Below are 100,786 nucleotides of genomic sequence, written 5' to 3' on the forward strand. Positions count from 1 at the left end.
TATTGTCCGAAGACATTAAGAATCCATGTCACTTTGAGTGCCCACACAGATTGTCTGATAAATTGTTAAAGAGCAGTGCCGCTTCGCTTTTCGCAGCGGCGCGGGGTGTGCATATTACGCTTTCCCGCTTCAGAGTCAAGTGATTAATTTCGCTTTTCTCTGCTGACCCGGCGGCGTGTGTGCCGTTGTTCCGTGTCAGTGGAGGCGCATTATAGGGAGTTATTCCGACGTGACAAGAGGAAATTTAAAAAAAGTTTCCATCCGCGTTTTTTTTCACCAACAGAGGTGAAATCAAGCTACAAATTGTTCTATTTGATGTATCTGCAACCACAATCACATTCGAGGTGGCATAATTATCAGCATGAATCTTTAAGGAATAAAAGCGATGCCATTAAGCGCACAACAGCTGGCCGCCCAAAAAAACCTGTCGTACGTGCTGGCAGAAAAGCTGGCTCAGCGGATTTTAGCGGGTAAATATGCCCCGGGCAGCATCCTGCCGGGTGAGATGGAGCTGGGTGAGCAATTTGGGGTGAGCCGTACCGCCGTGCGCGAAGCGGTGAAAACCCTGACGGCAAAAGGTATGGTGCTTCCACGCCCTCGCATTGGCACACGCGTGATGCCACAGAGTAACTGGAATTTTCTCGATCAGGAGCTGCTCTCCTGGTGGATGACGGAAGATAACTTTCATCAGGTCGTCGATCACTTTCTGGTGATGCGCAGCAGCCTTGAACCTCAGGCATGTCTGCTTGCCGCCACGCTGGGAACAGCGGAGCAGAAAGCGCAGCTTAACGCGCTGATGGAAGAGATGGTGTTCCTGAAAAAACACTTCAACCGCGAACGCTGGGTTGAGGTTGATATGGCCTGGCATGAACACATCTATATGATGAGCGCCAATCCGTTTCTCACTTCTTTTGCCTCTTTATTCCATTCGGTGTATCACACCTACTTTACCTCTATTACACAAAACGAAGTGGTAAAACTGGATTTGCACCAGGCGATAGTTGATGCCATCCAGGAAAGCGACGGGCAGCGAGCCCTGAGTGCGTGCCAGGCATTGCTGGCCGCACCAACCCACCAGCAGGTAAATAAATGACAACGAAAAAAGCGCGCAGCATGGCCGGATTGCCGTGGATTGCAGCCATGGCGTTTTTTATGCAGGCACTGGATGCCACCATCCTCAACACAGCGCTTCCCGCTATAGCGCAAAGCCTTAACCGCTCCCCGCTGGCGATGCAGTCCGCCATCATCAGCTATACCCTGACGGTCGCAATGTTAATTCCGGTCAGCGGCTGGCTGGCCGACCGCTTTGGCACCCGCAGAGTTTTCATGCTGGCCGTCACGCTCTTTACGCTTGGATCGCTGGCCTGTGCGCTCTCCTCATCCTTAACGGAGCTGGTTATCTTCCGCGTATTGCAGGGCATTGGCGGCGCGATGATGATGCCGGTGGCGCGCCTTGCCTTGCTGCGAGCCTACCCCAGGAGCGAACTGCTTCCCGTACTCAACTTCGTCACCATGCCGGGCCTGGTCGGCCCGATTCTTGGCCCGGTACTCGGTGGCGTGTTTGTCACCTGGGCAAGCTGGCACTGGATCTTCCTGATTAATATTCCAATTGGCGTTGCGGGGCTGCTGTATGCCCGCAAATATATGCCGAACTTCACCACGCCAAGGCGCAGCTTCGATATGGGCGGCTTTTTCCTGTTTGGCCTGAGCCTGGTGTTATTCTCCAGCGGGATGGAGCTGTTTGGCGAGAAGATCGTCGCGACGTGGTTAGCGCTCTCCGTTATCCTCGGCGGTATTCTGTTATTCCTTCTTTATATACGTCACGCGCGTCGTCACCCGACGCCGTTAATCTCCCTGGGGCTCTTTAATACCCGAACGTTTTCCGTTGGGATTGCAGGGAACATTGCGTCTCGTTTGGGGACGGGCTGTGTGCCGTTCCTGATGCCATTGATGCTGCAGGTGGGTTTTGGCTACCCGGCCCTGATTGCTGGCTGCATGATGGCGCCCACGGCAATGGGCTCGATTCTGGCAAAATCAACCGTTACACAGGTGCTGCGCTGGTTTGGCTATCGTAAGACGCTGGTTGGCGTGACGGTCTTTATCGGTCTGATGATTGCGCAGTTCTCGTTGCAATCCGCCGCGTTACCCGTCTGGATGCTGATCCTGCCGCTGTTTGTGTTGGGCATGGCGATGTCGACGCAGTTCACGTCGATGAACACCATCACCCTCGCCGACCTGACTGACGAGAACGCCAGCAGCGGCAACAGCGTGCTGGCGGTAACGCAACAGCTGTCGATCAGTTTAGGGGTTGCCGTGAGCGCAGCGGTGCTGAGGTTTTATGAGGGTTTTGACAGCGCGAATACCGTTGAGCAGTTCCACTATACCTTTATCACCATGGGCGCACTTACCGTGGTATCGGCGCTGGTCTTTATGCTGTTAAAACCAAAAGACGGCCGAAACCTGATTAAAGAGCGTCACAAAGAGAAAGCTAAACCGAACCGCGTTCCATCAGAACAGGAGTAAGCTGCAGCCGTTGCTGTTGCAGCGTGGGCTGCGCCATACGGTGGATCAACACATCGATGGCCAGCTCGCCCAGTTCATCCTTCGGCTGATGAATAGTGGTCAGCGGCGGCGTCATGTAGCTGGCCAGTTCGATATCGTCATAGCCAATCACCGCCATATCGTCCGGCACGCGTAGCCCCGCCTGATACAACGCCTGATAGGCACCAAACGCCATCGCGTCGTTACCAATAAAGACCGCCTGCGGACGCGGCTTTTGCGTTAGCAGTTTCTGCATTGCCTCGAAACCGCCGTTAAACTCAAAGTCGCCTGTGATCCGGTAGCCATCAGGAATGGCAAGCCCCGCTCGTTCCATGGCGGAGAGATACCCTTCCAGACGCAAACGCGCCGGGGTTTTATCCAGCGGCCCCGTAATACAGGCAATGCGAGTGTGTCCTTTATCAATCAGGTACTGAGTCGCCATATCACCGCCCAGCAGGGAGTTATCCTGAATGAGATCGCTGGTTCCGTCGAACGGCGCCCAGTCCATCATCACCGTTGGGATAGAAGGATAACGCTGGATGATCTCTTTCGAGGGCTGGTGCGTTTCGGTGCAGAGCAGCAATAGCCCGTCGACGCGTTTTTGCATCAGCGTTTCCAGGTTACGATTCATGCGCTGCTCGTCACCCTCGGTATTGCACAGCACCAGGCTGTAGCCACGCTCGAAGCAGCTGCGCTCCACGCCGCGAACCAGTTCTGAATAAAAGGGGTTGGTACTCGCGGTGATCAGCATACCGATGGTGCGCGTCTGGTTGAGCTTAAGGCTGCGCGCCAGCGCAGACGGCGCATAGTTGAGTTCTTTTACCGCAGCTTCGACTTTCTCCCGAATCGCCTCGCTGACGAAGCGATCGTTGTTTATAACGTGGGAGACCGTCGAGGTAGAAACGCCCGCCATGCGGGCGACATCTTTCATTGTGGCCAAGCGTTACCCCTGCTGACTTAAGAATTCATCGATCTCTTTACGCCACGGAACGGAAGGCTGGGCGCCTTTTCGCGTCACCGCAATCGCGGCAGCAGCGTGTGCGAAGCGAATAGCCTCATCCATTCTCTTGCCTTCCAGCAGCGCGGTGACCAGTGCACCGTTGAAGGTATCTCCCGCTGCGATGGTATCAATCGCTTTGACCTTAAAGCCCGGCACGCGACGGCCTTCGCCATTGACGCTTGCCCACACCCCACGGCTACCAAGGGTGATAATCACGGTACCGATGCCCTTATCATGCAGTGCACGCGCGGCTCGCGCGGCATCGTCATCATTTTCTACGCGAATGCCCGTCAGCTTTTCGGCTTCGGTTTCGTTCGGCGTAATGATGTCCACCAGCGCCAGCAGCTCGTCTGATAATACACGGGCTGGGGCCGGGTTAAGTACGACAGTGGTATGATTTTCATGCGCAATTTTCGCGGCGGCCAGCACGCTTTCAACCGGTGACTCCAGTTGCATGAGCAGGGCTTCCGCTCCGGCGATGATGGCACGTTGCGCTTCTACGCGCTCCGTCGTCAGCGCAGCGTTAGCACCCGCATGAATACCGATGACATTCTCACCTTCAGCGTTGACGAAAATCAGCGCCACGCCGGTCGATTCCCCTGCAACCACGCTGACCGGTGCGACATCAATGTTGTCGCTCGCCAGCTGTTTGCGTACGCGCTCACCGGTATCGTCATCACCCGTGCAGGCGATAAACGCAATATTCGCCCCGCTGCGACCGGCGGCGACGGCCTGGTTGGCACCTTTACCGCCAAATGCCACCTGATACTGGTTACCCGTGACGGTTTCGCCCGGTGCAGGGAACGATTCAAGGTTAAGAATGTGATCGGCATTGATACTGCCAAGGACGACGAGGTTGCCTGCGGTTTTCATGGTTGGGTTGTCCATCTGAGAGCGCCACCGGTGTTACCCGGTGGCGTATGCCACACTTTTCTTTATTGGTGTCCCTCAGGCAGCCAGCGACTGCCTGATTCGCCTTTTACTGCTTGATGACCAGCTTCAGGTCAACTGGGTATTTAGCCTGAACTTTTTCGCCCTTCAGCACTTTGTCGGCAGTTTCAACGCCAGTGGCGCCAATCTGCTCAGGCAGCTGAGCGATGGTCGCAGCCAGTTTGCCATCGTTTACCGCTTTTTCACCATCCGGCGTGCCGTCAAATCCGACAACCATCACATCAGATTTACCTGCGGTCTGCAGGGCACGCAGCGCGCCGAGCGCCATTTCGTCGTTCTGCGCGAACACGGCCTGCACGTCAGGGTGTGCGGTCAGCAGGTTCTGCATAACGTTCAGACCTTTAGTACGATCGAAGTCTGCCGGCTGGCTGGCCAGCACGTTGAATTTGTGCGCAGCCACAGCCTGCTGGAAGCCTTCACCACGCTCGCGGGCTGCGGACGTACCGGCAATCCCCTGCAGTTCGATAACTTTCGCGCCTTCGCCGGCTTTCTTCGCGATGTAATCACCCGCGATTTTGCCGCCCAGCACGTTATCAGACGCAATGTGGCTAACAACTTCGCCTTTCGTTGCCTGGCGGTCCAGAGTAATCACCGGAATTTTCGCCTGGTTTGCCATTTTAACTGCGTTACCTACGGCGTCAGAATCGGTTGGGTTGATCAGCAGAATTTTGGTGCCGCGAACGGTTAAGTCCTGAACGTTAGCCAGCTCTTTCGCCGGGTTGTTCTGTGAATCCAGCACCACCAGGTTGTAGCCCAGTTTGTCCGCTTCTTTCTGCGCACCGTCCTTCAGGGAGACGAAGAACGGGTTGTTCAGAGTAGAGACAACCAGCGCGATGGTATCTTTCGCCATGGCGTTAGCACTTACGGTTGCGCTCAGCGCGACAGCAGAAACCAGGGTAGCCAGTTTTTTCATGTTCATATCTAAGATGTCCTGTAGTGTCGTCAGTTACTGTTTTTTGTTGTCTACCAGTACCGCCAGCAAAATTACCACTGCCTTAACGATCATCTGGTAATAGGAGGAAACACCTAACAAATTCAAACCATTATTCAGGAAACCGAGAATCAGTGCGCCGATCAATGTCCCAACAATGCGACCTTTACCGCCCGCAAGACTCGTACCGCCCAGAACCACTGCTGCGATAGCATCCAGCTCATACCCCGTACCCGCCGTCGGCTGCGCAGAAGAGAGGCGCGCCACTTCGATGATACCTGCCAGCGATGCCAGCAGACCGCACAGGGAGTAAACGATAATTTTGACTTTATTAACGCTGATCCCGGACAGGCGCGTTGCCGCTTCGTTACCACCCAGCGCGTAAATATAACGGCCCAGACGGGTGTGGTGCAGCATGTACCACGCCGCCAGGAAGACGATAGCCATGATCCAGACCGGGGTCGGAACACCCAGCGGGCGACCGATACCGAACCAGCCAAACAGATCCGCGTTATCGGTAAAGCCGGTATTAACCGGGCTACCGTTGGTGTATACCATGGTCACACCGCGCAGCAGCAGCATCATCACCAGCGTGGCGATAAACGCCTGAACGCGGCCTTTTGCCACAATCACACCGGTTACGGCACCAATCGCCGCGCCTGCCGCCAGGGCAGCGGCCACGGCCACCAGCGCGTTGACTTCAATGCCGACAATCGAAGCGGCGATCGCACCGGTGAGCGCCAGCAGGGAACCGACGGACAGATCGATACCTGAGGTCAAAATCACCAGCGTCATGCCGACCGCCATAATGGCGTTCACAGACGTCTGCTGCAGAATGTTGAACAGGTTATTAACGGTGAAAAAGTTCGGGCTCATGGTCGATACAATCGCGATCAGCACCAGCAGGGCAATCAGCGATTTTTGTTCCATCAGCCATGCCTTTGTGAAATAGCGGCGACCAGAAACAGCCTGGGTAGTCATCTTCTTACTCCTGATTCACGCGATTAAGCTTGCCCACAGCGGCAGCCATCAGAACTTCCTGGGTGGCCTGCTCGCGAGTGAATTCACCGCCGAGATGCCCTTCATGCATGACGATAATGCGATCGCTCATGCCTAATACTTCTGGCATCTCGGAAGAGACCAGAATGATGCTCAGACCGTCGGCCTTGAACTGGTTAATCAGCTGATAGATCTCTTTCTTCGCGCCCACGTCCACGCCGCGGGTTGGCTCGTCGAGGATCAGCACTTTCGGGCGCGTCATCAGCCCGCGCGCAATCGCCACTTTCTGCTGATTACCGCCGGACAACAGGCCAATCGCCTGCTCCATCGACGGGGTTTTGACGTTAAAGAGACGGATAAAATCGCTGACCGCCTGCTGCTCATCTTTATGCTTCAGGCTACCGCCGCTATGGCTGAAATAGCGCAGCGCGGTCAGGGACATGTTCTCTTTAACCGACATCCCCAGCACCAGACCGTCGCGTTTGCGGTCTTCGGATATATAAACGATGCCGTTCGCCAGACCATCCTGCGGAGAACGGGTGACCACTTCATGACCGTCGAGGGTGACATAACCGCTGGTGCGCGGCAGTGCGCCGTACAACACTTTCATCAGCTCGGTACGTCCAGCACCCATCAGTCCCGCCACGCCCAGGATCTCGCCCTGGCGCAGGGTAAAGGTCACGTCGTTCACACCCGGACCGCAGAGGTTGTCCACCTTCAGGCGGATCTCACCCGGCGCTTTCTCCAGATGCGGATACTGATCTTCGAGCTTGCGTCCCACCATCATTTCGATGAGCGTATCTTCGGTCAGCGTGGCGACTTCGCGCTCGGCAATAAACTGCCCGTCGCGGAAGACGGTAACGTCATCGCAGATTTCGAAGATCTCTTTCATGCGGTGAGAGATATAGACAATCCCGCGCCCCTGCGATTTCAGCTCGCGGATCACGCGGAACAGGGATTCGGTTTCGGTATCGGTCAGGGCGTCGGTAGGTTCATCCATAATGATGACCTTCGACTCAAAGCTCAGCACCTTCGCGATTTCCACCATCTGCTGATCGCCAATGGACAGATCGCCGACCAGGCGGTCGCTCTTAAAGCGCAGGTTCAGCTTCGCCAGCAGCTTGTCCGCTTCGGCGTACATCGTTTTCCAGTCGATTTTGCCGAACCGGTTAACAAACTCGCGGCCGAGGAAGATGTTTTCCGCAATGGTGAGCTGCGGTATCAGGTTCAGCTCCTGGTGAATAATACCGATCCCGGCTTCCTGAGAGGATTTCGGACCGTTGAAGGTGGTCTCTTTCCCCAGCCAGACGAGTGAACCGGCATCGCGTTGATAGATACCGGTCAGCACTTTCATCATGGTGGATTTGCCGGCACCGTTTTCGCCCACCAGCGCCATCACGCGCCCGGGGTAGACGTTCAGCGCCGCGCCGGAGAGGGCTTTTACGCCCGGGAACGACTTATCGATCCCTTTGAGTTGCAGTAATGCGTCCATGATGGCCTCAGAATGTGACGCCAGCACAGAGAATGATATTCGCATACGGGGAACACTCCCCGCTGCGAATCACCGCCTGACTGTCTGCGGTTTGTTGTTTGAACTGTTCGTGCGTCGTGTAACGAATTTCTATGGTGTTTCCCTGGTGTTGTTGCAGTTGCTCAATATGGCTGAGCAACGTTTCGTGGAGTTGCGGATTATGTTGTTTGATTTCCGCCGCGAGAATGGCCGCCTCAACCTGCATCTCCGCGGTCACCACATCCAGTACCTGCATAAACGAGGGTACACCCTGCGTTAACGCCATATCGATACGGGTTGTGCTGCGCGGAACCGGTAAGCCTGCATCGCAAACCACCAGCGTATCGGTATGCCCAAGACGGGAAATAACCGATGAGATTTCTGAGTTGAGTACCGTGCCTTTCTTCATTTTCTTGCTCCACTAGCGAAACGTTTCGCTGACATCAGTTTAATCTCAAGAATGTTCAGAAAACCATCATGACGTAACAGATTTGTGATCGACGTCGAAACGTTTCGCTAAGTGAAATGCAGAGACAATTATTGTGGGTTGGCGAGGGGTTTGGTAGGCCGGGTAAGCGAAGCGCCACCCGGCATTTTCAGAAGGGATTAGATCTCGACCTGCGTCCCCAGCTCAATGACGCGGTTAGGCGGGATCTCAAACTGGTCAGGCGCGCGCAGGGCGTTACGCTGCAGGATGAGGTACAGCTTGCCGCGCAGGCGCAGATACCACGGGCGCTTGCCGATGATCAGCGACTCGTGCGACATAAAGAACGACGTCTCCATCATCCGGCAGCTCAGTCCTTCCAGGCCGCAGCGGTGGAACACCTCTTCCACGTTTGGCGTTTCGCGCCAGCCGTAGCTTGCCACCACGCGCCAGAAGGTCGGCGACAGCTGCTCAATCTGCACGCGACGGACGTTATGAACATACGGCGCATCTTCCGTGCGCAGCGTCAGCAGGATCACCCGCTCGTGCAGTACCTTGTTGTGCTTGAGGTTATGCATCAGCGCGAACGGAATGACGTTCAGCGCGCGTGACATATATACCGCAGTACCCGGCACGCGGACAGGCGGGGATTTCTCCAGAGAAGCGATCATCGCCTCCAGAGAATTGCCGTGCTCGTGCATGCGGCGCAGCAGGCGGAAACGCTCGCTTTTCCAGGTGGTCATGACGATGAACATCACCAGACCCAGCGTCAGCGGCAGCCAGCCACCGGAGACAATTTTATCGAGGTTCGCTGAGAACAGCGGCACGTCGATACACAGGAAGCCCACCAGAATCATCGCCACGAGGAATTTATTCCAGTGCCAGTTTCGGTACGCCACCGTGGTGGAGAGAAGCGATGTCAGCACCATCGTACCGGTTACCGCAATACCGTACGCTGCAGCCAGGTTACTGGAGTGCTCGAAGCTGACGATAACAATAACAACAGCGAAATAGAGGAGCCAGTTAACGAACGGGATGTAGATCTGGCCCGACTCCATCTCTGAAGTATGAATGATGCGCATTGGCGAGAGATACCCCAGACGCACGGCCTGGCGCGTCAGAGAAAACACGCCGGAAATCACCGCCTGGGAGGCAATGACGGTCGCCAGCGTCGCCAGGATCAGCATCGGCACCAGCGCCCAGTCGGGCGCCAGCAGGAAGAACGGGTTCTTGATCGCTTCCGGGTTTTTAAGCAACAGCGCGCCCTGACCGAAATAGTTCAGCACCAGCGACGGCAGCACCACAATAAACCATGCCACGCGGATAGGCAGTTTCCCGAAGTGGCCCATGTCAGCATACAACGCTTCCACACCGGTGATGGAGAGCACGACGGCCCCCAGCGCCACGAAGGAAACCACTTTGTATTCGAGGAAGAAATGCACCGCCCAGTAAGGGTTCAGCGCATGCAGCACTTCAGGGTTCGCAATAATGCTGCGCAAGCCAAGCGCCGCCAGGATCAGGAACCAGGCCAGCATAATCGGCGCGAACAGTTTGCCCACCAGCCCTGTACCGTGCTTCTGGATCATGAATAGCAGCGTCAGGACAATAATGGCCAGCGGAACCACCCATGAATCGAGCTGCGGAGCGATAATCTCCAGCCCCTCAATCGCCGACAGCACCGAGATAGCCGGCGTTATCACCACTTCCCCGTAGAAGAAACTGCCGCCAATCAGGCCGATAATGACCAGCACAGAGGTCATCCTGGCCGAGGTATTACGCCCGGCAAGAGACATCAGGGTCAGGATCCCACCTTCACCTGCGTTATCAGCACGCATAACGAAGGAGAGATATTTAACGGAAACCACCAGGATCAGCAGCCAGAAAATGAGGGACAGGAAGCCAAACACGGCATCGCGTTCAACACCAAAACCAAACTGGCCGGACAGACATTCACGAAGCGTATAAAGCGGGCTGGTGCCGATATCACCGTAGACAACCCCGATCGCCGCAAGCGTTATTGCGGGTAATGATTGCTTATTATCAGTGCTCATAGACTAGTCTTTTCGTTTAAATAACAAATGTGTTCCCGGTCCCTTGGCCCACAAAAAGCGCACAGTATGCACGATTCATTGCAAAATCGTACCCCTAAATGCAACCGCATTAATGTAGCGCAAAGAAAATTGCGCCGCACTTCAGTCTATTACCAGCCCTGACTGAAACGTCTATACTCGCTTCAATTGGCCGCCACGACGGCGAAAGGATGCAAAACTATTATGGCTCACTCACATTTATTAGCAGAAAGAATTTCCCGCCTCAGCAGCGCGCTGGAGAAAGGCCTTTTCGAGCGTAGCCACGCCATCCGCCTCTGCTTACTGGCGGCGTTGAGCGGTGAGAGCGTGTTTTTGCTGGGACCGCCGGGCATTGCCAAAAGCCTGATTGCCCGCAGGCTGAAATTTGCTTTTCAGAACGCCCGCGCCTTCGAATATCTCATGACCCGGTTTTCCACCCCAGAAGAAGTTTTTGGTCCGCTCTCCATTCAGGCATTGAAAGATGAGGGTCGCTATCAGCGTCTGACAGAAGGGTATCTTCCGGAGGCTGAGATTGTTTTTCTCGATGAGATCTGGAAAGCGGGGCCGGCTATTCTGAACACCCTGCTCACGGCGATAAACGAACGTCGGTTCCGTAACGGCGCCAGTGAAGAGAAAATCCCGATGCGCCTGCTGGTGGCCGCCTCTAACGAACTGCCTGAAGCCGACAGCAGTCTGGAAGCGCTGTATGACCGTATGCTTATCCGCCTGTGGCTGGACAAAGTGCAGGATAAATCCAACTTCCGCTCCATGCTGGTCAGCCAGCAGGATGAAAGTGAAAACCCGGTATCCGCTTCGCTGCAGGTGACGGATGAGGAGTATCACCAGTGGCAGCAGGATATCGGCAAAATCAAACTGCCAGACGCCGTCTTCGAGCTGATCTATCTCCTGCGCCAGCAGCTTGATCTCATCCCTTCAGCGCCCTATGTCTCCGATCGCCGGTGGAAAAAAGCGATCCGCCTGCTGCAGGCCAGCGCCCTGTTCAGCGGGCGTGACGCCGTTGCGCCAATTGACCTGATCCTGCTCAAAGACTGCCTCTGGCATGATGCAGAAGGCATGAACCTGATGCAGCAGCAGCTTGACGTTTTGATGACCGGACACGCCTGGGGGCAGCAGGCGATGCTCAACCAGCTGGGGGCGATTGCCCAGCGGCGCATCCAGCTCCAGCAGCAGCAAAGTGATAAAACCGCGCTGAAAGTGAATCGCCTTGGGGGCATGTTCGCCCGCAAACCGCACTACGAGCTTCCTGCGGACCTGACCGGCGCAACGCTAACGCTGCTGCTCCAGCAGCCGCTTAAACTGCATGATATGCAGGTGGTGCACATTACGATTGAGCGCGAGGCGCTGGCGCAGTGGCTGGATAAGGGCGGAGAGATCCGAGGAAAACTCAACGGCATTGGTTTCGCGCAGCCGCTGAATATGGAAGTGGACAGCAGCCAGCACCTGGTGATCCGCGACGTCAGCCTCCAGGGCTCGCGTCTTGCGCTTCCGGGCACCGCCTCTGACAGCGTCCCCGAAGAGATTAAGCAGCAGCTGGAAGCGCTGGATACCGAATGGCATCAGCAGCACACCCGCTTTAGCGAGCAGCAAAAATGCCTCTTTATTCATAGCGACTGGCTAGGTCGCATCGAAGCCAGCCTGCAGGACGTCAGCGCGCAGATCAAACAGGCGCGTCAATGCTAACGCTGGATACGCTTAACGTCATGCTGGCCGTCAGCGAGGAGGGATTGATCGAAGAAGTGGTCATTACCCTTCTGGCGTCGCCGCAGCTGGCGGCGTTTTTTGAAAAATTTCCAAAGCTTAAAAAGGCGATGACGGACGATCTGCCCCGCTGGCGGGAAAATTTGCGTCAGCGGTTCAGGGAGACCGAAGTTCCGCCTGAGTTAACGGAAGAGGTGGCCTGCTATCAGCAGTGCCAGCGGCTCTCCACGTCGCAGTTTATCGTCCAGCTCCCGCAAACCCTGACGTTGCTCGATAACGTCCACTCTCCGTTTGCCAGCCAGGCCCGGGCGCTGGTCACGGATAACGCCACCTTTACCCCCGCACTACATACCCTTTTCTTACAGCGCTGGCGCCTCAGCCTGGTGGTTCAGGCCACAACGCTGAACCAGCAGCTGCTGGATGAAGAGCGTGAACAACTGCTCAGTGAAGTTCAGGAACGGATGACGCTGAGCGGCCAGCTAGAACAGGTGCTGGTGGAGAATGAAAACGCCGCAGGGCGTCTGTGGGATATGAGCGCCGGCCAGCTCCGGCGCGGGGATTATCAGCTGATCGTCAAATACGGCGATTTTCTGGCGCAGCAGCCCGAGCTGATGAAGCTTGCAGAACAGCTGGGTCGCTCAAGGGAGGCAAAGTCGGTCCCAAAGAAAGATGCCCCGATGGAAACCTTCCGCACACTGGTGCGCGAACCGGCTACCGTGCCGGAGCAGGTCGACGGGCTCCAGCAGAGCGATGACATTTTACGCCTGCTGCCCACGGAACTGAGCACGCTGGGGATGACCGAGCTGGAGTATGAGTTCTATCGTCGGCTGGTGGAAAAACAGCTTCTCACCTACCGACTGCACGGCGAAGCCTGGCGTGAGAAAGTCAGCCAACGGCCGGTCGTCCATCAGGATTTTGATGAACAGCCGCGCGGGCCATTCATTGTTTGCGTGGATACGTCCGGTTCGATGGGCGGGTTTAACGAGCAGTGCGCGAAGGCGTTCTGTCTGGCACTGATGCGCGTGGCGCTGGCCGATCGTCGTCGCTGCTTCATCATGCTCTTCTCCAGCGAGGTGGTGGGCTATGAGCTGACGAATCAGCAGGGTATCGAGCAGGCAATCCGCTTCCTGAGCCAGCGCTTTCGCGGCGGCACGGATCTGGCCAGCTGCTTTCGCAGCATTGTGGAGCGTATGCAGGGAGGCGACTGGTACGACGCTGACGCGGTGGTCATTTCCGATTTTATTGCCCAGCGGCTGCCGGATGACGTGGTGAATAAGGTGAAGGAGTTACAGCGGGTGCACCAGCACCGATTTCATGCGGTGGCGATGTCAGCCCATGGAAAACCCGGCATCATGCGCATCTTCGATCATATCTGGCGCTTTGATACCGGGCTGCGTAGCCGCCTGCTCAGACGCTGGCAGCGTTAATTACAGAAGAGAACCGACGCTTTCACGTACCTGCTGCGGCCAGACGCCACACTGAACCTGACCGATATGGGGTAATTGCAGCAGCAGCATGGTCAGACGGGACTGGCCGATACCACCGCCGATAGTCTGAGGCATTTCACCGCGCAGCAGCGCCTGGTGCCACTCGAGTTTGAGACGATCTTCATCGCCGGTGACCGCCAGCTGGCGCTTCAGCGCGTCAGCATCCACACGGATCCCCATAGAAGAGAGCTCGAATGCGTCTTCCAGTACCGGGTTCCACACCAGAATATCGCCGTTCAGCCCAGCAAATTCGCCCTCACCCGCAGTGCTCCAGTCATCATAATCCGGCGCGCGAACGTCGTGGCGTTTGCCATCAGACAGCTTGCCGCCGATACCGATCAGGAATACTGCACCTAATTCTTTGGCGATCGCACGCTCCCGGCCTTTAGCATCGAGATCCGGGAAGCGGCTCAGCAATTCCTGACTGTGAACAAAGTGGATCGTATCCGGCAGGAACGGTGCCAGACCAAACTCTTTGCTTACGGCCGCTTCGGTCGCTTTGATCCCGGCGTAGATCGCCTCAACGGTGGATTTCAGCGTGCCGACGTGACGTTCACCATCACCCATTACGCGCTCCCAGTCCCACTGGTCAACGTAAACGGAATGAATCGGTGAAAGGCGGTCTTCATCGGGACGAAGGGCTTTCATGTGCGTGTAAAGCCCTTCCCCCGCGCTGAAGTCGTGTTGTCCCAGGGTTTGACGCTTCCACTTCGCCAGGGAATGAACCACTTCAAACTGAGCGTCTGGCAGTGTTTTCACTTTCACCTGTACCGCTTTTTCGCATCCAGAGAGGTTATCCTGCGTCCCGTCACCCACGCGGCTCAGAATCGGCGCCTGAACTTCAATAAGGCCAAGCTTCTCTTCCAGCTGGCGGGAAAAATGGGATTTTACGAAACTGATCTGGCGTTGTTTTGCGATGTAAGCGGTTTTCATTATTTATACTCCTGCGTCCTGTTGATATTGATTAAGCAACAGAAATGGCATCATATTCAATAACTCATCAACAAAAAGCCACCTTCACTTTTGATTCGATAAATTTAAACGCTAGAATAGAGTGATTCATTAATCTTCATAAGAAAAAGCTATGGAAAATTATCAGATCGACAATCTCGACCGCGGCATTCTGGAGGCGTTAATGGCCAATGCCCGTACCGCCTACGCCGAGCTGGCGAAACAGTTTGGCGTCAGCCCGGGGACCATTCACGTTCGCGTAGAGAAGATGAAACAGGCGGGGATCATTACCGGCGCACGCATTGACGTCAGTCCTAAACATCTCGGTTACGACGTCTGCTGCTTCATCGGCATCATTCTTAAAAGCGCCAAAGACTACCCTTCCGCTCTGGCGAAGCTGAACGCGCTGGATGAAGTCACAGAGGCGTATTACACCACCGGGCATTACAGCATCTTTATTAAAGTCATGTGCCGATCCATCGACGCCCTCCAGCAGGTACTTATCAACAAGATCCAAACAATCGATGAAATTCAGTCCACCGAGACGCTGATCTCCCTGCAAAACCCGATCATGCGTACCATCCGCCCGTGATCGGGCAAATTCATTCCCACATTTTCCACAGGTAGATCCCAGCTCGTTCACAGCGTACAATGGCCGTCTCTTTATCTGGGCGAGCGATCAATGGCGGACATTACCCTTATCAGCGGCAGCACCCTTGGTGGTGCGGAATACGTAGCGGAACACCTGGCTGAAAAGCTGGAAGATGCGGGCTTTTCTACAGAAACCCTGCACGGTCCGTTGCTTGAAGATCTCCCGACTGACGGGGTCTGGCTGCTGATCACCTCCACGCACGGCGCGGGCGATCTGCCGGATAACCTGCAACCTTTATATGACGAACTGCTGGAACAGCAGCCCGACCTGTCAAACGTCCGTTTTGGCGCGGTGGGGATCGGTAGTCGTGAATATGACACCTTTTGCGGGGCAATAGAGAAAGTTGAAGCCGCTGTTACCTCTTGTGGAGCAAAACAGCTGGGTGAAACGCTCAAGATCAACATCCTCGATCATGACATTCCGGAGGATCCAGCCGAGATCTGGCTCGCGGAATGGAAAAATTTACTCAAAAACGATTAAAGATCGCGCGAACAGATGTGGATAACTCTGGTTAAAAGCTCGTATTAACCCGTAGTTATCCAAAGAGAAACTGTTGTATCGTTTTTGACCTGTGCATAAAGTCGCGATCTGATCCCAGCTTATACTGTCCAGGATCACCGATCATTCACAGCAAACGATCCTTTCTAACTGCATGATCTTCTTTGTGAGATCGGACTTATCCACACAGGTTCGCGATCCTAATAAGAGATCACAATAGAACAGATCTCTAAATAAAAAGATCTTCTTTTTAATAGCCCAGGATCCCAATGCTTTCTCGAAAGACTAAAGTTGAGTAGAATCCACGGCCCGGGCTTCAATCCATTTTCATACCGCTTTACGCGAGGCAGACCACCATGTTTTATCAGGATCCTTTTGACGTCATCATCATTGGCGGGGGTCATGCAGGCACTGAGGCCGCAATGGCCGCAGCGCGTATGGGTCAGCAGACCCTGCTTTTGACACACAATATCGACACGCTGGGACAAATGTCCTGTAATCCGGCGATTGGCGGCATTGGGAAAGGACACCTGGTAAAAGAAGTGGATGCACTTGGCGGCCTGATGGCGAAAGCGATCGATCATGCTGGCATCCAGTTTAGGATACTAAACGCGAGTAAAGGTCCCGCTGTGCGTGCGACCCGTGCCCAGGCAGACCGCGTGCTTTACCGTCAGGCTGTGCGTACCGCCCTGGAGAACCAGCCGAACCTGATGATCTTCCAGCAGGCGGTTGAAGATCTTATCGTTGAGAACGATCGCGTCGTGGGCGCCGTGACCCAGATGGGCCTCAAGTTCCGCGCGAAAGCCGTGGTGCTGACCGTGGGCACCTTCCTGGACGGTAAAATTCATATCGGTCTGGATAACTACAGCGGTGGCCGTGCCGGCGATCCCCCGTCTATTCCACTGTCTCGCCGTCTGCGTGAACTGCCGCTGCGCGTCAGCCGCCTGAAAACCGGTACGCCGCCGCGTATTGATGCGCGCACCATTGATTTCAGCGTGCTGGCGCAACAGCACGGTGATAACCCCATGCCGGTTTTCTCGTTCATGGGCAATGCGGCACAGCATCCTCAGCAGGTACCGTGCTACATCACGCATACCAACGAGAAAACCCATGACGTGATCCGTAATAACCTCGATCGCAGCCCCATGTATGCTGGCGTGATCGAAGGGATCGGCCCACGCTACTGCCCGTCGATCGAAGACAAAGTGATGCGCTTTGCCGATCGTAATCAGCACCAGATCTTCCTGGAGCCGGAAGGGCTGACCTCAAACGAAATTTACCCGAACGGCATCTCCACCAGCCTGCCGTTCGATGTGCAGATGCAAATTGTTCGCTCAATGCAGGGGATGGAGAATGCGAAAATCGTTCGTCCCGGCTACGCTATTGAGTACGATTTCTTCGATCCACGCGACCTGAAGCCAACCCTGGAAAGCAAATTCATCCACGGTCTGTTCTTCGCGGGGCAGATTAACGGCACTACCGGCTACGAAGAAGCGGCTGCACAGGGCTTGCTTGCCGGTCTGAACGCCGCGCGCTTCTCCGCTGAGAAAGAGGGCTGGGCACCAGGCCGTTCTCAGGCGTATCTGGGCGTGCTGGTTGACGATCTCTGCACGCTGGGTACCAAAGAGCCGTACCGTATGTTTACCTCTCGCGCGGAATATCGCCTGATGCTGCGTGAAGATAACGCTGACCTGCGCCTGACCGAAATGGGCCGCGAGCTGGGTCTGGTCGATGACGAACGCTGGGCGCGCTTCAACGAAAAGCTGGAGCGCATTGAACAGGAACGTCAGCGCCTGAAAACCACCTGGGTGAATCCGCAGGCGGAAACCGCTGCCGAAGTAAACGCTCACTTAACAGCGCCGCTGTCGCGTGAAGCCAGCGGGGAAGATCTGCTGCGCCGTCCTGAAGTCACCTACGAGAATCTGGTCAAACTGACCGCGTTTGCGCCTGGCCTGGAAGACGCTGAAGCGGCAGAGCAGGTTGAGATCCAGGTGAAGTACGAAGGTTACATCGCGCGTCAGCAGGATGAGATCGAAAAACAGCAGCGTAACGAAAACACGCTGCTGCCGGAAATGCTGGACTACCGCCAGGTGACGGGCCTTTCCAACGAAGTGATCGCCAAGCTGAACGATCACAAACCGGTATCGATCGGCCAGGCATCCCGTATCTCCGGCGTCACGCCTGCGGCGATTTCCATTCTGCTGGTCTGGCTGAAAAAGCAGGGCATGCTGCGCCGCAGCGCATAATGCCAGAACATTGCCCGGTGGTGCTGCGCTTACCGGGCCTGATGAACCCGTAGGGCGGGTAAGCGAAGCGCCACCCGCCATCTAAGTTTTCCAACAGGTATTCACCGTGCTCAACAAACTCTCTCGTCTGCTGGATCAGGCAGGTATTTCGCTCACCGATCACCAGAAAAATCAGCTGGTGGCCTATGTCGATATGCTGAACAAATGGAACAAAGCGTACAACCTGACCTCAGTACGTGACCCCAACGAGATGCTGGTACGCCATATTCTCGATAGCATCGTGGTTGCCCCCTGGCTGAAAGGTGAGCGTTTTATCGACGTGGGGACGGGGCCAGGTTTACCGGGCGTTCCGCTGTCGATTGTTCGCCCTGAGAGCCACTTCACGCTACTGGACAGCCTCGGCAAGCGCGTGCGCTTTTTACGTCAGGTACAGCATGAGCTGAAGCTTGAGAACATCACGCCCGTGCAGAGCAGGGTAGAGGAGTTCCCGGCAGAGCCGCCGTTTGACGGGGTTATCAGCCGCGCGTTTGCTTCACTCAATGACATGGTGAGCTGGTGTAAGCACTTGCCTGCAGAGAATGGCCGCTTTTATGCGCTGAAAGGGCAGTTGCCAGGCGATGAAATTGAACAGCTCCCGGACGGTTTTGCTGTTGAATCCATCGAGAAATTACACATTCCTCAGCTCGATGGGGAGCGTCATCTGGTGATAATTAAGCCAAACAATTTTTAAAAAATTAATAAAAAATGTGGAATTTGTGCTGTTCTTCGCATGTTAAAAAACAGCACAAAGACAGAGGATTTACCGTCGGGCTTTTAACCTCTTTTTCACTAAGGTTTTTCTTATGGTTAACCTGGCGACTTTTATTCACCGAGAAGATAGTCATCTGTGAAAATATAAGTCTGCTAAAAGTGGAGGGCAGTAACCAGAACGCAATGTTAATTATTTATTAAGAATGTCAATAAAACGTTTTTATTGTGTACTGGGCTGTTTTGAAAATAGTTACGACATTTTGCGTTTAATTTCATAAAGATAAATTTTCGCGATTTGCGCCTTTGATAAATACAACCTTATCGCAAATGTGTGTTTTGTGATCTCGTGCACGCTTTATCGCCAACGTTTTCGCGCTGTTTGCAGTTTTGGTCGAAGGTTGACGCTTTCAGCGAAAGTTAAAAAATAGCGGTGGGGAAAAATATTTAAACATTTATTCACCTTTTCGCTACTTAATGTTTGAAATCACGGGTGCGCACCGTATAATTTGACCGCTTTTTGATGCTTGACTCTGAGCCTTAAAGGACGTTTTATACGACACGCGGCATACCTCGAAGGGAGCAGGAGTAAAAACGTGATGTCTGTGTCGCTCTTGAGTAGAAACGTTGCTCGTAAGCTTCTGTTCGTTCAGTTTCTGGCTGTGATAGCAAGTGGACTGCTGTTTAGCCTCAAAGACCCCTTCTGGGGCATCTCCGCCGTGTGCGGGGGTTTGGCGGTTGTGCTGCCAAACGTGTTGTTTATGATTTTTGCCTGGCGTCATCAGGCGCATACACCCGCCAAAGGCCGCGTGGCCTGGTCCTTCGCCCTCGGCGAAGTGTGTAAGGTGTTGCTGACCTTTGCTCTACTGGTGATGGCGCTGGCGGTTTTGAAAGTGGTCTTCATGCCGCTGATAGCAACGTGGGTTTTGGTGCTGGTGGTACAAGTTCTGGCTCCAGCTGTAATCAATAACAAAGGGTAAAAGGCATCATGGCTTCAGAAAATATGACGCCGCAGGATTACATAGGTCACCATCTGAATAACCTTCAGCTGGACCTGCGTACATTCTCGCTGGTGGATCCACATAACCCCCCGGCCACCTTCTGGACGATCAACATCGACTCCATGTTCTTCTCGGTGGTTTTGGGTCTTCTGTTCCTGGCCATGTTCCGCGGTGTTGCTAAACGAGCGACCAGCGGTGTTCCAGGGAAATTCCAGACCTTCATCGAAATGATCATCGGCTTCGTCCATGGCAGCGTCAAAGACATGTACCATGGTAAGAGCAAGCTGATTGCTCCGCTGGCCCTGACCGTGTTCGTTTGGGTCTTCCTGATGAACCTGATGGACCTGCTGCCAATCGATCTGCTGCCGTTCATCGGCGAGCACATCTTCGGCCTGCCTGCGCTGCGTGTTGTACCGTCTGCGGACGTGAACATCACCCTGTCGATGGCGCTGGGCGTATTTATCCTGATTCTTTTCTACAGCATCAAAATGAAAGGCGTAAGCGGCTTTGTGAAAGAGCTTACCTTGCAGCCGTTCAACCACTGGGCGTTTATTCCGGTCAACCTGATCCTGGAAGGCGTTAGCCTGCTGTCCAAACCTGTTTCACTGGGTCTGCGACTGTTCGGCAACATGTATGCGGGTGAGCTGATTTTCATTCTGATCGCGGGTCTTCTGCCGTGGTGGTCACAGTGGATTCTGAATGTGCCATGGGCCATTTTCCACATCCTGATCATTACGCTGCAAGCCTTTATCTTCATGGTTCTGACGATCGTCTATCTGTCGATGGCGTCTGAAGAGCACTGATTTTTTACCAACACTACTACGTTTTAATTGAAACAAACTGGAGACTGTCATGGAAAACCTGAATATGGATCTGCTGTACATGGCTGCCGCTGTGATGATGGGTCTGGCGGCTATCGGTGCTGCGATCGGTATCGGCATCCTCGGGGGCAAATTCCTGGAAGGCGCAGCGCGTCAACCTGATCTGATTCCTCTGCTGCGTACTCAGTTCTTTATCGTTATGGGTCTGGTGGATGCTATCCCAATGATCGCTGTAGGTCTGGGTCTGTACGTGATGTTTGCTGTCGCGTAGTAGTAGTTTTAAAACCCTAAGCCACAGAAATTAAAGAGGTATTGTGCTGTGAACATGAACGCAACAATCCTCGGCCAGGCCATCGCGTTTATTCTCTTTGTCTGGTTCTGCATGAAGTATGTATGGCCGCCTTTAATGGCAGCCATCGAAAAACGTCAGAAAGAAATTGCTGACGGTCTGGCTTCCGCAGAACGCGCTAAGAAAGATTTGGACCTTGCACAGGCCAACGCGACAGACCAGCTGAAAAAAGCGAAAGCTGAAGCTCAGGTAATCATTGAACAGGCTAACAAACGCCGTTCTCAGATCCTGGACGAAGCCAAAGCTGAAGCAGAACAGGAACGTACTAAGATCGTGACACAGGCTCAGGCAGAAATTGATGCTGAGCGTAAACGTGCTCGTGAAGAACTGCGTAAGCAGGTTGCGATTCTGGCTGTTGCTGGCGCCGAGAAGATCATCGAACGTTCCGTGGATGAAGCTGCTAACAGCGACATCGTGGACAAACTTGTCGCTGAACTGTAAGGAGGGAGGGGCTGATGTCTGAATTTGTTACGGTAGCTCGCCCCTACGCCAAAGCAGCTTTTGACTTTGCTGTCGAACACCAAAATGTCGATCGCTGGCAGGATATGCTGGCGTTTGCCGCTGAGGTGACGAAAAACGAACAAATGGCTGAGTTGCTTTCCGGTGCGTTAGCACCTGAAACTCTCGCCGCGTCGTTTATCGCCGTGTGCGGAGAGCAACTGGATGCCAACGGCCAGAACCTGATTAAGGTGATGGCAGAAAATGGTCGTCTCCGTGTGCTCCCGGATGTTCTCGAGCAGTTTGAGCACTTACGTGCCCTTAGTGAAGCAACCGCTGAAGTCGAAGTGACTTCTGCGACTGAACTGAGTAATGAACAGCTTGCGAAAATCACCGCCGCGATGGAAAAACGTCTGTCACGCAAAGTTAAGCTGAATTGCAAAATCGATAAGTCTGTAATGGCAGGCGTAATCATCCGTTCGGGTGATATGGTCATTGATGGCAGCGTACGCGGCCGTCTTGAACGCCTTGCAGACGTCTTGCAGTCTTAAGGGGACTGGAGCATGCAACTGAATTCCACCGAAATCAGCGAACTGATCAAGCAGCGCATTGCTCAGTTCAGTGTTGTGAGTGAAGCTCACAACGAAGGTACTATTGTTTCTGTAAGTGACGGTGTTATCCGCATCCACGGCCTGGCCGATTGTATGCAGGGTGAGATGATTTCCCTGCCGGGTAACCGTTACGCTATCGCACTGAACCTGGAGCGCGACTCCGTAGGTGCAGTTGTGATGGGTCCATACGCTGACCTCGCCGAAGGCATGAAGGTTAAGTGTACTGGCCGTATTCTGGAAGTGCCGGTTGGCCGTGGCCTGCTGGGTCGCGTTGTTAACACCCTGGGTGCGCCAATCGACGGTAAAGGTCCGGTTGAGCACGATGGCTTCTCCCCAATCGAAGTTATCGCACCAGGCGTTATCGACCGTCAGTCCGTAGATCAGCCTGTTCAGACAGGTTATAAGTCCGTTGATGCCATGATCCCAATCGGTCGTGGTCAGCGTGAACTGATCATCGGTGACCGTCAGACCGGTAAAACCGCGATGGCTATCGACGCCATCATCAACCAGCGTGACTCCGGCATCAAATGTGTGTACGTGGCCATCGGCCAGAAAGCGTCCACCATTTCTAACGTGGTTCGTAAACTGGAAGAGCACGGCGCACTGTCTAACACCATCGTTGTGGTAGCAACTGCGTCTGAATCTGCTGCACTGCAATACCTGGCGCCATATGCCGGTTGCGCAATGGGCGAATATTTCCGTGACCGCGGTGAAGATGCACTGATCGTATACGATGACCTGTCTAAACAGGCTGTTGCTTATCGTCAGGTTTCCCTGCTGCTCCGTCGTCCACCTGGACGTGAAGCGTTCCCTGGCGACGTATTCTACCTCCACTCTCGTCTGCTGGAGCGTGCTTCCCGCGTTAACGCGGAATACGTCGAGAACTTCACCAAAGGTGAAGTGAAGGGTAAAACGGGCTCTCTGACCGCTCTGCCGATCATTGAAACCCAGGCGGGTGACGTTTCTGCGTTCGTTCCGACCAACGTAATCTCCATTACCGATGGTCAGATCTTCCTGGAAACCAACCTGTTTAACTCCGGTATTCGTCCGGCGGTTAACCCGGGTATCTCCGTATCCCGTGTTGGTGGTGCTGCTCAGACCAAGATCATCAAGAAACTGTCCGGTGGTATCCGTACCGCGCTGGCACAGTATCGTGAACTGGCTGCGTTCTCTCAGTTCGCATCCGATCTGGACGAAGCAACCCGTAAACAGCTGAGCCACGGTCAGAAAGTGACCGAGCTGCTGAAGCAGAAACAGTACGCACCAATGTCTGTTGCTCAGCAGGGCCTGGTACTGTTCGCGGCTGAACGCGGTTACCTCGAAGATGTGGAACTGGCGAAAATCGGTAGCTTCGAAGCCGCTCTGCTGGCTTACGTCGACCGTGATCACGCTCCGCTGATGCAAGAGATCAACCAGACCGGTGGCTATAACGACGAAATCGAAGGCAAGCTGAAAGCTATCCTCGATTCCTTCAAAGCAACCCAATCCTGGTAATCGTCCGGCGGCTTGTCTCAGGACAAGCCGCCTGGCATTGAGGAGAAGCTCATGGCCGGCGCAAAAGAGATACGTAGTAAGATCGCAAGCGTCCAGAACACGCAAAAGATCACTAAAGCGATGGAGATGGTCGCCGCTTCCAAAATGCGTAAATCGCAGGATCGCATGGCGGCCAGCCGTCCTTATGCAGAAACCATGCGCAAAGTGATTGGTCACCTTGCAAACGGTAATCTGGAATATAAGCACCCTTACCTGGAAGAACGCGACGTTAAGCGCGTGGGCTACCTGGTGGTGTCGACCGACCGTGGTCTGTGTGGCGGCTTGAACATTAACCTGTTCAAAAAACTGCTGGCGGATATGAAAGCATGGTCTGAAAAAGGCGTTCAGTGCGATATCGCAATGATCGGCTCTAAAGGCGTCTCTTTCTTTAACTCCGTTGGTGGCAACATTGTCGCTCAGGTGACCGGTATGGGTGATAACCCGTCCCTGTCCGAACTGATCGGCCCGGTTAAAGTGATGTTGCAGGCCTATGATGAAGGCCGTCTGGACAGACTGTACGTTGTCAGCAACAAATTCATTAACACCATGTCTCAGGTTCCAACGCTCACTCAGATGCTGCCATTACCGGCATCAGAAGATGACGAGCTGAAGCAAAAAGCCTGGGATTACCTGTATGAACCCGATCCGAAACCGCTGCTGGATACCCTGCTGCGTCGTTACGTTGAATCTCAGGTTTATCAGGGCGTTGTAGAAAACCTGGCCAGCGAGCAGGCCGCACGAATGGTGGCGATGAAAGCCGCGACCGATAATGGCGGCAGCCTGATTAAAGAGCTGCAGTTGGTTTACAACAAAGCTCGTCAGGCCAGCATTACTCAGGAACTCACCGAGATCGTCTCGGGGGCCGCCGCGGTTTAACCAGGTTTACGAATTACGTAGAGGATTCAAGATGGCTACTGGAAAGATTGTCCAGGTAATCGGCGCCGTGGTGGACGTCGAGTTCCCTCAGGACGCCGTACCACGCGTGTACGACGCGCTTGAGGTACAGAATGGTAACGAGAGCCTGGTGCTGGAAGTTCAGCAGCAGCTCGGCGGCGGTATCGTGCGTACCATCGCTATGGGTTCTTCCGACGGTCTGCGTCGTGGTCTGGAAGTAAAAGACCTTGAGCACCCGATCGAAGTCCCGGTAGGTAAAGCAACACTGGGTCGTATCATGAACGTATTGGGTCAGCCAATCGACATGAAAGGCGACATCGGTGAAGAAGAGCGTTGGGCTATCCACCGCGCGGCACCTTCCTACGAAGAGCTGTCCAGCTCTCAGGAACTGCTGGAAACCGGTATCAAAGTTATCGACCTGATGTGTCCGTTCGCGAAGGGCGGTAAAGTCGGTCTGTTCGGTGGTGCGGGTGTTGGTAAAACCGTAAACATGATGGAGCTGATCCGTAACATCGCGATCGAGCACTCCGGTTACTCCGTGTTTGCGGGCGTAGGTGAACGTACTCGTGAGGGTAACGATTTCTACCACGAAATGACCGACTCCAACGTTCTGGACAAAGTATCCCTGGTTTACGGCCAGATGAACGAGCCACCTGGAAACCGTCTGCGCGTTGCGCTGACCGGTCTGACGATGGCTGAGAAATTCCGTGACGAAGGCCGTGACGTTCTGCTGTTCGTTGATAACATCTATCGTTACACCTTGGCCGGTACGGAAGTATCTGCACTGCTGGGTCGTATGCCTTCAGCGGTAGGTTATCAGCCTACGCTGGCGGAAGAGATGGGTGTTCTTCAGGAACGTATCACCTCTACCAAAACCGGTTCTATCACCTCCGTTCAGGCGGTATACGTACCTGCGGATGACTTGACTGACCCATCTCCAGCAACCACCTTTGCGCACTTAGATGCAACCGTGGTACTGAGCCGTCAGATCGCGTCTCTGGGTATCTACCCGGCCGTTGACCCGCTGGACTCCACCAGCCGTCAGCTGGATCCACTGGTTGTTGGTCAGGAACACTACGACACCGCGCGTGGCGTACAGTCCCTGCTGCAGCGTTACCAGGAACTGAAAGACATCATCGCCATCCTGGGTATGGATGAACTGTCTGAAGAAGACAAACTGGTGGTAGCACGTGCGCGTAAGATCCAGCGCTTCCTGTCCCAGCCGTTCTTCGTTGCGGAAGTATTCACCGGTTCTCCGGGTAAATACGTTTCCCTGAAAGACACCATCCGTGGCTTTAAAGGCATCATGGAAGGCGAATACGATCACCTGCCGGAGCAGGCGTTCTACATGGTTGGTTCCATCGACGAAGCCGTGGAAAAAGCCAAAAAACTTTAACGCCTTAATCGGAGGGTGATATGGCAATGACTTACCACCTGGACGTCGTCAGCGCAGAGCAACAAATGTTCTCTGGTCTGGTCGAGAAAATCCAGGTAACGGGTAGTGAAGGTGAACTGGGTATTTTCCCGGGTCACGCACCGCTGCTCACCGCCATTAAGCCTGGTATGATCCGCATCGTTAAACAGTTCGGTCACGAAGAGTTTATCTATCTCTCCGGCGGCATTCTTGAAGTGCAGCCTGGCAGTGTGACCGTTCTGGCCGATACCGCTATCCGTGGACAGGATCTCGACGAAGCGCGAGCCCTGGAATCGAAGCGTAAGGCTGAAGAGCACATTAGCAGCTCTCATGGTGACGTGGATTACGCTCAGGCGTCTGCGGAGCTGGCCAAAGCGATCGCGAAACTGCGCGTTATCGAGTTGACCAAAAAAGCGATGTAACACCGGCTTGAAAAGCACAAAAGCCAGTCTGGATACCAGGCTGGCTTTTTTTTTCGGCCTTAATTCATGATGAAAAAGATGTAGAATTTTAAGCATCAAACGTTTTTACTTCACACTCAAACTACCGTCAGGATGCGTATGTCAAACAGTGCGATGAGCGTGGTGATCCTTGCCGCTGGCAAAGGGACCCGCATGTATTCCGATCTGCCTAAGGTGCTCCACACGCTTGCAGGAAAGCCAATGGTGCAGCATGTCATTGATGCAGCGAACGAACTGGGTGCCGGTCAGGTCCACCTGGTCTACGGCCACGGCGGCGATCTGCTTAAAAAGACGCTGAGCGATGACAAGCTCAACTGGGTGCTTCAGGCCGAACAGCTGGGCACAGGCCATGCGATGCAGCAGGCTGCGCCTTTCTTTGCGGATGACGAAGACATTTTGATGCTCTACGGCGATGTCCCGCTGATCTCCGTTGAAACCCTGACTCGCCTGCGTGAAGCCAAACCGCAGGGCGGTATCGGTTTGTTGACCGTCGTGCTGGACGATCCAAGCGGTTATGGCCGCATCACCCGTGAAAACGGCAACGTCACGGGTATTGTTGAGCATAAAGATGCCAGCGACGAACAGCGCCAGATTCAGGAGATCAACACCGGTATTCTGATTGCCAATGGCGCGGACATGAAGCGCTGGCTGTCTCAGCTCAACAACAACAACGCACAGGGTGAATTCTACATCACCGACATCATTGCGATGGCGTACCAGGAAGGACGTGAGATTGCGGCGGTTCATCCGGCGCGCATCAGCGAAACCGAAGGGGTGAATAACCGTCTTCAGCTTTCCCGCCTGGAGCGCGTTTATCAGTCCGAGCAGGCCGAAAAACTGCTGCTGGCGGGCGTGATGCTGCGCGATCCGGCGCGTTTCGATCTGCGTGGTTCGTTATCTCACGGTCGTGACGTTGAAATTGATACGAACGTTATCCTCGAAGGTCACGTCACGCTGGGCAATCGCATCAAAATTGGCGCCGGCTGCGTGATTAAAAACAGCGTCATCGGCGACGACTGCGAAATCAGCCCGTACAGCGTGGTAGAAGATGCTCGTCTGGATGCGGCCTGTACCATCGGCCCGTTTGCGCGTCTGCGCCCGGGCGCTGAGCTGCTGGAAGGCGCTCACGTGGGTAACTTCGTGGAAATGAAAAAAGCGCGTCTGGGTAAAGGCTCGAAAGCCGGTCATCTGACCTATCTGGGCGACGCGGAAATTGGCAATAACGTGAATATTGGTGCAGGGACTATTACCTGTAACTATGACGGTGCGAATAAGTTTAAAACCATCATCGGTGACGACGTGTTCGTTGGCTCCGATACGCAGCTGGTGGCGCCTGTTACCGTGGGTAACGGGGTGACTATCGCCGCCGGAACAACCGTTACGCGCGATGTGGCCGAGAACGAGCTGGTGTTAAGCCGCGTGCCGCAGGTCAGCAAGCAGGGCTGGAAACGCCCGGTGAAGAAAAAGTAACGGATTTACCCCTCACCCTAACCCTCTCCCCATAGGGGAGAGGGGATCGTTCGGTGCGGTGTTTTTCTCCCTCGCCCCTTTGGGGAGAGGGCCGGGGTGAGGGGATAATATAATCCTCCCCCCACAAGCAGTACCCATAAAAATAACCCCACTCTCTACAAGGCTCGGGGTGCCCGGAAAGGGCGTTACCCAAAGGATTTCGCGTTGTGGCAAGGCGGCAAGCGTATGAGTCCATGGGAGCTTATTTAAGTAAGTGACCGTGGCGAGTACGAGAAGCCAACGCAGCCGCAGCGTGAAAGACGCAGGGAAAATACAGGTCAGCGACAACGCAGGCATAATGCCTAAATTCGGAATCTAAAATTATGTGTGGAATTGTTGGCGCAGTTGCGCAGCGTGATATTGCTGAAATCCTTCTCGAAGGTTTACGTCGTCTGGAATACCGTGGTTACGACTCTGCCGGTCTGGCTGTCGTCGATGCAGAAGGTCATATGACCCGTCTGCGTCGTCTCGGTAAAGTGCAGATGCTGGCCCAGGCCGCGGAAGAACATCCGCTGCACGGTGGTACCGGTATTGCGCACACCCGCTGGGCGACGCACGGCGAACCGTCTGAAGGTAACGCGCACCCGCATGTGTCTGAACACATCGTGGTCGTGCACAACGGCATTATCGAAAACCACGAACCGCTGCGCGAAGAACTGAAAGCGCGCGGCTACACCTTCGTCTCTGAAACTGACACCGAAGTGATTGCTCACCTGGTGCACTGGGAGCTGGAGCAGGGCGGTACACTGCGTGATGCGGTGCTGCGTGCTATCCCTCAGCTGCGCGGTGCGTACGGTACGGTGATCATGGATTCCCGCGATCCGTCCACATTGCTGGCCGCGCGTTCCGGTAGCCCGATGGTTATCGGTCTGGGTATGGGCGAAAACTTCATCGCTTCTGACCAGCTGGCGCTCCTGCCGGTCACCCGTCGCTTTATCTTCCTCGAAGAGGGTGATATCGCGGAAGTGACCCGTCGCAGCGTGACCGTCTTCGATACCAAAGGCGAGCAGGTGAAACGTCAGGAGATCGAATCGAATCTGCAGTACGACGCGGGCGACAAAGGCGCTTACCGTCACTACATGCAGAAAGAGATTTACGAGCAGCCAAACGCCATCAAAAACACGCTGACCGGGCGCATCAGCCACGGTGAAGTGGATCTGAGCGAGCTGGGCGCAAACGCGAACGAACTGCTTGGCAAGGTCGAGCATATTCAGATCGTGGCCTGCGGCACCTCTTACAACTCCGGTATGGTTTCTCGCTACTGGTTTGAATCCCTGGCGGGCGTGCCGTGCGATGTGGAAATCGCGTCTGAATTCCGCTATCGCAAATCCGCGGTGCGTCGTAACAGCCTGATGATCACCCTTTCCCAGTCCGGCGAAACGGCGGATACGCTGGCAGCTCTGCGTCTGTCTAAAGAGCTGGGTTACCTGGGCTCGCTGGCTATCTGTAACGTTCCTGGCTCATCGCTGGTGCGTGAGTCCGATCTGGCGCTGATGACCAAAGCGGGCACAGAAATCGGTGTTGCCTCCACCAAAGCGTTTACCACTCAGCTGACCGTTCTGCTGATGCTGGTGGCGAAGCTTGCGCGTCTGAAAGGTGAAGATGCGTCCGTTGAGCACGAAATCGTTCACGGCCTGCAGGCGCTGCCGAGTCGTATTGAGCAGATGCTGTCTCAGGACAAACGCATTGAAGCGCTGGCGGAAGATTTCTCCGACAAACATCACGCCCTGTTCCTGGGTCGTGGGGATCAGTATCCGATTGCGCTGGAAGGCGCGCTGAAGCTGAAAGAGATCTCCTACATTCACGCTGAAGCCTATGCGGCTGGCGAGCTGAAGCACGGCCCGCTGGCGCTGATTGACGCGGATATGCCGGTCATCGTTGTGGCACCAAACAACGAACTGCTGGAAAAACTGAAGTCTAACATCGAAGAAGTGCGCGCCCGCGGCGGTGTTCTGTACGTCTTCGCCGACAAAGATGCCGGTTTTGTCAGCAACGACAACATGCACATCATCGAAATGCCGCATGTGGAAGAGGTTATCGCACCAATCTTCTACACCGTTCCGCTGCAGCTGCTGGCCTATCACGTTGCTCTGATCAAAGGCACCGACGTTGACCAGCCGCGTAACCTGGCGAAATCGGTTACCGTAGAATAATCCCTTCAGGCTCCACCTTCGGGTGGAGCCTTTTTATCCTGCCCGGCTTGTTTTTAATCAATCCTTTCTCGTTTTTAATAATGACAATTTGTCATCTTCAGCTACTTTTTTCAGTGTCACATAAAGAAAATATTTCTGAAAACGTCCTGTCATAAAAGCGGCTAACGCGATGAAAAATAAGCTTTCTTTTGCTTGTTTTTAAGTGAAATTTACGTTGTCATAAAACTGTCATAATTCGTACATTTATCTGTCACCTGTTTGTCCTATTTTGCTCATCGTAGCCACTAAACAACGATTTACGAAAATCTTGCAGGAGACATTATGAAAGTTATGCGTACCACTGTCGCAACTGTTGTCGCCGCGACCTTATCTCTGAGCGCGTTCTCTGTATTTGCAGAAGCAAGCCTGACTGGCGCTGGTGCAACCTTCCCTGCGCCGGTGTATGCCAAATGGGCGGATACCTACCAGAAAGAAACCGGTAACAAGGTTAACTATCAGGGTATCGGCTCCTCCGGTGGCGTTAAACAAATTACCGCGAACACTGTTGATTTCGGCGCATCAGACGCTCCGCTGTCTGATGACAAACTGGCTCAGGAAGGCCTGTTCCAGTTCCCTACCGTGATCGGTGGTGTGGTTCTGGCCATCAACCTGCCGGGCGTGAAGTCGGGTGAGCTGGTGCTGGACGGCAAAACGCTGGGTGACATCTACCTGGGCAAAATCAAAAAATGGGATGACGAAGCGATCGCTAAACTCAACCCAGGCCTGAAGCTGCCTTCTCAGAACATCGCCGTGGTTCGCCGCGCGGATGGTTCCGGTACCTCTTTCGTGTTCACCAGCTACCTGGCAAAAGTGAACGAAGAGTGGAAATCTAAAGTCGGCTCCGGCTCTACCGTTAACTGGCCAACCGGTCTGGGCGGTAAGGGTAACGACGGTATCGCCGCGTTCGTACAGCGTCTGCCTGGCTCAATTGGTTACGTAGAATATGCGTACGCCAAGCAGAACAACCTGTCCTACACCAAACTGGTTTCAGCCGACGGCAAACCGGTTAGCCCGACCGAAGAGAACTTTGCTAACGCGGCGAAAGGCGCTGACTGGAGCAAATCCTTCGCGCAGGATCTGACTAACCAGAAAGGCGAAGGTGCATGGCCAATCACCTCTACCACTTTCATCCTGGTTCACAAAGAGCAGAAGAAACCTGAGCAGGGCGCCGAAGTGCTGAAGTTCTTCGACTGGGCGTACAAAAACGGCGGCAAACAGGCTAACGCCCTGGATTACGCCACCCTGCCGGACAACGTGGTTGAGCAGATTCGCGCTGCATGGAAAACCAACGTGAAAGACAGCAGCGGTAAAGCGCTGTACTAACAGGATATATTTAACGAAGATGGCGGGTGGCGCTATGCTTACCCGCCCTACGGTTTAAGCTGTAGGCCCGGTAAGCGTCAGCGCCACCGGGCATATTCGTAAAAACGTCTCAAACAGAAGAGTAATTTATGGCTGCAACCAAGCCTGCATTTAACCCTCCGGGTAAAAAAGGTGACATGATTTTCAGCGCGCTGGTGAAACTGGCTGCGCTGATTGTGCTATTGCTGCTGGGCGGCATTATCGTGTCTCTGATTTTCTCCTCATGGCCGAGCATCCAGAAATTCGGTTTTTCCTTCCTGTGGACCAAAGAGTGGGACGCGCCGAACGATATCTACGGTGCCCTGGTACCGATTTACGGCACGCTGGTGACCTCGTTCATCGCCCTGCTGATTGCGGTTCCGGTGAGCTTTGGTATTGCCCTGTTCCTGACGGAGCTGGCACCGGGCTGGCTGCGACGCCCGCTGGGTATTGCCATCGAACTGCTGGCGGCTATTCCAAGTATCGTTTACGGCATGTGGGGCCTGTTCATCTTTGCTCCGCTGTTCGCAACGTATTTCCAGGAACCGGTCGGTAACGTGCTTTCCGCCATTCCGTTTGTGGGGGCCCTGTTCTCTGGCCCGGCTTTCGGTATCGGCATTCTGGCGGCAGGTGTGATCCTCGCCATCATGATTATTCCGTACATTGCGGCGGTTATGCGCGATGTCTTCGAACAAACGCCGGTGATGATGAAAGAGTCGGCCTACGGCATCGGCTGCACCACCTGGGAAGTTATCTGGCGCATTGTCCTTCCGTTCACCAAAAATGGGGTGATCGGGGGCGTGATGCTGGGCCTGGGTCGTGCGCTGGGTGAAACCATGGCGGTCACCTTTATCATCGGTAACACCTACCAGCTCGACAGCGCGTCGCTCTACATGCCGGGTAACAGTATTACCTCGGCGCTGGCGAATGAATTTGCGGAAGCGGAATCGGGGCTGCACGTGGCGGCGCTGATGGAGCTGGGTCTGATTCTGTTTGTTATCACCTTTATTGTTCTGGCGATTTCCAAGCTGATGATTATGCGCCTCGCTAAAAATGAGGGGGCACGCTAATGGCAACTCTCGAAATGCAAGCTACCGCTGAACTGGCGGAATCCCGCCGCAAAATGCAGGCCAGACGCCGCATGAAAAACCGTATTGCCCTGTCGCTCTCTATGGCGACAATGGCGTTCGGCCTGTTCTGGCTGGTCTGGATCCTCTTCTCGACGGTCGTTCGCGGGATTGACGGGATGTCACTGTCGCTTTTCACCGAAATGACGCCACCGCCGAACACGGCGGGTGGTGGCCTGGCGAATGCCCTGGCGGGCAGCGGCTTGCTGATCCTCTGGGCGACGGTCTTCGGCACGCCGCTGGGCATCATGGCGGGTATCTACCTGGCTGAATACGGTCGTAAATCCTGGCTGGCCGAAGTCATTCGCTTCATCAACGACATTCTGCTGTCTGCACCTTCTATCGTCGTGGGTCTGTTTGTTTACACCGTGGTGGTGGCGCAGATGGAACACTTCTCGGGCTGGGCGGGTGTGATTGCCCTGGCGCTGCTGCAGGTGCCGATTGTTATTCGTACCACCGAGAACATGCTGAAACTGGTGCCGGACAGCCTGCGCGAAGCGGCTTATGCGCTGGGTACGCCGAAATGGAAGATGATCTCTGCAATTACGCTGAAGGCGTCTGTTTCCGGGATCATGACCGGTATCCTGCTGGCGGTTGCGCGTATCGCGGGTGAAACGGCGCCGCTGCTGTTTACGTCTCTCTCCAACCAGTTCTGGAGCACGGACATGATGCAGCCGATCGCCAACCTGCCGGTGACGATCTTTAAATTTGCGATGAGCCCATTCGCGGAATGGCAGCAGCTGGCCTGGGCCGGAGTGCTGATCATTACCCTTTGCGTACTGTTGCTGAACATTCTGGCGCGCGTCATTTTCGCGAAGAAGAAACACGGTTAATTTTTTACGGCGCGGCAGCTCGCGGCGCCGAATGAGGAAATGAGTCAATGAGTATGGTTGATACTGCCCCGGGTAAGATTCAGGTTCGTGATTTGAACTTCTACTACGGCAAATTCCATGCCCTGAAGAACATCAACCTGGATATCGCGAAGAACCAGGTCACGGCATTTATCGGTCCGTCCGGCTGTGGGAAATCCACGCTGCTGCGCACCTTTAACAAAATGTATTCGCTCTATCCGGAGCAGCGCGCTGAGGGTGAAATCATCCTGGACGGTGAAAACATTCTGACCCAGGCTCAGGATATCGCCCTGCTGCGCGCCAAAGTGGGGATGGTGTTCCAGAAACCAACGCCGTTCCCGATGTCCATTTACGACAACATCGCGTTTGGCGTGCGTCTGTTTGAAAAACTCTCCCGTGCCGATATGGACGAGCGCGTGCAGTGGGCTTTGACCAAGGCCGCATTATGGAACGAAACCAAAGATAAGTTGCACCAGAGCGGTTACTCTCTCTCCGGTGGTCAGCAGCAGCGTCTGTGCATTGCGCGCGGTATTGCTATTCGCCCGGAAGTGTTGCTGCTGGATGAGCCGTGTTCAGCGCTGGACCCGATCTCAACCGGCCGTATTGAAGAGCTGATCACCGAGCTGAAGCAGGATTACACCGTGGTTATCGTGACCCATAACATGCAGCAGGCTGCGCGTTGTTCCGATCACACGGCGTTTATGTACCTGGGCGAGTTGATTGAGTTCAGCGATACGGACGCGCTGTTCACCAGGCCCGCGAAGAAACAAACCGAAGATTATATTACTGGCCGCTACGGTTGATTTGCCTTAGTGCATGTGGAGAAACCATGGACAACCTCAATCTTAATAAACACATTTCCGGCCAGTTCAACGCAGAGCTGGAAAGCATTCGCACCCAGGTAATGACCATGGGCGGCATGGTCGAGCAGCAGCTTTCTGATGCGATTACGGCAATGCACAACCAGGACAGCGAGCTGGCGAAGCGCGTCATTGAAGGCGACAAAAACGTCAACATGATGGAAGTCGCTATCGACGAGGCCTGCGTGCGCATTATCGCGAAACGTCAGCCGACGGCGAGCGACCTGCGTCTGGTGATGGCGATCATCAAAACCATCGCCGAGCTGGAGCGTATTGGTGACGTTGCGGATAAAATCTGCCGCACCGCGCTGGAGAAGTTCTCTCAACAGCACCAGCCGCTGCTGGTGAGCCTGGAGTCGCTGGGCCGCCACACCGTGCAGATGCTGCACGATGTGCTGGATGCCTTTGCGCGTATGGACCTGGACGAAGCGGTGCGTATCTACCGTGAAGACAAGAAGGTCGACCAGGAGTATGAAGGCATCGTGCGTCAGCTGATGACCTACATGATGGAAGATTCACGTACGATCCCAAGCGTACTGACCGCCCTGTTCTGCGCGCGCTCTATTGAGCGTATCGGCGACCGCTGCCAGAACATTTGCGAATACATCTTCTACTTCGTGAAAGGTCAGGACTTCCGTCACGTGGGCGGCGACGAGCTGGACAAGCTGCTGGCGGGTAAAGATCCGAAAGAGTGATTTTACCCTCACCCTAACCCTCTCCCACAGGGAGAGGGGACAATTCGGTTTTCTCCCTCTCCCCAGGGGAGAGGGTCGGGGTGAGGGGAAAACTCAGCGAGTAATATCCCACCCGCGCGCCTTCCACAGCGCTGGCAGCTGCGCCAGATCGGTAAAGGTCGTGACATTGGGATGATCGATCGGCTTGTTGTGCGGGTCGGCGCAGAAGTAAAACACCTCCATCCCCGCATCAATCCCCGACTGCGCGCCCGCAGACGAGTCATCCACCAGAATACAGTTCTCTACGTTGACGTTCATCGCTTTTGCCGCATGGAACATCAGCGCCGGGTCTGGCTTCCAGCGCTGGATATCGTAGCCGCTGAACAGTTTTTCCGGGAAATGGTGCAACATCTCAAGCTTGCCCAGCGAGTGCTGCATTTTGCTGACCGGGCCGTTAGAGACGACGCAGACCGGCACCGTCATCGCATCCAGCAACGCGTTAGCTCCGGAGATAACCTCCAGTTCGGAGTCGAACAGGCGTGCGACCTCGGCGCGGTACACCGGTTCCAGATCGGCTTTCGCCAGATCAACACCGTGTTCTTCGTTAATGATGTCGATGATCTCGTAGAGCTTTACGCCCTTAAAGCGTTTAAACACCTCTTCGAGTTCCAGCGTAATGCCAAATTCCTGGAACATGGTGACATACGCGCGGGAACAAATGACCTCACTGTCGACCAGCGTACCGTCGCAGTCGAAAAATACCGCTTCAATTCCGGACATGCCTTTCCCTTTTAACAAGTTTAACGTTTACGTACGGCAGTTCGCCGGCACGCAATCGTTGCCGTATAAGCAAAATCAATGAAAAAAGTATCACGTAACCGCCACTATTGTCGCATTTTGGTATAGGATAGCGACGAATTTTCCCTCCTTGTTCGGAATTGATGATGAGTCAACAACACACTACCCAGACATCTGGTCAGGGTCTGCTTGAGCGCGTTTTTAAACTGCGCGAGCACGGCACAACGGCACGCACCGAAGTGATCGCTGGTTTCACCACCTTCCTGACGATGGTCTATATCGTTTTTGTGAACCCTCAAATTCTGGGCGTCGCTGGCATGGATACCAGCGCCGTCTTCGTGACAACCTGTCTGATCGCGGCTCTTGGCAGCATCCTGATGGGTGTGTTCGCTAACCTGCCTGTTGCGCTGGCACCGGCAATGGGCCTGAATGCGTTCTTCGCGTTCGTGGTTGTTCAGGCGATGGGTCTGCCGTGGCAGGTTGGCATGGGCGCCATCTTCTGGGGCGCGGTTGGCCTGCTGCTGCTGACCATTTTCCGCGTGCGTTACTGGATGATTGCAAACATTCCCGTGAGCCTGCGCGTGGGCATCACCAGCGGTATTGGTCTGTTCATCGGTATGATGGGGCTGAAAAACGCCGGCGTTATCGTGGCGAACCCGGATACGCTGGTGAGCATCGGTCACCTGACCTCTCATAACGTGCTGCTGGGCGTGCTGGGCTTCTTTATCATCGCGATCCTGGCTTCCCGTAATATTCACGCGGCGGTGCTGGTGTCCATCGTTGTCACCACCCTGCTTGGCTGGATGCTGGGCGACGTTCACTATAACGGTATCGTCTCCGCGCCACCGAGCGTATCTACCGTGATTGGTCACGTCGATCTGGCGGGTTCCCTGAACCTGGGCCTGGCTGGCGTGATTTTCTCCTTCATGCTGGTCAACCTGTTTGACTCCTCCGGCACGCTGATTGGCGTGACCGACAAAGCGGGCCTGGCGGATGAAAAAGGGAAATTCCCGCGCATGAAGCAAGCGCTGTTTGTGGACAGCGTCTCCTCTGTGACCGGTGCTTTTATCGGAACCTCGTCCGTTACCGCGTACATTGAATCGTCTTCCGGCGTGTCCGTGGGCGGCCGTACCGGCCTGACGGCGGTGGTTGTGGGTATTCTGTTCCTGCTGGTGATCTTCCTCTCTCCGCTGGCGGGTATGGTTCCTCCGTATGCGGCAGCCGGCGCGCTGATCTATGTGGGGGTGCTGATGACCTCCAGCCTGTCACGCGTGAAGTGGGATGATTTAACCGAAGCGGTGCCGGCGTTTATTACCGCCGTGATGATGCCGTTCAGCTTCTCGATTACCGAAGGTATCGCGCTGGGCTTTATCTCTTACTGCGTAATGAAGATCGGTACCGGCCGCTTCCGCGACCTCAGCCCTTGCGTCATCGTTGTGGCGCTGCTGTTTGTGCTGAAGATTGTGTTTATTGACGCCAAATAAACAGCAAGCCCTTTTCTTCGAAAAGGGCTTTAATGTTTGTTCCCTCTCCCCGTGGGAGAGGGCCAGGGTGAGGGCATCAGGCTGCAATAAGCTTAAGCCTTCACCCGCTTAATATAATCCCCAAACGCCGTCAGCTGGCCAGACAGATGATCGCGCGTGCTCTGATCCACCACTTCACCCGTTTGCGGGTCGACCTTGTTCTGAATCACACCACCCATAAATTCCGGCTTGTTCATGACCATCGCATCCAGGAACACCAGGATCTGGCGCAGATGATACTGGCAGCGCGCGCCGCCAATCGCGCCCATTGAGCTGGTCTGGATCAGCACCGGCTTGCCTGCCAGCGGCTGCTCAGGTAAGCGGGACAGCCAGTCGATGGCATTCTTCAGGCCACCCGGAACCGAATAGTTGTACTCCGGCGTGACGATGACCACGCCGTCGGCCTGGCGGATCTGCTCTGCCAGCGCCTCAACGCTCTGCGGAAAACCCTCTTCTTGCTGTACGTCAGCGTCATAGAGCGGAATATCGCCAATAGACGGCAGGGCGCTAATGTCCATTCCTGCCGGTGCCAGCTGTGGCAGCGTGCGGGCAACCATCCCGTTAAATGAACCTTTGCGCAGGCTTCCCAGTAACGTAACTACTTTCAACGTATCAGACATGATTACTCCTGTTTCATCATGATGACCCTGATTGGATCAGCTAAGGGTGAATGCTTTTTCTGCCGGTAAACTGGTTAAACGCATCAGGCGTGCGGCGGGCTCGTTGGCACGCTCGGGCACATCAGGAAGGCTACGCCATCCCTGTTGGCTGTCAAATTCCCAGATTTTCATGCGTTCGATGGCGGGGGTAACCGCAATGGACCAAATGAGCACATCCTCTGCGTCGCTGAGCGCCTCTACCAGTGTGGCCTGAGTGGCACGCAGACGTCCGGAGCCTGGCAGCAGCTGCAGCAGGCTGGCGTCGTCTGAGGCGCATCCACAGAGCTTGCGAATGCTCTGGCGCAGGGTAATGAGCTGGGCTCGGGCTTCGACAGGATCGTTCTGGTTGCGTACCCACAGCTTCTCATTGCTGGAGAGCGGATAGTCTTCATGCGCATTACCGCCATGGAAGCTGCGCGTCGCGCGCTGAAGTTCCATATCCAGCCCACAATCCCCTTCGGTGGTCAGCGCGACGCCAATGATATTGCCCGCGTAGGCAATCGAAAAACGAGGGAGGTCCGGGTCGGCAAAGACCGGGCGGCCTTCGGGCTGGGTAATGATGTCCGGCAGCTCGCTGGTGCCGTACAGCATAAACATCAGTTCTGCCAGAAGCGCTCTGGACGCTAAAAACCGCGTTCTGCGGTGTTCCGGGAGAGTAAGTGCTTCACTGTGACAGGCTGAAGAAATTCTTGCCGATACGAGACGTCCTTCCGTAAGTATCCCTCTTGCAAAGTGCGTAGCCATTTTTCGCTCCTTGATAATGGTCGTAATCGGTTAAACGGTTACATGATTATCGCTTAACTTGACTCCTGTTTTAATCAGTAAATGGGAGTAAGAGAAGCCTCAGGACCGAACTTTACATTTTCTTAGGCAAAAATTGGATCGCTGGCACCGTACAGCGCCTTGATGGTTTCCCGCAGCCAGAGGATTTTCGGATTATGGCTGTTTCGTTTATGCCAGATCAGCGTGAAGGGAACGGTAAGCTTTTCAGCCTGCGCTTCGTCAATGGGAATGGGCAGCGCGATCAGCTTCCGCTGGTGGAGTTGATTGTAGTGATGGCAGTAGTGCGGAGCCGTGGCGATATAGTTATGGCCGGGCTGCGCCGCCATAAACATCGACTGCTCAAAACCCGGCACGCTCATGGCAATGTTTCTCTCCCGACCCATCTCCTTTAGCACTTCGTCCAGTGCCCAGGTTTCGCTGCGTTCCCAGAAGATGCTGATGTGCGGGTAGCGCAGGAAGGTCTCGAGGTTCCATTCGTCCTGTAGCGCGGGGTGATCCTCACGCAGATACACGCACGGACGGTCGCTGAACAGGATCTCATAGTCGATGAACCACGGCATTAGCTTCAGCAATTCACGCGAGCGCGGGTGCGTTTCGCGTCCGGTGAATCCCAGATCCACCTCTCCACGCGTAATGGCGTCCAGCGAGTCGTAATCCCAGTGACGCATCTTCACCGTAGCCTGCGGATAGCGCTGGTTCACCTGCTCCAGCAGGGCGTTAAAGCGGATCAGCATCAACGGCGTTTCGGCGGCCAGCACGAACGTTAGCCCGCCCGGGGAATCATGGTGGAATTTATCGAGGATCTGGTTGCCGATTTGCATCCAGTCAGCCAAATCCTGCTCGAGGCTTACCGTCAGCGGGGTCGGCAGCAGCCCCAACGGCGTTTTGACAAACAGCGGGTCGTCAAACCAGTCACGCAGCTTGGCCAGCGATTTACTCACCGCAGACGGCGTCACGTTCATCCGCTTCGCCGCTTTGGTGACGCTGCGCTCCTGCAGCAAAAGCTGCAGGCAAAGCAGGAGATTAAGATCGAGACTGCTGATGGGCTTCTTCATAATGCGCCGCGGGCTGGATGACCATAAGTAAGGTGATGCACAGTATGCTACAGCCAATCAGAACCCCGATCAGCATATTCAGCGCGTTAAGCCCAATGACCGCCGCCAGCCAAATCCACAGCGACGAGCCGCAGACCTGAGCAATCCCCAGCACCGAGCTTGCCACGCCTGCCCGCAGCGAGAAGGGGCCAAGCGCCTGACTCATCGCCACGCCAAAGCCAACCGAGAACCCGGCGCAAATGAGGGTAATGCCGGCCAGCATCACCGCATGCGAGCTGGTGGTTGCCAGGATCGCGCCAGCCGTGAGGAATAAAACCTGTGAGGTCAGCATCAACGTGCGCTGGCTGAAAACATTTAGCGCAAAGGGAGTCGAGAACGAGACTGCCATACTGACCATGGCGGTTAATGCCATCACCGTTGAATACTCACCCCGATCGAAGCCCATGGTTTCCATCAGTAAAACCGGGGAAACGTTTACATAGGTCAGGATCACCGCCACGCTTAACGTGGTCACGGCCAGACGACTGAGGAAAAATCGGTTAAGCAGTTTCTCGGCTGGGTGAATGGTTGCGGTATGACCGGTATTCTGCGAGCCCGGGTGGGTCTCTTTCAGCACGGCGATGGACAGGATAAACACCAGCGCGCCCATCGCCGCCATGGTCCAGAACAGGCTCTGCCACGGGAATTTCAGCATGATCAGATATCCCACGACCGGGGCCAGCACCGGGATAATGCAGGTAATACCGTTCAGCATCGAAAGCACTTTGGCGCGACGCTGGGCGCTTAAGGTGTCGCGCAAAATGGCAAAAGCGACGACGTAGCAGCCACCGGCTCCAATGCCCTGAATAAACCGTCCGGCCAGGAACAAGGTGCTGTTTTGCGCCTGTGAGCAGAGAAGAGAGGCCAGGGCAAAAATGATGGCGCCGGTTATGGCGACGGGCTGACGGCCTGCCTTATCCGCAATCTTCCCGGCAAACACCATCGACGACGCCATCCCCGCGAGGTAGGCCGAAAACGCGATGTGCAGCTGCGCTTCGCTGGCGCCCAGATCGCGGGCGATGTGCGGCAATCCCACCAGATACATATCAATGCCGGACGGATAAAGCAGAACTAATGCGAAACTACAAAACAGAAAACGCGCCATAAACCCCCCATAGATGCAGGCATGCAGGATAGGGGGTGAAAAGAGATTAGGCGAGTTGCCATTTGGACAATGGTGATTTCCCAAGAGGAAATCACCATGGATTAGCGGGAATTACTTACCGATACAGAAGCTTGAGAAGATCCGTCCCAGCAGATCGTCCGACGTAAACTCCCCGGTGATCTCGCTCAGATTCTGCTGCGCCAGACGCAGCTCTTCCGCCAGCAGTTCACCCGCCCACGCGCCGATCAGCTGCGCTTTACCCTGAACAAGGTGGTTTGCCGCCTCTTCCAGCGCCTGCAGGTGGCGACGACGCGCGAGGAAGCCGCCTTCCATGCTGGTGTCAAAGCCCATGCTCTGCTTGAGATGGTTGCGCAGGTCGTCAACGCCTTCACCGGTACGCGCCGACAGGCGAATCAGTGAGTGACCATTCACATCGCTGATGCCCAACGTTTCGCCGGTGACGTCCGCTTTGTTACGCACCACGGTGATGGGCAGTTTCGCCGGCAGACGGGCGATAAAGTCTGGCCAGATTTCTGCCGGGTCAACGGCGTCGGTCGTGGTGCCGTCCACCATAAACAGCACGCGGTCTGCCTGCTCGATCTCCTGCCAGGCACGTTCGATACCGATGCGTTCAACCTCGTCGCTGGCATCGCGCAGGCCGGCGGTATCAATAATGTGCAGCGGCATCCCGTCGATGTGGATATGCTCGCGGAGCACGTCGCGGGTGGTGCCGGCAATGTCGGTGACGATTGCCGCTTCACGGCCCGCCAGGGCGTTCAGCAGGCTCGATTTCCCGGCGTTAGGACGTCCGGCGATAACGACCTTCATCCCTTCACGCAGCAGGCTGCCCTGGCGCGCTTCGGCACGAACGGCGTCGAGATCGGCCATCACCTGGTTGAGCTGCGCTTCGATTTTGCCGTCAGAGAGGAAGTCGATCTCCTCGTCCGGGAAGTCGATAGCCGCTTCCACGTAGATCCGCAGGTGAGTAAGTGCTTCCACAAGGTGATTTACGCGGGCGGAGAATGCCCCCTGCAGCGAGTTCAGGGCGGAGCGGGCCGCCTGTTCAGAACTGGCGTCGATCAGGTCTGCAATCGCTTCTGCCTGCGCCAGGTCGAGCTTGTCGTTGAGGAAGGCACGCTCGGAGAACTCGCCCGGCTTCGCAATGCGCAGGCCCGGCAGGGTCAGGATACGTTTTAACAGCAGGTCGAGGATAACCGGGCCGCCGTGGCCCTGCAGCTCCAGCACGTCTTCGCCGGTGAAGGAGTTCGGGCCGGGGAACCACAGCGCAATGCCCTGGTCCAGCGGCGTGCCGTCGGTATCTTTGAACGGCAGGTAATCAGCGTAGCGCGGCTTTGGCAGTTTACCCAGCACCGCTTCGGCCACCTCGCGCGCCTTCAGGCCGGAGATACGCAGAATGCCTACACCACCGCGTCCCGGTGGGGTTGCCTGGGCGACGATAGTGTCGTTATGGCTCATGGTTGGTCTCGTTCAATACAAATAAAAAAGGCGGTCAATCGACCGCCCTTATTTTAGCGTTAACTTACCGAATCAGGACTTTTTCTTTTCGCGGCTATGCAGGCCACGTTTTTCCAGACCACGATAAATCAGCTGCTGCTGGATGATGGTCACCAGGTTGCTGACGATATAGTACAGCACCAGACCTGACGGGAACCACAGGAAGAACACGGTGAAGATGACCGGCATAAAGGTCATGATCTTCTGCTGCATCGGGTCGGTCACGGTGGTCGGCGACATCTTCTGGATGAAGAACATCGTCACGCCCATCAGGATCGGCAGGATGTAGTACGGGTCCTGTGCGGACAGGTCATGGATCCACAGTGCGAACGGCGCATGGCGCAGCTCAACGGAACCCATCAGCATGTAGTACAGCGCAAGGAAGATTGGCATCTGAATCAGCAGCGGGAAGCAACCACCCAGTGGGTTGACTTTCTCTGCTTTATACAGGGCCATCATTTCCTGGCTCTGACGCTGTTTGTCATCGCCCAGACGCTCACGCATCGCCGCAATCTTCGGCTGCAGCATACGCATCTTCGCCATGGAGGTGTACTGCGCCTTAGTCAGCGGGTACATGATGCCACGAACGATGAAGGTGATAACGATGATGGAGAAGCCCCAGTTACCCAGGAAGCTGTGGATGAACTTCAGCAGCTTAAACAGCGGCTGAGAGATGAACCACAACCAACCGTAATCAACGGTCAGATCCAGGTGCGGCGCAACAGCGGCCATTTTGTCCTGAATTTCCGGGCCGACCCACAGGGTGCTTGCCATCTTACCGGTTTGACCCGGCTGAACCAGAACCGGCTGAGATTTGTAGCCGATGGCTGCAAGACCGTTACCCAGATTCGCGGTATAGAAGTTATTCGTACCGTCGTTGTTTGGGATCCAGGCCGTTGCGAAATACTGTTGCAGCATCGCAACCCAACCGCCTTTGGAACTAACGTTCAGGTTTTCGTTATCGGCAATGGTGTCAAATTTGTATTTCTCATACTTCGCGTCTGGCGTGGAGTACGCCGCGCCACGGAAGGTATGCAGCGCAAAGTTGCTGCTTCCGGTGTCACGGTGAGACGGCAGATTGATGGACTGCTTCAGCTGGCCAAAGGTCGACAGTTCCAGCGGTTTCGCACTGGCGTTCTGTACGCTGTAGCCCACGTTCACCGCATATTCACCGCGTTTCAGGGTGAAGGTTTTAGTGAAGGTGTTGCCTGCGGCGTCGGTGTACGTCATCGGGATCGCGAGTTCGTTCTGACCATCAGCCAGTACAAAGGTGTCGCTCTCGACGTTATACAGTGGACGCGCACCGTTAGCCGGGTTATCCGGGCCATCACGACCGGTCAGGCCGCTCTGCGCCTGGTAGATAAACTCAGGCGTGGTTTCCAGTAACTGGAACGGTTCGTTAGACTTCAGCTCTTTCGGGTAGGTCAACAGCAGCGCCTGCTCAACATCACCACCACGGGTGTTGATTGTCAGCTCAAGCACATCGGTCTTAACCGTAATCTGTTTCCCCTGGCCACTGGCCGGTACGCCCTGGTCGGCGGCGCTACCCGCTGCGGTGGTCGTAGTCTGCGTGGTCTGCTGCTGGGGTTGAGGATTTTTATCCTGCTCCCATGCCTGCCAGATCATGAAAGACACGAACAACAAAGCGATGATAAGAAGATTGCGTTGCGAATCCATCGTTAGTGTTCTCTGGTATCAAAGGGTCCTGGGGGGACGGGGTCGTCTCCACCGGGGTGTAAAGGGTGGCATTTTAATACGCGTTTCACCGTCAACCAACTGCCTTTTATCACTCCAAACCTGCGCAATGCCTCAATTCCGTAGCTTGAGCATGTTGGTGTGAAACGGCAGTGCGGCCCGAGTAGCGGACTAATCAGGCGTTGATAGACCCGAATGAGGGCTATCAGGACCCGTGAGCCAGGCGACAGTGGCGGCGCCATAATTTTTCCAACGCTTCCGAGAGAGCACGGTTATCGAGGTCGGCAACCCCTTTCTTCGCCACCACCACGAAATCCATTGAAGGCAGTTCGTGCTGACGTAAACGGAAGCTTTCACGCGTCAGACGTTTAATCCGATTGCGTTCATGCGCACGCTTAACATTTTTCTTGGCGACTGTGAGACCGATGCGGGGATGCCCCAGCGAATTTTGGCGGCCGAGGATGGTGATTTGCGGCGTGCCAGCCCGTAGTGGCTGCTGGAAGACGAAAGTGAAATGAGCGGGAGTTAACAAACGTAACTCCCTGGGAAATGCTAGCTTAACCACTCAGGGGTTAGCTTTATTACTTGGAAACGGTCAGACGAGCGCGGCCTTTAGCACGACGACGTGCCAGAACCTGACGACCATTTTTAGTAGCCATACGAGCACGGAAGCCGTGAGAACGGTTGCGCTTCAGTACAGACGGTTGAAAAGTGCGTTTCATGGCGATTTCTACCTAAACTTGAATAAATTCACTGACTTTTGCGTATACCCGAACGAGTTTCGAACGACTAACGCCTCAGCGTGGGTGATTAAAGAGGCCGGATTGTAATAATTGTACACTCCGGAGTCAATTCTCTTTCCTTATTTCCCGCGTATTTCCGCACGTTTTCGCGTGGAAAATGAGCAACGGACGACGCAGGAAGATGAGCATCACGCGCCGGGTCGAGGATTATACGGCCTCGCCAACAAAGCGCAAGGATCGTCCCGGATCTTCGTTAGATCATTTAAGCAATAAATTGTCTGTGCTCATTAATTTTTCCAATATGCGGACTAAATCGTGGGGCACTGGCGCCAGGATCGTTTACACTTATCCGGTTCCGGATCTTCCTGTGGATAAATCGGGAAGAATCTGTGAGAAACAGAAGATCTCTGGCTCAGTTTAGGCTATGATCCGCGGTCCCGATCGGGATCCAGCGATCCTGGCCGGGTATGACACAAAATCGTTCACGCTGTATCAAGGCGGCAAAGGAGCGAGTCCCCTGGAGCGTACACAAGTACGTGACTGGGGCGAGCGAGTGCAGCCAACGCAGAGACGGCTTGAACGATGAAGTGTATAACCGCAGATAGCGGTTCGCACATCACCCTTTTGCACAGGGTCATGTCGATGTGCGCCAACAATCATGAATATTCAATAGTTTTCTTTTATTGTTCGAGTGGAGTCCGCCGTGTCACTTTCGCTTTGGCAGCAGTGTCTTGCCCGATTGCAGGATGAGTTACCAGCCACAGAATTCAGTATGTGGATCCGCCCGTTGCAGGCGGAACTGAGCGATAACACGCTGGCTTTGTATGCGCCAAACCGTTTTGTGCTCGATTGGGTAAGGGACAAGTACCTTAATAACATCAATGGACTGCTGAACGATTTCTGCGGGTCAGATGCCCCGCAGCTGCGCTTTGAAGTGGGCACAAAGCCGGTCACCCAAACCGTCCGTGAAACCGTGAACGTAGCAGCGCCTGCTCAGGCCGCGCCTGCTCCGGCCCCTCGCGTCGCACCCGCTCGTCAGGGCTGGGATAATGTCCCTGCACCGGCTGAGCCAACCTACCGCTCTAACGTTAACGTGAAACACACGTTCGATAACTTCGTTGAAGGTAAGTCGAACCAGCTGGCGCGCGCGGCGGCTCGTCAGGTTGCTGATAACCCCGGTGGGGCCTACAACCCGCTGTTCCTTTATGGCGGCACGGGTCTGGGTAAAACGCACCTGCTGCATGCGGTGGGTAACGGCATTATGGCGCGCAAGCCCAATGCCAAAGTGGTGTATATGCACTCCGAACGCTTCGTTCAGGACATGGTAAAAGCCCTGCAAAACAATGCGATCGAAGAGTTTAAACGCTACTATCGTTCTGTTGACGCGCTGCTCATCGATGACATCCAGTTCTTTGCCAATAAAGAACGATCGCAGGAAGAGTTTTTCCACACCTTTAATGCCCTGCTGGAAGGCAATCAGCAGATCATTTTGACCTCGGATCGTTATCCAAAAGAGATCAACGGTGTTGAAGATCGTCTGAAATCCCGCTTCGGCTGGGGCCTGACCGTGGCGATCGAGCCACCGGAGCTGGAAACCCGCGTCGCGATCCTGATGAAGAAAGCCGATGAAAACGACATTCGCCTGCCGGGCGAAGTGGCGTTCTTCATTGCCAAGCGTCTGCGCTCCAACGTGCGTGAGCTGGAAGGGGCGCTGAACCGCGTTATCGCCAATGCCAACTTCACCGGTCGTGCGATCACCATCGATTTTGTGCGTGAAGCGCTGCGCGATTTGCTGGCATTGCAGGAAAAACTGGTCACTATCGACAATATTCAAAAGACGGTGGCTGAGTACTACAAGATCAAAGTGGCAGATTTACTGTCTAAACGTCGTTCCCGCTCGGTGGCGCGTCCGCGTCAGATGGCGATGGCGCTGGCAAAGGAGTTAACCAACCACAGTCTGCCGGAAATCGGAGATGCGTTTGGTGGCCGTGACCATACGACCGTGCTGCACGCTTGTCGTAAGATTGAGCAGTTACGCGAAGAAAGCCACGACATAAAAGAAGATTTTTCCAATTTAATCAGAACATTATCATCGTGACGCTATGAAATTTACCGTTGAACGTGAACATTTATTAAAACCGCTGCAACAGGTGAGTGGCCCATTAGGTGGCCGCCCAACGCTGCCTATTCTCGGAAACCTGCTGCTTCAGGTCGCGGACGGTACGCTGTCGCTGACCGGTACAGATCTGGAAATGGAAATGATCGCGCGCGTTACGCTGACGCAGCCGCACGACGCGGGCGCGACCACGGTTCCGGCACGTAAATTCTTTGATATCTGCCGCGGGCTGCCGGAAGGCGCTGAAATCGCCGTGCAGCTGGAAGGCGACCGTATGCTGGTGCGCTCTGGCCGCAGCCGTTTCTCGCTCTCCACGCTGCCTGCTGCGGACTTCCCGAACCTGGACGACTGGCAGAGCGAAGTTGAATTCACCCTGCCGCAGGCGACGATGAAGCGTCTGATTGAAGCCACGCAGTTCTCCATGGCGCATCAGGACGTCCGTTACTACTTAAACGGCATGCTGTTCGAAACCGAAGGTGAAGAGCTGCGTACCGTAGCCACCGACGGCCACCGTCTGGCGGTCTGTTCTATGCCGATTGGCGACGCGCTGCCAAACCATTCGGTGATCGTGCCGCGTAAAGGGGTGATTGAGCTGATGCGTATGCTCGACGGCGGCGACACGCCGCTGCGCGTGCAGATCGGCAGCAACAACATCCGCGCACACGTGGGCGATTTTGTCTTCACGTCTAAGCTGGTTGACGGTCGTTTCCCGGATTATCGCCGCGTATTGCCGAAGAACCCGGACAAAACGCTGGAAGCGGGCTGCGATAGCCTCAAGCAGGCCTTTGCCCGTGCGGCCATTCTCTCCAACGAGAAATTCCGCGGCGTGCGCCTGTACGTGAGTGAAAACCAGATCAAAATCACCGCTAACAACCCGGAGCAGGAAGAGGCAGAAGAGATTCTGGACGTCACCTACGCCGGAACCGAGATGGAAATCGGCTTTAACGTCAGCTACGTGCTGGATGTGCTGAATGCGCTGAAATGCGAAAACGTGCGCATTCTACTGACCGACTCCGTTTCAAGCGTACAGATTGAAGATGCCGCATCACAGTCGGCTGCTTATGTTGTCATGCCAATGAGACTGTAATGTCGCTCACCCGTCTGTTGATCCGCGACTTTCGCAATATTGAAAGCGCGGATCTCGCTTTATCCCCTGGCTTTAACTTCCTGGTTGGCGCAAACGGCAGCGGCAAAACCAGCGTGCTTGAGGCCATCTATACGCTCGGCCACGGTCGGGCGTTTCGCAGTTTGCAGATTGGTCGCGTCATTCGCCACGAGCAGGAATCCTTTGTCCTGCACGGGCGTTTGCAGGGAGCGGAGCGGGAAACCGCGATCGGCCTGACCAAAGACAAGCAGGGCGACAGCAAGGTGCGCATCGACGGCACCGACGGCCATAAAGTGGCGGAGCTGGCGCTGCTGATGCCAATGCAGCTGATTACGCCGGAGGGGTTTACTTTACTCAACGGCGGCCCCAAATACAGAAGAGCGTTCCTCGACTGGGGATGCTTTCACAACGAAGCCGGTTTCTTTAACGCCTGGAGCAACCTGAAGCGTCTGCTCAAGCAGCGTAACGCTGCACTGCGCCAGGTTACCCGTTACGCCCAGCTGCGTCCGTGGGACATGGAGTTAATCCCTCTCGCGGAACAAATCAGCAACTGGCGTGCCGAATACAGCGCAGGTATCGCCGAAGATATGGCCGACACCTGCAAACAGTTTTTACCCGAGTTCTCTCTCACCTTCTCTTTCCAGCGCGGCTGGGAGAAAGAGACGGATTATGCCGAGGTGTTAGAGAGAAGCTTCGAGCGTGACCGCATGTTGACCTACACCGCGCACGGCCCGCACAAGGCGGATTTCCGCATTCGTGCCGACGGTGCACCGGTGGAAGACACGCTGTCGCGCGGGCAGCTCAAGCTCCTGATGTGTGCGCTGCGCCTGGCACAGGGAGAGTTTCTCACACGCGAGAGCGGAAGACGCTGCCTGTACCTGATAGATGATTTTGCCTCGGAACTTGACGACGCGCGGCGCGGGCTGCTTGCCAGCCGCTTAAAAGCCACTCAGTCGCAGGTTTTCGTCAGCGCCATTAGCGCTGAACACGTTATAGACATGTCGGACGAAAATTCGAAGATGTTTACCGTGGAAAAGGGTAAAATAACGGATTAACCCAAGTTGAAATGAGCGAGAAACGTTGATGTCGAATTCTTATGACTCCTCCAGTATCAAAGTCCTGAAAGGGCTGGATGCGGTGCGTAAGCGCCCGGGTATGTATATCGGCGACACGGATGACGGCACCGGTCTGCACCACATGGTATTCGAGGTGGTAGATAACGCTATCGACGAAGCGCTCGCGGGTCACTGTAAAGACATCGTGGTCACCATCCATGCGGACAACTCCGTCTCCGTCACCGATGATGGTCGTGGCATCCCAACCGGTATTCACCCGGAAGAGGGCGTCTCTGCCGCGGAAGTGATCATGACCGTGCTGCACGCAGGCGGTAAGTTTGACGATAACTCCTATAAAGTTTCCGGCGGCCTGCACGGCGTAGGCGTCTCCGTGGTTAACGCCCTGTCGCAGAAGCTGGAGCTGGTTATCCAGCGAGAAGGCAAAATTCACCGTCAGCTCTATACGCACGGCGTGCCGCAGGCACCGCTGGCCGTTACCGGCGATACCGACAAAACCGGTACCATGGTGCGTTTCTGGCCGAGCCATGAAACCTTCACCAACGTCACCGAATTCGAGTACGACATCCTGGCGAAACGCCTGCGTGAACTGTCGTTCCTGAACTCCGGCGTCTCTATTCGCCTGCGCGACAAGCGTGACGGCAAAGAAGACCACTTCCATTACGAAGGTGGTATCAAAGCGTTCGTTGAGTATCTGAACAAGAACAAAACGCCTATTCACCCGAATATCTTCTACTTCTCCACCGAAAAAGACGGTATCGGTGTGGAAGTGGCGCTGCAGTGGAACGACGGTTTCCAGGAAAACATCTACTGCTTCACCAATAATATTCCACAGCGTGACGGCGGTACGCACCTTGCAGGCTTCCGTGCGGCGATGACCCGTACCCTGAACGCCTACATGGACAAAGAAGGCTACAGCAAGAAAGCGAAAGTCAGCGCCACCGGTGATGACGCCCGTGAAGGCCTGATTGCCGTTGTCTCCGTGAAGGTGCCGGATCCGAAGTTCTCCTCACAGACCAAAGACAAGCTGGTCTCTTCCGAGGTGAAATCGGCGGTTGAACAGCAGATGAACGAACTGCTGAGCGAATACCTGCTGGAAAACCCGTCCGACGCGAAAATCGTGGTGGGTAAAATTATCGATGCGGCGCGTGCCCGTGAAGCGGCGCGTAAAGCCCGTGAAATGACCCGTCGTAAAGGCGCGCTGGACTTAGCTGGCCTGCCGGGCAAACTGGCTGACTGCCAGGAACGTGACCCGGCGCTGTCCGAACTGTACCTCGTGGAAGGGGACTCCGCGGGCGGTTCTGCGAAGCAGGGCCGTAACCGTAAGAATCAGGCTATCCTGCCGCTGAAGGGTAAAATCCTCAACGTTGAGAAAGCCCGTTTCGACAAGATGCTCTCTTCTCAGGAAGTGGCGACGCTCATCACCGCGCTGGGCTGCGGCATCGGCCGTGATGAGTACAACCCGGACAAACTGCGCTACCACAGCATCATCATCATGACCGATGCGGACGTCGACGGCTCACACATTCGTACGCTGCTGTTGACCTTCTTCTATCGTCAGATGCCTGAAATCGTTGAGCGTGGCCACGTCTACATTGCACAGCCGCCGCTGTACAAGGTGAAGAAAGGCAAGCAGGAACAGTACATTAAAGACGACGAAGCGATGGATCAGTACCAAATCGCAATCGCCCTTGATGGCGCAACCCTGCACGCGAACTCGCACGCCCCTGCACTGGCCGGTGAGCCGCTGGAGCGTCTGGTTTCCGAGTTCAACGCCACGCAGAAAATGATTACGCGTATGGAACGCCGTTATCCGAAAACGCTGCTGAAGGAGCTGGTTTATCAGCCAACCCTGACCGAAGCCGATCTGAGCGACGAGCAGACCGTGACCCGCTGGGTGAATGCCCTGGTGACCGATCTGAACGAAAAAGAGCAGCACGGCAGCATGTGGAAATGCGATATCCAGCAGAACGCCGATAAGCAGTTCGAGCCTATTATTCGCGTGCGTACCCACGGCGTTGACACCGACTATCCGCTGGAGCACGAGTTTGTGACCGGTCCGGAATACCGTCGTATCTGCACGCTCGGCGAGACGCTGCGTGGCCTGATCGAAGACGATGCGTTCATCGAGCGTGGCGAACGTCGTCAGCCGGTAGCCAGCTTCGAGCAGGCGCTGGACTGGCTGGTGAAAGAGTCTCGTCGTGGTCTTGCGATCCAGCGCTATAAAGGTCTGGGCGAAATGAACCCGGACCAGCTGTGGGAAACCACCATGGATCCGGAAAGCCGCCGCATGCTGCGCGTGACCGTTAAGGACGCGATTGCCGCGGACCAGCTGTTCACGACCCTGATGGGCGATGCGGTTGAACCACGTCGTGCCTTCATCGAAGAGAACGCCCTGAAAGCGGCAAATATCGATATTTAATCGTCGTTATACCGCACGATAACTGGCCGCGCTTTTAGCGCGGCTTTTTTATGGGCGCTGGAAGGTCCAGTGACATCGCTGCCGGTAAACGGCTCGCCAGCGTATCTATCGCTATTCTTACCCTCAGCGGCAGATGCGGCGTCTGCTGCCACACCGCATGAACGTTGAAATGCACATCCGGTGCCTGCTTCAGGAGCGGGACGAGTTTACCCTGGTGAATATCTTTGACGACCATCCAGCAGGGCAGCCATGCAATGCCGTGTCCGGCCAGCGCGGCGTCGCAGATCGCCTGCAAATCATCCATATTGAGCGACGATCGGGGTGTAAAGGTGTGCGACGTTCCTTCGTTATCCATCAGCTGCCAGGACAACACTCTGCCTGCGCTCAAATAGTTAATGGCCGTATGCTGGGATAAATCATTAACGCTTTGTGGCTGGCCTTTCTTCAGCAGATACTCCGGCGCGGCGCACAGCACCATGCGGTGTTCTCCCAGCTTTCTGGCGACCAGCACGCTGCTGTCCTGAAGCGTGCCGTTACGCACCGCCATATCAAACCCCTCCTCAACCAGATCCACCACGCGGTCGCTGAATGACATTTCCAGTTCAAGCCCGGGGTGTTCCTGCGCCAGCGCTATCAGCAAGGGGGCGACGCACTGGCGACCAAACAGCACCGGCATGGAAACGCGCAGGCGGCCGCTGACCTGCTGTTTCCCCGTTTCAAGCAGCGATTCCGCACCCCGAATCTCCTCCAGCGCGCGCAGACAGCGTTCATAAAAAAGGGCGCCGTTATCGGTCAGACTCTGGCTGCGGGTGGTGCGCTGAAAAAGACGTACCCCAAGCCGCTGTTCGAGGCGAGCGATGCTTTTTCCGACCGCCGAACGTGACAAATGCAGGCGAATCGCGGCCTGCGCGAAACTTCCCGCCTCAACGGCGGCCACGAAAACAGGAATATCCTTCAGCGTATCGGTCATGGATTGTATCTGTTATGGCGTCAATAAAGAGAAAACTTATCGCCACTGGCGACCTTTAGTCAACGGTAGACTGTCAGGACTAAAGCTTATCTGATGGCAGGAGAAATAAAATGACAGAGACAATGCAACGCTGGTCCATGGATGCCCTCGGGCGCGAGAACCTCCAGCTGACTCAGGCGCCCGTTCCACAGCCAGGTCCGGGTGAAGTGCGCGTAAGGGTAAATGCCGTTGCGCTTAACTATCGCGATAAAATGGTTGTTGAAGGCACAATGCCGATCCCGCTTTCCTTCCCGTTTACCCCGGCGTCTGACATGGCGGGCGTGGTGGACAGCATTGGTGAAGGCGTTACGCGCTTCCAGCCCGGCGCGCGCGTCATCTCAACCTTCTTCCCGGAGTGGATCGACGGTAAGCCGCAGGCGGACGCGCGCAATCTGCCCTATAAAACGTCCGGTGGATACTTCCAGGGCATGCTGTCCGAGTATGTGATTTTGAAGGAAGACGCGCTGGTGGCCTCTCCGGAGACCCTGGATGACGCCGAGGCCAGCACCTTACCCTGCGCAGGGCTTACCGCCTGGTTTGCGCTGGTGGAGCGCGGCCAGCTGCGCGCCGGGCAATCGGTGCTGGTGCAGGGCACGGGCGGCGTGGCGATCTTCGCCCTTCAGATTGCAAAAGCGCACGGCGCGGAGGTGTTTGTCACCTCGGGGAGCGATGAGAAACTGGCGCTGGCCAAAACGCTGGGGGCCAGCCACGGAATCAACCGGCTGAAAGGCGACTGGGCTGAAAATACGCTGACGCTCACGCAGGATCGCGGTATCGACCATATTATCGAAACCGTCGGTGGAGAGAACCTGAAGCATTCCCTGCGCGCCGTTGCCGTTCACGGACGTATCTCCGTCATTGGCGTGCTCGCCGGGACGGAGATTACCCTCTCTGCTGGCGAACTGCTGCTGAAATCCCCCGTCATTCAGGGGATTGGCGTGGGGCACCGCCGGGCGCTGGAAGATTTTGTCCGCGCTGTTGACGTCACGGGGCTGAAGCCGGTGATTGAGCATCGCTACCGTTTTAACGAGCTTGAACAGGCGTTTGAACATCTGGATCGCGGCGCGTTCGGTAAAATTGTGCTCACCCGCGAGTAAGCCTTCGTTCCCCGGAATAAGCGTAAAAGGGGCATTCCTGTTGCGCAATATAGCTCTATTTTTGTGTGCTTAATCGCGTTAGCATGAGGCAGCACTCATTTATTCCGGGGAACTCATGGCTATCAAACTCATTGCAATCGACATGGACGGCACGCTGCTGCTGCCAGACCACACCATCTCTCCAGCCGTTAAAAACGCGATCGCCGCGGCGCGCGCTAAGGGCGTGAATGTGGTCCTGACCACGGGACGTCCGTATGCGGGTGTACACAGCTACCTGAAAGAGCTGCACATGAATCAGCCGGGCGACTACTGCATCACCTATAACGGCGCGCTGGTGCAGAAAGCCGCAGATGGCAGTACGGTTGCGCAAACCGCGCTGAGCTACGAAGACTATCTGTTCCTGGAAAAACTGTCCCGTGAAGTGGGTTCCCACTTCCACGCGCTCGATCGCAATACGCTCTATACCGCCAACCGCGATATCAGCTACTACACGGTACATGAATCCTACGTTGCGACCATTCCGCTGGTGTTCTGTGAAGCGGAGAAAATGGACCCGGCGACGCAGTTCCTGAAAGTAATGATGATCGACGAGCCGGAGATCCTGGATAAAGCGATTGCGCGCATTCCGGCGGAGGTAAAAGAGAAGTACACCGTGCTGAAAAGTGCACCGTACTTCCTCGAAATCCTCGATAAACGCGTCAATAAAGGCACCGGTGTCAAATCACTGGCCGATGCGCTGGGCATTAAACAGGACGAGATCATGGCGCTGGGCGACCAGGAAAATGACATCGCGATGATTGAATTCGCCGGTATGGGCGTGGCGATGGATAACGCGATCCCATCGGTGAAAGAAGTGGCTAACTTCGTGACCAAATCCAACCTCGAAGACGGCGTGGCTTATGCCATCGAGAAGTTTGTGCTGAACTAAAAACCCGCTTGCGATACCCTGATGCGATAACTGCGCATCAGGGTATCCTCATGAAACAAATCACCTTCGCTTCCCGCAACCACCAGCTGACCAACATCAATACCTGGACGCCGGATAGCCAGTGGCTGGTCTACGACGTGCGCCCGTCCGGTGCGTCGTTCACCGGTGAAACCATCGAGCGGGTCAATGTCGCGACGGGTGAGGTAGAGGTGGTATATCGCGCCACTGACGGCGCGCATGTCGGCGTGGTGACCGTTCATCCTGCAGAAGAGAAATATGTCTTTATCCACGGCCCGAAAAACCCGGATGCCGACTGGCACTACGATTTTCATCATCGCCAGGGAGTGATTGCGCAAAACGGTCAGGTGAGCAACCTGGACGCGATGGATATCACCGCGCCTTACACCGCAGGCGCGCTGCGCGGGGGTAGCCACGTCCATGTCTTCAGCCCGAACGGGCAGCTCGTCAGCTTTACCTATAACGACCATGTCCTGCACGAGCGCGATCCTAAACTCGATTTACGCAACGTCGGCGTGGCTGCGCCTTATGGCCCGGTGAATCCGCAGGGGAACCATCCCCGTGAATATTCGGGAACCTTCTGGAGCGTGCTGGTTAGCCGTACCACGCCCAACCCTCGGCCGGGCAGCGATGAAATCAACCGCGCTTACGAAGAGGGCTGGGTGGGCAACGACAGGCTGGCGTTTATCGGCGATACCCTCTCCGCGCAGGGCGAAAAAGTACCCGAACTGTTTATCGTCGACCTGCCGGAAGACGAGCAGGGCTGGAAGCGTGCGGGCGATGCGCCGCTACAGGGCACGACGGAGACCCAGCCAGCCCCGCCTGCAGGAGTGAACCAGCGTCGTTTGACCTTTACGCATCAGAGGGCGTACCCGGGCCTGGTGAACGTGCCGCGTCACTGGGTTCGCAGCAACCCGCAGGGGACGCAGATTGCGTTTCTGATGCGGGATGATAACGGCATTGTGCAGCTGTGGCTGATCTCTCCTGCGGGCGGCGAGCCGCGCCAGTTGACGCGTACCGGGAGCGATATTCAGTCAGCATTTAACTGGCATCCTGCGGGCGACAGTCTGGGGTTTGTGCTCGAAAATCGGATCGCCTGCTGCGACGCCCTGACTGGAGAGGTGACGTTTTTGACGTCCGATCATGGCAACCCACCGTCTGCTGATGCGGTCGTGTTTTCCCCGGACGGGCGCGTTATTGCGTGGATGGAGGAGACAGCCGGTTTCCGTCAGCTTTGGGTAACGGAAACCGCGCAGTACTAGCGTGGAGGCATTTCAGCGGGCGGGATGACGGCGTTTGTCGCCAGATTTTCCTGCTCGCTTTTCTCTACCCGTGAGCGTACGGAGTTGTCCTTACGAAACATATCCCACGGCAGCAGAAGCGTATCCGCCACGGCCGTAAACGGCATATCGAGGATAACCAGGGATTTGGTGCCCCAGTTTGTATCGTCATCGGAGAGCATCGCCGCGCTGGCGCGCGTCCCCGGATATGTTCCTTCTTTACCGCCGGTGTGAGACATCACGCTCGAACACCCGCAAAGTAAAACTACCCCGCTGAACGTCGTCAGCTTTATCAGAACATTTTTCATCATCACTCAGTCATCGTTAATGGCACTGCATAGACCTGCAACTCAGGGTTATAGCGAGCCTTATCCAAAATGGATAGCCCTATAACCCCGCACTGTGGCAGCCATCGCAATTTAACCCTTTGTGCTGTTGTCCCAGTCTATGCGAGATGCAGGAAAGTGCAAAAAAAAGTGCAGCTGTCGTTCTTGAAAAGCCCGATTGCAGACCCATTTTAAGAATGTAGCCCGATAACGAACTCGCCTGATGGGTGTTCGGGGGCGCAAAGGCCTGTCCATGGTGGAAGGCTACAATTTCTCGCTGATTTCAGGAGTTTTATTTATGCGTAACTTCGATCTTTCTCCGCTATACCGTTCTGCAATTGGTTTTGACCGCCTGTTTAATCATTTAGAAAATAACCAAAGCCAGAGCAACGGCTACCCTCCATACAATGTTGAGCTGGTTGACGAAAATCACTACCGCATCGCTATTGCCGTCGCCGGTTTTGCAGAAAACGAACTGGAGATCACCGCGCAGGACAACCTGCTGGTGGTGAAAGGTTCCCATACGGCCGAGCAGAAAGAACGTACCTATCTTTATCAGGGCATCGCCGAGCGCAACTTTGAACGCAAGTTCCAGTTAGCCGAGAACATTCATGTTAAAGGCGCGAACCTGGTTAACGGCCTGCTGTTTATCGAACTGGAACGTGTGATTCCGGAAGAGAAAAAACCGCGTCGTATCGAAATTAACTAATTACGCGGGTCGCGTAAGCGGCCCATCCAGACGTGCTTGCCGTAACGGGAGCATATGCGAATCCATCAGGATTTGCAGGAACAACTGCGCACAAAATTAGACTGTGCCGAACTCGCTTCTCAGAAGGAGATTTAGTATGCGTAACTATGATTTATCCCCTCTGCTGCGTCAGTGGATTGGTTTTGACAAACTGGCTAACGCCCTGCAAAGCACCACCGAGCAACAGACGTTTCCGCCGTACAACATCGAAAAAAGCGACGATAACCACTATCGCATCACCCTTGCGCTTGCCGGTTTCCGCCAGGACGATCTGGACATCCAGCTTGAAGGCACTCGCCTGACCGTGAAAGGAACGCCGGAAAAACAAGAGACCGAAACCAAATGGCTGCATCAGGGGCTGGTTAATCAGCCGTTTAGCCTGAGCTTTACCCTGGCAGACCATATGGAAGTGTCCGGCGCAACGTTTACCAACGGTCTGCTGCATATCGACCTGATCCGCAACGTGCCGGAAGCCATCGCGCCGCAGCGTATCGCCATTAGCGAGCGGCCTGCGTTGAATAGCTAATAGCGTGCGGGCTGATGCCATCACCCCGGCCCTCTCCTGTAGGGAGAGGGTGAAAAGATAAAGCCCTGCCCCGGCAGGGCTTTTTTGTGCGCCATCACCCATACAACCGCCTCCGGCTCTGAGAGAATCCTTAGCATAACTAAGGTTATGCTAAGGAAGTGGGTCATGAGTGATATCGCGTTAACCGTCAGCGTGTTGGCCCTGGTCGCTGTTGTTGGCCTGTGGATAGGTAATATCAAAATCCGTGGCGTCGGGTTTGGGATAGGCGGGGTACTGTTTGGCGGCATTTTTGTCGGGCACTTCGCCGACAAGCTCGGGCTGGTCCTCAGCGCCGAAATGCTCCACTTTACTCAGGAGTTCGGCCTGATCCTCTTCGTTTATACCATCGGTATTCAGGTGGGACCGGGCTTTTTCGCCTCACTTCGGGTCTCCGGATTACGGCTCAACCTGTTTGCCCTCGGCATAGTGGTAATGGGCGGGCTGGTCACCGCAATTCTGCACAAAATCTTCGATATCCCGCTCCCCGTGGTGCTGGGCATTTTCTCCGGGGCGGTTACCAACACGCCTGCGCTCGGTGCCGGGCAGCAAATCCTGCGCGATTTGGGCATCGAACCCGGCATCGTCGACCAGATGGGGATGAGCTACGCCATGGCCTACCCGTTTGGGATTTGCGGCATTCTGCTTTCCATGTGGCTGGTACGCGTCCTGTTTCGCATTAACGTTGACAAAGAGGCGAAGGACCACGAAACCACGCTCACCAACGGCCATATGCCAATTAAAACCATCAACATTCGGGTCGATAACCCCAACCTGAACAATATGGCGATTCAGGACGTGCCGATCCTCAACAGCGCCAATATCATCTGCTCCCGCCTCAAGCGTGACGATATGCTGATGGTGCCCGCGCCCGGCACCGTCATTCGGCAGGGCGATCTGCTGCACCTGGTCGGCCAGCCCGGAGATTTAAACAACGCGCGGCTGGTGATTGGCCAGGAAGTGGATACCTCGCTCTCAACCCGCGGCACCGATATGCGCGTGGAACGTGTTGTGGTGACTAACGAACACGTTCTTGGCAAGAAAATACGCGATCTGCAGGTAAAAGAGCGCTATGACGTGGTGATCTCTCGCCTTAACCGTGCGGGTGTTGAACTGGTCGCCAGCCCGGAGGCCAGCCTGCAGTTCGGGGATATCCTCAACCTGGTCGGGCGCCCGTCGTCCATCGACGCCGTGGCGGATATGGTGGGTAACGCCCAGCAAAAACTGCAGCAGGTGCAGATGCTGCCGGTGTTTATCGGTATCGGGCTCGGCGTGCTGCTCGGTTCTGTTCCTGTGTACGTGCCGGGCTTCCCGGTGGCGCTCAAGCTGGGCCTGGCGGGCGGGCCGCTGATTATGGCGCTGATCCTCGGGCGTATCGGCTGTATCGGCAAGCTCTACTGGTTTATGCCGCCGAGCGCCAACCTGGCGCTGCGCGAGCTGGGCATCGTGCTGTTCCTGGCGGTGGTCGGCCTGAAATCCGGCGGTGATTTTGTCGATACCCTGGTCAAGGGCGAAGGGATGAGCTGGGTAGGCTACGGCATCTTTATCACGGCGATCCCGCTGTTGACGGTGGGAATACTGGCGCGGATGTTCGCCAAAATGAACTACCTGACGCTGTGCGGGATGCTGGCGGGCTCCATGACCGATCCGCCCGCGCTGGCTTTTGCCAACAACCTGCACGCCACCAGCGGTGCGGCCGCGCTCTCCTATGCCACCGTCTATCCGCTGGTGATGTTCCTGCGCATCATCACCCCGCAGCTACTGGCGGTGCTGTTCTGGGGGATGAGCTAGCAGGTCATCCGGGTGGATGCGCCGCAGATGGTAGTCTACTTGGTAATCACTGGTATTTCGGAACATCACGGAATAATTGAGGAACTCGCCGCTGTCGCTGTAGGAGAGAGAGGTAATTCGCAGCAGCGGCGTCTGTTCCGGCAGGTTCATATAACCGGCCAGCGTTTTATCTGCCAGCACCGGCGTCAGGCTCTCGTAGTTGCCGCTGATGGTGATCCCGCACTCCTTCTCAATGTAATCAAACTTAGACCCCTCAAGATGCGCCAGCGACAGATTGCGGAACAGCTTCACCGGCATAAAGCTGTCCTCCAGCATCAGCGGCTTCCCGTCCACGTAGCGCACCCGCCGGGAAAAGTAGATCCGTTCATCCACCTGAATCCGCAGCTGGCTGGCGATGGCGGGCGGGGCGGGCATCACTTCAAACTGTAAGACCTTACTCTGCACCTCTTTTCCCTGTTGACGCAGCACCTCCACCAGCCCGGTCAGGTTGGTGGTTTCGTGGTGAACGTCTTTGCGTGAGACAAAGGTTCCGCTGCCGTGTCGACGCTCAACCAGCCCCCAGATCACCAGCAGATCCAGCGCCTTGCGGATGGTCATTCGCGCCACGCCGAACTCCTGCGCCAGCGCTTTTTCGCCGGGCAGCGGGCTGCCGACGTTGTAGTCCGACGAATTCAGCCGCAGCCGCAATCTGTCAGCAATGGATTTGTAGATCACCAGTAGACCTCTCTGCCGTTATCAGGGTGTGGATTGCGTTCTGACATGTCCATATTTACGTCAAAAAGTAGACCTGATTGGTCAAAATAAAACCATGAATGCGATCACGAATCGCAGCGGCACGCCATGTTCGCGCATCAGTAACTTCTTATGCTCACCTCAGGCCAGCAAAAAACCATAAAGGCCTCTACCCCTACAGGTTGTTTCATGAGGATTTAAAAATGCTCAGTCAAATACAACGTTTTGGCGGTGCCATGTTTACCCCGGTGTTGCTGTTTCCGTTCGCCGGGATCGTGGTGGGAATCGCCATCATGCTTCGCAACCCGCTGTTTGTCGGCGAAGCCTTAACGGCCCCCGATCATCTTTTCGCGCAGATTGTTCACATCATTGAAGAGGGCGGCTGGGCGGTGTTTCGCAATATGCCGCTGATTTTTGCCGTTGGCTTACCGATTGGCCTGGCGAAGCAGGCGCAGGGCCGCGCCTGTCTTGCGGTGCTGATTAGCTTCCTGACCTGGAACTACTTTATTAACGCGATGGGGATGACCTGGGGCCACTTCTTCGGCGTCGACTTCTCCGCCGAACCGACGGCCGGAAGCGGGCTGGCGATGATTGCCGGTATCAAAACGCTCGATACCAGCATCATCGGTGCCATTGTGATCTCAGGCATCGTCACCGCCATCCACAACCGCTACTTCGACAAGCCGCTGCCGGTGTTTCTGGGGATTTTCCAGGGCAGCTCGTTTGTCGTTATCCTCGCGTTCTTCGTCATGATCCCCTGCGCATGGCTGACGCTGCTGGGCTGGCCGAAAGTGCAGATGGGCATTGAGTCCCTGCAGGCGTTTCTGCGGTCCGCCGGTGCGCTGGGCGTGTGGGTGTATACCTTCCTGGAACGCATTCTGATCCCAACCGGATTGCACCACTTCGTCTACGGTCCGTTCATCTTCGGCCCGGCGGCGGTGGAAGGCGGCATTCAGGTCTACTGGGCACAGCACCTGCAGGAATTCAGCCAGAGCACCCTGCCGCTGAAAACCCTCTTCCCGGAAGGCGGATTCGCGCTGCACGGCAACTCAAAAGTGTTTGGCTCGGTCGGGATTGCGCTGGCGATCTGGTATACCGCGTCGCCGGAAAACCGCGTCAAGGTGGCGGGGCTGCTGGTGCCGGCCACGCTCACCGCCGTGCTGGTGGGCATCACTGAACCGCTTGAGTTCACCTTCCTGTTTATCTCGCCGCTGCTGTTTGCCGTGCACGCCGTGCTGGCGGCCACCATGGCAACGGTGATGTACGCCTTTGGCGTCGTGGGGAACATGGGCGGCGGCCTGCTGGACCAGTTCCTGCCGCAAAACTGGATCCCAATGTTCCACAACCACGCCTCGACGGTATTCACCCAGATCGGCATTGGCGTCTGCTTCACCGGGATTTACTTCGTGGTCTTCAAAACGCTGATCGAACGTCTGAACCTGAAAACGCCGGGCCGGGAAGAGAGCGAAATCAAACTCTACAGCAAGGCCGACTATAAGGCGGCGCGCGGGCAAACCACCGCCCCGGCGGCGGCCAGCCAGCAGGTAGGGCAGGCCGCCGGATTCCTGCAGGCTCTCGGCGGCGCGGCCAACATCGAAAGCATCAACAACTGCGCCACCCGCTTGCGCATTGCGCTGGTGGATATGGCGAAAACCCAAAGCGATGACGTCTTCAAAGCCCTCGGCGCCCACGGCGTGGTGCGACGCGGCAACGGCATTCAGGTGATTGTCGGCCTGCACGTTCCTCAGGTGCGCGACCAGCTGGAATCGCTGATGAAAACCCCTTTAACGAATGAACAAACCACCCTGACAGAGGCTATATCATGAAAAAATTCTCAGTTGTTATTGCAGGCGGCGGCAGCACCTTTACGCCTGGTATCGTCCTGATGCTGTTAGCCAACCGCGACCGTTTCCCGCTGCGCGCGCTGAAGTTCTATGACAACGACGGCGCACGTCAGGAAACCATCGCCGAAGCGTGCAAAATCATCCTCAGGGAGCAGGCACCGGAGATTGAATTCAGCTACACCACCGACCCTAAAGCGGCGTTTACCGATGTGGATTTTGTGATGGCGCATATCCGCGTGGGCAAATACCCGATGCGTGAAAAAGATGAAAAAATCCCGCTGCGCCACGGCGTGCTGGGCCAGGAAACCTGCGGGCCGGGCGGCATCTCCTACGGCATGCGCTCTATCGGCGGCGTGCTGGAGCTGGTGGATTATATGCAGCAGTACTCCCCGAACGCGTGGATGCTGAACTACTCCAACCCGGCGGCAATTGTTGCGGAAGCCACGCGCCGCCTGCGTCCGAACGCCAAAATCCTCAACATCTGCGATATGCCGATCGGCATTGAAGGGCGCATGGCGCAGATTGTCGGCCTGAAAAACCGCAAAGAGATGCGCGTGCGCTACTACGGCCTGAACCACTTCGGCTGGTGGACGTCGATTGAAGATCTCAACGGCAACGATCTGATGCCGAAACTGCGCGAATACGTGGCGAAAAACGGCTATGTGCCGCCTTCGGAAGATGCGCATACCGAAGCGAGCTGGAACGATACCTTTGCCAAAGCCAGAGACGTACAGGCGCTTGATCCGGATACCATGCCAAACACCTACCTGAAGTATTACCTGTTCCCGGACTACGTGGTCGCGCACTCCAACCCGGAACGCACCCGCGCCAATGAGGTCATGGATCACCGTGAGAAGCATGTATTCAGCGCCTGCCGGGCGATTATTGAAGCCGGTCACTCTGCCGCCGGTGAGCTGGAAATCGACGAACATGCGTCGTACATCGTCGATCTGGCGACGGCGATTGCCTTCAACACTCAGGAGCGGATGCTGCTGATTGTGCCAAACAACGGGGCTATCCATAACTTTGATGCCGACGCGATGGTAGAGATCCCGTGCCTGGTGGGTCATAACGGGCCGGAGCCGCTCACGGTGGGCGATATTCCGCACTTCCAGAAAGGGCTGATGAGCCAGCAGGTGGCGGTGGAAAAACTGGTGGTTGATGCCTGGGAGCAGCGCTCGTACCAGAAACTCTGGCAGGCAATCACCCTGTCGAAAACCGTGCCGAGCGCGTCCGTCGCGAAAGCGATTCTGGATGACCTGATCGAGGCCAATAAGGACTACTGGCCAGAGCTGCACTAATCGTCCTGACCGGCATCGCCCGATGCCGGTCTCCTTGTCCTTGTCGATTTACGCTATGCTGAAGCCTGCCTGGAGCACGACAAGGAACCTTCATGAAAATTTCCCGCCTCGGCGAAGCGCCGGACTACCGCTTCTCTCTGGCCAATGAACGCACTTTTTTAGCGTGGATCCGCACCGCGCTGGGCTTTCTTGCCGCAGGGGTGGGTCTCGATCAGCTCGCGCCGGATTTCGCCACGCCGCTGATTCGCGAAGTGCTGGCGCTGCTGCTGTGCCTGTTTGCGGGCGTGCTGGCGATTTACGGCTACCTGCGCTGGCTGCGCAATGAGAAGGCGATGCGTCTGAAACAGGATCTGCCCTATACGCGCGGGCTGCTGATTATCAGCACGATTCTGCTGACGGTGGCGGGCGTGGTGATGGTGCTGGTGTTCTATGGCGGATAGCCGCAAAGCGCGGCGCGAGGCGGACCCCGGCCTGCAGCCGGAGCGGACGTCACTCGCCTGGCTTCGCACGCTGCTGGGGTATGGCGCGCTGATTGCCCTGGCGATTAAGCACAACTGGCACCGCACGGGGGTGCCATTCTGGATTTCTATTGTTGTGCTGGCGCTGGTGGCCATCATTTTATGGCGCTATACCCGCAGCCGTAACCTGATGGACGTGGCGCAGAACGATTTTGTACAGCCGAAAGCGGTGCGGGATAAGTTCCTGATCGCGCTCGCTGTTCTCTCGCTGTCGCTGCTGTTTGCAGTAACCCATATTCAGCAAATTTTGAGCCTGTAAGCCCGGTGGCGGCTACGCCTTACCGGGCCTACGATTAACGGCCTTTTGCTAAATACTTCGCCATCTCGTCTTCCGGCACCATTCCGCCGCCGGTTGCCCACACCAGGTGGGTAACGTTGGTATGCGAATGAACGCGCACCGGCCCGGCCATGCCCGCCAGCGCCGACGGCTCCAGGCGGATCCCTTCCTCCTGCGCGAGCCAGCCGAGCATGTCATACATGCTCTGGTCGGAAAGGGTGTAGAACCCGTCGAGCAGGCGCTCCATCGCGCGGCCCACGAAGCCGGAGGCGCGTCCTACCGCCAGCCCGTCCGCCGCCGTGACGTTATCAATGCCCAGGTCCTGCACCGCGATCTCATCGTGCAGGCCGGTGTAGACGCCCAGCAGCATGCACGGGGAGTGCGTTGGCTCCGCGAAGAAGCAGTGGACGTTATCGCCAAAGGCCAGCTTCAGGCCAAACGCCACGCCGCCGGGGCCGCCGCCGACGCCGCACGGCAGGTAAACGTACAGAGGATGGTCCGCATCCACCACGCGGCCCTGTTCGGCAAACTGCGCCTTCAGCCGCTCGCCTGCAACGGCGTAGCCCAGGAAAAGGGTGCGGGAGTTTTCATCGTCAATGAAGAAGCAGTTCGGATCGCTTTCCGCCGCTTTTCGTCCCTGCTCCACCGCCACGCCGTAATCCTGCTCATATTCCACGACGATGACGCCGTGGCTGCGCAGTTTGGCTTTCTTCCACTCTCGGGCGTCGGCGGACATATGCACCGTCACCTTAAAGCCGATGCGTGCGCTCATAATGCCGATGGACATCCCGAGGTTGCCGGTTGAGCCTACCGCAATGCTGTACTGGCTGAAGAAGTCCTTAAAGCGCGGCTCCAGCAGAATGCTGTAGTCGTCGTCGATGCTCAGCAACCCGGCTTCCAGCGCCAGTTTTTCCGCATGGGTCAGCACCTCATAGATGCCGCCGCGCGCTTTAATCGAGCCGGAAATCGGCAGATGGCTGTCTTTTTTCAGCAGCAGCGTGCCGGGAATAGGCTTACCAGATTCTCTCTCCAGCCGCTTTTGCATCGCCGGGATCGCGACCAGCTCGGATTCGATAATCCCGCCCGTTACCGCCGTTTCCGGGAAGGCTTTCGCCAGATACGGCGCGAAGCGGTTGAGGCGCGCGTGCGCGTCGTCCACGTCGGCTTTGGTCAGCCCGACATAGGGCAACCCTTCTGCAAGCGTCGTGGTGCGCGGGTTAAGCCAGGTAGTTTCTTTCAGGGCGATCAGATCCTCAACCAGAGGAAACTGTGCGGTTAAAGTAGTGATAGTTGCGTTTTCCATAATACGTCTCTTCGCGCTCAGATAATGAAGGAAAGCAGGAATGTGCCGCCAAGTGCAAGCACCGAGGCGATAAACGTCGCCGTCGTATAGTATTTGAAGGTCTCATTCAGGGTCGCGCCGCAGTATTGCTTCACCAGCCAGAAGAGGGAATCGGTCACGATCGTGCAGCCAATGGCGCCGGAACCGATGGCAATGGTGATGATTTCCGGGCTCACGTTTGGATAGAGCGGCAGCATCGGCGCGACGATCGCCGTGGCGCCCATCATCGCCACCGTCGCGGAGCCTACGGCGGCATGCAGCACCAGCGCCACCAGCCAGGCGAGCAGGATAGGGTGCATGTGCAGGTTCGAGAGAATATGCGCCAGCGAATCCGCCAGCCCGCTGGTTTTCAGGATGGCGTTAAACGCGCCGCCCGCGCCGATAATCAGCAAAATGTTGGCAATAGAGCCGAAGCCGTGCTCGGTATGCGTCAGCATCGTGCCCATGCCCATATGCTGGCGTATCCCCAGCAGGTAGTAGGCGACAAACACGGCGATAAACATCGCGGTGATCGGGTTGCCGATAAACTCCAGCAGCGTATACAGCGTGCCTTCTTTTGCCATATTCAGCTCGGCAATGGTTTTCACCAGCATCAGGGCAATCGGCAGCAGCACCGTGAACAGCGTGGCGCCCAGCGACGGCAGGGTGTGCTCTTCCCGCACCTTCAGGTCTGAAAATTCCGCCGGAACCGGTTTAAACGGCAGACGGTTGCCGAGCAGTTTCAGGAACAGCGGGCCGCCGACCAGCGAGGCCATCAGGCCCACCATCAAACCGTAGACAATGACCGTTCCGACGTCCGCGCCTAATTTATTGGTCACAAACAGCGCGGCCGGATGCGGCGGCACCACGCAGTGCACCGCCATCAGCGCGGTACAGAGCGGAATGGCCAGCTTGAGTAGCGACGTGTTGGTCTTTTTGGCGATGGAAAACGCCAGCGGGATCAGCAGTACCACACCCACTTCCACGAACAGCGTGATCCCGCAGATAAGACCCACCAGCACCATAATCACGTCCGCCGACAGCCAGCGGCAGCGCTGCAACGCGATCCCGATGCGCTCTGCCGCGCCGGAGACTTCCATCATCTTGCCGAGAATGGTGCCCAGACCAATCACCGCCGCCAGGAAGCCCAGCGTACCGCCAATTCCGCTCTCAATGGCATTCACCATATCCAGCGGGCTCATCCCCATCATCGCGCCGACGAAAAAGCTCGCCAGCAGCAGCGCGAGGAACGGGTGAAACTTCAGCTTAACGATGGTTAAAACAATCAACACAATGCTGACCAGCAGCGTTGCCACAACCCAGACCTGAGATCCCATATCTCACCTCACCCTTATGTCATCTGTGGGTATTGGACGAAAAAACGGCGTGGGCTGACAAACGATATAAATTGGCGTTCAGATGAGCCAGATTGGATCAACTGAGTGACTGCGGTCTAAAAAGTGCACTTAATTCGTATTAGGTTCACATAAATTCACCCTTGAGCGGTATGCTGAGCGCAGAAAACCCGCGTGAGAATTGTGATGACCGATGCGAATGAAGCCAGAAACCGCCTGTTAAACGGCTGGCAGCTGTCGAAAATGTACACCTTTGAAGTGGCCGCCCGGCATGAGTCTTTCGCCCTGGCGGCGGAGGAGCTGTCGCTCAGCCCAAGCGCGGTGAGCCACCGCATCAACCTGCTGGAAGAGGAGCTGGGCATTCAGCTGTTCGTCCGCTCGCACCGTAAAGTTGAGCTGACGCAGGAGGGAAAGCGTGTTTACTGGACGCTTAAGTCGTCCCTCGACACCCTGAATCAGGAGATCCTGGACATCAAAAACCAGGCGCTGTCCGGCACGCTGACGGTCTACTCCCGGCCGTCGATCGCTCAGTGCTGGCTGGTGCCCATGCTGGGGGACTTTACCCGCCGCTATCCGTCGATTTCACTCACCATCCTGACCGGCAATGATTACGTCAATATGCAGCGAACGGGCGTCGATCTGGCGCTCTATTTCGACGATACGCCGCCAAACCACCTCTCTCATCACTTCCTGATGGACGAGGAGATTTTGCCCGTCTGCTCGCCGAAGTATGCCCGCGAGCATGAGCTGCTGAAAAACCCCGATAACCTCAGCCACTGCACGCTGCTGCACGACCGTCAGGCCTGGAGCAACGATTCCGGTACGGATGAGTGGCTGAGCTGGGCGCAACATTTTGCGGTGAATATGCCGCCATCGTCGGGTATTGGTTTCGATCGTTCCGATTTAGCGATTATTGCGGCCATCAACCACGTCGGCGTCGCGATGGGCAGAAAGCGGCTGGTGCAGAAACGGCTCGAAAGGGGCGAGCTTATCGTCCCGTTTGGTGAAAAGACCCTGAAATGCCATCAGCACTACTATATCTCGACGCTTTCTGGCCGGCAGTGGCCGAAAATAGACGCCTTTATCGGCTGGCTGAGAGAACTGGCAGGTTGAAGAATTATTACGCTTTCGCTCTACACGAAATGTGAAAAAGCGTGCTAAATACAGGTAATGCTTTCGATTTATCCAGGGTAAACCGTGTTAAAGCCTTTTATTGCCTGTGCATTACTGATCTCTTCCGGCTGGGCGATTGCCGCTGAGCCGCCGCTGACGGCTGCCCGTTATGCGCAGCAGCTGGGCGTCGGGATGGATGTGGACTGGGCACGCACCGAGCGCGGCATACGCGAATTCGACCCGCTGGTGGTGCGCGATTTTCGTGCAAAAGGCATTACCCACGTGCGCATTCGCGTCGCCGATGAGCCGACGGAAGCGCGGCTAATTCACCTGCGCAAGCTGGTGGAAGCCTGCGAACAGTATGGCGTGATCCCGATTATCGCCTATCAGGCTGATGAGTATAAAAACGACCCGAAAGCCGATAACGAGAAAGAGACGGTCAACTGGTGGATTGCCGTGGCGCACTATTTCGGTCAGAGCTATCCGCTGCTGGGTTTTGATCTCATTTATGAGCCGGCCGACAAGCTTAACCACAACCTCGCGTCGCTAAACCGCGTGTATGAAAAAACCATTAAAGCGATCCACGACATGGACCCGCAGCGCATGATCTTTATTGCGCCGCGCCTGCGCGCCGCGCCGGAGGATTTATCCAGCCTGAAGCTGCCCGCGCACAGCCAAAACTACCTGCTGGCAGAGTGGCATATTTTCCCGTGGGGGCCGCTGAAAAATAGCGGTAAATACCCGTGGACGTCCGGCACGGCGGCGGAGAAAGCGGCTATCCATAATCGCATTACTACCGCGCTACGCTGGCAGCAAAAAACCGGGCACGTGAGCTGGGTCGGGGGCTGGGGCGTGGGAGAGTCAAACCACCTTACGCCAACCGCTTCGCAAATGGCGTTCTCCACCTTTATGGCCTGCGAGCTGCAAAAGGCGAAAATCCCGTATGCGCTGAACGCGGATTTCCAGTTTTACGACGGGGAAGAGGGGGCCTGGCGGCCTGCGCCGGAGCCGTTGTTGCAGGCGATGATTGCGCCCGTTTGTGAAAAGCCCGGCGAGAAGCCGGGCCATCATGCGGTTAAACCGGCTGCTCGTGATGCGGAACACGCGACGCCAGCGGCAGCCAGCACAGTAAAATCAGCAGCCCCATCAGCGTCATCAGCAGGCCCAAACTAGCCTGCCCGGTCTGCGGCATCATGGCCGAGAGCCAGGCCAGCGCGCCGGAGCCGATATTCTGCAAACCGCCTACCAGCGCGCCAGCCGTGCCTGCGAGAAACGGGAACGGCTCCATCGCGCCGCTGGTCGCCAGCGGGAACAGCATCCCCGCGCCGAAGAAGAACAGCGCTGCCGGGATGAGCAGCGTCCAGACCGTCATCACGCCAAACAGCCCCGGTATCCACATCATCAGACCCGCCAGCAGACAGCTGATCACCGACTGCCACATCAGGGTGGAGAAGCGTTTATTTGGGCGTCCGGCAAACCACGCGCCGAAGAACGCCGCCGGGATCGGCAGAATAAACAGAATACTCACGACCATGCTGCTCAGGCCCAGACCCGCGCCCAGCAGCACGCCGGAACAGGCTTCAAACACCGCAATGCCCGCCAGGCCGCCGATCAGCATCAGCAGGTAGCAGGTAAACGACCCGTTGCCGAACAGCGTTTTATAGCTGGTGATAAGCTTCGTGCGCGGCGCGTCCTGCGGGCGCGTTTCCGGCATCCAGCGCGCCATGCTGAAGGTGACAATGACGCACAGCACCAGCAGGAAGGCGTAGCAGGCGCGCCAGGACCACATCGTGTCCAGCAGGCCGCCAATCAGCGGGGCGAGAAGCGGGCTGACCAGAATCCCCATATTCAACAAGCTGTTGGCATGACGGAGCTGGGTGCCCTGATACATATCGCGCGGTAAGGTTCGCGCCATCACCCCACCGACGCCGGTCCCGACGCCCTGCAGGGCGCTGGCGGCAATCAGTACGGTCAGGCTGTGCGTGGTAATGGCAATCACCGTCGCCACCATGAAAATGCTCATGCCCACCAGGATCACCGGGCGACGCCCGACGCGGTCAGACAGCGGGCCGTAGAAGAGCTGCGAAACGCCATAGGTCAGCAGGTAGGCTGCCATCACGCTCTGCACCGCGCCCTCGCGGACGTTCAATTCCTTTGCCATGTCGGCAATCGCCGGAATGTAGATGGTTTGCGCCATCTGACCGACGGCCACCAGTAACACCAGCATCAACAATAAGTTAACGTTCCTTTGTTTTTTCATGTCGCTGAATACTTTTGCCAAAAGAGAAAAATGAAGAATAAGTGACTGCGCATTCCCATAAATGCGCGAGGAATCTACCACAGAGAGATGACAATTTAAGCATTGTCGTGGTGAATGAAAAAACCGGGAAAGGCAGGATTTGTAAACAAGAACGGCAACTAATGTTGCCAGTGATTTACGCCAGGCGCAGCAGAATGGCGCCGCCGGCAATACCCAGCGCCGCCGCGATGCGCAGGCCCGCAACCTTCTCTTTTAAAAGGACAAACGCGATCAGCGCCCCGAAAAGAATCGAGGTTTCACGCAGCGCCGCGACCACCGCCAGCGGTGCCTGCGTCATGGCCCAAAGCGCCAGACCGTAAGAGCCCATGGTGCCCACCCCGCCGAGTAACCCCTTTTTCCAGTGCAGGCGCAGGTAGCCGGACGCCTCGCGCCGACGCGCCACCATCGCCCAGCTCAGCAGGCAGAAGCCGTTCATAAAGAAGGTCCACAGCGTGTAGCCCAGCGCGGTGTCCGACAGCCGCACGCCGGTGCCGTCCACCAGCGTATACCCGGCAATGAAGCAGGCGTTCAGCAGCGCCAGCCAGATCCCTTTGCGTGACTGCATGCGGCTATGCATCGCCATCGCCAGAATCGAAAGGCAAATTACTCCGATGCCGGACCAGGCGAGCCAGGAGAGACGATCGCCGAGCGCCAGCACGCCGATCAGCGCCACCAGCAGCGGGGCGGTGCCGCGCATCAGGGGATAGGTCTGGCTCATATCGGAGACCTGATAGGTTTTCGCTACCAGCACGGTGTACACAACCTGTAAGGCGCAGGAGACGATCAAAAACGGCCAGCTTGCAGCAGATGGCTGTGGGGAAAACGGCAGTAAGACCAGAGCGATAAGCGTGGCGGATCCGCTGACGCTTATCGCGGAATAGAGCTTGTCCGTTCCGGCCTTAACGATGGCGTTCCAGCTGGCATGCAGCAGCGCGGCGAAGAGCAAAATGCAGAAAACGGTGGTGGTCATGGCGTATCGGGTGATGAATTGTCACTCAACTGTAACATTCACACCCTGATGCTGCCAGCCGGTTACACGGCACAAAAAAGGCGGTGCGTCACCCGCGGTTCGTCCGAGACCAGCGTAAAACCAGCCCGATTATAAAACCCGTAGGCACTGTCCGGCGCGTGGGTATTCAGAAAATCAAACCAGATGCTGGCATCGGCCATCACCACGGTTAAAAGCTGTTTGCCAATGCCCAGCCCGCGGCACTTCTCGCTGACGTAGAGATGGCGAATACGTCCGGCGCGCGGCTGCTGGCTGAACGGATCGCGGTTGAGGCCGCATACGCCGACCAGCTTGCCGTTAAGAAACGCGCCCAGCAGCTTTTCTCCCGGTGCGTTAAAGCGGTTCTCGCCGCGCTGCCAGTTCTCTTCAAGCCTGCGCAGCATGTTGAAATTCAGTGCGATACTTTCAGCCTTCAGGGCGATATACCCCGGTTCATCCGGTGTGACAGGCTCAATTAACAGACGCGACATAGCATTCCCTCGTTATTAAAGAGGGGCGGTTTCCCGCCCCTCTCAGGTGCGACTTGAACCTGAATTACCGAAGGAATTTCAGGACAGCATCAAGCAGTTGCAGTACTGCAACAATGAGTTTGAGGATAAGTATCACCATATCCACTACGCTCATACGCGTCTCCTTTTGGTTAAAAGGAGCACGATGCTGGCGTACCTTTCCGCCGCCTGTTGCCAGCACCTGGATTGACGTAACACAGTGTGCTCACTTCAGGGGTTAAGGCACTGACGGCACCACCCGTTTCAGCCAGGACTTCGTTGCGCCGGTAAAACTGCGGCCCCCTCGCTCACTGCGAACACCCTCAGTATAGATAAATACTGTATGCATGAACAGTATTTTTTGGGCAAAATCAGGAAGGCGATCCATACTCAAAAGCGTCAAAATCCGTGCCGGAATTGCGCGTTCGTCTTCGATCGCGTATACTTTTTGCGTTGACGTAACACAGTGTGTTCTGCGGCGACCAACCGCAAACCCTGATAAAAACCTCGCTCCGGCGGGGTTTTTTGTTTTCTGATCTGCCTCATAAAAAACTGCTGGATGAGCGGGGGTTCTGCTGTTTGGCTTCGATGTGGGCTAGCCGGATCGCTTAAGCCACTCTGTTTAATGGAGAGGTATTAGATTCATTTTGTAAGATAACACCACTTAATATGTAAACTAATATAACTTACCAATACCTCTCAAGTAATTTAATTACTTCGCCTATAACACTAATAAATAAAAGTGAGTCAACTTATTTTTTACGTGAATGTTTAGTTGAAATAATTTCACTTGTTTGAAACTCAGCGCTTTTCAATGTATATTCCAGGAGTCGAAAATATTGTATGGATACATTATGCAATCATCTGATTATTAAAAAATGAAGTTCCAGAGTGACAGGCAGTTGGCTATTTATGGACAGCAAGGCGCTGCAGGGACATGGAGAGCATTAAAGGGGATCGGTTCTGATATTTACTCAGGAATCGAACGCGTAAGCTGGTACTCATCATGCTTAATCCCTAGCTATCATGATGTGTGTGATGAGCTTCTCTCAGAAGAAAAGAGGATGTATCTCTCAATTCTCTCGCTTTACCGTTATCGCGATGTAATAGAACACATGCTCTATCTTTATTTTGAACGTGTTATTACCGATTCTGAAAATGGAAATGAACAAAATCGCGTTCGTAAGATGGATTCAAAAGTCACCGGGCTTGTTAAAAACATACCAACAAACAAGGCCGCGCGTTTAGCGATAGCATTGGGGCTGGCCAAATCCCTTTCCGAATCTGGCCTGCTCTCTGAAATCGTCGTCGAACGGCTTGCACGCCGCGTACCTAACGTTGTCATGGCGCTTCAATTGATTGGAACGGAACAGAAGTGCGCTTTTGCTGCCCGTCGCCTGAAAACGTTGGACCCCAGGTATTACGCGACCCTGTATGCCGCACAACTGGAGATGCTTTACTACTTTTTTGAGCCTTTCCTGTCTGAACTCATTAAGAAGGTGCAAATGGGATTCTATAAGGATTTCGATGCAATTTATGACGACTTAAAGGACAAGGAGCATGTTTAAGAGTCTGCTATCAATTCTGTTTTCGGATGTTTTATTCCCCGTTTATATTTTTGCGTGCGCCTCTTTGTTCCTGTGGTTGATGCCTGACCACTGGGTATTACTAACATTCATTTCTATTGTTGTATTTATTATTGTGCATCCGATAATTTTCGTCCGCTTTGATAAGTACGATTAAATTTTATAAAAAGGATTTTATATGTCAAACCCAGCTTATTTGTTTCTAACAGATGAAAATGGTTCTCCCATGGTTGGACCTTGCCTTGTGTCAGGGCGTGAAGGTGCAATTGAACTCAAATCGTTCACTCATAATGTTAACATTCCAGTCGACGGGAATACCGGAAAATTGACGGGGACGCGCATACACATGCCCGTCATGTTTCAGAAGGAATTTGATCGTGTAACCCCGATTTTATTTCGGGCGCTGAGTACAGGAAGAACGCTCCAGTCAGCCACCATTAAGATGTACCAGATTAATGAGGCGGGTTTAGAACAGGAATATTTTAATATCCTCCTCGAGAATGTGAAAATCACCTCAATCACACCAGACCTGTACCCAGGCGCAAACACCGGAACACACCTTGAGACGGTTCTCATCCGCTACGAGAAAATCACCTGGAAGCATTGCGACGGCAATGTCATCTATAGTGACTCCTGGAATGAGCGAGCAACTTACTGAAACGTGATCCCTGGCGCATTTTTGCGCAGATGAAAATATTTCCATTGTCACACCCGAAAACCTGTGTTTGTATAAATTCCATCAATGATTCCAAACACAGGTCCCCAATGACTTCATCCATCTTCACTTCGACCCTACTAAAAACTGCGCAACCAGCCGCAGTGGTCGTCGTGCGTGTGGTGGTGGTCGTCGGCAATGCGCCGTAGGGACTGGATCAACACACGAATCCAAAACCCCGCCGGCGCAAACCGGGCGGGGTTTTTCGTTTAGGACCCTCCCCGGAACGTCGGCCCAGAAGAAAAGGACTGGAGCATGGCAAGTTCGGGCACAACATCCACCACGACGCGTTTTACTGGCGCGCAGCTGATCGTTCATCTGCTGGAACGGCAGGGCATCACCACGGTTGCGGGTATCCCTGGCGGCACGGTACTGCCGCTGTACGATGCGTTAAGCCAAAGCACGCAGATCCGCCACGTGCTGGCGCGCCACGAGCAGGGGGCAGGCTTTATTGCTCAGGGCATGGCGCGTACGCAGGGCAAACCTGCGGTCTGTATGGCCTGCAGCGGCCCGGGCGCAACTAACCTGGTGACCGCCATCGCCGACGCGCGCCTCGACTCCATTCCGCTGATCTGCATTACCGGCCAGGTACCGTCCTCGATGATAGGCACCGATGCGTTCCAGGAAGTGGACACCTACGGCATCTCTATCCCCATCACCAAACATAACTATTTAGTTCGCGACATCAGCGAGCTGCCTCAGGTTATCAGCGATGCGTTCCGCATTGCGCAGTCTGGCCGTCCGGGCCCGGTGTGGATAGACATTCCTAAGGATGTCCAGACCGCTGAGATCGAGATCGACGTCCTGCCTGAGCCGGGCGAGCGTGCCCCCGCGCCGGAATTCAGCGCTGAGAGCGTGCGCGACGCAGCCGCCATGATTAACGCCGCCAAACGCCCGGTGCTCTATCTGGGCGGTGGGGCCATCAACGCTGCGGATGAAATCCGCCAGTTTGCAGAGAAAGCCAACCTGCCGACCACCATGACCCTGATGGCGCTGGGCATGCTGCCTAAAGCGCACCCGCTCTCTCTCGGCATGCTGGGTATGCACGGCGCGCGCAGCACCAACTACATCCTGCAAGAGGCTGATTTGCTGATTGTTATGGGCGCGCGTTTTGATGACCGGGCGATCGGCAAAACCGAGCAGTTCTGCCCGAACGCCAAAATCATTCACGTGGATATCGACCGCGCCGAGCTGGGTAAAATCAAGCAGCCGCACGTGGCGATTCAGGGCGACGTGGCCGAGGTTCTGGCGCAGCTGATCCCGCAGACGGACGCAGCCGACCGCGCCGACTGGCGCCAGCTGGTGGCCGATCTGCAGCGCGAGTTCCCGGGCGCCATCCCAACCGAAGGCGACCCGCTGAGCCACTACGGACTGATCAACGCCGTGGCAGCCTGCGTGGACGACAGCGCAATCATCACCACCGACGTGGGCCAGCATCAGATGTGGACCGCCCAGGCCTACCCGCTGAACCGTCCGCGCCAGTGGCTGACCTCCGGCGGTCTGGGAACCATGGGCTTCGGCCTGCCCGCAGCCGTGGGTGCGGCGCTCGCCAACCCGGACCGCAAGGTCATCTGCTTCTCCGGCGACGGCAGCCTGATGATGAACATTCAGGAAATGGCCACCGCGGCCGAAAACCAGTTAGACGTGAAAATCATCCTGATGAACAACGAGGCGCTGGGGCTGGTGCACCAGCAGCAGAGCCTGTTCTACAAGCAGGGCGTGTTTGCCGCGACCTACCCGGGGATGATTAACTTCATGCAGATTGCCGCCGGCTTTGGCCTGCACACCTGCGATCTGAACGCCGAAGAGGATGCCCACGCGGCGCTGCAGGACGCGATTTCTCGCCCCGGCCCGGCGCTGATCCACGTGCGTATCGACCCTGAACAAAAAGTGTATCCGATGGTGCCGCCGGGAGCGGCAAATACCGAGATGGTGGGAGAATAAGCCATGCAGAAACAACATGATAACGTCATTCTGGAACTCACCGTCCGCAACCACCCTGGCGTCATGACCCACGTCTGCGGGCTCTTTGCCCGCCGGGCGTTTAACGTGGAAGGCATTCTCTGTCTGCCGATTCAGGGCAGCGAGCACAGCCGCATCTGGCTGCTGGTCAACGATGACCAGCGTCTGGAGCAGATGATGGCGCAGATCGACAAGCTGGAAGACGTCACCAGAGTGGCGCGCAACCAGTCCGATCCCACCATGTTTAACAAAATTGCGGTGTTTTTCGAATAAATCGCTTAAGGTAAGCGCCCTGGTCGGCCTGCAGGCGTCGCGCTTGCAGGCCGGATAAGCGCAGCGCCATCCGGCGCTTTCAGACCGCAGGAAGACACATGACCACCATCGCTCTCATCGACGACCACCTTATCGTCCGCTCCGGCTTTGCCCAGCTTTTAAACCTCGAACCGGATTTTCAGGTCGTGGCCGAGTTTGGCTCCGGTCGCGAGGCGCTGGCGGGCCTGCCGGGGCGCGGAGTGCAGGTCTGTATCTGCGACATCTCGATGCCGGATCTCTCCGGGCTGGAGCTGCTAAGCCAGCTGCCGAAAGGGATGGCGACGATCATGCTGTCGGTCCACGACAGCCCGGCGCTGGTCGAGCAGGCCCTCAACGCGGGCGCGCGCGGTTTTCTCTCCAAGCGCTGTAGCCCCGACGAACTGATCGCCGCGGTACGCACCGTCTCCACCGGCGGCTGCTATTTAACGCCGGATATCGCCATCAAGCTGGCGGCCGGACGTCAGGATCCGCTCACCCGGCGCGAGCGCCAGGTGGCTGAGAAGCTCGCGCAGGGGATGTCGGTGAAAGAGATTGCCGCCGAGCTGGAACTGTCCCCGAAAACCGTGCACGTCCACCGCGCCAACCTGATGGAAAAACTCAACGTCAGCAACGACGTCGAGCTGGCGCGCCGCATGTTTGACAGCTGGCAATGAGTTCCGCTTTTTCACGGCTGATCGCCGTTGTCGCCAGCTTTTTTATCTTCTCCGCCGCCTGGTTTTGCCTGTGGAGCATCAGCCTGCACCTGGTGGAACGCCCGGAGCTGGCGGTGCTGCTGTTTCCCTTCGGCCTGCGTCTGGGGTTAATGCTCCAGTGTCCGCGCGCCTACTGGCCCGTTTTGCTCGGTGCTGAATGGCTGATGCTGGTCTGGCTGGCGCAGGAGGTTGCCCTCGCGCACCTGCCCTTATTGATGACCGGAAGCCTGCTCACGCTTCTCCCGGTTGCTCTCATTTCCCGCTACCGCCACCAGCGCGACTGGCGCACGCTGCTGCGTCAGGGGGCGGCGCTGATGGCCGCCGCGCTGCTGCAGTCGCTTCCGTGGGTCGGTGAGAAGGAGATGCTCAACGCCCTGCTGCTGACCCTGACCGGCGGCCTGACGCTGGCGCCAACCTGTCTCGTGATCTGGCACTACCTCACCAGCACCGTCTGGCAGCCGCTCGGCCCGGCGCTGGTTTCCCAGCCGGTGAACTGGCGCGCCCGGCACCTCATCTGGTATCTGCTGCTGTTTGTGGTGAGCCTGTGGCTCCAGCTTGGCCTGCCCGCCGAGCTTTCACGCTTCACGCCGTTCTGCCTGGCGCTGCCGATTATCGCCCTGGCCTGGCACTACGGCTGGCAGGGGGCGCTGATCGCCACGCTGATGAACGCCATCGCGCTGATTGCCAGCCAGACCTGGCACGATCACCCTGTGGATTTACTGCTTTCCCTGCTGGCTCAGAGCCTGACCGGGCTGCTGCTCGGCGCGGGCATTCAGCGCCTGCGCGAGCTGAACCAGTCCCTGCAAACCGAGCTGGCGCGCAACCGCCGTCTGGCGGAGCGTCTGCTGGAAACCGAAGAGAGCGTGCGGCAGGAGGTCGCCCGCGAGCTGCACGACGATATCGGCCAGACCATCACCGCTATCCGCACCCAGGCGGGCATTGTCCAGCGCCTGGCGGCAGAAAACGCGAGCGTGAAGCAGGGCGGGGCGCATATCGAACAGCTTTCGCTGGGCGTCTATGACTCCGTTCGTCGCCTGTTAGGACGACTGCGCCCGCGCCAGCTTGACGACCTTACGCTTGAGCAGGCGGTGCGTTCCCTGATGCGCGAGATGGAGCTGGAAAGCCGCGGAATAGTCAGCCATCTCGACTGGCGCATTAACGAATCTACGCTCAGCGAAGGCCAGCGCGTGACGCTGTTCCGCGTCTGTCAGGAAGGGCTGAACAACATCGTCAAGCACGCCAGCGCCAGCGCGGTTACGATCCAGGGCTGGCAGCAGGACGACAGCCTGAAGCTGATAATTGAAGACGACGGCTGCGGCCTGCCGCCGGGTTCCGGCCAGCAGGGCTTTGGCCTGGCGGGCATGCGCGAGCGCGTGAAGGCGCTGGGCGGCACGCTGAACCTCTCCTGCACCCACGGGACGCGCGTCAGCGTCAGCCTGCCGCTACGGAGTTACCATGTTTAAAACCCCTGCCAGCGCCGCGCCGATTGGCGATAAAGCGGAAATCGACGCCCGCTACCGCTACTGGCGTCGCCATATCCTGATGACCATCTGGCTCGGCTACGCGCTGTTCTACTTCACCCGCAAAAGCTTCAACGCCGCCGCGCCGGAAATCCTCGCCAGCGGCGTGATGACGCGCACCGATATCGGCCTGCTGGCGACGCTGTTTTACATCACCTACGGCCTGTCGAAGTTCTTCTCCGGCATCGTCAGCGACCGCTCCAACGCGCGCTATTTCATGGGCGTTGGGCTGATCGCCACCGGGGTGGTGAATATCCTGTTTGGCTTCTCGACGTCGCTTTGGGCCTTTGCCCTGCTGTGGGCGCTGAACGCCTTTTTCCAGGGCTGGGGCGCGCCGGTCTGCGCCCGCCTGCTCACCGCCTGGTATTCGCGCAACGAGCGCGGCGGCTGGTGGGCAATCTGGAACACCGCGCATAACGTCGGCGGGGCGCTGATCCCGATGGTGGTGGGTGCGGCGGCGCTGCACTACGGCTGGCGCGCGGGGATGATGATTGCCGGTGGCCTCGCGATTGTCGCCGGGCTGTTTCTCTGCTGGCGCCTGCGCGACCGGCCGCAAACCGTCGGCCTGCCTGCGGTGGGCGACTGGCGGCACGACGAGATGGAGATTGCCCAGCAGCAGGAGGGCGCGGGGCTGACCCGCAGGGAGATCCTCACCAAGTACGTGCTGAAAAACCCGTACATCTGGCTGCTGTCGCTCTGCTACGTGCTGGTCTACGTGGTGCGCGCGGCCATCAACGACTGGGGCAACCTGTACATGTCCGAGACGCTCGGCGTGGATCTGGTGACCGCCAACTCGGCGGTGACGATGTTCGAACTGGGCGGGTTTATCGGCGCGCTGGTGGCGGGCTGGGGTTCGGACAAGCTGTTCAACGGCAACCGTGGTCCGATGAACCTGATTTTCGCCGCCGGGATTTTGCTCTCCGTCGGCTCGCTGTGGCTGATGCCGTTCGCCAGCTACGTGATGCAGGCGGCGTGCTTCTTCACCATCGGCTTCTTCGTGTTTGGCCCGCAGATGCTGATCGGCATGGCGGCGGCGGAGTGTTCCCACAAAGAGGCGGCAGGCGCGGCGACGGGCTTTGTCGGGCTGTTTGCCTACCTCGGCGCATCGCTCTCCGGCTGGCCGCTGGCGCGGGTGATCGACGTCTGGCACTGGAGCGGATTCTTTGCGGTGATCGCCATCGCGGCGGGGATTTCCGCGCTGCTGCTGCTGCCCTTCCTGCACGCGCAGGCGCCGCGCGAGGTGAGCGAAGCGTGATGCGTCTCACCTTTTCACCCCGAATGGCGCAAAACCAGGAAATTTTCCCGGTTTTACCTGGACGCTGTCTCAGGCATCTCTCCCGGCTGATTTTTACAATGCCTGCCATTCGCAGGTAAAAATCAGCTCAGGAGCAAACCATGCTGGCCTTCCTCAACCAGGTGCGCAAGCCGACCCTGGATCTGCCGCTCGACGTGCGGCGCAAGATGTGGTTCAAACCGTTCATGCAGTCCTATCTGGTGGTCTTCATCGGCTACCTGACCATGTACCTGATCCGCAAAAACTTTAACATCGCGCAGAACGACATGATCTCAACCTACGGGCTGAGCATGACGCAGCTGGGGATGATTGGCCTGGGCTTCTCCATCACCTACGGCGTGGGTAAAACCGTCGTTTCCTACTATGCGGACGGCAAAAACACCAAGCAGTTCCTGCCGTTTATGCTGATCCTCTCCGCCATCTGTATGCTCGGCTTCAGCGCCAGCATGGGCGCGGGCTCCGTCAGCCTGTTCATGATGATCGCCTTCTACGCCCTGAGCGGCTTCTTCCAGAGTACCGGCGGGTCGTGCAGCTATTCCACCATCACCAAATGGACCCCGCGCCGCAAGCGTGGTTCGTACCTCGGCATGTGGAACATCTCCCACAACCTCGGCGGGGCGGGTGCGGCAGGCGTGGCGCTGTTTGGCGCAAACTACCTGTTCGACGGCCACGTGATCGGCATGTTTATCTTCCCGTCGATTATCGCCCTGATCGTCGGCTTTATCGGCCTGCGCTACGGCAGCGACTCCCCGGAATCTTACGGCCTCGGCAAAGCCGAAGAGCTGTTCGGCGAGGAGATCAGCGAAGAGGATAAAGAGACCGAAGAAAACGAGATGTCCAAATGGCAGATCTTTGTTGAGTACGTGCTGAAAAATAAAGTGATCTGGCTGCTATGCTTCTCAAACATCTTCCTCTACGTGGTGCGTATCGGCATCGACCAGTGGTCGACCGTGTATGCCTTCCAGGAGCTGAAGCTCTCTAAAGAAGTGGCGATTCAGGGCTTCACCCTGTTTGAAGTGGGCGCGCTGGTCGGCACGCTGCTGTGGGGCTGGCTCTCGGATCTCGCCAACGGCCGTCGTGCGCTGGTGGCCTGCGTCGCGCTGGCGCTGATTATCGCCACGCTCGGCGTCTACCAGCATGCCAGCAACCAGTACGTTTACCTGGCGTCCCTGTTCGCGCTCGGCTTCCTGGTGTTTGGTCCACAGCTGCTGATCGGCGTGGCGGCAGTCGGCTTCGTACCGAAAAAAGCGATCGGCGCCGCCGATGGGATTAAAGGCACCTTCGCCTACCTGATCGGCGACAGCTTCGCCAAGCTGGGTCTGGGGATGATCGCCGACGGCACGCCAATTTTCGGCCTCACCGGCTGGGCGGGCACCTTCGCGGCGCTGGATGCGGCGGCCATCGGCTGTATCGTCCTGATGGCGATGGTCGCGGTGCTGGAAGAACGTAAAATTCGCCGTGAGAATCGCGCGCAGAAATTAAAAACAGCCTGAGTGTGCAGGTAACTTCTTTGCCCGGTGTGTGATGCCGGGCTTTTTTATGGCTGTCGCTGTCGACGCCGTGCGTTTCCCGCTATGATGAGCGGCTATTCATAGGAGAACGCATGGTCTGGATAATGCTGGCAACGCTTGCCGTGGTGTTTGTGGTGGGATTTCGCGTCCTGACCTCAGATTCCCGCCGCGCCATCAAACGTTTGAGCGAGCGTCTGGGGATCACCCCGATGCCGGTTGAGTCGATGATCGACCAGTTCGGAAAAACGCCCGGCAATGAGTTTATCCGTTATCTTGAACGCCCCGACGAGGCGCATCTGCAAAACGCTGCGCAGGTGCTGCTGATCTGGCAGGTCTGCATCGTTGACGGCAGCGAAGAGAACCTGCACGCCTGGCACCGCATGCTGCGTAAAGCCCGCCTTGCTGCACCCATTACCGATGCGCAAATTCGCCTGGCGCTTGGCTTCATGCGCGAGATGGAGCCCGATCCGCAGGAGCTAAACGCTTTCCAGCTTCGCTATAACCAGCTCTTCCTGCCGGAAGAGGGCGTGTTTTACCTGCACTGATCCCCTGTAAAAACGACAAAAGTTGTCAAATCGTTAAATCCGTCACACTTTTGATGATAAACTGCGCGACTTTTCCGCACGTTTTTATCTTCAGGTGACGCCATGACAGAACATATCCAGCCCACGACCAGACCGCAGACCAAAGAGGTTTCTCGCCCCAACTGGTCGGCCGTTTTCGCCGTGGCGTTCTGCGTCGCCTGCCTGATTACCGTTGAGTTTCTGCCGGTGAGCCTGCTGACGCCGATGGCGCAGGATTTGGGCATTTCCGAGGGCGTGGCGGGGCAGTCCGTCACCGTTACCGCCTTCGTGGCGATGTTCGCCAGCCTGTTTATCACCCAGGTGATTGGCACCATCGACCGTCGCAAGGTGGTCATTCTGTTCAGCGTGCTGCTGACGCTCTCCTGCCTGCTGGTCTCCTTCGCGGAAAGCTTCACCCTGCTGCTGCTGGGGCGCGCCTGCCTGGGGCTGGGCTTAGGCGGTTTCTGGGCGATGTCGGCCTCGCTGACCATGCGACTGGTGCCCGCGCGGACGGTGCCAAAAGCGCTTTCCGTTATCTTCGGTGCGGTCTCTATCGCGCTGGTGATCGCCGCGCCGTTAGGCAGTTTCCTCGGCGGGATTATCGGCTGGCGTAACGTCTTTAACGCGGCGGCGGTGATGGGCCTGCTCTGCATCATTTGGGTGTGGAAAGCACTGCCGTCCCTGCCGGGCGAAGCGGCGCACCACAAACAGAACATGTTCGCGCTGCTGAAGCGCCCCGGCGTGCTGGCGGGGATGACCGCCATCTTTATGTCCTTTGCCGGGCAGTTTGCCTTCTTTACCTACATCCGCCCGGTGTTTATGACCATGGCGGGCTTTGACGTGGACGGCCTGACGCTGGTGCTGCTGAGCTTTGGTATCGCCAGCTTTGTCGGCACCTCGCTGTCTTCCCAGTTCCTGAAACGCTCCCTGAAGGTGGCGCTGGCGGGTGCGCCGCTGGTGCTGGCAGCGAGCGCGGCGGTGCTGGTGCTGTGGGGCAGCGATAAGTGGGTGGCGTCTGCCATCGCGATTATCTGGGGGTTGGCCTTTGCCCTGGTGCCGGTGGGCTGGTCGACGTGGATCACCCGCACGCTTGCCGATCAGGCGGAAAAAGCCGGGTCGATTCAGGTGGCGGTGATCCAGCTGGCGAACACCTGCGGCGCGGCCATTGGCGGCGTGGCGCTCGACCATTTGGGGCTGACGTCACCGCTGGTGATCTCCGGCACGCTGATGCTGCTGACCGCGCTGCTGGTGGCGGGGAAGGTGAAGGCGAAGTAGTGCTTTTCTCCCTCTCCCGTGGGAGAGGGTTGGGGTGAGGGCATCAGGCTACGCCGATGTCTGAACCCGTCTTCTCGAATCCATCGAAATCAGCACTACCGACGACACGATCAATAGCGTCCCCAGCCAGTCCGGCAGGGTGAACGCCACTCCCAGCAAAATCACCGACAGCAGCGCACTGCTCAGCGGCTCGGCGCAGCTCAGAATGCTCGCCTTCGGCCCGCCGATCATCTGCGCGCCTTTCAGATACAGGCTGAACGTTAGCGCCGTGCCAATCACCACCAGGTAGAAAAACGCCAGCAGCAGGCTGCCGTCAATCACAAAGGTGGTCCCGCGTCCGGCGTAGAACGGCGTCAGCATTAGCCCGGCAATCAACATGCTCCAGCCGACAATCGGCAGCGTGCCGTAGCGGGCGATCAGCGTTGACGGATACGTCGTGTAAAACGCGGCGGCAAACGCCGAGGCGATGCCGAAGAACAGCGCGGCAGGCGAGATGGAGAGCGAGGTCGGGTCGCCGTGGGTGACCAGCAGAAACGTACCGACAAGCGACGTCATGATGGCCGACAGCACAAAGACGCCGGGGCGCTTTTTCCGCGCCAGGGCGAACCAGGCCACGATAATGGTCGGCGAGAGGAACTGCAGCACGGTAGCGGTCGCCGCGTTGGATTTCTCAATCGTCAGCAGGAAGGTGAGCTGCACGGTGAGCGCGCCGACGAGTGAGAAAATCAGCAGGCTGAGGGCGTCTTTGCGATGTTTGATGACCGAGAAAATCTTATCGCCGTGAACGAAGGAGAGCGTCAGCAGGATCACGCCGGTAAACAGCAGGCGAACCATGGTCAGGTAAGGCGAAGAAATGTGGCTTTTCTCCATGATGTACTGCGCGCAAACGCCGGAACTGCCCCATAAAACGGCGGCGATCAGGACGTTTAGCATCCCTTTACGTGTGGAACCCATTTTCTCCCCTGCGATGTTGTCGTTAATTCGGTCAACAGCATAGCATGGTTGCGTGCGGCCTGATGCCCTCACCCCGGACCGTACACCCACGGGGAGAGGGAGCAAACACTAAAAACGGCAACTTGCGTTGCCGTTTTGCTTCTACCTTGCCTAGAACCACGCCTCCCACATCGCGCCGACGTTGAAGTCGTCGAGCGTTTCGTCTTTGGTGTTGTTCACGCGCGCGGTGCGTTCGTTATCCACCTTGCCGCCGGTCACGTAGAAGCGCAGCATCGGGCGGAACTCCGGCCCCATGGCGATAGACATGTTCTGCGACAGGGTCAGCTTCCAGCCCTTGTTGTCGCCGCCGTTGTCGTAATCCACATGCTGCCAGCCTGCTTCCAGCCAGGTGGAGTGAACGTCGTTCCACCAGTGCATCGGTCGCACGATGGCGTTGTAGTTTTTGCGGTTGTCGGTCTTATCGCGGCTGTTGTCGTAGTCGTGGAAGGCGAGGATGTACTCCACCTGCGTGGCCTGGGTGAATTTATACAGCCCTTCGAAGCTGGCGTAGACCGTGGTCAGATCCTCGGTTTTGTTGAACACGCTGTTGTCCGCGTTATCGGAGTAGCGGGCGATCACCTTGTTCACGCCGCTGTCGTTGGTGTGGCTCAACACCACGCCGCCCTGCCACGCGTTCAGACGCTCGTCGCTCTCCACCGCTTTGGAGTCAAAGCCGTAGTTGGCGTACAGCTCCATGTCGATCGGGCCAAGCTTCATGCCGTGGATTTTTGAGGTCGCGGCGTAGTTGCCTTTGTCGCCCGTGCCGGAACCGCCGGTACAGGTGATGCGCGACGGGTTGGCTTCATCTTCCATCACTTCCGGGCTACAGGATTCCACCGCCGCCACGGCGGCCACGTCGAACTGCACGCCGCCGATGTCGAAGTTCTTCACCCCGGCGCCCTGGCCGTCGTGGTTCATCCAGAAGTAATCGTTGATGCCCTGCTGCGGACGCTGGTGGAAGTCACGGCCTGCCCAGAAATAGGCGTTCGGGTTGGAGGCCATAATGTTGGTCACCCCCGCGTAGGCTTTTTTCAGGTTAACTTCGTCGCCCCAGTGATCGATCATCACGTTAACGTCCCAGATGGCGCCGTTTTCACCCTTGAAGGCCTTGGAGAGCTGGAATTCCCCGCCGTTGCCTTCGTTGCCCAGACGACCAATGGCGGACGCGCCGTTGTACGAGCCGTCCACCGCGACGTATTTCTGATCGGCGGCCTGGAAGTGCGCGCCGTAGCGGGCGTAGCCGGTAAATTTAATTCCGAACGGGATCGCCATATCCGGAGATTGCGCCGCGCTTTGCGGCTCGGTCACCACGTCCGCTTTTTTCGCGACCGCCGCATCCATTTTAGCCTGACGTTCGGCCAGGGCTTTATCCACCGCTTTCGCCACAATGGCGTCAATTTGCTCCTGGGTGAATTCCTGTGCGAGCACGGAAATTGGGCAAAGCGCGGCGATAACCGCCATGGTTAATGGAAGTTTTTTAATCGTATTCATGGTTATCTCAATATAGTTTAATTTTATTCAGACAATAACCATCCCGCTCCGATCTGACAGAGTATGTCGCTATCATCAGAACAAGTGGATCTCTATTTAGGGTACAGAGGTATTACAGTAATTATTTCGCCATAGACTATCTCTGATATAAATGAATAATTTCTTCGGACAGTTCACGCGCTAATAAAGAGTTCATTAAATGATCCTGCGCGTGCACCATAATTAACGTCATCGGCTGACGGCCTTCGCCCGCATCCTGCTCGATCAGTTTGGTCTGCATCTTGTGCGCCTGGCGCGCGTAGCCGTCGGCTTCGCGCAGCAGGCTTTTGGCTTCGTCAATATTGCCCTGGCGCGCCGCGTGCAGTGCTTCAAAGCACAGGCTGCGGGACTGTCCGGCATTGACGATAATTTCCATTACGGCTTCTTCTAATGCGATCATCATCATTACTCTTTTTCAAAACTATTATTTAACGCGGTAGCGGCAAACCACTCTCCGCTTTTCTTAATGGTGCGTTTCTGCGTCGCTAAATCGAGCTGGATAAATCCGTAGCGATTTTTATACGCGTTGCACCACGACCAGTTATCAATAAACGTCCACATATGGTAGCCGAGACAATTGCACCCTTCGCTAATACCCTTATGCAGCCAGGCTAAATGTTCGGAAATAAACTCGATGCGGTATTGATCGTTAATCTGGCCATTTTCAATAAAACGCTGCTCGTTTTCGACGCCCATGCCGTTTTCAGAAATAAAGCAGCGTGGGTTGCCGTAATTGTCGCGCAGGTTAACCAGAATATCGTAAATACCCGGCTCGTAGATTTCCCAGCCGCGGTACGGGTTCATCTTGCGGCCCGGCATCTCGTAATTATCGAAGAACCACTCCGGCATAAACGGCGCCTGCGGGTTCACCGCGCTGTCGCGACACTTCACGCGACGCGGCTGATAGTAATTCACGCCGAGCAGGTCGATTTTCCCTTCCGCAATCAGGAAGCCGTCTTCCGGTTTACAGGCGGGTAATTGATCGCAGGATTTCAGCAGCGCTACGAGATCTGCCGGGTATTCGCCGCGCAGGACCGGGTCAAGGAAGCTGCGGTTAAACATCAGATCCGCGATGTGCGCCGCCTTCACGTCTGCCGGGTTCTGCGAACGCGGGTACGACGGCGTCAGGTTCAGCACGATGCCAATCTCCCCCGCGTAATGCCCGGCGCGGTAGGCCTGGACCGCCTTCGCATGGGCCAGCACGGTGTGGTACGCCACGGTGGCTGCCCGACGAAAATCCACCACGTTCGGGTAGTGGAAGTCGTACAGATAACCGCCTTCCACCGGCACGATCGGCTCGTTGAAGGTAAACCAGTGCAGCACGCGATCGCCGAACAGCTCAAAGCAAATCTGCGCATAGCGGGCGTAGGCGTCCACCACGTCGCGGTTTTCCCAGCCGCCGATCTCCTGCATCGCCATCGGCATGTCGAAATGGAACAGGGTCATAAACGGCGTGATGCCCTGTTCATTCAGCTCATCAATGACCTGATTGTAAAAATCGACCGCTTCCGGGTTCACTTCACCGATACCGTCAGGGATCAGGCGCGCCCAGCTAATCGAGGTGCGAAAGCTGTTGTGGTTCAGCTGCTTTAACAGCTGAATATCCGTCTTCCAGTGCTGATAAAACGTGGAGGTCTGCTGCGGCCCCACGCCGCTGTGAAAACGGTTCGGCTCGCGGGCAAACCAGTAATCCCACGTGGTTTCCCCCTCTCTTGCCCCTTCCGTCTGGAGAGCGGAGCTTGCGCTGCCCCACCAGAAATTATCGGGAAATGCGTATTTCATGACTCTTCCTCTTTGACTTAATTGCTGGCGGTCTCGGCGGCGCCGACGGTTGCCTGGGCCTTCTGCTCTTCGTTTTTGATGAGCGTACGCTCATAGGCGCGCAGGAACGGCAGGTACATCAGCGCGGACATCACCATACAGACCAGGCACATCACCACCGGGCTCAGCGCCCAGTTTGCCGCCCACGAGGCGCCAATCGGTGCAGGGGTGGTCCACGGGGTCAACGAGACGACCTGCGCCAGCCAGCCGAGTTTGGTTGCCGCGTACGCCAGGCAGGCGTTGACCAGCGGAACGAACACGAACGGGATAAACAGCATCGGGTTCATGATGATCGGCGCGCCGAACAGAATCGGTTCGTTGATGTTGAAGAAGCTTGGCACCACGCCCATTTTGCCGATGGTGCGCAGGTGGGTAACGCGGCTGCGCAGCAGCAGGAACGCCAGCGGCAGCGTGGAGCCTACGCCGCCAATCAGCAGGTAGTGATCCCAGAAGCCCTGGAGGTAAACGTGCGGCAGCGCCGCGCCGGCCGCCAGCGCCGCCTGGTTTGCCGAGAGGTTCGCCATCCAGAACGGGTTCATGATGCCGGTGACGATCAGCGAGCCGTGAATACCGGCGAACCAGAAGATCTGGCACAGCAGCACGGAGAGCAGAATGGCGGGCAGGGAGTCAGAGGCGGACACCAGCGGCTCCAGCAGGTGCATGATCGCCTGCGGTATGATCATTCCGGTCTGCGCTTCAATGAACAGGTTCAGCGGGTGCAGCGTGCCGATCACCACCATCACCGGGATCAGGATTTCAAACGAGCGCGCCACGCCGGTTGGTACTTCCTTCGGCAGGCGAATGGTCACGTTGTTCTGCTTCAGCCACGCGTAAACGCGGGTGGCGTAAATGGCGGTGATCAGGGCGGTGAAGATGCCCTGGCCGGAGAGATACTGGGTCGAGATCTTGCCGTCGGCATACGGCGCGGCGACCAGCAGGAAGGCCATAAAGGCCAGCAGGCCGGACATCACCGGGTCGAGGTTAAACTGACGCCCCAGGCTCGCCCCAATTCCCACCGAAATGAAGAAGGTCATCACGCCCATGCTGAGGTTAAACGGCAGCATCAGCTGTTCACGATAGGTCTGGGAGAAATCCAGCCAGCCGCGGGCAAAGCTGTTGGTGGTATCCGCCGAGAAAGGCGGGAAGATGAACACCAGCATAAACGAGCCGATGATCATAAACGGCAGCGCGGCGGTAAAGCCGTCGCGGATGGCAATCACATACTTTTGCTGGCCCAGCTTGGCGGCCAGCGGGGTAATTGACTGCTCAATCACCGCGACCATGGATTGATATAACGAACTCATGTGAACACCTTTTAGTGTGCCGCTTCGATGAGCGACAGAGCATAGTCCAGTACTTTATCGCCACGCTGCATGCCGTAGTCCATCATATCGATGGGCTGCACCGGAATGCCTTTCGTAGCCGCCTTGTCTGAGAGTGTCTTTAACATGTATTTCACTTGCGGTCCGAGAAGGACAACCTGGTATTGCGGAAACTGCGTATCAAATTCGGAAACACCGTACGCATCAATCTTCACCGGCAAACCACGTTCTTTCGCGACATCGACCATTTTGCTGACCAACAGGCTGGTGGACATCCCGGCAGAGCAGCACAGCATAATCTTGAACATCGACAACCATCCTCTAAATGTAAAAAGTTATTGCGAGGATGATTGGACATTATACGGAAACCGGTTTCCATTCATAAAAGACAGAAGTGTGATACCCATCAAGATCCCTTACTTATGAGGCTAATTAACCGGATGTGGGTCACATAATTTGGCTGTTTTGACATCATTTTGAGTGGAAACGGAAAATCGGTTTCCATGGAAAACGGAAACGGATATACTCCGTTCTGGCTATAATGTGAGCCGAAGCGGTGATGGAATTTGCAGGCGCGAGGTAAGCCTGCCAGGGGAAAGAGATGTCGACAATCAATGATGTATCACGTCTTGCCGGGGTGTCTAAAGCCACGGTATCGCGAGTGTTGAGTGGGTCGCGTGGCGTTAAGGAAGCCAGCCGTCAGGCCGTTCTGAAGGCCGTGGATGAGCTGAACTATCGTCCCAACGTGATTGCCCAGTCGCTGCTGAGCCAGTCGACGGGCTGCATTGGAGTCATTTGCGCGCAGGAAAATATTAACCAGACCACCGGTTATCTCTACGCGCTGGAAAAACAGCTCAGCCAGCATCAAAAACACCTCCTGCTGCGCTTCGCGCACAGCAAAGCGGAAGTGATGCACGCCCTTGAAGAACTCTCCTGCGGGCTCTGCGATGATATCCTGGTGATTGGCGCCCGTTTCCCGCTGGACGTGGATATGGACAACGTCATTCTGGTGGACTGCATGGAGTCTGATAATTCCAACAGCATCCAGTTCGATCACGCCTTTGCCGCCGAAACCGCCTGTAACTACCTCACCAGCCAGGGGCGTCGCCAGATTGCGCTGATCCACCCCCACGGCAGCGGTTTTGCCGACCAGGTGCTGCTTGGCTACAAGCACGCGCTGGAGAAAAATTTCCTGCCCTTTAATCGCAACCTGGTCTTTATGGACGCGACTTCTTCGTCCGTTGCGCTGCAGGAGCTGCTTAACAACGCCAGCACCCTGAACTTCAACGCGCTGCTGGTGGCGGACGAGCAGGAAGCCCAGCGGGTGATCCCGCAGCTGCAGGCGTTTAATAAATCGGTGCCGGACGACATTATGGTCTTCAGCCTTGCCGGATCGCTGCACCTGCCGGGTATTCCGGTGATCCCGGCGATTGAATATTCCATGGACGCGATGGCGGCGCGCATTGTGAGCTGGCTGACGGAGAAAACGCAGATGCTCGGGTCCTATGTTCTGCGCGGGGATCTCATCATTCCGGATATGCGGAAGCGTTAAACATGTTTTCCAGGCCGGGTAAGCGCAGCGCCACCCGGCGGGAATTCAATAATCTTCCATACAATCCACCTGACCAATCGCCCCCCAGTAGGCATCCAGGTTGTCGCGCTTCACGGCGGTGATGGCATTTTTAATCAGCAGCTGATTGGCCTCGGACGACAAAATCATCTCCTGCCAGGCTTTATCGCTCTGCTTTTTCTGTGGCGTACAGGTTTTCTTAATATCTTTAAGGACCTGCTGCTTTATTTGCGCCTCTTTCGCGGGGTCATCCTTTTCCTGAGCATGGACAAACGCGGCGAAGAGCAGACAAACCAGCAGGCAGACCAGGTGCGCAGCTTTCATCAACAACCCCCTTTAGAAGTCACATGCTTCCCATGAAATATATCGTTACATTCAGTGTAGCGACGCCAGCCGAAAGTATGAATTTTCTCTTCACCGCCTGTCATGAACTTCCCGGCAAGCGCTACTGAATACCGCCCCCCAGCGACTGCCACAGCGTGATGCGGTTTTCCAGGTCGGTTTGCTGCAGCGCGATCAGCGATTCCTGCGCCGACCACAGCGACCGCTGCGCGGTCAGTACCGTCAGATAATCTCCCGCGCCCGCCTTATAGCTGCGCGTTGCCACATCCAGCGTTTTTTGCTCCGCCGCGACGTATTCGCGCTGGGCGTCGAGCTGCTCGCTCAGGGTTTCTCGTCGCGCCAGCGCGTCGGCCACGTCCTTAAACGCGCTCTGGATGGCTTTCTCATAGGTGGCGATCAGCCCTTTCTTCTCCGCTTCCGCGTAGCGCAGCTGCGCCAGGTTGTTCCCGCCGCTAAACAGCGGCAGGGTGATGGACGGCGCGAACGACCAGACCTTCATCCCATGGCTGAACAGGGAGGAGAGCGAGTCGCTGCCGACGCCCGCGCTGGCGGTCAGTGAAATGGTCGGGAAGAAGTTGGCCCGCGCCGCGCCGATGTTGGCGTTGGCGCTCAGCAGGTTATGTTCCGCCTCCTGAATGTCCGGGCGGCGCAGCAGAGCGCTGGAGCTGACGCCCGCCGGGATCAGCGTGATGGCGTTGTCGCTCAGGCTCTCCAGCGTGCCGGGCAGTAGGTTGTCCGGCACCGTATCGCCCGCCAGCAGATTGAGGGCATTTTTGTCCTGCATCACCAGCGTCCGGTAGCTCGCGACGCTGGCGCGCGCCTGCTGATACACCGCCATCGCTTCACTGACGTCCGTCGCCGCCGCCACGCCCACTTCCTGCTGGCGCTTCACAATCTTCAGCGAGTTCGCGGCGCTCTCCATCGTGGATTTCGCCAGCGCCAGGTTGCTGTTATCCGCCGCCAGCGTCACCCAGGCCGTGGTCAGCTCGCTGACCATCGTCAGGCGCGTGTTCTGCGCGGTGAACTCGCTGGCAAGCCAGGTTTCACGCGCGGCGCGGGAGAGGCTCTGGTTGCGGCCAAACAGATCCAGCTCGAAGCTGGAGACCGCGCCGTTGGCTTCGTCGCTTGTCGCGACGCCGCTTGCCAGCGTGCGGCTGCGGGTATGGCTCAGCTCGGCGTCCACCGTCGGGAACAGGGACGAGCGCGTTTCATCGTACTGGGCGCGGGCGGCGTCGATATCAGCAATCGCTTTTTGCACGTCGCGGTTGCTGTTAAGCGCCATCGTCACCACGCTTTTCAGCCGCGCATCGTTCATCACCTGCTGCCACTGGCTCACCACGGCGGTGGCTTCGCCGTGCGCGCCGGGCAAGGTTGCCGGGACGGGTGCGTCCGGGCGTTGCCAGGTTGGATCTAACGACACACAGCCCGCGCTCAGCAGGGCTAACGCTAAAACAGATACACGAAACATTATGACCTCCGGTTTGCGTGCTTACCGGAGAACAGACGTTTCACCAGTACAAAGAATAAGGGGACGAAGAAGATCGCCAGCAGCGTCGCGGCCAGCGTTCCGCCGATAATGCCGGTACCAATTGCCACGCGGCTGTTGGCGCCTGCACCGGTTGCCACGGCCAGCGGCGTAACCCCTGCGATAAACGCCAGCGAGGTCATGATGATCGGCCGCAGACGCGTCTGGGCGGCACGCAGTGCGGCGCGCGTCAGAGAGTACCCTTCAGCGACTTTGGCTTCGGCAAACTCGACAATCAGGATGGCGTTCTTCGACGACAGGCCGATGGTGGTGAGCAGCGCCACCTGGAAATAGACGTCGTTGTTCAGGCCGCGCAGCGAGGCGGCGACGGCCGCGCCCAGCACGCCAAGCGGGATCACCAGGATGACCGAAATCGGTACCGACCAGCTCTCATACAGCGCCGCCAGGCACAGGAACACGACGAGGATGGAGAGGGCATACAGGCTCATCGCCTGACCGCTCGCCAGTTTTTCCTGCAACGACAAACCGCTCCACGCCCAGGTGCTGCCGGACGGCAGGCTGTTTGCCAGCTGCTCCATTTTGCCCATCGCCGTGCCGGAGCTGGCGCCGCTGGCGTTTTCGCCCTGTATCTCATACGCCGCCGAGCCGTTGTAGCGCACCAGGCTTTCCGGGCCGTACTCCCAGCGGGTGGTGGCGAAGGCGGAGAACGGCGTCATGGTGCTGTCGCTGCCGCGCACAAACCATTTGTTGAGATCCGACGGTACGGCGCGGGTGTCGCTGTCGCCCTGGATGTAGACCTTTTTCACGCGGCCGCGGTCGATAAAATCGTTCACGTAGGTCCCGCCCCAGGCGCTGGAGAGGGTGTTGGTAACGTCGCTCAGGGACAGCCCCAGCGACACGGCCTTGTTGTTATCGATATCCACCTGAAGCTGCGGCATCTGCGGCAGATCGTTGGCGCGCACGGCGTGCAGCGAGCTGTCCTGGTTGGCTTCGCCAATCAGCTGGTTACGCAGCTTCAGCAGCGCGTCGCGGTCGGTGCCGCCGCTGGCCATCAGCTCAAAGGTAAAGCCGTTGCTCTGGCCCAGGCCGTCCACCGCAGGCGGCGTCATGGCAAAGATGGTCGCATCGCGGATGGCGCTTAGCTCCTGCGTGGCGCGCAGGGCGATGGCCTGCGCGGTGTTTGCATCGCCTTTACGTTCGGACCAGTTTTTCAGGGAGACAAACGCCATCCCGGCGTTCTGGCCGCTGCCGCTGAAGCTGAAGCCCTCAATGGTGAAGATCACGTTGGTATTGGCTTTTTCTTTCGTGAGGAACCACTCGCGCACCTGGCGGCTGACTTCGGCGGTACGTACCGTCGTTGCGCCCGCTGGCAGGGTGTACTGCACCATGATTTCGCCCTGATCTTCCGTTGGCAGGAAGCTGCCCGGCAGCTTAAGCATGGCGAAGCCCATCGCGCCGCAGAGCAGGGCATAGATAACCAGCATGCCGCCGGAACGGCGCAGGGCGCGCAGCACCTTGTTCTGATAGCCGCGCTCGGTCCTGCTGTAGAAGCGGTTAAACGCGCCGAAGAAGCCCTTTTTGTGCGGCGCCGTGTGGCTCAGGATCGAGCCGCAGAGCGCCGGCGTCAGGGTCAACGCCACCACCACGGAGAGGAACATCGCCGAAATAATGGTGACCGAGAACTGACGGTAAATCACCCCGGTGGAGCCGCTGAAGAAGGCCATCGGCAGGAATACCGCAGAGAGCACCAGCGCAATGGCAACCAGCGCGCCGGAGATTTCGCCCATCGATTTCTCAGTAGCTTCCCGGGCGGGCAGCCCCTCGTCGCGCATAATACGCTCGACGTTTTCCACCACCACGATGGCATCATCCACCAAAAGCCCGATCGCCAGCACCATCGCAAACAGCGTCAGGGTATTGATGGAGTAGCCGAACAGCGCCAGCACGCCGAAGGTGCCCAGCAGAACGACGGGCACCGCCAGCGCCGGGATCAGCGTCGCGCGGATGTTTTGCAGGAACAGGTACATCACCACCACCACGAGGATAATGGCTTCGAACAGGGTCTGAATCACGTCCTCAACGGAGATCTTGATGAACTCGGTGCTGTCTTTCGGGTAGGCCACGTCGTAGCCTTCCGGCATCGACTTTTTGAACTCGGCGATCTTGTCTTTTACCGCCGTCGCCGTGTTGAGCGCGTTCGCGCCCGGTGAGAGCATCACCGCCATACCCGCCGCCGGGTGGCCGTTCAGCTTCGCAGTGGCGGTATAATCTTCGCTGCCCATCTCCACGCGGGCGACGTCGCTGATGCGCACCACCGCGCCGCTGGACTGGCTCTTCACGATAATATTTTTGAACTGATCGACCGTCTGCAGGCGCGACTGGGCGCGGACGGTGGCGGTCAGCTGCTGGGCGTTCGACGAGGGCAGCGCGCCGATTTTACCGGCGGAGACCTGTACGTTCTGCGCTTCAATCGCGCTCTGCACGTCGGACGGCATCAGCGAGTAGGACGCCAGCTTCGCCGGGTCAAGCCAGATGCGCATGGCGTATTCCGCCCCGAACACCTGCAGGCTGCCGACGCCCTCCACGCGCGCCAGCGGGTCCTGCATATTGCTCACCAGCCAGTCGGCGATATCCGAGCTGCTGGCGGTGTCGGTTTTGTCGTACACGCCCATGATCAGCAGGAAGTTGCTCTGCGATTTCTCGACGGTAATGCCGGACTGCTGCACCTCGGTCGGCAGGCGCGATTCTGCCTGCTGAACTTTGTTCTGCACCTGCACCTGGGCTGTGTCCGGGTCGGTTCCCTGCTCGAAGGTGACGGTAATGCTCACCGACCCGTCCGAGCTGCTGGTGGAGGTGAAGTAGAGCAGGTTATCCAGGCCGGTCAGCTGCTGCTCGATCACCTGCGTCACGCTGTTTTCCAGCGTCTGCGCGGAGGCACCGGTGTAGGTGGCAGAGATTTTGATCGACGGCGGGGCGACGTCCGGGTACTGCGCGACCGGCAGCGTACGGATCGCCAGCATCCCGGCGAGCATGATAAGAATGGCGATAACCCAGGCAAAGACCGGGCGACGCACGAAGAAGCGGGAAAACATCAGGCTTTTCCTCCCGCAGCTTTCATCTCTTCGGCCTTCACTTCCTGCCCGGGAGTCACTTTGTCGGTACCTTCCACAATCAGCCTGTCGCCCGCCTTCAGGCCGCTCAGCACCAGCCATTTGTCGCCGTAGGTGTCGCCCGTCTCCAGCTGACGCTGCTCGACCTTATTGCTGGCATTCACCACCAGCGCGGTGGCGGTGCCTTTGGCATCGCGGGTGATGCCCTGCTGCGGGGCGAGGATCGCGTCGTTCATGATGCCTTCATCCACCCTGGCGCGAACGAACATCCCCGGCAGGAGCTGATGCTGCGGGTTCGGGAAGACGGCGCGCAGCGTGACCGAGCCGGTTGATTCATCCACCGCCACTTCGGTTAACGCCAGGCGGCCTTTCTCACCGTAGGTGCTGCCGTCTTCGAGGATTAAGGACACGCTTAGCGTATCGCTATTGGTGGCAAGGGTTTGCCTGCGTAAACGCAGCAGATCGGCGCTGGAACGCGTGAGATCGACGTACATGCTGTCCAGTCCGCGAACGGTGGCGAGCGCGGTATCCTGCTGCGCGGTCACCAGCGCGCCGGGCGTGACGGAGGAGATGCCGATGCGTCCGGCAATCGGCGCGGTAACGGTGGTCCAGTTGAGGTTAATGCGCGCGCTCTCCTGCGCGGCCTTCTTTGACTCGACGCTGGCCTTGTCCTGCGCGCAGGTGGACTTCGCGTCCTCTGCGTCCTGGCGCGACACGCCGTCGTCTTTCACCAGCTGCGCATAGCGCCGGGCCTTCTGGCAGTCGGTCGCTACCAGCGCCTGAGCCTGCTTCAGCGCCGCGGCGGCTTCATCAAACGCCGCGCGGTAGCTGGAAGGGTCAATTTGATACAGCGCCTGTCCGGCTTTCACGGTATCGCCTTCGGTGAACAGCCGCTTCTGGATAATGCCGCCCACCTGCGGGCGCACTTCGGCGCTCATGGCGGCGGTGGTGCGGCCGGTCAGCTCGCTGACGACGGACACCGGCTGGCTCAAGAGGGTGACAATCCCCACATCCGGAAGAGGACGCTGGGGAGCAGATGTTTGCGCATTATCGCACCCGGTCAGGAGAAATAATGCCGCGATGGAGGTTGTTATGTTTTTCATAATCTTTTTCCAGGGTGAACGACACCAGCCCCGTTAATGGCTTAACGGGGAGGAGGGCTATTTAAAGGCACAGCGATACCGCATCTCCGGCTGAGCCAGAAATGTAAAAAAGGGGAATTACTTATTCCCGCTAATTATTCATATGCGATTACTTCGCAGAGAAAAGCATATTTAAAATATCCTGGTAAAGGGGTTCTAATTGTTCTGACGGGACTTTTAAGGGGGTTAATCGACGATAAATCGTCCCCTCAATCATCACGGCGGTAATCTCCACGCAGCAGCGAATATGCTCGTCGCTCAGGTGGGGAAACTGCTTTTTCAGGTGCGCACAGGCGTTGGCGAACATGCGCGATTCGGCTTCGATCAGCATCGTCGCCACCTGCGGATTACGCGTGGCCTCAGCGGACATTTCCAGCATCAGCGCATCGTCATCTTCGTTGAGGGTCTGTCGCCAGGCGAGCGCCTGCGGCATCCCTTCCACCAGGGTTTTACCCTGCATCTCCTCAATGCGTGAGTCGATGATTCGGCGGATCATCTCTTCGATAATCGCGTCTTTGTTGCTGAAATAACGGTAAATTTGCCCGACGCTGAGCTTCGCTTCGCTGGCTATCTGCGACATGCTGGCGGCGTGAAATCCGCTGGCGCGAAAGCAGCGACGCGCGGCGGTGATGATTTCGTCCTGACGTTGTTTTTGTCGTTCTTCCAGTTTCGTACTCATCGTCGGCTACCGTGTAAAAGTGAGAATGATCGTTCTCAGTATACGTTTTGGGTGCGTATTGGAAAGGCCTTTTTTATTTAGATATTGAGGGAATGTTTCCGTATTTAAAAAATGGAGGGAATGAGGAGTTTTTGTGGAGGTTAAGCTATGAGATATTCAGATTGCATAGAAAATAAGGAGAGAAAAATGCACCTGAGCATAACAAATAATGTAACGCCCGCTGAAAAAGAAGAGTTATTTGTGGGGTTAAGAGCCTATAACGGGCAATTTTTGGATATGGCGACCTTTAGCTGCGACATTGGCGTTTACGTACGAGACGATAAAGGCGTCATGCTCGGCGGGCTAATTGGGGTGCGTAAAGGCGACTGGCTGAATATCGACTATCTCTGGGTCAGCGAGACCGTGCGCGGATCCGGCGTGGGCAGCCAGCTCATCAAAACGGCCGAAGAGGAAGCCAGACGCAAAGGCTGCAAGCACGCGCTGGTCGATACCGCCAGCTTCCAGGCGCGCCCGTTCTATGAAAAACAGGGGTACCAGCTGCAGATGTCGCTACAGGATTACCCGTATGAGGGCATGCAGCGGCATTATCTCGCGAAAGCGCTTTAAGCCCCGGATCTGTAGGCCGGGTAAGCGCAGCGCCACCCGGCAAAACCCGCATATAACTTATCCTTCTTATTGATTCTTTTTCGGTTTTTATTTCACCGCCTCGTTGTCGATATAGTCACTACAACATTTAGCAAAAGGAACTGTCTTGTGAAACGTCGATTGGGTGCTCTGGTACTTGCTGGCCTGCTGCTGGCAGGGTGCGATCAAAGTGGCAGCGATGCCAAACACATTAAAGTGGGCGTCATCAACGGCGCTGAACAGGACGTGGCGGAAGTCGCCAAAAAGGTGGCAAAAGAGAAATATGGCCTGGACGTGGAGCTGGTCGGCTTCAGCGGCTCGCTGTTGCCCAACGATGCCACCAACCAGGGGGAACTGGATGCCAACGTCTTCCAGCATCGCCCGTTCCTCGCTGAGGATAACAAGGCGCATAACTACAAGCTGGTGGCCGTGGCGAACACTTTTGTTTTTCCGATGGCCGGCTATTCCCGCAAAATTAAATCCGTCTCTGACCTGAAGGACGGGGCGACGATTGCCATTCCAAACGACCCGACCAATCTTGGCCGCGCGCTGTTGCTGCTGCAAAAGGAGAAGCTCATTACCCTGAAGCCGGGCACCGGGCTGCTGCCGACGGCGCTGGATATTACCGCCAACCCTAAACAGCTGAAAATTATGGAGCTGGAAGGGGCGCAGCTGCCGCGCGTGCTGGACGACCCGAAAATGGATGTCGCCATCATCAGCACCACCTATATTCAGCAAACTGGGCTGTCGCCGGTGCATGACAGCGTCTTTATTGAAGATAAAAACTCGCCGTACGTGAACATCGTGGTGACGCGCGAAGACAACAAAGACGCGGAGAACGTGAAGGAATTTATCCAGTCGTATCAGTCGCCTGAGGTAGCGAAAGCGGCGGAGACGATCTTTAACGGCGGGGCGGTGCCGGGCTGGTAAACGATCTGACGGAAAACGGGTTGCTTAAATTGGCCCGATTCCATCGGTAATCGCCCTTTAACCCACTGCGGCAAGTGCGACGGCTGGCTATCCTCCTTATCACACCCACCGGAGGATAGCCCATGAACATTACCCACATTCGCAACGCCACCCAGCTGATTACCTACGCCGGAAAACGTCTTTTAATCGACCCGATGCTGGCCCCGAAGGGGGCTTATCCGGGCTTTCCCGGCACGGCGTATGCCGAACGTCGTAACCCGACGGTCGAACTCCCCGTTGACGTCAACACGCTGCTGGATACCGACGCGGTGATCGTCACCCATACCCATGACGATCACTGGGATCGCACCGCGGCGGAGCTGATCGCCAAAGACAAACCGATCTACGTGCAAAACGATCGTGACGCCGCGCTGCTGCGAAGCCAGGGATTCAGCAACCTGACGGTCATGACCGACGCGACCTTCTTCGGCGATATTCAGATTACGAAAACCCACGGCGGGCAGCACGGCACCGATCGCGCTTACGCCGTGCCGGAGCTGGCGGAGCGGCTGGGCGAGGCCTGCGGCGTGGTGCTGCGTCATCCCGATGAGAAGACGCTCTATCTTGCCGGGGATACCGTCTGGCGTGACGAGGTGGCGGCCGATCTGCAAAAGCACCAGCCGGACGTGGTGGTGCTGAACGCTGGCTATGCCCACGTCATTGGTTTTGGGCCCATTATTATGGGGCAGGAGGACGTGCTCAACGTTCATTTCCTGCTGCCGCAGGCCAGCATTGTGGCGATCCATATGGAGGCGATTAACCACTGCCTGTTGACCCGCAGCGCGCTGCGTGAGTACGTTGAAGCCAATCAGGTGAGTGACGCAGTGAGCATTCCCCAGGATGGCGAAACCGTTATATTCTGAGTGCGTTAAAGGGAAAGGAGGAACTGATGTCGCTAATCAACGTCGCGATTGTCGCGGTAGACGGGTTCAGCCCGTTCCACTACTCCGTTCCCTGCATTCTGTTTGGCGATTCGGTCTCCGGCGAAAAGCGCTTTAGCGTGACGATCTGCGCCGAAATGCCGGGTTTTCTCACCTCAAAAGACGGATTTGCCCTCAACGCCACGCAGGACTACACCGCCATTGGTCAGGCCGATATTGTCGTCGTTCCCTACTGGCAGCACGTCCTTGAACGACCGCCCCAGACGCTGCTCGACAGCCTGGTGCAGGCGAGAGACAACGGCGCGGAAATCGTCGGGCTGTGTCTGGGGTCGTTTGTGCTGGCCTGGGCGGGGCTTCTCGACGGCAAACGTGCGGCCACCCACTGGGAGTTCGAACATCAGTTCCAGTCCCTTTTCCCGCACGTTCAGCTGGATATCAATGCGCTCTACGTGGATGACGGCAATATCATCACCTCCGCCGGAACCGCGGCGGCGCTGGACTGCTGCCTGTATATCATTCGTCAGCGCTTTGGCAGCGTGGTCGCCAACCAGATTGCCCGTCGGATGATTGTTCCGCCCCACCGCGAGGGCGGTCAGGCGCAGTTCATCGCCCAGCCGGTACCCAAAGATACCCGCGACGGACGCATTAACTGCCTGATCGATTATCTTCAGCAGCACATTACCGAACCGCATAGCCTGGACTCACTGGCGGAGGTGGTTTCGATGAGCCGCCGCACCCTGACCCGTCATTTTATTCAAGCCACGGGGATGAGCGTCGCCGACTGGCTTACCGCCGAACGCCTGCGGCGCAGCCAGCTCCTGCTTGAAGCCGGAAATATGCCGATTGAGCGCGTGGCCGAACTGGTGGGATTTAATTCCGCCGTCACCTGGCGACAGCAGTTTAAGGCGCGTTTTGGGGTGAGCCCTGCGGAATGGAGAAAAACATTCCGTCTTCACAGCTAGTGTATTACGGCTAACTCAAGATTTAAGGGGTAGTTAAATCACTTCTTATTTTTTCTTAATCCACCTCTCATTTTTCTGAAAAAATATTTTATTTGCTTCGCCTTAACGCAAATTAGATATACTCGCATTAAGAATGCTCTTATATTTCGAAAATATTAATTGCGAATAAATTTTGTGGCATGGATGAATAGCAATAAAATAGAAAGAAGAATAATTTCATTAGCAAATTATATTATTTTTATCTTATCGGGTGCGCTTTTTTCAGCAAGCATTAACGCTGCGCCCTTGTCGCCAGCCGATCGCGATACTATTCAGCAGCAACAGCAGCAGCTTTTATTACAGAACCAGCAACAGCGTGAAGAGCTGGAGCGGAGTATCCCTCGCCCGGCGCCTGACAGGCCTCTGCCTGCAGCCGGCACCGGGCCCTGCTTCACCATTGATACCATTACCCTTTCCGGCACGACCCTCATTTCCCCG

General features: G+C 56.6%; 95 protein-coding genes, 1 pseudogene and 1 other annotated feature. Of the genes and pseudogenes, 58 read left to right on the forward strand and 38 right to left on the reverse strand.

Features of this window, described 5'->3' with window-relative positions:
- Positions 1-385 precede the first annotated feature (385 nt).
- Positions 386-1,093 (forward strand): FadR/GntR family transcriptional regulator, encoded by a 708-nt coding sequence (locus AC27FC_RS21060; RefSeq protein ID WP_023309775.1) that lies wholly within the window; start codon positions 386-388, stop codon positions 1,091-1,093.
- Positions 1,090-2,523, forward strand: coding sequence for a multidrug transporter subunit MdtD (gene mdtD / locus AC27FC_RS21065; protein ID WP_033144368.1), 1,434 nt, complete (start codon positions 1,090-1,092; stop codon positions 2,521-2,523). The genes AC27FC_RS21060 and mdtD overlap by 4 nt, the downstream gene beginning before the upstream one ends.
- On the opposite strand, the gene rbsR is transcribed toward mdtD, so the two are convergent.
- The 7 genes from rbsR to kup form a co-directional block, all read right to left on the reverse strand.
- Positions 2,489-3,481, reverse strand: a complete 993-nt coding sequence (gene rbsR, locus AC27FC_RS21070) for a ribose operon transcriptional repressor RbsR (protein WP_073001901.1) — start codon at positions 3,479-3,481, stop codon at positions 2,489-2,491. The genes mdtD and rbsR overlap by 35 nt on opposite strands.
- A gap of 3 nt (positions 3,482-3,484) precedes the next feature.
- Complete coding sequence (gene rbsK, locus AC27FC_RS21075) at positions 3,485-4,414, reverse strand: ribokinase (RefSeq protein ID WP_196355202.1); 930 nt, start codon at positions 4,412-4,414, stop codon at positions 3,485-3,487.
- Between the two features lie 106 nt (positions 4,415-4,520).
- Positions 4,521-5,411: a ribose ABC transporter substrate-binding protein RbsB gene (gene rbsB, locus AC27FC_RS21080; RefSeq protein WP_010426610.1), complete on the reverse strand. Its 891-nt coding sequence runs from the start codon at positions 5,409-5,411 to the stop codon at positions 4,521-4,523.
- 27 nt (positions 5,412-5,438) lie between these two features.
- Positions 5,439-6,404 (reverse strand): ribose ABC transporter permease, encoded by a 966-nt coding sequence (gene rbsC / locus AC27FC_RS21085; RefSeq protein WP_006808742.1) that lies wholly within the window; start codon positions 6,402-6,404, stop codon positions 5,439-5,441.
- Positions 6,405-6,408: 4 nt separating this feature from the next.
- Entirely contained in the window at positions 6,409-7,914 is a 1,506-nt protein-coding gene (rbsA, locus tag AC27FC_RS21090; protein ID WP_023309779.1) for a ribose ABC transporter ATP-binding protein RbsA, read from the reverse strand.
- A 7-nt stretch (positions 7,915-7,921) separates the two neighbouring features.
- Positions 7,922-8,341, reverse strand: a complete 420-nt coding sequence (gene rbsD, locus AC27FC_RS21095) for a D-ribose pyranase (RefSeq protein WP_032662094.1) — start codon at positions 8,339-8,341, stop codon at positions 7,922-7,924.
- Between the two features lie 197 nt (positions 8,342-8,538).
- Positions 8,539-10,407 (reverse strand): low affinity potassium transporter Kup, encoded by a 1,869-nt coding sequence (kup, locus tag AC27FC_RS21100; RefSeq protein ID WP_023309781.1) that lies wholly within the window; start codon positions 10,405-10,407, stop codon positions 8,539-8,541.
- 222 nt (positions 10,408-10,629) lie between these two features.
- Here kup and ravA point away from each other — a divergent pair, with 222 nt between their 5' ends.
- Positions 10,630-12,126, forward strand: a complete 1,497-nt coding sequence (ravA, locus tag AC27FC_RS21105) for an ATPase RavA (protein WP_023309782.1) — start codon at positions 10,630-10,632, stop codon at positions 12,124-12,126.
- Complete coding sequence (gene viaA, locus AC27FC_RS21110) at positions 12,120-13,571, forward strand: ATPase RavA stimulator ViaA (RefSeq protein WP_033144366.1); 1,452 nt, start codon at positions 12,120-12,122, stop codon at positions 13,569-13,571. The genes ravA and viaA overlap by 7 nt, the downstream gene beginning before the upstream one ends.
- Here viaA and asnA read toward each other — a convergent pair whose 3' ends face one another.
- Positions 13,572-14,564, reverse strand: coding sequence for an aspartate--ammonia ligase (asnA, locus tag AC27FC_RS21115; protein ID WP_047646767.1), 993 nt, complete (start codon positions 14,562-14,564; stop codon positions 13,572-13,574). It lies immediately after the preceding gene.
- 151 nt (positions 14,565-14,715) lie between these two features.
- Between asnA and asnC the strand changes: the two genes are divergently transcribed.
- From asnC to phoU, 20 genes are all read left to right on the forward strand, one after another.
- On the forward strand, positions 14,716-15,174 hold the full coding sequence (gene asnC, locus AC27FC_RS21120; RefSeq protein ID WP_023333916.1) for a transcriptional regulator AsnC: 459 nt from the start codon (positions 14,716-14,718) through the stop codon (positions 15,172-15,174).
- Between the two features lie 90 nt (positions 15,175-15,264).
- Positions 15,265-15,714, forward strand: coding sequence for an FMN-binding protein MioC (gene mioC / locus AC27FC_RS21125; RefSeq protein WP_023309786.1), 450 nt, complete (start codon positions 15,265-15,267; stop codon positions 15,712-15,714).
- A 374-nt stretch (positions 15,715-16,088) separates the two neighbouring features.
- Positions 16,089-17,978: a tRNA uridine-5-carboxymethylaminomethyl(34) synthesis enzyme MnmG gene (gene mnmG / locus AC27FC_RS21130; RefSeq protein WP_014072433.1), complete on the forward strand. Its 1,890-nt coding sequence runs from the start codon at positions 16,089-16,091 to the stop codon at positions 17,976-17,978.
- Between the two features lie 106 nt (positions 17,979-18,084).
- Positions 18,085-18,708, forward strand: coding sequence for a 16S rRNA (guanine(527)-N(7))-methyltransferase RsmG (gene rsmG / locus AC27FC_RS21135; RefSeq protein ID WP_023309787.1), 624 nt, complete (start codon positions 18,085-18,087; stop codon positions 18,706-18,708).
- 616 nt (positions 18,709-19,324) lie between these two features.
- On the forward strand, positions 19,325-19,705 hold the full coding sequence (atpI, locus tag AC27FC_RS21140; RefSeq protein WP_023333920.1) for a F0F1 ATP synthase subunit I: 381 nt from the start codon (positions 19,325-19,327) through the stop codon (positions 19,703-19,705).
- 8 nt (positions 19,706-19,713) lie between these two features.
- Positions 19,714-20,529 (forward strand): F0F1 ATP synthase subunit A, encoded by an 816-nt coding sequence (gene atpB / locus AC27FC_RS21145; protein ID WP_023309789.1) that lies wholly within the window; start codon positions 19,714-19,716, stop codon positions 20,527-20,529.
- A gap of 49 nt (positions 20,530-20,578) precedes the next feature.
- Complete coding sequence (gene atpE / locus AC27FC_RS21150; protein ID WP_000429386.1) at positions 20,579-20,818, forward strand: F0F1 ATP synthase subunit C; 240 nt, start codon at positions 20,579-20,581, stop codon at positions 20,816-20,818.
- A 48-nt stretch (positions 20,819-20,866) separates the two neighbouring features.
- Positions 20,867-21,337, forward strand: coding sequence for a F0F1 ATP synthase subunit B (gene atpF / locus AC27FC_RS21155; RefSeq protein WP_014072436.1), 471 nt, complete (start codon positions 20,867-20,869; stop codon positions 21,335-21,337).
- Positions 21,338-21,351: 14 nt separating this feature from the next.
- Entirely contained in the window at positions 21,352-21,885 is a 534-nt protein-coding gene (gene atpH, locus AC27FC_RS21160) for a F0F1 ATP synthase subunit delta (RefSeq protein WP_023309790.1), read from the forward strand.
- Between the two features lie 12 nt (positions 21,886-21,897).
- A complete protein-coding gene (atpA, locus tag AC27FC_RS21165) occupies positions 21,898-23,439 on the forward strand; it encodes a F0F1 ATP synthase subunit alpha (RefSeq protein WP_006808751.1) in 1,542 nt (513 codons plus the stop codon).
- A gap of 51 nt (positions 23,440-23,490) precedes the next feature.
- On the forward strand, positions 23,491-24,354 hold the full coding sequence (gene atpG / locus AC27FC_RS21170; RefSeq protein ID WP_008500191.1) for a F0F1 ATP synthase subunit gamma: 864 nt from the start codon (positions 23,491-23,493) through the stop codon (positions 24,352-24,354).
- A gap of 31 nt (positions 24,355-24,385) precedes the next feature.
- Positions 24,386-25,768 (forward strand): F0F1 ATP synthase subunit beta, encoded by a 1,383-nt coding sequence (gene atpD / locus AC27FC_RS21175; RefSeq protein ID WP_006177559.1) that lies wholly within the window; start codon positions 24,386-24,388, stop codon positions 25,766-25,768.
- Positions 25,769-25,788: 20 nt separating this feature from the next.
- Entirely contained in the window at positions 25,789-26,208 is a 420-nt protein-coding gene (locus AC27FC_RS21180) for a F0F1 ATP synthase subunit epsilon (RefSeq protein ID WP_006177560.1), read from the forward strand.
- Positions 26,209-26,346: 138 nt separating this feature from the next.
- On the forward strand, positions 26,347-27,717 hold the full coding sequence (gene glmU / locus AC27FC_RS21185; RefSeq protein WP_094935440.1) for a bifunctional UDP-N-acetylglucosamine diphosphorylase/glucosamine-1-phosphate N-acetyltransferase GlmU: 1,371 nt from the start codon (positions 26,347-26,349) through the stop codon (positions 27,715-27,717).
- Positions 27,718-28,079: 362 nt separating this feature from the next.
- Positions 28,080-29,909: a glutamine--fructose-6-phosphate transaminase (isomerizing) gene (gene glmS, locus AC27FC_RS21190; RefSeq protein ID WP_033144362.1), complete on the forward strand. Its 1,830-nt coding sequence runs from the start codon at positions 28,080-28,082 to the stop codon at positions 29,907-29,909.
- Positions 29,910-30,230: 321 nt separating this feature from the next.
- On the forward strand, positions 30,231-31,271 hold the full coding sequence (pstS, locus tag AC27FC_RS21195) for a phosphate ABC transporter substrate-binding protein PstS (protein ID WP_008500186.1): 1,041 nt from the start codon (positions 30,231-30,233) through the stop codon (positions 31,269-31,271).
- Between the two features lie 128 nt (positions 31,272-31,399).
- Entirely contained in the window at positions 31,400-32,359 is a 960-nt protein-coding gene (pstC, locus tag AC27FC_RS21200) for a phosphate ABC transporter permease PstC (RefSeq protein WP_023309793.1), read from the forward strand.
- Positions 32,359-33,249 (forward strand): phosphate ABC transporter permease PstA, encoded by an 891-nt coding sequence (gene pstA, locus AC27FC_RS21205; RefSeq protein ID WP_023309794.1) that lies wholly within the window; start codon positions 32,359-32,361, stop codon positions 33,247-33,249. Before pstC ends, pstA begins: the two co-directional genes overlap by 1 nt.
- A 47-nt stretch (positions 33,250-33,296) precedes the next feature.
- Positions 33,297-34,070 (forward strand): phosphate ABC transporter ATP-binding protein PstB, encoded by a 774-nt coding sequence (gene pstB / locus AC27FC_RS21210; RefSeq protein ID WP_010426574.1) that lies wholly within the window; start codon positions 33,297-33,299, stop codon positions 34,068-34,070.
- A 26-nt stretch (positions 34,071-34,096) separates the two neighbouring features.
- A complete protein-coding gene (gene phoU, locus AC27FC_RS21215; protein ID WP_008500182.1) occupies positions 34,097-34,822 on the forward strand; it encodes a phosphate signaling complex protein PhoU in 726 nt (241 codons plus the stop codon).
- A 93-nt stretch (positions 34,823-34,915) separates the two neighbouring features.
- Here phoU and yieH read toward each other — a convergent pair whose 3' ends face one another.
- On the reverse strand, positions 34,916-35,581 hold the full coding sequence (gene yieH / locus AC27FC_RS21220; RefSeq protein WP_045888256.1) for a 6-phosphogluconate phosphatase: 666 nt from the start codon (positions 35,579-35,581) through the stop codon (positions 34,916-34,918).
- Positions 35,582-35,745: 164 nt separating this feature from the next.
- Here yieH and adeP point away from each other — a divergent pair, with 164 nt between their 5' ends.
- Positions 35,746-37,083 (forward strand): adenine permease AdeP, encoded by a 1,338-nt coding sequence (gene adeP, locus AC27FC_RS21225; protein WP_023309797.1) that lies wholly within the window; start codon positions 35,746-35,748, stop codon positions 37,081-37,083.
- Between the two features lie 92 nt (positions 37,084-37,175).
- On the opposite strand, the gene AC27FC_RS21230 is transcribed toward adeP, so the two are convergent.
- The 9 genes from AC27FC_RS21230 to rpmH all read right to left on the reverse strand — a co-directional run bounded on the left by AC27FC_RS21230 (position 37,176) and on the right by rpmH (position 44,695).
- On the reverse strand, positions 37,176-37,742 hold the full coding sequence (locus AC27FC_RS21230) for an NADPH-dependent FMN reductase (protein WP_049015527.1): 567 nt from the start codon (positions 37,740-37,742) through the stop codon (positions 37,176-37,178).
- Between the two features lie 36 nt (positions 37,743-37,778).
- Positions 37,779-38,525, reverse strand: a complete 747-nt coding sequence (locus tag AC27FC_RS21235) for a 4'-phosphopantetheinyl transferase family protein (RefSeq protein ID WP_069303443.1) — start codon at positions 38,523-38,525, stop codon at positions 37,779-37,781.
- A gap of 122 nt (positions 38,526-38,647) precedes the next feature.
- Complete coding sequence (gene yidZ, locus AC27FC_RS21240) at positions 38,648-39,619, reverse strand: HTH-type transcriptional regulator YidZ (protein ID WP_069303444.1); 972 nt, start codon at positions 39,617-39,619, stop codon at positions 38,648-38,650.
- On the reverse strand, positions 39,588-40,763 hold the full coding sequence (locus AC27FC_RS21245) for an MFS transporter (RefSeq protein ID WP_094935441.1): 1,176 nt from the start codon (positions 40,761-40,763) through the stop codon (positions 39,588-39,590). Before AC27FC_RS21245 ends, yidZ begins: the two co-directional genes overlap by 32 nt.
- A gap of 111 nt (positions 40,764-40,874) precedes the next feature.
- Positions 40,875-42,239, reverse strand: coding sequence for a tRNA uridine-5-carboxymethylaminomethyl(34) synthesis GTPase MnmE (gene mnmE, locus AC27FC_RS21250; RefSeq protein WP_021242672.1), 1,365 nt, complete (start codon positions 42,237-42,239; stop codon positions 40,875-40,877).
- 72 nt (positions 42,240-42,311) lie between these two features.
- Positions 42,312-43,955, reverse strand: a complete 1,644-nt coding sequence (gene yidC / locus AC27FC_RS21255) for a membrane protein insertase YidC (RefSeq protein WP_033144356.1) — start codon at positions 43,953-43,955, stop codon at positions 42,312-42,314.
- Positions 43,956-43,957: 2 nt separating this feature from the next.
- Positions 43,958-44,215 (reverse strand): membrane protein insertion efficiency factor YidD, encoded by a 258-nt coding sequence (yidD, locus tag AC27FC_RS21260; RefSeq protein ID WP_001307474.1) that lies wholly within the window; start codon positions 44,213-44,215, stop codon positions 43,958-43,960.
- The gene (gene rnpA / locus AC27FC_RS21265) at positions 44,179-44,538 is read right to left on the reverse strand and encodes a ribonuclease P protein component (RefSeq protein WP_032640303.1); all 360 of its coding nucleotides are present in this window, start codon (positions 44,536-44,538) and stop codon (positions 44,179-44,181) included. Before rnpA ends, yidD begins: the two co-directional genes overlap by 37 nt.
- Before the next feature lie 16 nt (positions 44,539-44,554).
- Positions 44,555-44,695 carry a 50S ribosomal protein L34 gene (rpmH, locus tag AC27FC_RS21270; RefSeq protein ID WP_000831330.1) on the reverse strand — a complete coding sequence of 47 codons (141 nt, stop codon included), beginning with the start codon at positions 44,693-44,695 and terminating at the stop codon, positions 44,555-44,557.
- Positions 44,696-45,419: 724 nt separating this feature from the next.
- On the opposite strand from rpmH, the gene dnaA reads away from it, so the two are divergent.
- The 4 genes from dnaA to gyrB are packed head-to-tail and all read left to right on the forward strand — an operon-like array spanning position 45,420 to position 51,432.
- Entirely contained in the window at positions 45,420-46,814 is a 1,395-nt protein-coding gene (gene dnaA / locus AC27FC_RS21275; RefSeq protein WP_010426558.1) for a chromosomal replication initiator protein DnaA, read from the forward strand.
- A gap of 4 nt (positions 46,815-46,818) precedes the next feature.
- Positions 46,819-47,919 carry a DNA polymerase III subunit beta gene (gene dnaN / locus AC27FC_RS21280; protein WP_023309804.1) on the forward strand — a complete coding sequence of 367 codons (1,101 nt, stop codon included), beginning with the start codon at positions 46,819-46,821 and terminating at the stop codon, positions 47,917-47,919.
- Positions 47,919-48,992: a DNA replication/repair protein RecF gene (recF, locus tag AC27FC_RS21285; protein ID WP_023309805.1), complete on the forward strand. Its 1,074-nt coding sequence runs from the start codon at positions 47,919-47,921 to the stop codon at positions 48,990-48,992. Before dnaN ends, recF begins: the two co-directional genes overlap by 1 nt.
- Before the next feature lie 28 nt (positions 48,993-49,020).
- Positions 49,021-51,432, forward strand: coding sequence for a DNA topoisomerase (ATP-hydrolyzing) subunit B (gene gyrB / locus AC27FC_RS21290; protein WP_023333933.1), 2,412 nt, complete (start codon positions 49,021-49,023; stop codon positions 51,430-51,432).
- Positions 51,433-51,466: 34 nt separating this feature from the next.
- Here gyrB and AC27FC_RS21295 read toward each other — a convergent pair whose 3' ends face one another.
- The gene (locus tag AC27FC_RS21295) at positions 51,467-52,402 is read right to left on the reverse strand and encodes a LysR family transcriptional regulator (RefSeq protein ID WP_033144355.1); all 936 of its coding nucleotides are present in this window, start codon (positions 52,400-52,402) and stop codon (positions 51,467-51,469) included.
- A 110-nt stretch (positions 52,403-52,512) separates the two neighbouring features.
- Here AC27FC_RS21295 and AC27FC_RS21300 point away from each other — a divergent pair, with 110 nt between their 5' ends.
- The 3 genes from AC27FC_RS21300 to AC27FC_RS21310 all read left to right on the forward strand — a co-directional run bounded on the left by AC27FC_RS21300 (position 52,513) and on the right by AC27FC_RS21310 (position 55,746).
- Positions 52,513-53,538 carry a zinc-dependent alcohol dehydrogenase family protein gene (locus AC27FC_RS21300; RefSeq protein ID WP_232960326.1) on the forward strand — a complete coding sequence of 342 codons (1,026 nt, stop codon included), beginning with the start codon at positions 52,513-52,515 and terminating at the stop codon, positions 53,536-53,538.
- A 115-nt stretch (positions 53,539-53,653) separates the two neighbouring features.
- Complete coding sequence (yidA, locus tag AC27FC_RS21305) at positions 53,654-54,466, forward strand: sugar-phosphatase (RefSeq protein ID WP_094935443.1); 813 nt, start codon at positions 53,654-53,656, stop codon at positions 54,464-54,466.
- A 50-nt stretch (positions 54,467-54,516) separates the two neighbouring features.
- On the forward strand, positions 54,517-55,746 hold the full coding sequence (locus tag AC27FC_RS21310) for a YidR family protein (protein ID WP_112778104.1): 1,230 nt from the start codon (positions 54,517-54,519) through the stop codon (positions 55,744-55,746).
- Here AC27FC_RS21310 and AC27FC_RS21315 read toward each other — a convergent pair.
- Complete coding sequence (locus AC27FC_RS21315) at positions 55,743-56,075, reverse strand: YceK/YidQ family lipoprotein (RefSeq protein WP_033144351.1); 333 nt, start codon at positions 56,073-56,075, stop codon at positions 55,743-55,745. The genes AC27FC_RS21310 and AC27FC_RS21315 overlap by 4 nt on opposite strands.
- A 248-nt stretch (positions 56,076-56,323) precedes the next feature.
- Positions 56,324-56,395 (forward strand) — a sequence feature (ROSE (Repression Of Heat Shock gene Expression) occurs in the 5'-region of heat shock genes and acts as an RNA thermometer to modulate expression.).
- Here AC27FC_RS21315 and ibpA point away from each other — a divergent pair.
- The 3 genes from ibpA to AC27FC_RS21330 all read left to right on the forward strand — a co-directional run bounded on the left by ibpA (position 56,389) and on the right by AC27FC_RS21330 (position 59,191).
- Positions 56,389-56,799, forward strand: a complete 411-nt coding sequence (gene ibpA / locus AC27FC_RS21320; protein ID WP_008500162.1) for a small heat shock chaperone IbpA — start codon at positions 56,389-56,391, stop codon at positions 56,797-56,799. (Overlaps the previous feature by 7 nt.)
- Before the next feature lie 136 nt (positions 56,800-56,935).
- Positions 56,936-57,364, forward strand: a complete 429-nt coding sequence (gene ibpB, locus AC27FC_RS21325; protein ID WP_032662053.1) for a small heat shock chaperone IbpB — start codon at positions 56,936-56,938, stop codon at positions 57,362-57,364.
- 165 nt (positions 57,365-57,529) lie between these two features.
- Entirely contained in the window at positions 57,530-59,191 is a 1,662-nt protein-coding gene (locus AC27FC_RS21330; protein WP_196355192.1) for a putative transporter, read from the forward strand.
- Here AC27FC_RS21330 and AC27FC_RS21335 read toward each other — a convergent pair.
- Entirely contained in the window at positions 59,159-59,905 is a 747-nt protein-coding gene (locus AC27FC_RS21335) for a GntR family transcriptional regulator (protein WP_196355193.1), read from the reverse strand. The two genes, AC27FC_RS21330 and AC27FC_RS21335, sit on opposite strands and share 33 nt — an antisense overlap.
- 221 nt (positions 59,906-60,126) lie before the next feature.
- Between AC27FC_RS21335 and AC27FC_RS21340 the strand changes: the two genes are divergently transcribed.
- From AC27FC_RS21340 to AC27FC_RS21355, 4 genes are all read left to right on the forward strand, one after another.
- Complete coding sequence (locus AC27FC_RS21340; RefSeq protein ID WP_033144347.1) at positions 60,127-61,749, forward strand: alpha-glucoside-specific PTS transporter subunit IIBC; 1,623 nt, start codon at positions 60,127-60,129, stop codon at positions 61,747-61,749.
- Positions 61,746-63,068 carry a 6-phospho-alpha-glucosidase gene (locus AC27FC_RS21345; RefSeq protein WP_063440097.1) on the forward strand — a complete coding sequence of 441 codons (1,323 nt, stop codon included), beginning with the start codon at positions 61,746-61,748 and terminating at the stop codon, positions 63,066-63,068. Before AC27FC_RS21340 ends, AC27FC_RS21345 begins: the two co-directional genes overlap by 4 nt.
- Positions 63,069-63,160: 92 nt before the next feature.
- The gene (locus AC27FC_RS21350) at positions 63,161-63,508 is read left to right on the forward strand and encodes a YidH family protein (protein ID WP_023309821.1); all 348 of its coding nucleotides are present in this window, start codon (positions 63,161-63,163) and stop codon (positions 63,506-63,508) included.
- Positions 63,498-63,845, forward strand: coding sequence for a DUF202 domain-containing protein (locus tag AC27FC_RS21355; RefSeq protein ID WP_047059222.1), 348 nt, complete (start codon positions 63,498-63,500; stop codon positions 63,843-63,845). The genes AC27FC_RS21350 and AC27FC_RS21355 overlap by 11 nt, the downstream gene beginning before the upstream one ends.
- A 34-nt stretch (positions 63,846-63,879) precedes the next feature.
- On the opposite strand, the gene dsdA is transcribed toward AC27FC_RS21355, so the two are convergent.
- Both dsdA and dsdX read right to left on the reverse strand, forming a co-directional pair.
- Positions 63,880-65,166, reverse strand: coding sequence for a D-serine ammonia-lyase (gene dsdA, locus AC27FC_RS21360; RefSeq protein WP_196355195.1), 1,287 nt, complete (start codon positions 65,164-65,166; stop codon positions 63,880-63,882).
- Between the two features lie 17 nt (positions 65,167-65,183).
- Entirely contained in the window at positions 65,184-66,521 is a 1,338-nt protein-coding gene (gene dsdX, locus AC27FC_RS21365) for a D-serine transporter DsdX (protein ID WP_023309824.1), read from the reverse strand.
- A 204-nt stretch (positions 66,522-66,725) separates the two neighbouring features.
- On the opposite strand from dsdX, the gene dsdC reads away from it, so the two are divergent.
- Positions 66,726-67,652 carry a DNA-binding transcriptional regulator DsdC gene (gene dsdC, locus AC27FC_RS21370; protein ID WP_196355196.1) on the forward strand — a complete coding sequence of 309 codons (927 nt, stop codon included), beginning with the start codon at positions 66,726-66,728 and terminating at the stop codon, positions 67,650-67,652.
- 84 nt (positions 67,653-67,736) lie between these two features.
- The gene (locus tag AC27FC_RS21375) at positions 67,737-68,825 is read left to right on the forward strand and encodes a cellulase family glycosylhydrolase (protein ID WP_196355197.1); all 1,089 of its coding nucleotides are present in this window, start codon (positions 67,737-67,739) and stop codon (positions 68,823-68,825) included.
- Here the strand turns inward: AC27FC_RS21375 and emrD are convergent.
- From emrD to tisB, 4 genes are all read right to left on the reverse strand, one after another.
- Positions 68,728-69,912, reverse strand: coding sequence for a multidrug efflux MFS transporter EmrD (gene emrD, locus AC27FC_RS21380; protein WP_029741426.1), 1,185 nt, complete (start codon positions 69,910-69,912; stop codon positions 68,728-68,730). The genes AC27FC_RS21375 and emrD overlap by 98 nt on opposite strands.
- A gap of 175 nt (positions 69,913-70,087) precedes the next feature.
- A complete protein-coding gene (locus AC27FC_RS21385; protein WP_047059214.1) occupies positions 70,088-70,921 on the reverse strand; it encodes an EamA family transporter in 834 nt (277 codons plus the stop codon).
- A gap of 62 nt (positions 70,922-70,983) precedes the next feature.
- Positions 70,984-71,430, reverse strand: a complete 447-nt coding sequence (locus AC27FC_RS21390; protein WP_033144339.1) for a GNAT family N-acetyltransferase — start codon at positions 71,428-71,430, stop codon at positions 70,984-70,986.
- A gap of 64 nt (positions 71,431-71,494) precedes the next feature.
- Positions 71,495-71,584, reverse strand: coding sequence for a type I toxin-antitoxin system toxin TisB (tisB, locus tag AC27FC_RS21395; RefSeq protein WP_023309830.1), 90 nt, complete (start codon positions 71,582-71,584; stop codon positions 71,495-71,497).
- A 742-nt stretch (positions 71,585-72,326) separates the two neighbouring features.
- Here tisB and AC27FC_RS21400 point away from each other — a divergent pair.
- The 11 genes from AC27FC_RS21400 (at position 72,327) to nepI (ending at position 82,878) form a co-directional block, all read left to right on the forward strand.
- Positions 72,327-73,016: a hypothetical protein gene (locus AC27FC_RS21400; protein WP_224435034.1), complete on the forward strand. Its 690-nt coding sequence runs from the start codon at positions 72,327-72,329 to the stop codon at positions 73,014-73,016.
- Between the two features lie 196 nt (positions 73,017-73,212).
- A complete protein-coding gene (locus tag AC27FC_RS21405; RefSeq protein ID WP_033144336.1) occupies positions 73,213-73,692 on the forward strand; it encodes an Hcp family type VI secretion system effector in 480 nt (159 codons plus the stop codon).
- 107 nt (positions 73,693-73,799) lie between these two features.
- Positions 73,800-73,898 carry an ilvB operon leader peptide IvbL gene (gene ivbL, locus AC27FC_RS21410; RefSeq protein WP_057979964.1) on the forward strand — a complete coding sequence of 33 codons (99 nt, stop codon included), beginning with the start codon at positions 73,800-73,802 and terminating at the stop codon, positions 73,896-73,898.
- A gap of 106 nt (positions 73,899-74,004) precedes the next feature.
- Positions 74,005-75,693 (forward strand): acetolactate synthase large subunit, encoded by a 1,689-nt coding sequence (gene ilvB, locus AC27FC_RS21415; protein WP_039260372.1) that lies wholly within the window; start codon positions 74,005-74,007, stop codon positions 75,691-75,693.
- A gap of 3 nt (positions 75,694-75,696) precedes the next feature.
- Positions 75,697-75,984: an acetolactate synthase small subunit gene (gene ilvN, locus AC27FC_RS21420; protein WP_033144334.1), complete on the forward strand. Its 288-nt coding sequence runs from the start codon at positions 75,697-75,699 to the stop codon at positions 75,982-75,984.
- A 98-nt stretch (positions 75,985-76,082) separates the two neighbouring features.
- The gene (gene uhpA / locus AC27FC_RS21425; RefSeq protein ID WP_032626676.1) at positions 76,083-76,676 is read left to right on the forward strand and encodes a response regulator transcription factor UhpA; all 594 of its coding nucleotides are present in this window, start codon (positions 76,083-76,085) and stop codon (positions 76,674-76,676) included.
- Positions 76,673-78,178: a signal transduction histidine-protein kinase/phosphatase UhpB gene (gene uhpB / locus AC27FC_RS21430; protein WP_094935453.1), complete on the forward strand. Its 1,506-nt coding sequence runs from the start codon at positions 76,673-76,675 to the stop codon at positions 78,176-78,178. Before uhpA ends, uhpB begins: the two co-directional genes overlap by 4 nt.
- Positions 78,171-79,490 carry an MFS transporter gene (gene uhpC, locus AC27FC_RS21435; RefSeq protein ID WP_094935454.1) on the forward strand — a complete coding sequence of 440 codons (1,320 nt, stop codon included), beginning with the start codon at positions 78,171-78,173 and terminating at the stop codon, positions 79,488-79,490. Before uhpB ends, uhpC begins: the two co-directional genes overlap by 8 nt.
- Before the next feature lie 140 nt (positions 79,491-79,630).
- Positions 79,631-81,022 carry a hexose-6-phosphate:phosphate antiporter UhpT gene (uhpT, locus tag AC27FC_RS21440; RefSeq protein WP_023333957.1) on the forward strand — a complete coding sequence of 464 codons (1,392 nt, stop codon included), beginning with the start codon at positions 79,631-79,633 and terminating at the stop codon, positions 81,020-81,022.
- Positions 81,023-81,132: 110 nt separating this feature from the next.
- Complete coding sequence (locus AC27FC_RS21445; RefSeq protein ID WP_021242696.1) at positions 81,133-81,585, forward strand: DUF1198 domain-containing protein; 453 nt, start codon at positions 81,133-81,135, stop codon at positions 81,583-81,585.
- Positions 81,586-81,687: 102 nt separating this feature from the next.
- A complete protein-coding gene (nepI, locus tag AC27FC_RS21450; RefSeq protein WP_033144329.1) occupies positions 81,688-82,878 on the forward strand; it encodes a purine ribonucleoside efflux pump NepI in 1,191 nt (396 codons plus the stop codon).
- 48 nt (positions 82,879-82,926) lie between these two features.
- Here nepI and AC27FC_RS21455 read toward each other — a convergent pair whose 3' ends face one another.
- From AC27FC_RS21455 to AC27FC_RS21480, 6 genes are all read right to left on the reverse strand, one after another.
- Positions 82,927-83,832 carry a DMT family transporter gene (locus tag AC27FC_RS21455; RefSeq protein ID WP_029741863.1) on the reverse strand — a complete coding sequence of 302 codons (906 nt, stop codon included), beginning with the start codon at positions 83,830-83,832 and terminating at the stop codon, positions 82,927-82,929.
- A gap of 150 nt (positions 83,833-83,982) precedes the next feature.
- Positions 83,983-85,362, reverse strand: a complete 1,380-nt coding sequence (locus AC27FC_RS21460; protein WP_033144328.1) for a carbohydrate porin — start codon at positions 85,360-85,362, stop codon at positions 83,983-83,985.
- A 136-nt stretch (positions 85,363-85,498) separates the two neighbouring features.
- The gene (locus AC27FC_RS21465) at positions 85,499-85,801 is read right to left on the reverse strand and encodes a PTS lactose/cellobiose transporter subunit IIA (RefSeq protein ID WP_029741865.1); all 303 of its coding nucleotides are present in this window, start codon (positions 85,799-85,801) and stop codon (positions 85,499-85,501) included.
- A 5-nt stretch (positions 85,802-85,806) separates the two neighbouring features.
- The gene (locus AC27FC_RS21470) at positions 85,807-87,183 is read right to left on the reverse strand and encodes a glycoside hydrolase family 1 protein (RefSeq protein ID WP_094935455.1); all 1,377 of its coding nucleotides are present in this window, start codon (positions 87,181-87,183) and stop codon (positions 85,807-85,809) included.
- A 17-nt stretch (positions 87,184-87,200) separates the two neighbouring features.
- Positions 87,201-88,526 (reverse strand): PTS sugar transporter subunit IIC, encoded by a 1,326-nt coding sequence (locus AC27FC_RS21475; RefSeq protein WP_023309840.1) that lies wholly within the window; start codon positions 88,524-88,526, stop codon positions 87,201-87,203.
- 11 nt (positions 88,527-88,537) lie between these two features.
- Positions 88,538-88,852 carry a PTS sugar transporter subunit IIB gene (locus tag AC27FC_RS21480; RefSeq protein WP_039260376.1) on the reverse strand — a complete coding sequence of 105 codons (315 nt, stop codon included), beginning with the start codon at positions 88,850-88,852 and terminating at the stop codon, positions 88,538-88,540.
- Between the two features lie 293 nt (positions 88,853-89,145).
- On the opposite strand from AC27FC_RS21480, the gene AC27FC_RS21485 reads away from it, so the two are divergent.
- Positions 89,146-90,096 carry a LacI family DNA-binding transcriptional regulator gene (locus AC27FC_RS21485; protein ID WP_196355198.1) on the forward strand — a complete coding sequence of 317 codons (951 nt, stop codon included), beginning with the start codon at positions 89,146-89,148 and terminating at the stop codon, positions 90,094-90,096.
- Between the two features lie 45 nt (positions 90,097-90,141).
- Here the strand turns inward: AC27FC_RS21485 and AC27FC_RS21490 are convergent, their stop codons facing one another.
- The 5 genes from AC27FC_RS21490 to AC27FC_RS21510 all read right to left on the reverse strand — a co-directional run bounded on the left by AC27FC_RS21490 (position 90,142) and on the right by AC27FC_RS21510 (position 96,873).
- The gene (locus tag AC27FC_RS21490; RefSeq protein ID WP_023309843.1) at positions 90,142-90,438 is read right to left on the reverse strand and encodes a YicS family protein; all 297 of its coding nucleotides are present in this window, start codon (positions 90,436-90,438) and stop codon (positions 90,142-90,144) included.
- Between the two features lie 121 nt (positions 90,439-90,559).
- Positions 90,560-91,924: an efflux transporter outer membrane subunit gene (locus tag AC27FC_RS21495; RefSeq protein ID WP_487160352.1), complete on the reverse strand. Its 1,365-nt coding sequence runs from the start codon at positions 91,922-91,924 to the stop codon at positions 90,560-90,562.
- Positions 91,924-95,034 (reverse strand): efflux RND transporter permease subunit, encoded by a 3,111-nt coding sequence (locus tag AC27FC_RS21500; RefSeq protein ID WP_196355200.1) that lies wholly within the window; start codon positions 95,032-95,034, stop codon positions 91,924-91,926. The genes AC27FC_RS21495 and AC27FC_RS21500 overlap by 1 nt, the downstream gene beginning before the upstream one ends.
- A complete protein-coding gene (locus AC27FC_RS21505; protein ID WP_112778108.1) occupies positions 95,034-96,155 on the reverse strand; it encodes an efflux RND transporter periplasmic adaptor subunit in 1,122 nt (373 codons plus the stop codon). The genes AC27FC_RS21500 and AC27FC_RS21505 overlap by 1 nt, the downstream gene beginning before the upstream one ends.
- 148 nt (positions 96,156-96,303) lie before the next feature.
- A complete protein-coding gene (locus AC27FC_RS21510; protein WP_033144322.1) occupies positions 96,304-96,873 on the reverse strand; it encodes a TetR/AcrR family transcriptional regulator in 570 nt (189 codons plus the stop codon).
- Positions 96,874-97,059: 186 nt separating this feature from the next.
- Between AC27FC_RS21510 and AC27FC_RS21515 the strand changes: the two genes are divergently transcribed.
- The 5 genes and pseudogenes from AC27FC_RS21515 to AC27FC_RS21535 form a co-directional block, all read left to right on the forward strand.
- Positions 97,060-97,479: a GNAT family N-acetyltransferase gene (locus tag AC27FC_RS21515; RefSeq protein WP_112778109.1), complete on the forward strand. Its 420-nt coding sequence runs from the start codon at positions 97,060-97,062 to the stop codon at positions 97,477-97,479.
- A 147-nt stretch (positions 97,480-97,626) separates the two neighbouring features.
- On the forward strand, positions 97,627-98,427 hold the full coding sequence (gene nlpA, locus AC27FC_RS21520; RefSeq protein WP_112778110.1) for a lipoprotein NlpA: 801 nt from the start codon (positions 97,627-97,629) through the stop codon (positions 98,425-98,427).
- Between the two features lie 122 nt (positions 98,428-98,549).
- Complete coding sequence (locus AC27FC_RS21525; RefSeq protein ID WP_096150926.1) at positions 98,550-99,329, forward strand: MBL fold metallo-hydrolase; 780 nt, start codon at positions 98,550-98,552, stop codon at positions 99,327-99,329.
- Positions 99,330-99,355: 26 nt separating this feature from the next.
- On the forward strand, positions 99,356-100,309 hold the full coding sequence (locus AC27FC_RS21530; RefSeq protein ID WP_182072110.1) for a GlxA family transcriptional regulator: 954 nt from the start codon (positions 99,356-99,358) through the stop codon (positions 100,307-100,309).
- A gap of 183 nt (positions 100,310-100,492) precedes the next feature.
- A pseudogene (locus AC27FC_RS21535) lies at positions 100,493-100,786 on the forward strand (ShlB/FhaC/HecB family hemolysin secretion/activation protein); the annotation flags it as partial.

This window comes from Enterobacter sp. C3_dUdeg (assembly GCF_057536195.1).

Bases quoted from the DNA above. Each gene is read 5' to 3' on its own strand.
- AC27FC_RS21060 (WP_023309775.1), top strand. From the start codon at position 386: ATGCCATTAAGCGCACAACAGCTGGCCGCCCAAAAAAACCTGTCGTAC.
- mdtD (WP_033144368.1), top strand. From the start codon at position 1,090: ATGACAACGAAAAAAGCGCGCAGCATGGCCGGATTGCCGTGGATTGCA.
- rbsK (WP_196355202.1), bottom strand. From the start codon at position 4,414: ATGAAAACCGCAGGCAACCTCGTCGTCCTTGGCAGTATCAATGCCGAT.
- rbsB (WP_010426610.1), bottom strand. From the start codon at position 5,411: ATGAACATGAAAAAACTGGCTACCCTGGTTTCTGCTGTCGCGCTGAGC.
- rbsC (WP_006808742.1), bottom strand. From the start codon at position 6,404: ATGACTACCCAGGCTGTTTCTGGTCGCCGCTATTTCACAAAGGCATGG.
- rbsA (WP_023309779.1), bottom strand. From the start codon at position 7,914: ATGGACGCATTACTGCAACTCAAAGGGATCGATAAGTCGTTCCCGGGC.
- rbsD (WP_032662094.1), bottom strand. From the start codon at position 8,341: ATGAAGAAAGGCACGGTACTCAACTCAGAAATCTCATCGGTTATTTCC.
- kup (WP_023309781.1), bottom strand. From the start codon at position 10,407: ATGAGCACTGATAATAAGCAATCATTACCCGCAATAACGCTTGCGGCG.
- ravA (WP_023309782.1), top strand. From the start codon at position 10,630: ATGGCTCACTCACATTTATTAGCAGAAAGAATTTCCCGCCTCAGCAGC.
- viaA (WP_033144366.1), top strand. From the start codon at position 12,120: ATGCTAACGCTGGATACGCTTAACGTCATGCTGGCCGTCAGCGAGGAG.
- asnA (WP_047646767.1), bottom strand. From the start codon at position 14,564: ATGAAAACCGCTTACATCGCAAAACAACGCCAGATCAGTTTCGTAAAA.
- asnC (WP_023333916.1), top strand. From the start codon at position 14,716: ATGGAAAATTATCAGATCGACAATCTCGACCGCGGCATTCTGGAGGCG.
- mioC (WP_023309786.1), top strand. From the start codon at position 15,265: ATGGCGGACATTACCCTTATCAGCGGCAGCACCCTTGGTGGTGCGGAA.
- mnmG (WP_014072433.1), top strand. From the start codon at position 16,089: ATGTTTTATCAGGATCCTTTTGACGTCATCATCATTGGCGGGGGTCAT.
- atpI (WP_023333920.1), top strand. From the start codon at position 19,325: ATGTCTGTGTCGCTCTTGAGTAGAAACGTTGCTCGTAAGCTTCTGTTC.
- atpB (WP_023309789.1), top strand. From the start codon at position 19,714: ATGGCTTCAGAAAATATGACGCCGCAGGATTACATAGGTCACCATCTG.
- atpE (WP_000429386.1), top strand. From the start codon at position 20,579: ATGGAAAACCTGAATATGGATCTGCTGTACATGGCTGCCGCTGTGATG.
- atpH (WP_023309790.1), top strand. From the start codon at position 21,352: ATGTCTGAATTTGTTACGGTAGCTCGCCCCTACGCCAAAGCAGCTTTT.
- atpA (WP_006808751.1), top strand. From the start codon at position 21,898: ATGCAACTGAATTCCACCGAAATCAGCGAACTGATCAAGCAGCGCATT.
- atpG (WP_008500191.1), top strand. From the start codon at position 23,491: ATGGCCGGCGCAAAAGAGATACGTAGTAAGATCGCAAGCGTCCAGAAC.
- atpD (WP_006177559.1), top strand. From the start codon at position 24,386: ATGGCTACTGGAAAGATTGTCCAGGTAATCGGCGCCGTGGTGGACGTC.
- AC27FC_RS21180 (WP_006177560.1), top strand. From the start codon at position 25,789: ATGGCAATGACTTACCACCTGGACGTCGTCAGCGCAGAGCAACAAATG.
- glmU (WP_094935440.1), top strand. From the start codon at position 26,347: ATGTCAAACAGTGCGATGAGCGTGGTGATCCTTGCCGCTGGCAAAGGG.
- glmS (WP_033144362.1), top strand. From the start codon at position 28,080: ATGTGTGGAATTGTTGGCGCAGTTGCGCAGCGTGATATTGCTGAAATC.
- pstS (WP_008500186.1), top strand. From the start codon at position 30,231: ATGAAAGTTATGCGTACCACTGTCGCAACTGTTGTCGCCGCGACCTTA.
- pstC (WP_023309793.1), top strand. From the start codon at position 31,400: ATGGCTGCAACCAAGCCTGCATTTAACCCTCCGGGTAAAAAAGGTGAC.
- pstA (WP_023309794.1), top strand. From the start codon at position 32,359: ATGGCAACTCTCGAAATGCAAGCTACCGCTGAACTGGCGGAATCCCGC.
- pstB (WP_010426574.1), top strand. From the start codon at position 33,297: ATGAGTATGGTTGATACTGCCCCGGGTAAGATTCAGGTTCGTGATTTG.
- phoU (WP_008500182.1), top strand. From the start codon at position 34,097: ATGGACAACCTCAATCTTAATAAACACATTTCCGGCCAGTTCAACGCA.
- yieH (WP_045888256.1), bottom strand. From the start codon at position 35,581: ATGTCCGGAATTGAAGCGGTATTTTTCGACTGCGACGGTACGCTGGTC.
- adeP (WP_023309797.1), top strand. From the start codon at position 35,746: ATGAGTCAACAACACACTACCCAGACATCTGGTCAGGGTCTGCTTGAG.
- AC27FC_RS21230 (WP_049015527.1), bottom strand. From the start codon at position 37,742: ATGTCTGATACGTTGAAAGTAGTTACGTTACTGGGAAGCCTGCGCAAA.
- AC27FC_RS21235 (WP_069303443.1), bottom strand. From the start codon at position 38,525: ATGGCTACGCACTTTGCAAGAGGGATACTTACGGAAGGACGTCTCGTA.
- yidZ (WP_069303444.1), bottom strand. From the start codon at position 39,619: ATGAAGAAGCCCATCAGCAGTCTCGATCTTAATCTCCTGCTTTGCCTG.
- AC27FC_RS21245 (WP_094935441.1), bottom strand. From the start codon at position 40,763: ATGGCGCGTTTTCTGTTTTGTAGTTTCGCATTAGTTCTGCTTTATCCG.
- mnmE (WP_021242672.1), bottom strand. From the start codon at position 42,239: ATGAGCCATAACGACACTATCGTCGCCCAGGCAACCCCACCGGGACGC.
- yidC (WP_033144356.1), bottom strand. From the start codon at position 43,955: ATGGATTCGCAACGCAATCTTCTTATCATCGCTTTGTTGTTCGTGTCT.
- yidD (WP_001307474.1), bottom strand. From the start codon at position 44,215: ATGGCGCCGCCACTGTCGCCTGGCTCACGGGTCCTGATAGCCCTCATT.
- rpmH (WP_000831330.1), bottom strand. From the start codon at position 44,695: ATGAAACGCACTTTTCAACCGTCTGTACTGAAGCGCAACCGTTCTCAC.
- dnaN (WP_023309804.1), top strand. From the start codon at position 46,819: ATGAAATTTACCGTTGAACGTGAACATTTATTAAAACCGCTGCAACAG.
- recF (WP_023309805.1), top strand. From the start codon at position 47,919: ATGTCGCTCACCCGTCTGTTGATCCGCGACTTTCGCAATATTGAAAGC.
- gyrB (WP_023333933.1), top strand. From the start codon at position 49,021: ATGTCGAATTCTTATGACTCCTCCAGTATCAAAGTCCTGAAAGGGCTG.
- AC27FC_RS21295 (WP_033144355.1), bottom strand. From the start codon at position 52,402: ATGACCGATACGCTGAAGGATATTCCTGTTTTCGTGGCCGCCGTTGAG.
- AC27FC_RS21300 (WP_232960326.1), top strand. From the start codon at position 52,513: ATGACAGAGACAATGCAACGCTGGTCCATGGATGCCCTCGGGCGCGAG.
- yidA (WP_094935443.1), top strand. From the start codon at position 53,654: ATGGCTATCAAACTCATTGCAATCGACATGGACGGCACGCTGCTGCTG.
- AC27FC_RS21310 (WP_112778104.1), top strand. From the start codon at position 54,517: ATGAAACAAATCACCTTCGCTTCCCGCAACCACCAGCTGACCAACATC.
- AC27FC_RS21315 (WP_033144351.1), bottom strand. From the start codon at position 56,075: ATGATGAAAAATGTTCTGATAAAGCTGACGACGTTCAGCGGGGTAGTT.
- ibpA (WP_008500162.1), top strand. From the start codon at position 56,389: ATGCGTAACTTCGATCTTTCTCCGCTATACCGTTCTGCAATTGGTTTT.
- ibpB (WP_032662053.1), top strand. From the start codon at position 56,936: ATGCGTAACTATGATTTATCCCCTCTGCTGCGTCAGTGGATTGGTTTT.
- AC27FC_RS21330 (WP_196355192.1), top strand. From the start codon at position 57,530: ATGAGTGATATCGCGTTAACCGTCAGCGTGTTGGCCCTGGTCGCTGTT.
- AC27FC_RS21340 (WP_033144347.1), top strand. From the start codon at position 60,127: ATGCTCAGTCAAATACAACGTTTTGGCGGTGCCATGTTTACCCCGGTG.
- AC27FC_RS21345 (WP_063440097.1), top strand. From the start codon at position 61,746: ATGAAAAAATTCTCAGTTGTTATTGCAGGCGGCGGCAGCACCTTTACG.
- AC27FC_RS21350 (WP_023309821.1), top strand. From the start codon at position 63,161: ATGAAAATTTCCCGCCTCGGCGAAGCGCCGGACTACCGCTTCTCTCTG.
- AC27FC_RS21355 (WP_047059222.1), top strand. From the start codon at position 63,498: ATGGCGGATAGCCGCAAAGCGCGGCGCGAGGCGGACCCCGGCCTGCAG.
- dsdA (WP_196355195.1), bottom strand. From the start codon at position 65,166: ATGGAAAACGCAACTATCACTACTTTAACCGCACAGTTTCCTCTGGTT.
- dsdX (WP_023309824.1), bottom strand. From the start codon at position 66,521: ATGGGATCTCAGGTCTGGGTTGTGGCAACGCTGCTGGTCAGCATTGTG.
- dsdC (WP_196355196.1), top strand. From the start codon at position 66,726: ATGACCGATGCGAATGAAGCCAGAAACCGCCTGTTAAACGGCTGGCAG.
- emrD (WP_029741426.1), bottom strand. From the start codon at position 69,912: ATGAAAAAACAAAGGAACGTTAACTTATTGTTGATGCTGGTGTTACTG.
- AC27FC_RS21385 (WP_047059214.1), bottom strand. From the start codon at position 70,921: ATGACCACCACCGTTTTCTGCATTTTGCTCTTCGCCGCGCTGCTGCAT.
- AC27FC_RS21390 (WP_033144339.1), bottom strand. From the start codon at position 71,430: ATGTCGCGTCTGTTAATTGAGCCTGTCACACCGGATGAACCGGGGTAT.
- tisB (WP_023309830.1), bottom strand. From the start codon at position 71,584: ATGAGCGTAGTGGATATGGTGATACTTATCCTCAAACTCATTGTTGCA.
- AC27FC_RS21400 (WP_224435034.1), top strand. From the start codon at position 72,327: ATGAAGTTCCAGAGTGACAGGCAGTTGGCTATTTATGGACAGCAAGGC.
- AC27FC_RS21405 (WP_033144336.1), top strand. From the start codon at position 73,213: ATGTCAAACCCAGCTTATTTGTTTCTAACAGATGAAAATGGTTCTCCC.
- ivbL (WP_057979964.1), top strand. From the start codon at position 73,800: ATGACTTCATCCATCTTCACTTCGACCCTACTAAAAACTGCGCAACCA.
- ilvB (WP_039260372.1), top strand. From the start codon at position 74,005: ATGGCAAGTTCGGGCACAACATCCACCACGACGCGTTTTACTGGCGCG.
- ilvN (WP_033144334.1), top strand. From the start codon at position 75,697: ATGCAGAAACAACATGATAACGTCATTCTGGAACTCACCGTCCGCAAC.
- uhpA (WP_032626676.1), top strand. From the start codon at position 76,083: ATGACCACCATCGCTCTCATCGACGACCACCTTATCGTCCGCTCCGGC.
- uhpB (WP_094935453.1), top strand. From the start codon at position 76,673: ATGAGTTCCGCTTTTTCACGGCTGATCGCCGTTGTCGCCAGCTTTTTT.
- uhpC (WP_094935454.1), top strand. From the start codon at position 78,171: ATGTTTAAAACCCCTGCCAGCGCCGCGCCGATTGGCGATAAAGCGGAA.
- uhpT (WP_023333957.1), top strand. From the start codon at position 79,631: ATGCTGGCCTTCCTCAACCAGGTGCGCAAGCCGACCCTGGATCTGCCG.
- AC27FC_RS21445 (WP_021242696.1), top strand. From the start codon at position 81,133: ATGGTCTGGATAATGCTGGCAACGCTTGCCGTGGTGTTTGTGGTGGGA.
- nepI (WP_033144329.1), top strand. From the start codon at position 81,688: ATGACAGAACATATCCAGCCCACGACCAGACCGCAGACCAAAGAGGTT.
- AC27FC_RS21455 (WP_029741863.1), bottom strand. From the start codon at position 83,832: ATGGGTTCCACACGTAAAGGGATGCTAAACGTCCTGATCGCCGCCGTT.
- AC27FC_RS21460 (WP_033144328.1), bottom strand. From the start codon at position 85,362: ATGAATACGATTAAAAAACTTCCATTAACCATGGCGGTTATCGCCGCG.
- AC27FC_RS21465 (WP_029741865.1), bottom strand. From the start codon at position 85,801: ATGATCGCATTAGAAGAAGCCGTAATGGAAATTATCGTCAATGCCGGA.
- AC27FC_RS21470 (WP_094935455.1), bottom strand. From the start codon at position 87,183: ATGAAATACGCATTTCCCGATAATTTCTGGTGGGGCAGCGCAAGCTCC.
- AC27FC_RS21475 (WP_023309840.1), bottom strand. From the start codon at position 88,526: ATGAGTTCGTTATATCAATCCATGGTCGCGGTGATTGAGCAGTCAATT.
- AC27FC_RS21480 (WP_039260376.1), bottom strand. From the start codon at position 88,852: ATGTTCAAGATTATGCTGTGCTGCTCTGCCGGGATGTCCACCAGCCTG.
- AC27FC_RS21485 (WP_196355198.1), top strand. From the start codon at position 89,146: ATGTCGACAATCAATGATGTATCACGTCTTGCCGGGGTGTCTAAAGCC.
- AC27FC_RS21490 (WP_023309843.1), bottom strand. From the start codon at position 90,438: ATGAAAGCTGCGCACCTGGTCTGCCTGCTGGTTTGTCTGCTCTTCGCC.
- AC27FC_RS21495 (WP_487160352.1), bottom strand. From the start codon at position 91,924: ATGTTTCGTGTATCTGTTTTAGCGTTAGCCCTGCTGAGCGCGGGCTGT.
- AC27FC_RS21500 (WP_196355200.1), bottom strand. From the start codon at position 95,034: ATGTTTTCCCGCTTCTTCGTGCGTCGCCCGGTCTTTGCCTGGGTTATC.
- AC27FC_RS21505 (WP_112778108.1), bottom strand. From the start codon at position 96,155: ATGAAAAACATAACAACCTCCATCGCGGCATTATTTCTCCTGACCGGG.
- AC27FC_RS21510 (WP_033144322.1), bottom strand. From the start codon at position 96,873: ATGAGTACGAAACTGGAAGAACGACAAAAACAACGTCAGGACGAAATC.
- AC27FC_RS21515 (WP_112778109.1), top strand. From the start codon at position 97,060: ATGCACCTGAGCATAACAAATAATGTAACGCCCGCTGAAAAAGAAGAG.
- AC27FC_RS21525 (WP_096150926.1), top strand. From the start codon at position 98,550: ATGAACATTACCCACATTCGCAACGCCACCCAGCTGATTACCTACGCC.
- AC27FC_RS21530 (WP_182072110.1), top strand. From the start codon at position 99,356: ATGTCGCTAATCAACGTCGCGATTGTCGCGGTAGACGGGTTCAGCCCG.